The following is a 114,441-nucleotide window of genomic DNA, read 5'->3' on the forward strand; positions in this document are numbered from 1 at the left end:
CGTAACCGCCGATGAATTTCTCGAACAAGACGGAGAAAGTGTCGATCTCTTCCTGCGGCCAGTCCCGCACGACTTCGGTAACGAAGGCGAGCTTCTGGGCCTGGATTTCCGCCAGCAGGTTCTGTCCGACCGGAGTCATGACGACGACGATACGCCGCGCATCCGCCTGCGATGCCTCGCGGCGCAGAACATTACGGCTGACCATATCGGAAACGACGCGGCTGGCCCGCGACGGATCGATTCGCAGCATCTCGGCAATGGCCCCGACGGTCACCTCGCCGTTTGCCTGCGCCCGCCTTACGGCATCCAGCACATCGAGATGCGAGAGTTCCAGATCCGGAGCCACGCTCTGGATCGCCAGCCGGCCAATCAGCCGGCGGCCCGTCATCATTCTCATGCGCGTCATGGAGCGGCCGATGCGCGGCACGCTGTCCATGGGAGGCTCATCAATCTCTGGCGTTCTTGTCTTGGTCAGCGTCTCGTTCATGACGGAACCATAACAGACCGGAATCAAAAATAAAATATGCCGATGTCAATAATGTGATATTGACAAATATATGCCATTAGCACATAAAGCATCGACATAACGAAATCGGCCCTCCCATGGATATGCAGCTTGCCCCCGCGCCGCTCGTGACGGATCCCCGTCGGCGGCTCATCCTCTTTTTCTTCCTGATGACCGCCATGTTCATGGCGACGCTGGATAATCAGATCGTCTCCACCGCCTTGCCGACCATCGTCGGCGAGTTCGGTCATCTGGACCGCTTCGGCTGGATCGGCTCGGCCTATCTGCTGGCGCTGAGTGCGGTCATGCCGCTTTATGGAAAGCTCGGCGATCTCTTCGGCCGCAAATATGTGATGATGACAGCGATCGCGATCTTCACGGTAGGCTCCGCCGTCTGCGGTCTCGCCGTCTCCATGAACACGCTGATCGCCGCCCGTGTGCTGCAGGGTTTCGGCGGCGGCGGTATCATGGTTTCGATCTTCGCCGTCAACGCCGACCTCTTCGAGCCGCGCGAACGCGCCCGCTACCAGAGCTATTCCAGCCTCGTGCTGATGGCCTCCGGCGCCATCGGCCCGGTCCTCGGCGGCACGATGAGCGATCTCTTCGGCTGGCGCTCGATCTTCCTCGTCAACGTGCCGATCGGCATCATCGTGCTTGCCGGCCTCGCCTTCATGCTGCCCTACCGCAAACCGCATCGTCGACCGAAGATCGATTATGCCGGCGCACTTCTGCTGGCGTTGACGACGACCAGCATCGTGCTTGCGACCGACAGCAGCGAACTTTTCGGTGCGTTGATCTCCCCGCAGAGCATCAGCATCGTCGCCTTCGGCGTGGTTTGCGCCATCGCCTGGGTTTTCGTCGAACGCCGGGCGCCGGAGCCGATCGTCCCGCTGCCACTTTTCCGCAATTCCACCTTCAGCCTGCTGCTAGTGGTCTCGATAATGAGCGGCGCGATCGCCATCGGCATGGTCAATTACCTCGCTCTGTTCCTGCAGACGACCACAGGCCTTTCGCCATCTGGCGCAGGCCTGCTCTTCATCCTGCTGACAGGCGGCCTCGTCTGCGGCTCCCTGAACGCCGGCCGCATCATTTCGAAGACCGGTCGCTACAAGCCCTTCGCCATCGCCAGCCTCACCTGCAGCGCCATTGCTTTCGCACTGATGTCGCGGGTCCATGCTGGCACGCCGATCGCCGTCATCGGCACGATCATGCTACTGCATGGTATCGGCATCGGCCTTGCCCAGCAGGTTCCGGTGATCGGCGTGCAGAATGCCGCGCCTGCCCGCGATGTGGGTGCGGCGACCGGCTCGGTCACGCTGTCGCGCATGGGCGGCGCTTCGATTGCCATCTCCATCTACGGTGCGATCATCGCATCGCAGCTCGGCAAGCTCGGTTCCTCGATCCCGGGCGTGGCCAATATCGAGGAGCTGACGCCGAAAGTGATGGCCGCCCTTCCCGAAACCAGCCGTCAGGCCGTCGCGGATGCTTATGCCGCCGCCTTCTCACCGCTGTTCATGACCTCTTGCGGCATTGCTTTGATCGGTCTGATAGCCGCCATCATGCTGAAGCCGGTGCAGCTGCCCCGTGCCGGCGAACCAAAAACCGGCCCGACTAGCACTGCCCCCGAAGCTGCGGAATAAGCATAGGCGCGCGGCCCGCGCGCCTCTTCATTTCGATCATGCAGCAAACACTACCATTAATTGCATTCTTCGCGCGGATGTTATAGTTGCCCGCATCGGTCGCCGTGTTGACCTATTTTTTCCGCAGTGCAGCCGGAATCTGCACTTGTGATGGAACTTTCGCCATAATTTCATCGGAGCGAGAAAGTGCCTCGACAGGCGAGGCATTGCCGAAATGCAACGGCACCACATTTAGATAGAGTCTCGCTATGCAACCCACGCGGAAATCAGCTACAGCAAAGACTTGGATCGGCCGATTGTGCAGTGCGAGAACAGGGGCGGAAGCCTATTGAATTTTCCTGGCAGCGGCCGGCCCGAAGATGCGGCAGACCGGCGACTTAAGATGATGCGGAGAGACAGACTGGACAGCATGACGACGTGGAGATCGCCCGCGCTTTCCAGTGATGCCTTTCTTGCGCCGTGCCGTTGGGCGCGCAGTCTCCTGCTGCTTTCAGTCTGCGCCGTCGCGCTGAACGGCTGCGAGACGCTGATCGAACAATCCTATCAGCCGACCGTCGGCCCATCGTCCAAGCCACAGATCGTCGACGAAGTACAAAAAAATGACCCGCGCGCTGCCATGGGCGCTCGCGAGCATCCCCGCATCGTCGCGAGCTATGGCGGCGAATATAAGGACGCCAAGACCGAGCGCCTCGTCGCACGCATCACCGGCGCGCTGACGGCCGTGTCGGAAAATCCGAGCCAGTCCTATCGCATCACCATCCTGAATTCGCCCGCCATCAATGCCTTTGCGCTGCCGGGCGGTTATCTCTATGTCACCCGCGGCCTGTTGGCGCTCGCCAACGACGCCTCGGAAGTGGCGGCTGTACTGTCGCACGAGATGGGCCACGTCACCGCAAACCACGGCATCGAACGCCAGAAGCGCGAGGAAGCCGAAGTCATTGCCAGCCGCGTCGTGGCTGAGGTTCTGTCGAGCGACATAGCCGGCAAGCAGGCGCTTGCCCGCGGCAAGCTGCGCCTTGCCGCCTTCTCCCGCCAGCAGGAACTGCAGGCCGACGTCATCGGCGTGCGCATGCTCGGCGAAGCCGGCTACGATCCCTATGCCGCGGCTCGTTTTCTCGATTCCATGGCCGCCTACAGCCGCTTCATGTCGGTCGATCCCGAAGCCGACCAGAGCCTGGACTTCTTGTCGAGCCATCCGAATTCCGCCCAGCGCATCGAGCTTGCCCGCAGCCATGCCCGCGCCTTCGGCCAGGAAGGCTCGGTCGGAGACAAGGGCCGCGATTACTATCTCGATGGCATCGACGGTCTTCTCTATGGCGACAGCCCGGAAGAAGGCTATGTGCGCGGCCAGACCTTCCTGCATGGCGGCCTCGGCATACGCTTCGACGTACCGCCGGACTTCAGCATCGACAACAAGGTCGAAGCGGTCATGGCGACCGGCCCGAACGATACCGCCATCCGCTTCGATGGCGTCGCCGACAACCAGAACCAGAGCCTGACGAATTATATCTCCAGCGGCTGGGTTACCGGACTTGATCCCGCAAGCATCCGGCCGATCAACGTCAACGGTATGGAAGCTGCGACCGCCCGCGCAACGGCCGACCGCTGGGATTTCGATGTTACGGTCGTCAGAAACAACAACCAGATATTCCGCTTCCTGACGGCCGTGCCGAAAGGCAGCCCTTCGCTGGAGCCGACGGCAGACGTCCTGCGCGCCAGCTTCCGCCGTATGACACCGGACGAAGCCGCATCGCTGAAGCCGCTGCGCGTCCGCGTCGTCACCGTTCGCTCTGGCGACAACATCACCACGCTCGCCTCCCGCATGATGGGTACCGATCGCAAGCTTGATCTCTTCAAGCTCATCAACGCCTTGCCGACGGGCGCTGCTGTTTCTCCCGGTGACCGCGTGAAGATCATCTCCGAATAAAAGAAAGCCCGGCTTATGCCGGGCCAGTCTGTGCTGCTGGGGAGTAATTCCTGGTCAGGCATAGGCTGCCATATGCGGATCGGCGCTGACGAGCGCCGTGCGAAGCTTTTCCATCGCCCGGCTTTCGATCTGACGCACACGCTCCTTGGAAATGCCGAGGTCGGCGCCGAGCTCTTCGAGTGTCGCTCCGTCTTCTGCGAGCCGGCGCGCGCTGATGATCTTCATTTCGCGCTCGTTAAGATGCTTGAGGGCAGACGCAAGCCAGATGCGGCGACGTTCGCCGTCGATCATGTTGGAGACCTGCTCATCCGGCAACGGCTCGTCGCTGACGAGAAAATCCATCTTCTCTGCACTATCGGCGTCGCCGGAGACGGAAGGCGCCTGCAGCGACGCATCATTGCCGGAAAGGCGCGCATCCATGGTCTGCACGTCGGCAAGGCTGACACCGAGGGCGGCGGCGATTTCCTGATGAATGGATTGCAGCGTCAGCTGCGTGTCGCCCTTGGCGAGCTTGGCGCGCAGGCGCCGCAGATTGAAGAACAGTGCCTTCTGGGCCGAACTCGTGCCGCCGCGCACGATCGACCAGTTGCGCAGGATATAGTCCTGGATCGAAGCACGGATCCACCAGCTTGCATAAGTGGAAAAGCGTACATCGCGCGCCGGTTCAAAGCGAGCGGCCGCCTCCAGAAGCCCGACATAGCCTTCCTGCACGAGATCACTCATCGGCAGGCCGAAGTTGCGGAACTTTCCTGCCATGGAAATGACGAGGCGCATGTGCGCCATGGCGATCTGGTTGCGGGCGCCGCGGTCCTCGTGATCCTTCCAGCGGATAGCGAGATTATGTTCCTCTTCACGGGCGAGATAGGGAGCCGCCATTGCTATTTTGATCATGCGCCGATCTGCAGACATGTTCTTCATATCGCTCTCCTGAACAGGCCACGTGCCTAAAAATAAACAAGCAAACATCGTTTCCGGAACATCGCTGCGCCGGAGCAAACTAGGCTCTTGAATGCATAAAGGCCTCGCTCCTGGACTTTTCAGGAGGAGGCCCTATCTCTCTTCATATGCCGCTGACGCGGCTGGACTGGATCAGTTTCTTGAGATTGCCGGATAGGCAAATTCTGGAAATCATGATCCGCTCCTCATCGAACATTGACAGCTTTAGCGGAAGTCAAACCGAGCTTATGGGTTCGGGTGAACTCCGCATGACTGTATATGAACGTCGCAGCGGCGAAAAAGTTCCAATAAAAAACCCGGCACCAAGCCGGGTTTTTTCATCAGCAAAAACAATGCGCTATTAGGCTGCCTCGTCCTGCGAATCGTCTTCCTCGATTGCCTTGCCGCGCTTCGGACCCTTGTTGAGGTTGGTCTCGACGAGGCGAACGGCTTCCGTTTCAGACATCTTGTTAACGGCAGCGATTTCGCGAGCCATCCGGTCGAGGGCAGCTTCATAAAGCTGACGTTCTGAATAGGACTGCTCCGGCTGGTTTTCAGCGCGATAGAGATCGCGAACGACTTCTGCGATCGAAATCAGGTCGCCGGAATTGATCTTGGCATCATATTCCTGGGCACGACGAGACCACATGGTACGCTTGACGCGAGCCTTGCCCTGCACGACCTTGAGGGCGCGCTCGACAAAGTCGGTTTCGGAAAGCTTACGCATGCCGATGCTCATGGCCTTTGCGACCGGAACCTTCAGACGCATCTTGTCCTTTTCGAAATCGATGACGAAAAGTTCAAGCTTCATGCCGGCGACTTCTTGCTCTTCGATAACCGTGATGGTACCGACGCCATGTGCGGGGTACACGATCGATTCACCAGTCTTGAAGCCGTGACGTGCGGTAGAAGGTTTTTTCTGCTGGATGGTCATTCTAATCAAAAACTCCCTGTTACGCTTCCGGCGGCAGCCGGAGCCGGGTCAGTCAGGCCCGGATGAGACGGTTATATCCGTCGGGTGACTTCACTCTGGTTCCGCCAGACAGAAGCAAATGAGATCCTTGCGCGCGATCTTGGGATCCGACAGCTCAAGTTATTGATATGTCACGGAAACCGCGTGCGGATTTGCTTTTACTTTCGTGATGGTTTTGGGCATGCGTCATGCCACAAATGGAACAGTGGGGTGAACGTATCACAAAAATATGAGGAAATCAATAATTTGCTTAACGTGGGTCATGTGGGCAACACATAGCCCCCATGTGACTCACGCGTAATTTGAAACGTTTAACCTGAAGCTGAACCCGGTTTCAACAACGCTGCACGTCGAAAATTTCAGTCGCCACTACCGGGCTTTTCCGAGAAGTATTTCTCGAATTTCCCGGTCTCGCCGTCCATCTCCTTGGCCTCCGGCATCGGCTCCTTCTTGACAGTGATATTCGGCCAGATGCTCGCATATTCTGCATTGATCTTCAGCCACTTGTCGAGGCCCGGTTCGGTATCGGGCTTGATCGCCTCGGCCGGACATTCCGGCTCGCAGACACCGCAGTCGATGCATTCATCCGGATGGATGACGAGGAAATTCTCGCCTTCGTAGAAACAGTCGACGGGGCAGACTTCAACACAATCGGTGTATTTGCAGCGAATGCAATTGTCGGTCACGACATAGGTCATGAAGAACTCCAGGATTTTCCATGCGGGCGGGGCCGGGCAACCTGGAACGTCGCGCCTGTCCCCTGAGCCGGACAAAAAGCGTGAACAGGCTTGGGAGGCAAGCACACTACCCGGCAGGTTGTGTGTGACGTATCGACTTTACGGCAGGATTTCAAGGACAAACGATCTTCGAAAGGCTCATGGCAGGAAGAGTTTTCTAATCGTCGTCCGACATCAGCCTGTCGATTGCACGTCGTTCCTTTTTCGTCGGCCTGCCGGAACCAGTCGCCCGGATTGCCTGTTCGTATGGGGTGAGGCGTTTTGTCTCATCCGGAGGCGGCGACAGGTCCTCATAGAGCAGCCGCGCCTCCTCGTAGGGACCACGTCTGTCGCCGGGCAGCCGAACGACGAGAATGACGTCTCGCCGTTCCAGCTTCAGTTCGATCCGATCACCGACTTTGATCATTTGGCTAGGCTGCACACAGCGTGAGCCGTTGATGCTGACATGGCCTGACTGGATATGGCTTTGCGCCAGCGAGCGTGATTTCACCATGCGCGTGAAAAACAGCCATTTGTCGATGCGCTGGCGCGAACCGCTTCCTGGCTGTGTTTCTCCGCCCATGATTACTTCTTCATCTGCTCCTTGAGCGCTGCAAGCTTGGCAAAGGGCGAATCCGGATCGATCGGCTTCTCCTTGCGCGGCGGCTTGGCCTCGAAACGCAGCGGCTGCGAATTGCCGCGGTTGTTGTTACGGTCGTTGCGGTCGCCACGATCCTTGCGATCACCGCGGTCCTGACGGTCGCCGCGCTGCTCGTTGCGCGCCTGCTGCGGCCTGCCGCCATCACGATTCCCGCCTTCGCGGTTGCCGCCATCCCGGTTGCGGTTGTTGTGGCGGTTGCCATCACGGGCCTCACCGCCTTCACCGCCGCTAGGACGGCGATTGCGGTCACCACGTTCCTGGCCTTGGCCATGACGTTCGCTCTGACCTTGCCCGCCGCGGCGGTCGCCATGGCCGCGCGCCTGGCGCTGGTTCTCGTTGCGGCCGCCGAGACGCCACAGAAGAACCGGCTTCGGCTCTGCGGCCTCAGCTTCAGCCTCACCGACTTCAACCGAACCTTCGGCTACCACAGGCGTCTCCGCAGCCGCAGGAGCGGCTTCGACAGCGGGCGTTTCTTCCGAAGCGCCATCTGCGTCGTCATGATCGGCCTTTTCAGCCGTTTCCTCTGCCACGGTCTCAATCGCCGCCACGGGAGCCGATGGCGCATCCTGCGTCGCAAGGAATGCTGCAGCCTCCTCGGCCTTTACGGCGTCTGCGCGATAACCGAGACCCTTGAGGATCTCTTCCATGTCTTCCAGCGTCGCGCCGAGAATGGACAGCATCGCTGTCGTCGTTGTGAAGCGGCGGCCGTCATAAGCGCCTTCCGGACGGCCGGCTTGACCCGGCTTCCACTGCAAGAGCGGACGGATGAGGTCGGCCAGACGCTCGAGGATATCGATCCGCACCGCGCGCTTGCCGAGGAAACGGAAGCCAGCGAGCTTATAGAACATGCGCTCGAAACTCGGATCGGTGACGACGGAGGTACGGCCGGCGGCCAGCACCGGAATGAGGTCGCCATAACCTGGCTTGTCGAGCCCGTCATTCTTCAGTGCCCAGAGCAATGTGATGAGCTCTGCTGGCGCCGGCTTCAAAAGCGCCGGAACGAAAATGTGGTAGGCACCGAAGCGGATGCCGTAACGGCGCATGGAGGCGCGCGCATCCTGATCCAGAGACTTCACCTCTTCCGTCACGTCGCGACGAAAGAGCACGCCGAGATTCTCGACGAGCTGGAAGGCGAGCCCCTTGGCAAGGCCCTGCAGGTCCTCAGCGCGCGACAGATCGTCGAGCGGCTTCAGCACCGTGCTGATATGATGATTGACGAAACGTTCGATACGGGCGGCGACATGATCGCGCGCATTGCCCGTAAGCTGCTCGTCGGCAAGCAGGATGACTCGCGGACGCATCACGTGATCGCTACCGGATAGACGTCCGACCGGGTCGCCGAGCCAACGCACAAGACCGTCCGAGCCGATCGCCAGATCGGCGTTGCCTGCCGCATGCAGGCGCGCGGCACGGGCTTCGAATTCAAGCGCGAGCGCCTTCTGCGACGCAGACTGAACCGCCTTGGCGTCCGGCCCATCCGTTCCACCCACAGGCGTAAAACGGAACCCGGTCAACTGCCCCACATGATGTCCTTCAACAAAGACATCGCCATTCACACTGATTTCAGCTTCCAGCATCGCATTCTCTCTCAGGCGCTTCATGAGCACAGATGTCCTGCGATCAACAAAGCGTTTCGTCAACCTTTCATGCAACGCGTCGGACAATCGATCTTCGATTTCCCGCGTCTTTTCCTGCCAGTGTGTCGGATCGGCAAGCCAGCCGGGCCGATTCGAAACATAAGTCCAGGTTCTTATCTGCGCGATTCGCGCCGAAAGCGTGTCAATTTCTCCATCTGTCCGATCCGAGCGATGAACCTGTTCCGCGAGAAACTGCTCGTTTACCGTGCCATAGCGCACCAGATCGGAAAAGAGGGTAGAAATAAGATCGGCATGTTGCGCAGGCGTTATGCGCCGATAGTCCGGTAGAGCGCAAGCCTCCCAGAGCTTTTCGACGCGCGCCGGCGTGTTAGCGAGGTCGGTGATTTCCGGATAGCGCGATAAATGTTCGAGCGCCTGCTGGTCGACCGCCGGCAGCGCCCGCGTCAGACCCGGCACGCGGGGTCCGGTCTCAAGGCTTGCCCGCAGGGATTGTATCGAGGAGAAATCAAGATCCTTGGTCCGCCACTGCAGAACCTTGATATTATCAAATTCGTGGCCCTCGATGCGCTGCACCAGCTCCTCGTCGAACGGCGAGACCTGGCCGGTTACACCAAATGTCCCGTCGCGCACATGACGTCCCGCGCGCCCGGCAATCTGGCCGAGCTCACCAGGATTGAGATTGCGGAACTGATAGCCGTCGAACTTCCGATCCTGCGCGAAGGCCACATGATCGACATCGAGATTGAGACCCATGCCGATCGCATCGGTCGCAACCAGATATTCGACATCGCCCGCCTGATAGAGCGCCACTTGCGCATTGCGGGTGCGCGGGCTCAGCGCCCCGAGCACCACGGCAGCTCCACCACGCTGACGACGGATCAGTTCGGCGATCGCGTAAACCTCGTCCGCCGAGAAGGCGACGATAGCCGAACGCTGCGGCAGCCGGGTGATCTTCTTCTGTCCCGCATAGAGAAGGTGAGAAAGCCGCGGCCGCTCCGTGACGGTTATCCCCGGCAGAAGCTGCTGCAGGATCGGCCGCATGGTACCGGCGCCAAGCAGCAGCGTCTCGTCACGGCCGCGCAGATGCAGGATACGGTCTGTGAAGATATGGCCGCGCTCGAGGTCTCCCGCGAGTTGCACCTCATCGATAGCAACAAAGGCGGCTTTGGTTTCCCGCGGCATCGCCTCGACCGTGCAGACGGAGAAGCGCGCATTCGGCGGCGAGATCTTTTCTTCCCCGGTTACCAGCGCAACATTCTGGGCGCCGACTTTTTCCACCACCCGCGTATAGACTTCGCGCGCGAGCAAGCGGAGCGGCAGGCCGATAACACCTGTGCCATGCGCCACCATGCGTTCGATCGCATAATGGGTCTTGCCGGTATTGGTCGGCCCAAGCACCGCGGTCACGCCGCGCCCGCTCAGTATCATCGGCTGCGAAGTCAGGGTCATGGTCCATGCAAGTGAGGCGGGGACGCCCCGGGTCAAGTCGGCTCCTGCGGGTAAGGCAGAGAACACATGGACAGCCGAAGCTCCAAACGCAAGGGCAGATTTGAAATAGACTCTGGATTGAGCATGGAAGTCACAGTCCGCTAAGTCCTTGATTTAAGATTCGGAACAGCTTGAGAACGAATCGGAGACGAATCGCTGACTCCGGCTGATTCAGCTTTTGTTCACGGCTAAGTATTGATTTTGAATCGGTTTTTTACACTAGATGCTGAATCTGTAGACTCGCCTGAGAACAAATGCTGGCAACCGCGATTAACGCTTCTTGCCGCATCGTAAAGGCGCAAAGGTCAAGGCCGAAATTAACGCTTCGATCAAAGCCGGAACGAATCGGAGACGAATCGCCGATCTCGAGGTTTTCCCTTTTCGTTCACTGCGAGATCTTGTGGCGTTTTCGCCACCGATCCCCAGATACGGGTTCCGGGTTTGCCGCAGCCATCCCGAGCCGTTGGATCGCATTAATCATTTGCATGCCGAATTTACGGAGCCTTAAACAGGCCGGCGCCGGTAGGCCGATGAAAGTCATGGCTGATCAAAGCCGGAACGAATCGCCGACGAATCGGAGACATCTTCATTTTCCCGCTTTGTTCACCGCAACATATTGTATTTAAAGAGAATTTTAACCATACCCGGAAAATACCCGATAACATTTCGCCGACTTGCTTTCGAAAGAACCGGCTAAATTTGGCTTCTGTCGCAATGAGGGATAACGCCGCCGTGATATTCTGAGAGTTTAGCCGGGAACAAAAATCGCGGATGCGGGTTTCTAGTCCAGTCGAAATGAGAACGAGGCAGGACAAACACCATGCTTGGCACGATACTTCTTATTATCCTTATTCTATTATTGGTCGGCGCCTTGCCGAATTGGGGTTATAGCCGCGGCTGGGGCTATGGACCTTCGGGTGGTTTGGGGTTAGTTCTCGTCATCATTATCATTCTTGTACTGATGGGCCGAATTTAAAGGCCGGTAACCTGGGGAGTTAGACATGAAAAAGATTGTTCTTAGCTGCGCTCTCATTGGCGCTCTCGCCTCCTGCACCCCAACGGAGCAGGGCACGGCGATTGGTGCGGGCACGGGCGCCATCATCGGCGGCGCCGTCAGCAACAGCTGGGGTGGCGCGGCAGTTGGCGCAGTCGCCGGCGGTCTGACAGGCGCACTGATCGGCCAGTCGGTTGAACGCCGCGGCTACTGCATCTATCGCGACCGCTACGGTCGCCGCTACGAAGCTCGCTGCCGCTAATCAGCATCGCCCCATCGGAAATTTTGAACGGGCGCTTCGGCGTCCGTTTTTCTTGCGCGCGTTTATCGTCAACATGGCGTTGACATTGGTCGCTGAAGTCAAATCTACCGCGCCGCCGAAGCCAGGCGCATATTCCTTTCAAGATCGCAAGGGCAGAGCACCTGCCGCCTGCGAGTGGAAAGGAACGCCATCATGGCCCACATCCTGCTCAATTCCGCCGTCGCCGTCCTGATCGCCACGGCCTTTCTTACGACAGCAATTGCCGCTCTCCGCAGCCAAGACCGCGCTTTCCAGAAGGTGCCCGTCAAGGCCAACAGACGGTATCATCCAAACGCTGACACCATCAAAGAAACCGAAAACCGCGTGACGGTAAATATTTGAGCGCCGTCCGCGGGAGACACGGCCATCAACAGGATCATCGTGATCCCCGCCCTCATCACCATTGCCTTCGCGGGCTATGGCACATCCGCCGGCCCCCTATGACGGCACCGGCAGCTTCCCGAGCAACTATGCCCACAATCAGAAAAAATAGGCTCAGACGAAGAACTGACCGCCATTGGCCGTCAGCGTCGAGCCGGTGATGAAACCGGCGTCGTCCGAAACGAGAAAAGTCACGCAACGCGCGATCTCCTCGGGTTCACCGAGGCGCCCGACCGGGATTTGCGGAATGATCTTCTCATTCAGCACCTTTTCCGGCACGGCCAGCACCATCTCCGTACCGATGTAACCGGGGCAGATGGCGTTGACGGTAATGTTCTTGACAGCGCCCTCCTGAGCGAGCGCCTTGGTGAAGCCGAGGTCACCGGCCTTGGCGGCGGAATAATTCGCTTGTCCCATCTGGCCCTTCTGGCCGTTGATGGAGGAGATATTGACGATGCGCCCGAAGCTGCGGTCGCGCATGCCGCTCCAGACATGATGCGTCATGTTGAAGAGGCCGGTGAGGTTGGTATTGATCACCTCGTGCCACTGCTGCGGCGTCATCTTGTGGAACATCGCATCACGCGTGATGCCGGCATTGTTGACGAGGATTTCGACCGGGCCGAGCTCGGCCTGAACCCTCGTGATACCCTCGCCGCAGGCGACATAGTCGGACACGTCCCACTTGAAGGCCGGAATGCCGGTAACATCGTGAAATGCCCTGGCCTTTTCATCATTGCCGGCATAGTTGGCGGCAACCTTATAGCCGGCATTCTTCAGCGACATCGAAATTGCCGCGCCAATACCGCGCGTACCACCAGTGACCAGAGCCACCCTGCTCATGTTCCGCTCCCCTGTTGTTGTCAGCCTGCTCTCAGGCAGGCCTCAAGAAACATGCATCGTACGCTATTTATATTGCCTCAAAACACATCGCGACACCCATGCCGCCACCGATGCACAATGTAGCCAGTCCTTTTTTGGCGCCCCGACGCTTCATCTCGAAGAGCAGCGTATTGAGGACACGCGCACCTGAAGCGCCGATCGGATGACCGATCGCAATCGCGCCGCCATTGACGTTGACGATAGCAGGATCCCAGCCGAGATCCTTGTTGACGGCGCAGGCCTGGGCCGCGAAGGCCTCATTGGCCTCGACGAGGTCGAGATCGCCGACGGACCAGCCGGCCTTTTCCAGCGCCTTGCGGGAGGCGGGGATCGGGCCTGTGCCCATGACCTGCGGATCGACACCGGCCGTTGCCCAGGAAACGATGCGGGCAAGCGGCTGGATACCGCGTCGCGACGCTTCCGCTTCGCTCATCAGCACGGTCGCGGCAGCGCCGTCATTGAGACCGGAAGCATTTGCCGCCGTCACCGTGCCGTCCTTGTCGAAGGCGGGCCGCAGCTTGGCCATCGCCTCCATCGTGGCACCATGACGGATATATTCGTCGGCATCGACGGTCACATCGCCCTTGCGACCTTGAATGACGAAAGGAACGATTTCGTCCTTGAACCGGCCGCCCTTCTGCGCGGCCTCGGCCTTGTTCTGCGAACTGACGGCGAACTGGTCCTGGTCGTCGCGCGAAAGCTGCCACTGGCGCGCGATATTTTCCGCGGTAATGCCCATGTGGTAGCCATAGAAGGCGTCGGTCAGGCCATCCTTGATCATGGTGTCGATCATCTTCATGTCGCCCATCTTCACGCCCCCGCGCAAATGCGCTGCATGCGGCGCCATCGACATGGATTCCTGCCCGCCGGCGACGATGATCTTCGCATCGCCAAGCGCGATCTGCTGCATCCCGAGTGCAACGGCACGCAGGCCGGAACCACAGAGCTGGTTGACGCTCCAGGCTGTCGCTTCCTTGGGAACGCCGGCCTTCATTGCGGCCTGACGGGCCGGGTTCTGGCCTTCGCCAGCCTGCAGGACCTGGCCAAGGATGACCTCGTCCACGTCTTCAGGAGAAACACCTGCCCGCTCCAGCGCGCCCTTGACGGCCGCCGCACCGAGTTCGTGAGCGGGAATTGTGCCGAAAGCACCGTTGAAGGAACCGACAGCGGTGCGCGCTGCGCTGGCGATGACGACGGATGAACTGCTCATGGGATGTTTCCTCATTTCTCGTCACACATATAAGTGGAAACTGACAAAGCTGCAGGCGCAAGTCAAATGCCAAGACTGCCCCGGCATCTGCTGCAGCGCCCTCGAATGGATTTATCCGTACGGGGAAAGGGCTTGCCGCATCGCACAAAGAGATTGTCACCGCCCTTCTTTTGCGTCTACAGTCTCTGGTGGAGGAGTATACATACAATCAGATGGGGTTCGGAGACTGATATGGCAAAGACCGAGGGTCAGATCGTAATCAAGAAATATGCCAATCGCCGCTTATACAATACGGGCACCAGCACCTATGTGACGCTGGAAGACCTGGCGGAGATGGTGAAGAAGGGGGAGGACTTTGTCGTCCAGGACGCCAAAAGCGGTGACGACATCACGCATTCGGTATTGACCCAGATTATTTTCGAGCAGGAATCGAAGACCGGCAACACACTGCTTCCGATCTCCTTCCTGCGTCAGCTCATCACCTACTATGGTGACCAGATGCAGATGGTCGTTCCGAGCTTCCTGGAGCATTCCATGCGCGCTTTCACGGAACAGCAGTCGCAGATCCGCGAGCAGGTGAACCGCGCTTTCGGCGAAACGCCGCTCGGCAAAAACCTTCAGCTTCCCATGCAGATGGTCGAGGATCAGGTCCGCCGGAACACCGAGATGTTCCAGCAGGCCATGCAGATGTTCTCGCCCTTCATGACGCCGCCGCCCAAGGAAACCCGCAAGGCGGAGGCCAAGGACATCGACGAGCTGAAGGAACAGCTTCGCGCGCTGCAGAACAAGCTCGACAGCCTATAGACCGATCGAGACGTCCCGGCCGGCGCTGCGGATCGACACTGCAAAGCCGCCGATAACGTCGATCAGCGCAATGGTCATCAGAATGAAGAAGACCTGGGTCGCCGCGTCCTGGACGAGAAGAAACTCGACCAGGAAGGCGATGAAGACCAGCATCGACAGCATATGATTGATCAGGTTGCCGGAACCGTTCCGGGTCGCCTTCAGGATCTCCAAGAAGAGCACGACGAGCGCCACGACGATGAAGAGATCGCCGAGCGCCATGCTCCACATCGCGCCTGAGAGCATCGACAGCACGATCACGTCGTGCTGGAGCGAGGGAATTCCGCCACCACCCATCAGGCCCAGCATCGCCAGATTGTAAAGAATAAATGGAATAACCATCAGCGGCATTGCGGTAATCATGCAGAAAAATCTCCCTGACCTCTAGGGAATACTGCCTGACATCACCGTCTCACTTCAAGGCATCGAAGATTATAATATCTTGAAAAGAAAAAGGCCGGCGTCGAGCCGGCCTTCAAAACTTTCATCGGACATGCCGCGTAGAAATTATGCGTTTTCCTTCGGCGTCAGAACCTGACGGCCACGGTACATACCGGTCTTCAGATCGATATGGTGCGGGCGGCGCAGTTCGCCGGAGTTCTTGTCTTCAACGTAGGTCGGAGCCTTCAGCGCATCAGCCGAACGGCGCATGCCGCGCTTGGACGGGCTCGTTTTTCTCTTCGGTACAGCCATTTCTCATACTCCACTTGCGGGCAAAACACTCCCACGGCCAGACTGGCGGCCGAAACGGACATGTCGCGATTTCGGAAATTTTGCGCGCTTATACATGCAAGGGGCGGCCTTGACCAGTCCCCATATGGATTTTTTGCGATGCGGCTGATTCTCTCATTAGACCTCGTCTTCCGCCACGATCCACGGCTCGACGCGGGCCGCCTCTTCCCACCGCCGCCAGGCCGGGTGCGCCTTCATCGCACCCATGTAGGCCAGTGTATCCTTGTCGCTGACGAGATCATAGATCTCGAAGCGATTAACGACGGGCGCAAACATCGCGTCTACCCCGCTGAATTCACCGAAGAGGAACGGGCCACCGGATTTTTGCAGAAGATCGCGCCAGATCGTCTCGATACGGCTGATATCGGCGGAAACCCCGTCGGGAAGTGCGATCTTGCCTTTCGGCCGGCGGATATTCATCGGGCAGGCGCTGCGCAATGCCCGGAAACTCGAAAGCATCTCCATGGAAACCGAACGGGCAAGCGCCCGCTCGGCACGATCCCCAGGCAGCAATCCTGATTCGGGAAAAAGCTCGGCCACATATTCGATAATCGCGAAGGATTCCCAGATCTTCAGCGCACCATGCTGCAGCAGGGGCACATGGCCGCTCGGCGAGACCGCCTTGATGTTGGGGTTACCACCCGGATAGTCGAAGGGGATCAACACCTCCTCGAAATCGATGCCGACGCCCATCAGCGCCATCCACGGCCGGAACGACCAGGAAGAATAGTTCTTATTGGCGATGTAAAGCCTCAGCTTGTCCATGGTGTTCTCCTGTCAGGGTTCGAAATCGAAAATCAGCACTTCGTGGAAGTGGTTCATATCCTCGAACACGCAGAAGGCCGGCGGATTGAGTTCCAGCACAGGCGCCTTGGTGCGGATATACTCTGTCACCTCGTCAAGCATTGCCTGCCAGCGCGGCAGCGCCTCGTCTTCTAACCGCTCAATCGGGTAGGCAAAGGTCATGTGGAACTTGTAGTTCTCATGGTTGGGCTGACGATAACCCAGGAGATCTGCGAATGCATCGCGCCAGGCGCGCATCACCCTGCGGTCACCGTCTGTCGCGCCCTCGAGAAGCAGGCCGGACGGACGGGCTTCGACGATTGCCACGTTGAAGGGATCGAACATCGTGAAACCTTCGAGCCGTGCCGCCATGAGCTCCGTCATATCGTCGATCGGCGTCTCGAGCGGAATATTATCAGGCCAATGGTTCTCCTTGCGGCCGGTCTCGATCACACCTTCAAAGAGCGTCATATGGAGGCTGGTGATTGGCGTGAAGATGAATTGTGGTGCCTCGGGCATCGCCAGATATCTCTCACGCGCTTCGATCAGCACCTGCTGCGTTTTTGAGCCCCTCGGGGGATGGCAGACGATCGTGTTACCCTGCTCAGGCAAGAAGCCGTCGAGCTTGTGATAGCGGGAGCCCAGATGCCGCGGCGGAGCCGGATTATGGGTCTTCGAATACTGAAGCAGCTCGGGCGAAAGTGTCGTGGTGGTCATGGGCGGACTCGGGGCTTTGATTGCTGATGCATTCGCCCATATGGCAAGATCAAGAATGTCAGATGACACTTGCCGCTACCAACGACAAGTTCTGATATCAATCATAGATACACTTGATGTAATCGCCCGAGCCCTGCGCCCGCCGTTCGATGAGCGCTGCAAGCCTGCGCAGGCCTCGCCCGGGTTTTCCGGCATTGCGGTCGATCGGGTTCGGCAGGGAAACCGCAAGCAACGATGCCTGCCGGCGTGTAAGCTTCGAGGCAGGCACCTTGAAGTGATATTGCGCAGCCGCCTCGATACCGTAAATGCCTGGCCCCCATTCGGCGATATTGAGATAGATCTCCATCAGCCGCCGCTTCGACCAGACGAAGTCGGAACCAACCGCCAGTGGCAGTTCCAATCCCTTGCGGATGAAGGAGCGGCTGTTCCAGAGGAAGAGGTTCTTCGCTGTCTGCATGGGGATCGTGCTGCCGCCGCGCGTCTCCTGGCCCTTCAGCGTGTCTTCGACCAGCATGCGCATCTCGGCCCAGTCGACGCCCCCGTGGAAGCAATACTGTCCGTCTTCCGACATCATCACCGACTGCACGAGCACAGGCGCAACCTCGTCGATCGACACCCACTGCCGGTGGTAACCGCGCAGGAGCATGAGATCGCGCAGCATCAGCGTCGAAACCGGATGGATGAAGGGCAGCAGATAGAGAAGGATCAGCAAATAGGGAAAAAGCAGCACCGCCAGAACGGCAAGAACAATGCGTTTCAGCACCTGGCGGTCTCCAAGCCAACGCCGGTGAACCGGCGCCTCGACGCTTTCCTCTGTCTGCGGCGCTATATCCAATGTCCCAGTCCGATTTCGCCCTCGTCGCTGTCATACCGCCTGAAAACCCGCATTGCCAGAGTGCAGCGGAAATCTTGACGCGGTGATCGACAATTCCGTTGCCAGCAGCCATTCTGCCGTGCCAAAGAGCGCGCATGGACGCAAAGCGGGAAACATTCGAGACACGGTTGAAAAGCAGTGCCGCCGAGATCGAGGCGCTGCTTGATCTCCTGCTCTCTCCTACCGTGCTGTCCGACGAGATCGCCCGCCCCGACCTCTTGCGTAGCGCCATGCACTACGCCGTCCTGAATGGCGGCAAACGCCTGCGCCCCTTCCTTGTCGTGGAAAGCGCAGCACTTCTCGGCGGCAACAGACAGGCCGCGCTTCGCGTCGGCGCGGCACTCGAATGCATCCATTGCTATTCACTCGTTCACGACGATCTGCCGGCTATGGACGACGACGACCTACGCCGCGGCAAGCCGACCGTACACATCAAATTCGACGAAGCGACCGCCATTCTGGCCGGCGACAGCCTGCTGACCTACGCGTTCGACATCATCGCCGCGCCGGAAACCGACCTGCCGGACCGCAGCAAGACGGAACTTGTTCTGGCGATCGCCCGCGCCGCTGGCCTCGGCGGCATGGCCGGCGGACAGGCCCTTGATCTTGCGGCGGAAACTCAGGCGCCCGATGAAGCTGGCATCATTCGCCTGCAGGCGATGAAGACGGGCGCGCTGATTCGCTTCGCCTGCGAGGCCGGCGCCATCATTGCCGGCGCGTCTACCGAAGACCGGCGGCGCCTGCGCCGCTTCGGCGAAAAGATCGGCCTCGCCTTCCAGCTTGCCGATGATATTCTCGATCTGACTTCCGATATCAAGACGATGGGCAAAGCGACCGGCAAGGATGCTGCCCGCGGCAAGGGAACACTCGTGGGGCTTCATGGCATGGGATGGGCAGACAAACAGCTGCGCCGGCATGTCGAGGATGCAGAAGAACTGCTCGCCCCCTATGGTGAACGCGCCGCATTATTGATCACTGCGGCCCACTTCGTGGCCGAACGCAAGAACTGAGACAGAGCAGGGGCACCATCCAGCCCTGCTGCAGCAGGCCACCGAAAGCGGAGCAGCTACTCCGCCGCCGTCTTCTGGCCGAATCGCTTCTCAATATAGTCGATGACGAGCGCCTCGAAATCCGAGGCGATACTCGGGCCGCGTAACGTTAGGGCCTTCTTGCCGTCGATGAAGACGGGGGCAGCCGGCGTCTCGCCGGTGCCGGGGAGCGAAATGCCGATATCGGCATGCTTGCTTTCACCCGGTCCGTTGACGATACAGCCCATGACCGCGACATTGAGCGCTTCCACGCCCGGATACTTCTCGCGCCAGATCGGCATATTCTTGCGGATGTCACTCTGGATGTTCTGGGCGAGTTCCTGGAACACCGTCGAGGTCGTGCGCCCGCAGCCCGGACAGGCCGCAACGACAGGCACGAACTGGCGGAAACCCATGACCTGGAGCAATTCCTGCGCCACCTGCACCTCGCGGGTGCGGTCACCGTTCGGCTCCGGCGTCAGCGAAATGCGGATCGTATCGCCGATGCCGTTCTGCAGCACATAGCCCATGGCAGCCGAAGAGGCGACGATGCCTTTCGTGCCCATGCCGGCTTCGGTCAGGCCGAGATGCAGCGCGTGGTTGGAACGTTCGGCAAGCATCGAATTGACGGCAATCAGATCCTGAACCTGGCTGACCTTGGCCGAAAGGATGATGCGGTTGCGCGGCAAGCCGATCTCTTCGGCAAGTTGGGCAGACAGCAGCGCCGACTGCACGATCGCCTCATGCGTCACCTGCCGGGCAGAAAGCGGCGATCCCTCGGCCTGGTTCTTGTCCATCAGCTGCGTCAGCAGTTCCTGGTCCAGCGAACCCCAGTTGACGCCGATGCGCACCGGTTTGCTATAGCGAATTGCCATCTCGATGATTTCGGCGAACTGCTTGTCCTTCTTGTCCTTGAAACCGACGTTGCCCGGATTGATGCGGTATTTCGCCAAAGCCTCGGCGCAGGCCGGATGATCGGCAAGCAGCTTATGGCCGATATAATGGAAGTCGCCGATCAGCGGCACATCCATGCCGAGGCGCAGCAGGCGCTCGCGGATCTTCGGCACGGCGGCAGCACTTTCGTCGCGGTCGACGGTGATGCGGACAAGCTCGGAACCGGCGCGATGGAGCGCGGCCACCTGGGCGACGGTGGAATCCACATCCGCCGTATCGGTGTTGGTCATGGATTGCACGACGACCGGCGCACCGCCGCCGACGATGACGCCGCCGACATCAACGGCAACGGAGGCGCGGCGCGGTTTCGGATCGAAATCGAAAGCAGACATGAAGAGCTCTTACACCCGGAAAACAGAGCCTTTCAGGTGGATCAAGCCCGCAGGCTTGTCAACCGCCCCGTATATCACTTTTGTTTGGCGGCGGCTCAGTGGCCGCCACCGGAGACCCCGTCAGCATAACGCGCCAGCTTGGAGAATGCGAGAACCACGAGTAGCAGCATCGGCAGCGCCATGAAGACAGCCGCAAAGCCGACATGTTCAGCCACGAAGCCGATCACCGAAGGCGCAACCAGCATGCCGGAATAGCCGATGGTTGTCACGACGGAGATACCGATGCCGGGCTTCAGGCCGGGGATGTTGCCCGCAGCCGAAAAGGCGATCGGCACCATGTTCGAAATGCCGATACCGCAAAGCGCGAAGCCGAGGATGGCAATTTCCGCATTTGGCGCAAGGCTCGCAAGCAGCATACCGGCAATCGCAAACAGCGTGCAGATACGCAGCGTCTTGACGCCACCGAGACGGTCGCGAACCAGGTCGCCGGCAAAGCGCAGGGTCGCCATGGTCGCCGAGAAGGCCGCAAAACCGAGGCCGGAGAGGGCGACCGACGCACCCATTTCCTGCCTGAGATAGAGCGCACCCCAGTCCAGGATCGCACCTTCCGGCACCATGCAGAGTAGCGCCATTATACCGAGCAGCCACGGCAGCGGCACCATCGGCAGCTTCGTCTTCTCCTTCTTGGTATCAGGATGCGGCGGGTCGGCCAGGATCATCGGCCAGGCGATGGCAAGGAAGATCGCGGCAAGCACGGTCGCCAGTTCCGCGTGGCCAAGAATACCGAGTTTGGAGATCACCAGGCCACCGAGACCGGAACCGATCAAACCGCCGAGACTCCAGAAGGCATGGCAGGACGACATAATGGCACGGCGCATGGATTTTTCCACCGCCACGGCATTGGCATTCATTGCGACGTCCATCGCGCCGATGAAACCGCCGAACAGAAAGAGCGAGATCCCCCCTGTGATGACGTTGGGAGCCACCGTCAGCGCCAGAAGCATCGGCAACAGGCATACGGCCAGTACCTGCACGACAACCCGCGAGCCATGCTTGGCGATCTGCGCGCCGGCGATCGGCATCATGACGAGCGAACCGAGACCGAAGACCAGGATCATCAGCCCGAGTTCGAACTTGGTGAGATCAAGCCGTTCGGCAAAGTCAGGAATCTTTGGCGCCCAGCCGCCGATGACGAAACCGTTCATGAGAAAGAGCAGCGAGACCGCCGCCCTGCTCCTGGTGATAAAGCTGCTCCGCACCCTCGGAGCCGTGCTCACGTTATTATCCATTTCCTTGTCTTTCCTCTCATCGGGCTTGCCTGCCCGATCCCCATAAAGGCCGGACGGCCTCACGCCGTCTTCTCCGCAACGATCGTCCGGCACCCGCGTGCACGGTATTCCTCGAGCATGAGAGCATCGGCGTCATGCTCTACGACAAGGCATTCACAATGCGCGACCGGCAAAACGCTGTGCGGCGCTGCTGTGCCGAATTTTTCCGATGTGGCCGCAACCATGATCCGCTTGCTCCTGGACGAGGCGAACCGCTTGAACTCCGCGTCCTCGAAGCCGAACGTCGTCAATCCTGCCTCGATATCGACGCCACAGGCGCCCACAATACAGAGGTCGGGCGAAAGCTGCTCCATGTCGCGCAAGGCCTTGGCGCCGAGCGAGCCACCGGTCTGACGGTCGACCAGGCCGCCGATCAGGATGACGTTGACTTCAGGTTTTTCGATCAGCGCCACAGCGATCGCCGGCGCATTCGTCGCTGCGGTCAGCGGCAAATCAGCCGGCAACGCATTGGCGATTGCCAGATTGGTGCTGCCGGCATCGAAGAAAACCGTCATGCCGGTGGTGATTTCGCCTGCAGCGGCGCGCGCCAGAGCCTGCTTCCGGTCGGCCCCAAAACTCATGCGCTGGGTCAGGCTCCCGCGCGCTGGCGAGACCGGCAATGCTCCGCCATAGACCCGTTCGCAGAGGCCTGCTGCAGCCATCTCGCGCAGGTCACGCCGCACCGTGTCTTCAGAGACCCCGAATTCGAGCGCAAGTTCCGCAGCCAGCACGCGGCCATGCGTCTTGAGCCGCTCGGAAATCACACTCTGACGTTCTCGCAACAGGAAATCCTGCATGTTCCTACCAGATTAATCTATCAAAACCTACAATCATGCATAAACACTGACGATCGTGCATGCAACATGCACGGTCACACGTTTTCTGACGTTGTGAAACGAAGCTCCACCAGCAGGGCGAAATCTGGCCTATTGACCGGCTCCAAGGGTACGAATATCGATCAGGCATTCCCGATTCCTGCCGGCATGCCCGCCTCTGGTGTATTCCCGTGAAAAACTCCGTCAGCTTGGGCATCGTGCTCACGACAGCAGCCTATATGGCGTTCACCTTCCATGACGCGATCGTCAAGGTTTTGACATCAGCGATCCCCGTCTGGCAGATCCTGTTTTTCCGCAGCCTCACGATCCTTGTCGGCTGCCTCATCTATGGCCGCGGCAAACTTGTCCATCAGGCTGTCACCTCTCCGATCATCAAACCGATGATCGCCCGCAGCATCCTGCTGCTTTGCGCCTGGCTTTCTTACTATACCGCCGCAAGCCACCTGCAACTCGCCGAAGTCACCACCCTTTACTACGCCGCTCCCGTCGTCGGCACCGTGCTTGCTTGGTTCATCCTGAGAGAGGAAGTGACACCCGCACGTTGGCTTGCGGTCGGCGTCGGCTTCGTGGGCGTGCTCGTCGCCTGCAATCCGGCCGGCCTGACTATCTCCTGGTCAGTCTACCTGGCGCTGCAGGCAGCCGTGCTCTGGGCATCGGCCATGGTGCTACTCCGTAAGACCTCGTTGCATGAAAAGACCATAATTCAGCTAGCCGTCTCCAATGTCTTCTTCCTCATCATGACCGGAATCGCCGTCATCTATACTTGGCAGACGCCGACCCTCACACAACTCGGTCTGCTTATCGGCACCGGCGTTGTTGCCGGCTGCGCCCAGTTCGCCCTTTTCGAAGGCATGCGCCAGGCGCCGGTTTCGGTGCTCGCACCCTTCGAATATACCTCACTCGTCTGGGCCTTCATCCTTGGCTACCTGATCTGGGCCGACATTCCGACGCACAATGTCGTTGTCGGCGCGGTCATGATCCTTGGAGCGGGTTTTATCATTATCGTCAGCGAGAGGCTGCGCCATCGAGCCGCGGCGTGATACCGGTTTCAGCCGGATTCGTAACCAGAATGGCGGCTTGAGAAAAATATTCGCAGTTGCCGCTTTTATTTGCAGTTTTCTACGCTTCCGATGCCGCAATTTTCTGCGATGTATCAGCCATCCGAACACACTTTTCCCAAGGATGGAAGAACAATGAACTGGTTGAAAACCGTCGCCGCTGCTGCCCTCATTCAGGCTGCGGCCCTTCTGCCTGCCCATGCCGGCGAAAACCTCAGCGCCATCAAGTCTGCCGGCGTGTTCAAGATCGGCACGGAAGGCACCTATGCCCCGTTCACCTATCATGACGAAAGCGGCAAGCTTGTCGGCTTCGACGTTGAGATCGGCGAAGCAGTCGCCACCAAGCTCGGCGTCAAGGCAGAGTTCATTGAAGGCAAGTGGGACGGCCTGATCGCTGGCCTCGACGCCAAGCGCTATGACACGGTCATCAACCAGGTCGGCATCACCGATGCGCGCAAGCAGAAGTACGACTTCTCCGAACCCTATATCGCGTCGAAAGCCGTACTGATCGTTCGCGACGGCGACGACAGCATCAAGTCCTTTGCCGATCTCAAGGGCAAGAAGTCCGCTCAGTCGCTGACCAGCAACTTCGGCAAGCTCGCCACGGAGGCGGGTGCCGAACTCGTCGGCACCGACGGCTTCGATCAGTCGATCCAGCTCGTCCTGACGAAACGTGCCGATGCGACGATCAATGACAGCCTTTCCTTCCTGGACTTCAAGAAGCACAAGCCGGACGCTCCGGTGAAGATAGTCGCCCAGCAGGAAAATGCTGACTATTCCGGCATCATCATCCGCAAGGGCGAACCGGGACTGCTCGAAGCGATCAACAAGGCGCTCGCCGACATCAAGGCTGACGGCACCTACAAGAAGATCGCCGACAAGTATTTCGGCCAGGACGTTTCCAAGTAAGTCCTGACCGGCGGTTTCGCGCTGCCCCCATATCATTTATAGCTGCATGAGAAAGCGTCCGGCGAACACTCGCCGGACGCGTCTTTTCTTGAGGACACGCCCTTGCCGCACTGGCTCCAACTGATGGCGGAATCGCTTCCCTCGCTCCTCTGGGCGGGGCTGATCTTCACCATCCCCTTGACCCTGCTTTCCTTCGCCTTCGGATTAATCCTGGGCCTGATCACCGCGATCGCCCGTCTTTTCGGACCGGAGCCTGTTGCAGCCATTGCCCGTTTTTATGTCTGGGTCATCCGCGGCACGCCTCTGCTCGTCCAGCTCTTCGTCATCTTCTACGGCCTGCCGAGCATCGGTATCTTGCTTGATGCCTTTCCGGCGGCCCTGATCGGCTTCACGCTGAATATCGGCGCCTACAGCTCCGAGATCATCCGCGCCGTCATCTCCTCCGTGCCCAAGGGTCAATGGGAAGCAGCCTATTCGATCGGCATGAACTGGCGCCAAGCCATGAGCCGCACCATTCTCCCGCAGGCCGCCCGCGTTGCGGTGCCGCCGCTGTCGAACACTTTCATCTCGCTGGTCAAGGATACCTCGCTCGCGGCCGCCATCACCGTGCCGGAGCTCTTCCAGGCCGCACAGCGCATCGTCGCCACCACCTATGAGCCGCTGATCCTCTATATTGAAGCGGCGCTGATCTATCTTGCCCTGAGCTCCGTGCTCTCAACGCTGCAGCAAAGGCTGGAACGCCGCTTCGCGCGTTATGGCGGCATGCTGGAGGCAAATGCATGATCGAGCTTTCCAATATCGAAAAGCGCTTCGGTGACGCCGTCATCCTGAAGGACATCAGCATCCGCATTCCGGAAGGCAGTGTCACGGCTCTCGTCGGCCCGTCCGGCGGCGGCAAGAGCACGCTGCTTCGCTGCATCAATCTCCTGGAAATCCCGACCGCAGGCGTAATCCACCTCGGCGAAGAAACGCTTTCCTTCGCACCCGGCAAGCGTGTCGGCTGGCAGGCGATCCAGAAGATCCGTCGCCAGACGGGTATGGTCTTTCAGAACTTCCAGCTCTTCCCGCATCAGACAGCGATCGAAAATGTCATGGAAGGCCTGGTCACAGTCCTGAAATGGCCGAAGGAAAAGGCCCGCGAACGCGCGATGGAACTGCTGACCAAGGTCGGCATGGCGCACAAGACCGATGCCTGGCCCTCGACGCTTTCGGGCGGCCAGCAGCAGCGTGTGGCGATTGCCCGCGCTCTTGCGCCTTCGCCGCGCGTCCTGCTCTGTGACGAACCGACATCGGCACTCGACCCCGAACTTTCGGCAGAAGTGGTCGATGTGCTGGGCCAGCTCGCCCGCGAAGGCACGACGATGGTCATGGCGACCCATGATCTCCGCCTCGCCTCCAAGATCGCCAATGACGTGGTATTTCTGGAGGCCGGCAGCGTGGTCGAAACGGGCAGCGCCAGGGCGATCTTCAATACGCCGGAGAAGGAGCGCACTAAGCGCTTTATCTCCACCATCAATGCGGCGCACACTTACGATATCTGAGGCAATGCCGGGATGCGAACATCCCGGCACACGGAAATTCCAATTAAGCGGCCGTAACGACGGCGCGTGCCGCCTTCAGCGCATTGCCCCACCAGGTCAGCTGATCGAGCAGGTTCTTGGCGGCTTCGTTCAGATGCGCGTAGTCGCCGAGGTTTTTGCCTTCCTTGAGAACTGAGAGATATTCCCCGAACGAGATGTGAACGGCCGTCTTGACGGAAACCGCGCTCATTTCGACGAAGACCAGGCGAAGATGTTCCACCGCACGTGCGCCCCCGACGCCGCCGTAACCGACGAAGCCGACCGGCTTCTGGATGAATTCGCCGAGATCGATCGCGTTCTTCAGAACGGCAGTCGGGGCGTGATTATATTCGGCGGCCGTAAAGATGAAGCCATCGAATTCGCGTAGCTTCTTCTTCCAACGCTCGGCGGTTTCGTTTTCCGCCGCGGTGGCGCGCGCTTCACCGAAGAAATGCATGGGGTAGTCGAGAAGATCGAGAATTTCGACTTCGAGTTCGGAACGCTGACCGACGAGTTCGGCGATCCACTTGGCCGGATGCTCGGCGAAACGGCCAATGCGCGTGCTGCCGACGATGACGGCAATCTTCAACTTGCTCATAGAGATGCTTTCCTGATTGGTCTTGGGGGCTGGTGGTGAGAGCGAAATTCTATGAGAAAGCCTCCTCGCCCGGCAAGACGAGAAGGCTACTAACTCTCAGAAAAATCAGCTTTTTAGCAAGCCAATCGGACACAATCGGGTGATATCGGAGATAACGTCGCCTTCTGCTCAACCGGCATAGACGACGAGCAGATCCTTGGCATCGATCTGGTCTCCGGCCTTGACCAGCACTTCCGAGATCGTTCCGTCCTTCTCCGCATGTAGCGCCGTTTCCATCTTCATCGCCTCGATGGAGACGAGTACGTCGCCGGCACTGACCGCCTGTCCCGATGCGACGAAGACGCGCGAGATGACGCCCGGCATCGGCGCACCGACATGGACCGCATTGCCGGCTTCCGCCTTGCGGCGGACGGCGGCACCCGACGCACCATGCGCCCGGTCCGGCACCTTGATGCGGCGCGGCTGGCCGTTGAACTCGAAGAAGACGGTGACCATGCCCTGGCTGTCGGTCTGGCTTATCGCCTGATTGACGATGACGAGTGTCTTGCCCTTTTCGATATCGGCAAAGAGTTCCTCGCCATCCTTTAGGCCGTAGAAATAAGCGGGTGTCGGCAGCACCGAGACCGGGCCATAGGTATCCGAAGCCAGCGCAAAATCGGTGAAGACCTTTGGATACATGAGGTAGGAGGCGAACTCGAAATCGCTCACCTCACGCTCGAGCTTGGTTTCGATCGCCTTGCGCTCCGCATCCAGATCAGCATCGTCAAGCAGAGAACCGGGACGCACGGTATAGGGCTGCTCGCCCTTCAGCGCCTTCTTCTGCAGCGCTTCCGGCCATCCCGACGGAGGCTGGCCGAGATCGCCCTTCAGCATCGAAACTACCGATTCCGGGAAGGAAACCTCCCTGTCCGGGCTGACGACATCGGCAACCGTCAGATCTTGAGAGACCATCATCAGCGCCATGTCGCCGACAACCTTGGAGGATGGCGTCACCTTGACGATATCGCCGAACATCTGGTTGGCGTCGGCATAGGCCTGCGCCACCTGGTGCCAGCGGGTTTCGAGACCGAGCGACCGCGCCTGTTCCTTGAGATTGGTGAACTGGCCGCCCGGCATTTCGTGCAGGTAGACTTCCGAAGCCGGACCCTTCAGATCGCTCTCGAAGGCCGCATACTGATTGCGAACCGCTTCCCAATAGAAGGAGATGCGGCGGATCCATTCCGGATCGAGGCCCGGATCGCGCTTGGAGCCACGCAGCGCCTCGACGATCGAGCCGAGGCAGGGCTGCGAGGTGTTGCCCGAGAGCGCATCCATCGCCGCATCGACGGCATCGACGCCAGCATCCACGGCAGCAAGAACCGTGGCAGCAGCGATGCCCGACGTATCATGCGTATGGAAATGGATCGGCAGGCTGGTCGCTTCGCGCAGCGCCTTGAAGAGGACCTTGGCCGCGGCCGGCTTCAACAGGCCCGCCATGTCCTTCAGTGCGATGATATGCGCGCCGGCCTTTTCGAGCTGGACGGCAAGGTCCGTATAATATTTGAGGTCGTATTTCGGCCGGGCGGAATTGAGGATATCGCCCGTGTAGCAGATCGCCGCTTCGCAGAGCTTGTTTTCCTCGGCAACGGCGTCCATCGACACGCGCATGTTCTCCACCCAGTTCAGGCAGTCGAAGACGCGGAAGAGATCGATACCGCCTTTCGCAGCCTGGCGGACGAAATATTTCACGACATTGTCAGGGTAGTTCTTGTAGCCGACGCCATTCGCTCCGCGCAGCAGCATTTGCAACAGCAAGTTGGGAGCAGCCTCGCGGATCAGCCCCAGACGCTCCCACGGATCTTCCGTCAGGAAGCGCATGGAAACGTCGAAGGTAGCCCCGCCCCAGCACTCCAGTGACAAGAGGTTCGGCAGCGCATGCGCATAAGTGCCGGCGATCCCGGCAATGTCATAGGTGCGCATGCGGGTGGCGAGCAGCGACTGGTGTCCGTCGCGCATCGTCGTATCGGTCAGCAGCACCTGTTTCTGCTCGCGCATCCACTCGCCGAATTTCTTCGGGCCAAGCTGGTCGAGACGTTGCTTCGTACCATCGGGGATCTTGCCGCCATTGATATAGGGTACGACAGGCTTGGCGGCATCCTCTGATGGTCGCGGGCGATCCTTCGCTTCCGGGTGGCCGTTGACGGTGACGTCGGCGAGATAGGTGAGTAGCTTGGTGGCACGGTCCTGGCGCTTGACCTGCTGGAAGAGTTCCGGCGTCGTGTCGATGAAGCGCGTTGTGTAGGAATTATCCTTGAACTTCGGATGCGTAATGATCGCTTCGAGGAAGGTCAGGTTGGTGGCGACGCCGCGGATGCGGAATTCGCGCAGCGCGCGGTCCATACGGGAAATGGCTTCCAGCGGATTGGGTGCCCAAGCGGTCACCTTGACAAGCAAAGGGTCGTAGTAGCGGGTGATGATCGCGCCGGTATAAGACGTGCCGCCGTCGAGGCGAATACCGAAACCCGATGCCGAACGGTAGGCGGTGATGCGGCCGTAATCCGGAATGAAATTGTGCTCGGGGTCTTCTGTCGTGATGCGGCACTGCAGTGCATGGCCGTTGAGGCGGATTTCCGCCTGCTTTGGTACGCCGGATTCCTCAGTGCCGATCGCAAATCCGTCGAGAATGTGGATCTGCGCCTTGACGATATCGATGCCGGTGACGACTTCGGTGACCGTATGCTCCACCTGGATGCGTGGATTGACTTCGATGAAGTAGAATTTGCCGGTGTCGGCATCCATCAGGTACTCGACGGTGCCGGCACCGACATAGCTCGTTGCCTCCGCAATCTTCAGCGAATAGGCGGCGAGTTCCTGTCGCTGCGCTTCCGAAAGATACGGCGCGGGCGCGCGCTCGACGACTTTCTGGTTACGGCGCTGGATGGAGCAGTCGCGCTCGAAGAGATGCACGACATTGCCGTGCGTATCACCCAGGATCTGGCTTTCGACATGGCGAGCACGTTCCACCAGCTTTTCGAGATAGACCTCGTCCTTGCCGAAGGCAGCCATCGCTTCACGCTTGGCTTCCGTCACTTCGCGGGCGAGATCGGCTTCGGAGCGGATGACACGCATGCCACGACCGCCGCCGCCCCAGGAGGCCTTCAGCATGACGGGATAGCCGATCGTGGCCGCCATGCGGGCGACCTCCGCCATATCGTCCGGCAGCGGCTCGGTCGCCGGAACGACCGGAACGCCAACGGAAATGGCAAGGTTTCGCGCCGCAACCTTGTTGCCGAGTTGACGCATCGTATCGGCCCTCGGGCCGATGAAAGTGATGCCTGCGGCATTGCAGGCATCGACGAATTCAGGGCTTTCCGAAAGCAGGCCGTAGCCGGGATGAATGGCGTCGGCACCAGAAAGCTTGGCGACGCGGATCACTTCGTCGATCGAAAGATAGCTTTCGATCGGCCCAAGATCGCGGGCGAGATGCGGGCCGCGGCCGACTTGATAGCTCTCGTCGGCCTTGAAGCGATGCAGCGCCAGCTTGTCTTCCTCAGCCCATATCGCGACCGTTTTTATCCCGAGCTCGTTGGCCGCGCGGAAGACACGGATGGCGATTTCGGAACGGTTGGCGACAAGAATCTTCGATATGGGCAATGTACTCTCCTCAAAGCACGGAAACGGGCCATGCTGCACCCGCGAAGAGAATTCTTAACGTGCTGTTACAGAAAGTTCAATTTCCCTTGCCGTGACGAAATAGAATTTCTCTACATCTCAGGTGATCAGCCCGTGCCGGAAAGCCAGAGCCACCGCCTGCTGCCGATTCTTGGCCTTCAGCTTGTCCTGCAGGCCGTTCATGTACCAGTCGACGGTATGATTGGAGATCTTCAGATGCTTGCTGATCTCCATCGAGGTCATGCCCTCGGCAAGATAATGCAGGATTTCCATTTCGCGCCGGGTCAACTGTGTATCGCTGATCGCCACCGTTTCCAGCGTCGCAGCCTCGCCCTGCATATCGAGCAGCCGCCAGAAGGCCTTGCGGGCGATCGCCTCGAAAAGCGAGATCTCCGGCGGTGAAAGCTCAATCGGCTTGCCGCCGACGCTGAGGCTGCCGAGGATGCCGTTTCGCCCATAGATCGGGAAGATATAACCGTCTTCCAGCCCATGGCCGTAGGCATCGACCATCATCTGCTCCATGCGGCGTTGATGCGGGTCATCCCGGAAAGCCGCCATGCTGTCGCGCCAGCGGAAAGGCCGTTGCGCATGCGCAAGATACCGTACGGTCGGATCGACGAGCACGTATTTTTTCACCGCATAGATGTGCGACCATCTCTCCGGCCATCGGCTGGCCATAGTCACACCCCACGGGTTGTCTCCCTGCTTGGGATGACGAAGCAGACCATAGAAATCGAATCCGCTCGCGCGGATCGCCTTTTCGAGTTCGTCGAGCACACTTTGGCTATCGGAACTTTCCTCTAAAATGACAAGCAATTGAATTAAAGAATGAATTTGCACAAAATGCCCCTTGCCCGGACCAACGAGGCCGCCGGAGCAGGCCTGTTAACCCGCCGCTGAACGGTCTTTCCCAAAAATTGCAGTTCGCAAGCTGGATGGTGCGCTAGACGCTCCAGCGAATGCAAGCGCAAATTGTCGTGATGTATAGCTAAGCAACAATTTCAAAACCATGGTCACTTATCGCACTCTACGATCACAAATTTCGAAGCCGGATTCCAAACCCGAAGATCCCGTTAATCGTCGGTTCAGGTAGGTTTTTGTAGCATCGCACCATCCCGTTTTTCGCAGATGCAAAAAGAGGTTCCGACGTGTCGTTATTTAAGGTCTATGCAAGGGCTCTGCGCTATCTCGGCGCCTACAAGCTCCGCGTATCCCTCGTCGTTATCGCGAACATCGTATTGGCGGCCATCACCATCGCCGAGCCGATCCTGTTCGGCCGTATCATCGATGCGATTTCCGGCAAGGGTGAAGTCAAGCCAATCCTTATGATGTGGGCCGCGTTTGCGGTTTTCAATACCATCGCCTTTGTCCTTGTGGCACGCGAGGCAGACAGGCTGGCCCACGGCCGCCGCGCGACGCTTCTCACGGAGGCCTTCGGCCGCATCATCTCCATGCCGCTCGCCTGGCACCATCAGCGGGGTACGTCCAACGCGCTGCACACGCTGTTGCGCGCCTGCGAAACCTTGTTCGGCCTGTGGCTGGAGTTCATGCGCAACCATCTTTCGACAGTCATTGCGCTTGGCCTGCTCATCCCGACCGCGATATCCATGGACCTGCGTCTCTCCGCAGTCCTGATCGTACTCGGCATCGCCTACTGGATCATCGGCCGCGTGGTCATGAGCCGCACGAAGGATGGCCAGGCTTCGGTCGAGAACCACTATCATACCGTCTTCGGTCACGTCAGCGATTCCATCAGCAACGTCTCGGTGCTGCATAGCTATAACCGTATCGATGCCGAAACGCGTGCGCTGAAGTCCTTCGCCGATCGGCTGCTGCAGGCGCAGTATCCAGTGCTCGACTGGTGGGCGCTTGCGAGCGCGCTGAACCGCATGGCCTCCACGATCGCCATGATGATCGTGCTCGTCATCGGCACCGTGCTGGTCCAGAACGGCGAACTGCGTGTCGGCGACGTCATCGCCTTCATCGGCTTCGCTAACCTGCTGATCGCCCGCCTGGACCTGATGCGCCAGTTCGCCACGCAGATCTTCGAGGCCCGTTCGAAACTGGAAGACTTCTATAATCTCGAAGATTCCGTCCGCGAACGCGAGGAGCCGGCCGGCAACCGCGAGATCAAGGACGTCAAGGGCGACGTCGAATTCAACGACGTCTCCTTCGGCTTCGCCAACAGCTCGCAGGGCCTGCACAACGTCTCCTTCAAGGTGAAGGCCGGCCAGACGGTTGCGATCGTCGGTCCGACCGGCGCCGGCAAGACGACGCTCGTCAACCTGCTTCAGCGTGTCTACGATCCGCAGGGAGGCCAGATCCTCGTCGACGGCACCGATATCAGCAAGGTCACGCGCAAATCGCTGCGCCGCTATATCGCCACCGTCTTCCAGGATGCCGGCCTGCTCAATCGCTCGATCAGCGACAATATCCGCCTCGGCCGCGAGAACGCGTCGGAAGAGGATATGCGTCGCGCCGCTGAAGCCGCTGCCGCGTCCGACTTCATCGAGAACCGCGACGAGCAGTACGACACCCATGTCGGCGAACGTGGCAACAAGCTCTCCGGCGGTGAACGCCAGCGTATCGCGATCGCCCGTGCCATCCTCAAGGATGCGCCGATCCTGGTGCTGGACGAGGCGACTTCCGCGCTCGACGTCGAGACGGAAGCGCGCGTCAAGGCTGCGATCGACAACCTGCGCCAGAACCGCACCACCTTCATCATCGCTCACCGTCTCTCGACGGTCCGCGAAGCGGATATGGTGCTGTTCCTCGACAATGGCCGGATCGTCGAGCACGGCAGCTTCGATGAGCTCAGCCACTCCAACGGCCGCTTCGCTGCTCTGCTGCGCGCCAGCGGCATTCTGACGGACGATGAAGTCCGCAAGGCCCATACGACAGAAGCTGCCTGATCGGCTTCGGAAGGACACGACAAAAGGCCGGAAGGGCATCGCTCTTCCGGCCTTTTGTTGCGTGGGATTCCCTGTGAATCGTTGTGGGCAGACCCGCTTGTCATCATCCTCGGGAAGGATTGATCCGTAGAACCTCTAAGCCGCTTCTGCATAGACCAGGTCAGGTGCAAGGATCCATTCGCCCTGTTTGAGCGACATGACATCGAGCCTGCCGCAGCCAGCCGACGAACCGATAGCGGCCGCCGTTCCGGTCGATGACCACGGCAGAAATCGGTTTGCCGCGAAGATGACCGACAACAGGGCCATCTGCCTTCTCGGCATCAAGCAGGAAATATTCGTGAGGAACATTGCGACTCACCATCACGCGCGACCCTCGCTCCGGACGGCCAGGCCGACAGCCATCTTTGTCCCTGCCTTCATTGCGGCATCCGGGCGATTGGCCTCGGCCGGAACCGGCTTGCGGCAAAGCTGTTTCGTCTTCTCGATCTCGACAACGAATGGCTTTCGCTGCGGCCTCATAACTTGTCCTTTCGGTTTGAAATGCGCGTCACGCAAAGATGCATTCGACCTGTCCAAGCGGTCCGAAATCGGCAGCCAGATGCTGGCCGGGCCAGACCTGAAGGATGGTCGTGCATGATGCCGTCGCAACGATATCGTTGGCCTCAAGCTGCCTGCCGCTTACAGCGAGCTGATCTGCCAGCCAGACGACGGCATTGAGCGGATTGCCCATAACCGAAGCCGCCGTCCCGGCAAAGACCGTCTGCTTGAACAGGAAGGTCGTAATGTCAATGCCGGCAAGATCGCCTGATGTCAGCGCCCCGGTATGATCACCGCAGAGGGTTGCGACATGTAGGCCGAAGTCGGCGATCGCTGCATAATCTCCCGCAAAGACCCGCCGCGTGCGCCGCCCGAGAATACCGACGGCCGGGCGGCAATCGAGTACGGCTTCGGCAGCACTGTCGAGGTTGATCGGCTCTCCGATATCCGGATAGGACCGCAGCATCGTGAAAACCAGCTCGCATTGGACACCGATGGTGCCTGGCGGCAGCCGGAATTCCTTCGTGCCGGCAAGCAGTGCGGAAGCAGGAATTTCGGAATAGATCGGCTTTGCAAGACCGAGAGTGTGGCGTGATCCCTCGCTCGAGCCGACAAGCGCGTAGCCCTTGCGCTCGAAACCCAGCGCATCCTGCGCAATCGCCTGAATGTCCTAGGCCTCACGTTCGGAGGAAATCAGGTCGAGCGGGAGATCGCAGAGTTCGTTATGCCGACGACCCCTGGCCAGGATGTCGGCTGTGGCGTCCTTGAGTTCGAAGTACATCTTCGTGCTCCCTTCATTGGCATTGCCTCAGGAAGCCGAAATGGAGCGAGGCGCGTAGCCGTTCCATTCGTGATGAACGGCTAAAAAATCAAAATCTTATAGTGATTCCCAAGGTCCCGCTTGCGGCTGTGCATTCCACCCGGAACAACTGCATCAAGGCCTAACCATCCACGCTCGGCGAAAAGAAAAAGCCGGTGGCCTCTTCGACCGCCGGCTCAGTATTTCCTCAAGGAGGCTGCCTATTTACGCTTGCCTTGACTATAGGCGTCCGCTCCACGGTTGACACGGACCGGCACCGGAATGGCAGCGTCGGCAAGAGGCCGGGCCTTTTCCTGTTCGCGCTTGTATTCGAGATAATAGGCATAGGCGAACTGGGCGGCGATACCGGCAAGCACGAAGATCGGGCCGATGATCTGGTCTCGGTTGGTGATGTAGAGCAGCACTTGCCCGGCCATCGCAAGGATGGTGCCGGCGACGAAGATATTGAGCGAGTGTCGGCCAAGGATCGTCAGCGGATGATCGGCCGGACGGCGGAAAGCCTGCGATATTGCCGGAATATTGACCACCAGATAGGCGAGAGCCAGCACGTGCAGAAGGCGCGGCAGCGACAGGAAAGTCTTGTCAAAGCCGGTCAGCACCGCCGGCAGACCGAGCGCCGCAAGATAGTTTCCAAGATCCCAGAGATGGGCTGTCACCCAGATGAAGGAGAGCACGACATAGCCCAATGCAAGCGCGAAAAGCAGCGGATGACGGGGAAGCGTGCCGCCGCGCCTGACATGCATCATCGAGACGATCCCGATCGTAAAGAGGAACTGCCAGGAGAAGGGATTGAGGAACCAGTCTCCTTCGAACAGCATATTCTGCGGCGCAATCTGATAGATACCCGCAAGCAGCCAGACGGTGCCGGAAACGGCTAGCGCCAGCAGCGTGCTCTTCTCGTTCAAAAGCAGGATCAACGGCACCATCAACATCAGCGCGCCGTACATCGGCAGAATGTTGTTGTAGCCGATCTGGTGGCCGAGCAGCAGCAACGCCGGAATGCCCTCCTTCAGGTTCATCAGCACCGCAAGGATATTGATCTCGACCAGTAGCCCCGGCCGGTGGAACAACCAGGCGCCGCAGATGAAGAGCGCCAGCGTCACGAATGTAGTGATCATATGAGCGAGATAAAGCGTGAAGGCGCGCTTTGCCGCCTTGATCGCCATCTCCAGCCGCGTGCCCGCCTTGAAGCGCGAACCATAAGCAAGACCGACCGCAATGCCCGAAATCAGCACGAAGGCTTCGGCGGCATCGGAAAAGCCGAAATTCTTCGTCGTGATATATTCGAAGATTTGCCCCGGAACGTGATTGATGAAGATCGTCATGAGCGCAAGACCACGAATCACATCGAGCCTCGTATCACGCTTGGACGCCGCTACTGATATGGAACTTCGTTGGGCGCCAATGGCTTTGGTCGGCATACCTGCCATGGTGTCTCTCCTGTTATCCGTTTTGCAAACGCTACGCCGGCCAAAAGGGTTCCCCTTTGGCCGCGCGAATCGCCGGAAAATCAGCTTGGAGATTGCTGGGATCCGACCGGATATCCCTCGTGGGGATTGGCGACTTCGCTGCCGTTTATGGACAGAGTGTAGCCTTCAGCATTGGACGCTTTTGAGACCGAAATGCGGTATTTGCTTCCGCCGCTCTTGATCTCTGCCGTAAACCCGTCCCAATTGGAAGGCAACGACGGGTTCACAAAAAGTTGTCCACCCTTTAGCCGGATACCGAGGATGCCTTCTACCGCCGCGCGGTAGAGCCAGCCGGCCGAACCCGTGTACCAGGTCCAGCCGCCACGCCCGATATAGGGATCGTCCCCGTAGACATCAGCCGCTACGACGTAGGGCTCGACGCGGTACCGTTCGGCCGCCGCCTTATCAAGCGAATGGGTAATCGGATTGAGGATCTGGAAGCAACGCAGCGCGTCGTCCCCCCGTTTCAACTTTGCCAGTGCCATGACCACCCAAGTCGAGGCATGTGTGTATTGGCCACCGTTCTCGCGAACGCCGGGCGGATAGGCCTTGATATAGCCCGGATCCTTTGACGACTTCTCAAAAGGCGGCGTGAATAGGCGGATGACCCGCGCCTCCTCATCCACCAACTGGGCGAGCACCGCATCCATCGCTTTGGCGGCCCGCTCTGAATCGCCTTCGCCCGAAAGCACACTCCAGGACTGGGCGATTGAATCGATCTGGCATTCCAGGTTTTCCTTCGATCCGAGCGGCGTGCCGTCGTCGAATGTGCCGCGACGATAATAACCGCCATCCCACCCAGCGCTTTCGAGCGCCCTCTTGAGTTCGGTGAGGCGGGTCCTCCAGCGTTCGGCACGGACCCTGTCGCCTCGTTCTTCGGCATATGGGACGAAAGAGCGCAGTGTGCCGGCAAGGAACCAGCCGAGCCAGACACTCGTGCCCTGGCCGGCGATGCCGACTCGGTTCATGCCGTCATTCCAGTCGCCGCCGAGGAAGAGCGGCAGGCCGTTCGTGCCCTTGCGGGCAACGGCGAGATCGAGCGCTAGGGCCGCATGTTCGTAGACGCTCGCGGTATCCTCGGACTTCTCCGGCGTGGAGAAGGAGTCGTGCTGACCTTCCAGCAGCGCCGGGCCTTCAAGGAAGGGAAGCTGCTCGTCAAGCACGCTCCTGTCGCCACTGACGCTGCAATAGTGATCGATCGCATAAGCGAGCCATACAACGTCGTCGGAAATCATGGTGCGCACGCCGGCGCCCGTCCCCGGCAGCCACCAGTGCTGCACGTCGCCTTCGCGGAACTGACGCGAGGCGGCGTTGACGATCTGGCGCCGCGCAAGCACAGGTTCCTGCAGCACAAAGGCGAGCGTATCCTGCAATTGGTCGCGGAAGCCGAAGGCACCACTCGCCTGATAGAAGGCGGTGCGGGCCATGATGCGGCAGCCGAGGCTTTGATAGGGCAGCCAGGCATTGACGAGATTGTTCATGCCCTGATCCGGCGTCGAGATCTGCAGCTTGCCGGTGAATTCCTGCCAGAAGCCCTCGTTCGCCTGCACCGCCTCATCGAACGAGCGCTTTCGAACATCGGCAAGCAGCGCGCGCGCGGCCTCTTCCGTGGGCGCATCCCCCAGGAAGAAGGTGACGTCGCGCTCTTCGTCGGCGCCGAGCTCGATATCGATTGCAAGGATCGCTGCGGGATCGCCGTCCAGGTCCGTGGAGCCGGAAAGAGCCGCCGCTGCAGTCACGGCGAAAGGCGCCTCAATCGTCCCGGTTTTGCCAAGAAACTCACGACGACTTGCTGAGAAACTCGAAACCTTCTCGCTCGCGGCGAAGAAGGCGGTACGGCCTGAATAATCGATGCTGTAGGGGTTCGTAGCAAACAGCGCCCCTGTCTCCTCGTCGCGTTTCGACAGGATGAAGGAGGCGGTCTTCTGCGCATTATTCCCAAGGACCCATTCGACATAAGCGTAGAGCCGAAGCTTGCGGCTTTCCGAGCCTGTGTTGCGCAGCCGCAGGCGCTGCAGCTTCACCGGCTTCTCGCGACACACCGTCTGCGTCACTTCCAGCGCAATTTCATGCTGCATGCTGGAGAAAGTGGAATAGCCGAGACCATGCCGCGCCTCGAAGCGAATGTCGTTGCGACGGGAAAGCGCTGCAAAGGGCGTCATGACCACCGCGCTTTCAAGATCCACTATGTAGAGTGCTTCGCCGGAACGGTTGATGACTGCATCGTTCGACCAGGAGGTGAGCTGATAATCGCGCGAATTGACGCTCCAGGTGAAACCGGCACCTTCCGCCGACACATGGAAGCCGAACTGGTCGTTCGAGATGACGTTGATCCATGGCTGCGGCGTCGCCCGCCCACCTGGCAGGCGTATGACATATTCACGGCCGTCGCGGGCAAAGCCACCGATTCCGTTCCAGAAGTCGAGATCCCCTTCCTCCGCAATGGAGACGGTCTTGATAGCCGGGGCCGGCTGGGGCGGTATGCGCTTGACCGGCATCCCCGCGCGCTCGGTCTTTTTTGTCTCCTCAAGCTCTTCCTTGCCGAGCGCAAACAGCATGAGGGCTCGGTTGATCTGATCGACCACCTTGCCGTTCCTGGCATGCAGCGTCACGCGCGAGGCAGCAATCAGTGCCTGATAGGTGCTCTCTTCCATCAGGTCCCTGCGGACCGCGAAGATGTGCTGGCGCAGACCGTCGGCCTGGCCCATGCGGCGCACGTTTTCGCACATCGCGTCGAGCGCATGCTGCATATCCTGCACATAGGAAGAGGCGCGTTCGTTCATGATGACGAGATCGGCGGTCACGCCGCGCGAGCGCAGATATTCCTGCGCCAGCAACGCCTCGCGGGCAATCTCGAGATCCATGTCGTCATCGATGCGTAGCATGAAGATCGGGAAATCGCCCGAAATTGCCAACGGCCAGAGCGCCGACTGCGACTGCATGCCGGTCCGGACGACCGTGTGATCGCCGCGAAGCTGCATGTCCGGATAGACAAGATAACGACCGAGATGCTGGAAGGCCGCCGCCTGCTGCGAGCTGACGCCGACATGGCGCATCTGCGCCTGTGTGCGCGTCCAGGCTTGAACGAGTTCGTGGTTGAAAGCATCCGGATGGCGATAGCGATCGACGGCCTTGTCCACCTCGACACGATCGGGCGCCGCGATTGTCCAGAAGATCACGCTGACCTTCTTTCCGGCCGGAACGCGGACCGTACGACGCAGCGACAGGACGGGATCCAGCGTGAAACCGTCAGTGCCTGAAAGCGCCGCACCCGGATCGAACGCGGCAGCGTTCGCCAGGCTGCGCCCGCGGCCGAGGAACTTGCGCCGCTCGGTTTCGAATTCGGTGTGGCGCGCATCGCCGGCGTTGTCGACGATCAGATGTGCGATGCTCATATTCGCTTCGTTCGGGTCGCGCTTGTTGCGCCAGGCGCGGATAACGTCGCCGCGCTTGTCGATCTCCGTCCTCACGAACATTCGGGCGAAAGCCGGATGTGTATTGTCCATGTCGTCCGATGCGATCACCGGTTCGAGATAGGAAGTCACTTCGATGAGGCGGTCTTCCGCGCCCATATTGAACAGCGTCAGGCGGCGGGCTTCCGCATCATGTTCGGTGGCGACGATGCATTCGACCTCGCTCGTGATCTCGCCAAGCACCTTGCTGAAGACGGCCTTCTCATCAGCAAATTCCACCCTGACCGTTTCGCCTTCAACGCTCTTCGGTTCCGCCGTCGCCGACCACCACTCATTGGTCGCCATGTCGCGCAGGAAGATGAAATTGCCCCAGCGATCCTCGGTCGGATCGGGTTTCCAGCGGGAGACGGAAAGACCGTTCCAGCGGGCATGACCCGCGCCCGTCGCCGTCAGCATTAGGGAATAATGGCCGTTCGACAGGAAGACTAGCTCGCGGTCGCGCGATGCTGGATCGGCAAGCTTGCGGATGACCGGACGCATGAGTTCGTCCTGGATGGCGGCGGGGGTAACGGATTCGTCCTTGCCGCTTATGATCGGGATGTCGCGCGGCGCCTTTTCCTGCAGCAGCAGTTCGGCCGCTTCGATGACCGGATCCGAGTGGAAGAGCTCTCGCAGATGGCCGTCGAAGGCGACGTTGGCGACAGCCGCAATCGACATGCCGTGATGGTGCGCATAGTAGTTATAGACCACCACACATTTCTTGCCCTCAGGCACTCGTGTCGGCGTGAAATCGACGGCATCATGAAAACCGAACTTGCCGAGAGCGCCGAGCTTGCGAAGCCTCTGCAGGTTTTCGAGCGCCGCCGCCGGATAATACTGGCTGGCGAGCAGCGAGGCATAGGGCGCGATGACGGCATTGTGGCCGAGACCGCGCTTCAGGCCGAGCGTCGGCACACCGAAGTTCGTGTATTGATAGTTGAGGTTATGGTCGCGGGCATTGAAGGCCGATTCCGAGATGCCCCATGGCGTACCGAGCTTGCGGGCATGGTTCATCTGCTCGACGATGACGAGATTGTTGGTCTGGTTGAGAATTCCTCCGCCGCGCTCCTGCATGACGAGCGGGGCCATCAGATATTCGAACATCGAACCGGACCAGGAAACCAGCGCGCCACGCGAACCGACCGGCACGACCTGGCGGCCAAGCTTGTACCAATGCTCTGTCGGCAGGTCACCCTTGGCGATGCCGAAGAGTGAGGTCAGGCGGCATTCGGACGCGAGAAGGTCGTAGCAGGCAGCATCCAGTTCGCCGCTTTCAACACGGTAGCCGATCGACAGCAGGCGACGCTCCGAACGGAACAGGAAGCTGAAATCCATCGAAAAGGCGAGATCGCGCGCCTTGTCGCGAAGTGCGACGAGGCGCGGACGCAAGGCATCGATATTGGAAAGGTCGAAGGTACTATCGGAGATATGTGCCTCGCAGACCTTGACGAGCGACGCCGCCCACAACGTGACCTCTTCCGTCTGCTTCGACTTCACCTCATGATGCAGGTTTCCGGCGAGATTCTGAATGTCGCGCGCCAGGACCGCGAGGTTGATGACACGGATCGAGGCAAACTCGTGCTCGCGCTTGACCGCGGCAAGCGCGTTCTGGAAGCCGGCGATGCGCTCTTCCAGACGGCGGCGCAGCGGCCGCACGGTCTTGCGGTCGTCAGGCAGGTCGTCCAACACTTCACCGAGAATGCCGGCCGTATCACCGACGCCGTCGAGATTGCCTTGGACATGTGCCGAGGGCGCCTCCGCCCAGTCGCGGCAGGCTGAGGAAATAGCAATCAGGTGACCGGCGAGATTACCGCTGTCGACCGCCGAAACATAGCGAGGTCCCAGCGTCTTCAGCGTATCGGTGTGATACCAGTTGAAGAGATGGCCACGGAACTTTTCCATGCGGTCGACCGTGGCGATCGTCTGCTCCAGGCGCTCGATCGTCTCCTCGAAGGAGAACCAGCCGAAATGGCGACCGGAAATCACGGACAGGAGATAGACGCCGATATTTGTGGGCGAAGTGCGCGTCGCCACGATGACATGCGGCGTTTCCTGCACGTTGTCGGGCGGCAGATAGTTCTGCTCCTCCGTCGTGAAGGTTTCGAAGTATCGCCAGGTGCGACGCGCGACCTTTCGTAACTCGTCGGAGACGTCATCCGGCACATGGAGACGATCTTCCGTCTCGGCCGACTGGCTTACATACCAGGCGACGGCTGGTGACAGGATCCAGAGGAGCGCGAAGGGAATACCGACGAGGAAGGCGTCGTCGCCTGACAGCGCCGCGAAACCTATCGCCAGGACCGCGAGGACCGGCGCATGCCACATCGCTTCGTAATAGGAAAGAATGGTGCCCTGCTTGCCGGCCTGGACGCTGGCCGCGGTACGCCACTGGAGCATCAGCCTGTGGCTGACGAACAGGCGGTATAGCGAACGGCTGATTGCATCCGCCATCATGCAGACAGAGTCGGCGATGAAAATGATGCGCAGCGCCACCTGAGCATTGGCAGCCGTGATATCCGACCAGACGGTATGGAGATGAGCGCTGGCGACGATATCGCTGCTGCGCGGAATGATGCCGCTGATGAGCGACAGGGTGGGCGCCACGAACAGACAGGAGATCAGCAGGATCTGCCAGATCAGCGCGCCGAACGGCTCCATCAGATACCAGCCGAGCACGGAGGCGAAGAACCACGCGATCGGTGTCAGGGATCGGCGCAAATTATCGAACATCTTCCAGCGGCCGAGCGCGGTGACGCCGTATTTCGGGTTGAACATGTAGGGCAGGAGTTGCCAGTCGCCGCGAGCCCAGCGATGCTGCCGCGAGGCCTCGACCTCATAGCGGACCGGAAAATCTTCGACGAGTTCGAGATCGGTGACGAGCGCGCAGCGCGCCATCGACCCCTCGAGAAGGTCGTGGCTGAGCACTGAATTCTCGGCGATGCGGCCTTTCAGCGAAGCCTCGAAAGCATCGACATGATAGAGGCCCTTGCCGGTGAACGTGCCCTCGCCGGCAAGATCCTGATAGACATCCGAAACCGTGAAGACATAGGGGTCGAGACCGCGGTTGATCGAAAAGACGCGCTGGAAGACCGACGCATCCTTGCCGGTCGTCAGCGACGGCGTCACGCGCGGCTGCAGAATGCCATAACCGACTTCGACCCGACCAGTTTCCGAGTTGATGACCGGCCGGTTGATCGGGTGATGAAGCTTGCCGACGAGCTTGGTGACGGTATCACGCATAAGGCGGGTATCGGCATCGAGCGTCATGACGTACTTGATATCGGCAGGCACGGTATTGGCGCCTGGCAGGTAGGTCGTGTCGCGGTCGCCGCGCAGCAGCAGGTTCAGCTCGTGCAACTTGCCGCGCTTGCGCTCCCACCCCATCCATACACCCTCGGACGGATTGTAAAGGCGGCGGCGATGTAGGAGATGGAAGCGCGTCCTGCCGTCATAGGCATAACGAGCTGAGAGGTTGGCAATCTCACGGCGTGCATATTCCAGCACTTCCAGATCGTCGGAGCTTTCCTCCACATCGCTGTCTGGCCAGTCGCTGAGCAATGCAAAATGGATTTCGCCGCGCGGATTGGCGAGATAATGAACCTCGAGATTGCGCACCATCTCGTCAACGCTGTCACGATTGGAAATCAGACAAGGCACGACGACGAGCGTGCGTGCATCCTCCGGGATGCCCCGCTTGAACTCGTAACCGACGAGCCGCGCCGGCCTGACGAAGAAGGACAGCACGGTATTGAAGAAGCCACTTGCACCTTCCGACGCCGGCAGCGAAAATAGGACGAGCAGCAGGGCGATTTCGATCGACGCCATGCCGGCATTGGCCATGAACCCGCCGACAACGGCCATGGCGATGATCGTGATCAGCACGACCGGAATGGCGATCGCCATCCAATTGAATTTGCGTACGGCGCGGAAGACGTGCTGCGCCAGCGTTGGACGGTAATCCGCGCGCGCTTCGAACTTCAGGCGTTGAGCGCCTGTAATGAAGCCGCCGATATCAGGCTCGTGCGGCTGCGCCTCGTCGGAATGCCTGACCTCAGCCACCATGTCGACGGCGAGCTGGGCGATTTGCACCTCGCTCAGCGGTGAGCGCCTGGCAAGCTTTTCGATCTGCCTGCGATAGCTGTTGCGCGAACCGGGATCGAGATCACCGTAGTCGGACTGGTCCCAGAGCAACCTGTCGACATGGCTGACCTGCTCGATCCAGACCGACCACTCCGTATCGTTGATCTCGCGCAGGCTGCGGATGATATTGCCCGTTGTGACATTGCCGGCAGAGAGGCGGCTATGCTCCGCCATCGTCACTTCTTCGCTGTCACGCCCGAGCCGCTCCAGCCGCTGGTCCAACCAGGAGATCGCCAGGCTCGAAGTCTGCGAACCATCACGCATGCGGTAGAGGAACTGCGTCGAGAAAGTGTTGTCCTCGGCAAGTTCCTCCAGCGTCCTCAGATAGGCGGCAGCCTTTGCGGTGTCGGCCAAGCGAACCAGTACGTCGGCGGCCTCATTGGCGCGGCGGCGCATGCCGCGGCTGCGCTCGACTCGGCTCGAAATACGGCGGAGGTTTTCGACCAGCACGTACCGCACCAGGGACGGCAGCGCCCAGAGCTCGCCAATTCTCAGTGTCTCATGCTGCTGGAAGCCATCGACGAGCGCCCTCAGGCTTTCCTGCGAGATGGTGCTGTGGGTATGGGCGACATAGAGCCAGGCCAGTACGAGCGTGCGCGGGATTTCGACGCCGCCGACTTTCATGAGCGGCAGCTGTTGATAGAACCGGCGCGGGAAGTCGCGGCGGACTTCCTGAATTGCCTCCTCGACGAGGTAGTGATTGTCCAGCAACCATTCGGCGGCCGGCGTGATCGCCTCCCCGGCCTCGGCATCGCTCGCAGTCGTTTGGTAAACGCGCAGGATTTCCTTCTCGTTTTCCTTGTGGCGCGCAAAAAAATCGAACGCCGCGAAGGCTGGCAACTCGCTCACCGTGCCGCAAGCGACACTTTCGCCCATGGCCCTGATGTCCTCGTTGGACAGATAGGTCGAGCGGATCGAATCGCTGTGGTCGATCTGCCTGTTCTCAGGCTCGTGCGGCGGGTCCGGAGATGGACTTGAAATAGCCATGGGTTCGGCCCTGGATCCAAACGGCGTTATGGTTTCGGCTTGGTTCTGCATTGCTCACGATGACTCTCGCATGAACGGGCCGGTCATCTTCGAAGTCGGGAAAAGCAGGAAAAACGGACGCTCGGCGCGCTTTGCAACAACGGACAGACCGGCTTCGGACGTAACTTTGCCAATGGTCATGGCCGACTTATGCCCTCCCTGCGCAGCCACCCGGAAAAGTTGGACATTCTTGCGATAATTCAAGTCAAAGGACCTTTTTCTCGCTGCCCTTCCGCCGACGTGAAAAAAGCGCATGGACAACATCCATGCGCCTGCACGACGTTCCCGGCACTGTCAGCGCCTCACGCCTACTTTCCGGAATGGGCTAAATTGGGTGGGATAGGTAAAACAGGATGAGGATGGGATCGGGGTGCCGATCAGCCACAGCTGGATGCCTTTCACAACTATTCTCCCTAAACAACACCGAAGTGCCAGGAGAATGCCAGCGCATCCCAATTGTTCCGGATAGGCAAATATTCGATCAGACCGGCGCGGTCAGCCAGCGCCTTGGACGCGCCGGTATCAGCCGACGACGCCGAAAACCATTGCGACGACGAAAAGGAATGCCGCCGTGAAAATCGTTGCATGGATCGCGGTCTGAATCTTGTGCCGCGTGGTGACCGGCTTCTTGGCCGATACGGATCCGTACTGGTTCACATGAGTATGCGAAATACCCAGATTTGCCATGTGTCGCCTCCGTGTGTTTGTTTTTGCGGCCGGACTACCAGCTCACATTTATTTTCTTACATTCTCTATAAGGTAGGTAGAGATAAATTTCCGTCCAGAGCAGACGAAAGAGAAAATCCACCCAGGCTTCAGCTCAGCAGAGCGTGCGCCATGCCCAAATCCAGGAACGCTCTGCAGCGTTGTCGCCCTGGGGTGCGTTGGGGGGTGTTTCGATCAACCGGCGATCCTTTTCCGCCGGGATAGTAACGGAGGCGGTTTCCCTCCGCTCGGCCTTAACAGGTGGATCGAGGTAACCCATGGTCATCCCACCGAGAAAGAACATGCCTCAACCTCCATCGATCACGAAAGCTAACGGTCGTTAACGCGATCATGACAGAACTAAGGCAGCTGTCAATAGTCTAGTCGAATGGTCGTGTTTTAGGAAACCATTATCCTTAACGCCGACGCGGTGCGAGATTTTTCAAAGGTTTGAAAACATTGGCTTTCAAGCCTTCACGAAACCCTTGCTCGCGATCATCAAATTTCGCGTGTACTCTTCGTGAACGCTGCCGGCGGCAAGTTCAGCCGATGTCAGCCGTTCAACGACGGCACCGCCACGCATCACGGCAAGCCTCCCGCACATATGGGTGATGACGCCGAGATCATGGCTGACCATGACGAAGGTCAGGTTCCTGTCGCGGCGGATCTGTTCGAGAAGGTTGAGAACTTCGGCCTGCACGGAGGCATCAAGCGCCGATGTCGGCTCGTCGAGCAGCAGGATCGACGGTTCGACGATCAGTGCGCGGGCAATCGCCACACGCTGCCGCTGGCCGCCGGAAAGCTGATGCGGATAGCGGAAGCGGAAGCCATTGCCGAGCCCGACCTCGTCGAGCGCGCGGGCAATGCGCTTCTCGCTGTCACCTATGCCATGGATCGCCAGCGGTTCGAGAAGCAGCCGGTCGACGGTTTGGCGAGGATGCAGCGAGCCGTAGGGGTCTTGAAACACCATCTGGACGCTTCGGTAAAAGTTCCTGCTGCGCTTTGCACCCTTCAGAACCTCGCCGTGAACGTGGACGATACCCTCGCTGACGGGTGCAAGCCCGGCAACGGCACGCAGCAACGTCGACTTGCCCGAGCCGGACTCGCCGACGAGCCCGAAAGATTCGCCGCTTTCGATGGAGACACTCACATCCTTCAGCGCATAAAAATGCTCGTAGACGACACCGAGATGGTCTGCAGATAGCGCTGTACTCATGCAGCCCACTCCGGTTTGCGGTCAAGGACGGGCAGCGGATGCCTGTTTTCACCGATCTGCGGCATGCAGTTGAGCAGCCCCTGCGTATAGGGATGCTTCGCGTTGCGAAGCTCGGATGCGGCGATCTCTTCGACGATCCGGCCGGCATACATGACGATGACGCGGTCGCAGAAGGAGGAGACCAGCCTCAGATCGTGGGAGACGAAGATCAACCCCATGCCGCGTTCAGACACCAGCCGGTCCATGATCCTGAGCACATCGAGCTGGACCGTAACGTCGAGAGCCGAGGTAGGCTCGTCGGCAATCAGCAATTCCGGCCCGGCGATCAGCATCATAGCGATCATCGCGCGCTGGCCCATGCCGCCCGAAACCTCATGCGGATAGAGATCGAAGACGCGATGGGGGTCACGGATCTGCACTGCTTCCAGCATGGAAAGCGCACGGTCGCGCGCCTCGCCTTTGCCAACCTTCTCATGTGTGCGCAGCGTTTCGCAGATCTGCTTGCCGATGGTCATGACCGGATCGAGCGAATATTTCGGATCCTGGAGGATCATGGCGATGCGCTTGCCGCGCAGCCTGCGCCGTTCGGCAGCCGATGCCTTCAGAAGATCGATGCCACTGAAATTCAAGGTGTCGGCGGTAACGATGCCATGCTTTGGCGTCAGGCCCATGATGGCGCGGCCGGTCTGCGATTTGCCGGAGCCGGATTCGCCGACGATACCGAGCCGCTCCTTGCCGAGCGTGAACGAAACGCCGCGTACGGCTTCGATCAAACCGGTGCGGGTCGGATAGCTGACGCGCAGGTTTTTCACAGTCAGAAGCGAACTCATTGGCCGGCCTCCTTCGGATCGAGCGCATCGCGCAGGCCATCACCCAGAAGGTTGAAGCCGAGGCTGACGACGAGGATGGCGATGCCAGGCATGGCCGCGACCCACCATTGATCGAGGATGAAACGGCGGCCGGAAGCGATCATCGCCCCCCATTCCGGCAGTGGCGGCTGAGCACCGAGACCGAGGAAACCAAGGCCGGCAGCGGTCAGGATGATGCCCGCCATGTCGAGCGTCACACGAACGATCAGCGAGGACATGCAGAGCGGCATGACGTGCCGCACGATGATCCGCAACGGCGAGGCGCCCATCAGTTTAACCGCCGATATGTAATCGGAACGGCGAACCGTCAGCGTCTCGGCGCGGGCGATGCGCGCATAGGGCGGCCAGGACGTGATGGCAATGGCGATGATGGCGTTCTGGATGCCAGGTCCAAGCGCTGCGACGAAGGCGAGCGCCAGAACCAGCTTCGGAAAGGCCAGGAAGATATCGGTGATGCGCATCAGCGTCGCATCCACCCATCCGCCGGCATAACCCGACACCGTACCGACAATGAGGCCGACCGGTGCCGAGATGATGGCGACCAGCACGACAACGAGTAGCGTCAGCCGCGAACCGTAGACAAGGCGCGAGAAGATATCGCGGCCCTGATCATCGGTGCCGAGCAGATAGCCGGCGCTGCCGGGCGGCAGTAAGCGCGCATTCTTGAGATCGCCGACAACGGGATTGTGCGTGGCGATGACATTGGCAAAGGCCGCAATCAGCAGCAGCGCCACGATGATGATGAGGCCGACGACTGCGAGCCTGTTCGCGGTAAACTGCCGCCACGTGACATAGGCGCGGCCGAGCCGGGCCTGCATGCGCGACTGAGGCCGGTCGGACAGCAGCCACTCGCGGCGGCTGATCGGCGTGGAAGGAACCGTCATCGGTTGCGCGTCCTCGGGTCGAGTATCCGATACAGAAGATCGGAAATGAGATTGATGCCGACAAAGACCGTGCCGATGATGATCGTGCCGCCGAGCACGGCGTTCATATCGGCACTCTGCAGCGAATTGGTGATATAGAGGCCGATGCCGGGCCAGGAAAAGACCGTCTCCGTCAGCACCGAGCCTTCGAGCAGGCCGGCATAGGAGAGCGCGATGACGGTCACCAGCGGCACCGCCGCATTTCTGAGCGCATGGCCCCAGATCACCCGCGTTTCCGACAGGCCCTTGGCGCGGGCTGCCACGACATATTCCTGTGACAGCTCGTTCAGCATGAAGCTGCGGGTCATGCGGCTGATATAGGCGAGCGAAAAATAACCGAGCAGCGAGGCCGGCAGGATGATGTGGCGGAAGACATCATAAAAGACATCCCACTGCCCCTGCCACGCACTGTCGAGAAGATAGAAACCGGTGACCGGCGTGAAGCTGTATTCGTAGACGATATCGATGCGACCGGGGAAAGCCACCCAGCGCAGTTGCGCATAGAAAATGACGAGCGAGATCAATGCCAACCAGAAGATCGGCACCGAATAACCGACAAGGCCGATGATGCGGACGACCTGGTCGGCAATGCTGCCACGCCGCACAGCGGCCAGCACGCCGAGCGGCACGCCGATGACGGAACCGATGATTGTGCCGACGGTCGCAAGCTCCAGCGTCGCCGGAAAGACGCGGCGAATATCGACCATGACCGGATTGGTCGTCAGGACCGAAGTGCCGAAATCGCCGGAAAGGATGCCCTTCAGGTAAATATAGAACTGTTCGTAGAGCGGCAGGTCGAAGCCCATCTCGCGGCGCACGCGCTCCACGACATGGGTCGGTGCGCGGTCGCCGAGAATGGCGAGCACGGGATCGATCGGCACGACGCGGCCAATGAAGAAGGTGACGGCCAGAAGACCGAGATAGGTGGTGGCGGCAGCGAAGAGGAAACGCCCCAACGCCTTAGCAAAGGAGAGTGCACGGCCCTTACGGGGCCGCACCTCCTGTCTTGTTTCGACGATGCTCACTGGATCAGCCTAGCCGGCTCATCACTTCGCGATCGGGCCTACATAGTTCGTGTCGAAGCTCGGCCCCAGTTTGAAGTCCTTGAGGTTCTTGCGATAGCCGGCCACTTCGATCTGCTGGAAAATGATGACGAACGGGCTGTTGGCGAGGAACTTCTTCTGGACATCCTCGTACATGGCGGCGCGCTTGGCAGCGTCACGTTCGAGCAAAGCAGCCTTCGTCTCCTTGTCGAGTTCGGGCGCTTCCCAGGTATTGCGCCACGCGAGCGTCTTCACCGTACCGGCGTCGGAATTATCAGGGTTGGAGGTGAAGGTATCGGCGTTGGAGTTCGGGTCGAAATAGTCCGAGCCCCATTGGCCGATATACATGTCGTGCGTGCGGGCGCGGTACTTGGTCAGGGTCTGCTTGCCGTCGCCGGGAATGATTTCCATCTTCACGCCGGCCTGGGCGAGCGTCTGCTGCATGGATTCGGCAATGCCGGTGACGGGCTGCGTGTTACGCACATCCATGGTGACCGAGAAGCCATCCGGCAGGCCTGCCTTGGCGAGCAGTTCCTTCGCCTTGGCGACGTCGAGCTTGTAGGGGTTCTCGTTCAGCGCACCGAGCTGACCGGTCGGCAGGAAGGTCTGGTGGATCTCGCCGATGCCCTTAATGAGGGTCGCGCCGATCGCGTCGTAATCGACCAGATACTTGAAGGCTTCCTGGACTTCAGGCTTCTTCAAATTCTCGTTCTTGCTGTTGAGGCTGACGTAATAGACCGTGCTCTTCGGCGCATTGGTGGTCGTCAGATCCGCATTCTTGGAAACGGCATCGAGATCACCCGGCTCCAGGTTGCGGGCGATATCGATATCGCCGGCCTCGAGCGCCAGGCGCTGAGCCGAGCTTTCCTTCATGTAGCGGTAGATGACGCGATTAAGCTTTGCCTTCTCGCCGTAATAGTTGTCGTTGCGTTCCATGACGACGACTTCGTTGGCGCGCCATTCGCGCAGCTTATAGGCACCGGAACCGGCATAATTCGTCTTCAGCCACTCATTGCCGAAATCGTTGTCATACTTGTGGTCGGCATCGACGGTGACGGACTTCACATGATCCATGACCAGCTTCTTGTCGACGACGGAAGCGACGGTTGCCGTCAGGCAGTTCAGCACGAAGCTCGGCGCATAAGGCTTATCGACGGTGAAGGTGAAAGTGGTCGGATCGACAGCCTTTGCCTTTTCGGTGACGTTGTCGCCGGTCAGGCCGAACTGGGTGAGAATGAAGGCCGGGCTCTTGTCGAGCTTGACGGCGCGCTCGAAGGACCAGGCCACGTCCTCGGCAGTGATCGGATTGCCGGAGGCGAACTTCAGATCCGGCTTCAGCTTGAATGTATAGGTCAGGCCGTCATCGGAAACGGTCCAGCTGTCGGCGAGATCGCCCTTGATCTTTGACGTGTCGTTCATGTCGAGGCGAACGAGCAGGCTGTAGGTATTGCTGGTGACTTCTGCCGTCGAAAGCTCGAAAGCCTCGCCCGGATCCATTGTGATGATGTCGTCGATGGCAAAACCTTCAACGAGCGTATCCTTCGGCGTCTCTGCGAAAGCAGCAGGCGCAGCTACCATCAGGAGCGAAAGGGCCGCTCCCGCGGAAAGAAGGCGGAAGCTGCGGTTGAGTTTGGTAATCATCGTGGTTTGTTCCCCTGTTTTGATTGATTACTAAGTATTATTTGGTTTCAGACGTCCTCTTCCCTCCACGCTGAAGCCAGAATGCGAAGCCAGTTTTCGCTGGCCATTTTTGTCAATTCTTCCGCACCATAGCCAGCTTGCCGGAGAGCGGCAATCAGCCTCTGGTTGCCGGCGGCATCGCCGATTTCTTCCGGAATGGTAGCACCATCGAAGTCCGAACCGAGTGCCACGCAATCGATTCCGACGCGGTTCACGAGGTAATCGATATGGCGGATCATGTCGGAGAGCGGCGTGTCTGCCTCAGAGCGGCCATCCGGCCGCAGCATGGCCGTGGCATAGTTCACGCCAACGAGGCCGCGCCGCTCACGGATCGCGTCGAGCTGCCTGTCGGTGAGGTTGCGGGCGACCGGCGTCAGCGCATGGACGTTGGAATGGCTGGCGACGAGCGGCTGGTCGCTCGTTTCCGCCACATCCCAGAAACCCTTTTCGGTGATATGGGCGAGATCGATCATGATGCCGAGACGGTTGCACTCGCGCACCAGCGCGAAGCCGGCTTCCGTCAGGCCCGGCGCCGTATCCGGCGAACTGGGGAAAGCGAAGGGCACGCCATGGCCGAAAATGTTGTGGCGGCTCCAGACCGGCCCCAGCGAACGCAGGCCAGCGGCATGGAAGACTTCGAGCGCGGCGAGATCGGCGGCGATCGCCTCGCAGCCTTCGATATGCATGACGGCGGCGAAAATGCCTGATGCCATCGCCTTGCGGATATCCTTGACCGAGCGGCAGAGCCGCCAGGCGCCGGCACGGTCGAGCCTGAGCGCGATCGCCGCCATTTCCGAGGCGATCGCGAGCGACGGCAGCGGATCGAGAGGGGCGGCAAGCGGCGTCGCGTAGTGACCGTTCGCATCGGGATCGGCAAAGACCAGATCGCCCGACGGAATATAGATGGCGCAGAGGCCGCCAGCCAGGCCGCCAGCCCTCGCCCGGGGAGCATCTATATGCCCCGCGGTCGTGCCATCAGCGAATTCCGCAACCGGATCGCTACCGTCTTTCGCATGGGTCCAGAGTCGAAGGAGAACGTCGTTATGGCCGTCGAATACGAGTTGCATCTGCTTTCCTGCGCTGCCCGAACGGGCGGATCGAAGCGGCAAGAATAGAAAAGCTGACAGAAAGCGCCACCTCTTTTTTACAAATGAGCAATGGGGAAACCGTACAATTTAGCGATGCAAAAAGGCGGCGTCGGAAATACCTTGGATGCGGTCCGCAGGCTCAATCACCGCGGAATGCGAAGAGAAACGGCATGCATACCGGCTGGTCTTTGCCGGGCGGAACGGTCGAAGAAGGCGAGGATTTCTCCGCCGCATTTCGCCGGGAGATAATAGAAGAGATCGGCGTGTCTTTGGATCTGGTAGATCTGATCGAAGTCCAACGAAAGAAGTTTATTTCACCACAAGGCGAAAGCTTCGATTTTCTGCTCGCCGTCTTCGAGGCACGGATGCGTGAGGAAGAGCTGCCGGGACCAACAGATGACGCCATCGCAGAGGGACTGGAAATCGCTCTCTTCTACCTCGCCGATATTCCTTCCGAGATGATTTTGGGTGATCGTCAGAAACTCACGCACCATCTGAAGGCATCATAAGCCTGGATCCTCGTCGTGGATGCAGCCATTCCCCATAAAACAATGAAGGGGCCGAACGCCCTTTTTCCGGTTTAGTACTTGGTTCGCTTCTTCTGCCTATAGACGTCGATGACGACGGCCGCGATGATGATGACGCCCTTGACGATTTCCTGGTAATAGGCGTCGGCGGCGCGAGGCCCGCTGCTGCGCTGAATGGTGGGTGATCAGCCTGTTGCAATCCGGCCATGATCGGCAAAGAACCGTCACAGGCACTTATTGTGAATGCCGTAGAGGTCCCCATTTAGTCGAGGCCCCAACAGCTTGCGCAGACCGGCTGTTTTTTTAAAATTTTGGAGACAGGACAGATGTCCATTTCGATGTATCGCCTTACCGTACCCATGTTCCAGCGCGGCATTGCCAGCCTGAAAACTTATCTCGACAAGGCGGAAGCCTATGCCGAGGAAAAGAAGATCGATCCGACCATTCTCGTAAACGCGCGTCTGGCACCGGACATGCTGCCATTTTCCGGTCAGTACCAGCGCGCCAGCGACAGCGCGAAATTTACGCTCGCCCGCCTGACGGCAACCGATGCGCCGAAATTCGAGGATAGTGAAACGACGATCGCCGAACTGCGCGAGCGTATGGCGAAGACCGAAGCCTATCTCGCCACCTTCTCTTCGGAGGCTCTGGAAGGGAGCGACGTCAAGGATATCACGGTACCAGGCCGCAACGGTCTGATCGTGCCGGGCCTCGAATATGTCGCCCTCTTCGCGCTACCGAATTTCTATTTCCACGTGACGACGGCACACGCAATCCTGCGCAACCAGGGTGCACCAGTCGGGAAGCGGGATTTCCTCGGAAACTTCTGATGCCGAGAGCATCGGCCCGAAAATCGGAACCGATTTTCGGAAAGTCTGATGGGTAGCTTTAAAGAGTTAGAGCGTCCTTTGTGCGTCCGAATGGACGCTCGGCGCTCTAATCAGGGCCGGCGCGACACCGGCCCTTTTTCCGTCAGTTCGGTATAGGCAAGTGTCTGATCGAGGTGCCGTGCCCTGAGCGACAGCAGCCGTTCGGCATAACCGAGCCGTACCGACGCATAGGCCGGATCGTCGGCAAGGTTGCGCAATTCCATCGGATCTTCCGAGAGATCGAAGAGCAGCGCCGGCAATGCGGTGAAATGCACATATTTGAACCTGTTGTCGCGGATGACGGCAAGGTTCAGTTCATTCGACCGAAGGCCGAAATGCCGTTCCGCCTCGCCATGGGCGATATCGCGGAAATCGAATTCCCAGAAAGCCGCATCCCGCCAGCCCGACGCCTCGATACCGTCGAGGAACGGCGCAAGCGAGCGCCCATCGATGCCATTGGCAGCCGCAATGCCGAGCCGTTCACAAAGCGTCGGAAACACATCGGCAGCACTGGTGAAATGATCAACGATACCACCGGCTGCGGCCGCGCCGGGATCGCGAATGACGAGCGGAATATGGTAGCTGCCGTCGAAATAGCCGCCTTTGCCGAGCATCCAGTGATCCCCCGCCATCTCTGCATGATCGGAGGTGAAGACGATGATCGTGTTGTTCCACTCACCGGCATCCTTCAGCGCCTGCCAGATACGCCCGAGCTGGTCGTCCACGTCGGCGATCATCCCGTAGTAGATCGACCGAATGGCATCGAAATCAGCAACGTTCCAGTCGCTGAGCGGCCCTTCCGCCCCGTGGATGAAACTGCCCTTGCCGGCACGCGGCATCGCATAGGCAAGATAGGGATGGCCCTGCTGTTCCGTCTCGCGGTCGGTTGCACGCGCAAAAGCCGGGCCTTCGCCCGGATTGAACATGCGATTGAACGGCTCCGGCACGGAGAAAGGCGGATGCGGCCGCAAAAAGGAAATATGCGCGAACCACGGTGCATCCTGCTCCCCCATCCAACGGATGAATTCGCCGGTCAGGAAGGCGGTCTGCGTTTCTTCACGCGAATAGGCAGGCGCCGCGTCGGAGATTTCCCCTGCTGCAGCGCCGACCGGAATGTGGATATCACGGCTGACGGCATCCTTGCGACCGCGTGAACGCAACCAGGAAAGCCACTGTCTTTCATGTTCCGGCAGGAGCTGGCGAGCCGTGAAACCTGGCAGCAAGCCTTCATAGGTGGTCAGATGCGGATCATTGACATCCATATCTCTGGGATCAGGCGCCGTGTCCGTGTAGCCGAACAGCGTCGGATCATAACCCGCCCGCCTTGCCGCCAGCGCCAGATTATCGAACCGCCGGTCGAGCGGCGATCCGTTCCGGCAGACGCGATGGTTCATCTGGTAGAGGCCGGTATAAAGCGTGGCGCGCGCCGGCGAACAGGGAGCTGCACCAGCATAGTGCCGCCGGAAAAGCGTCCCTTCTTTCGCCAGAGCGTCTACATTTGGCGTCCTGACACAGGCGTGCCCCACAGCCGAGAGGCAGTCGCCGCGCCATTGATCCGCAGTGATAACGAGAACGTTGGGCTTTGAGCCGCGTTCAGTGCTGATTTGATCTCGCATGCCAGTTCCAGGCCGACTGAATGATCTGCGAGAGATCATACTGCGGCACCCAGCCCAGCACGTCCCGCGCCTTGTCGTTATTGGCGACCAGCGTATGTGAATCGCCCTCGCGACGGCCGATATATTCGACCGGGAACGGCTTCTTGGAGACATCTTCGATGGCGCCGAGCAGTTCCTTCACCGTCGTCCCGGTGCCGGTGCCGAGGTTGAGTGCGACGGACTCGCCACCTCTCAACAGATATTCGACGGCGCGCACATGCGCATCGGCGAGATCGAGAACGTGGATATAGTCGCGCACACAGGTGCCGTCGCGCGTCTCATAGTCGCTGCCGAAGACCTTGAAGCCCTGGCGGCGACCCAGGGCCGCGTCGATCGCCAGCGGGATCGCATGCGTTTCCGGCTGGTGCCATTCGCCGATCCGGCCTTCGAAATCGGCGCCGGCGGCATTGAAATAGCGCAGCACGACGGAGCGAAGACTCTTGTACTGGTCGTAATCGGCAAGCGCCTGTTCGACGATATATTTGGTGCGACCATAGGGATTGATCGGCACTTGGCGGTGCGTCTCATCGAGCGGCACGCTCTGCGGCAGACCGTAGGTCGCGCAGGTAGAGGAGAAGACGAAGGCATTGACACCCGCCGCCTGTGCCGCTGACAGCAGCGTCAGCGTGCCGATGACGTTGTTCTCGTAGAAGGAGACCGGATCCTTGACCGATTCGCCGACCTCGATCAGCGCCGCAAAATGCAGGATTGCCGACGGTTTGTGCTTTGCCAGCACCTCATCGAGACGGGCGCGATCGCGAATGTCACCCTCTTCCGCTGGTCCCCATTTGACGAATTCACGATGACCGTTGGAAAAATTGTCGAACACCACGGGCTTGTAGCCCTTGTTCGCCAGATCGAGACACGTATGCGAGCCAATATAACCAGCGCCGCCGACGACCAGTACCGTTTCACCTGCCATGCATCTATCCCTTTACAAGTCACAGATGTGTGAACCTTAGCCAAGTTACACGTCAGTAAAAAGTTATCTCAGTTACATATTTGCAAAAAAAAGAAGATTAGAGATGCCTTGCACACGGAATGCGCAGGGCAGCGCGATCGGCCTGCCGGCCACACCGACGCCTTTTGCATTGAAGACATTCGTTATATCGCTAAGGCCGTCGGAATGGGCGCCGACATCTCGGCTCTTCCGTGGTCGAAGAGATCGGTCGACATCTGGTCGGTCAGCCTTAGCGCCATAATGTTTATCGTCGATAAGCCTGCTGCATGAATTTAAGGAAGAAAACATGAAAAAGGCGATCATCGTCTGGGGCGGCTGGCAGGGCCACGAGCCGGAGCCCTGCGCAAATATCGTTGGCGAATTGTTGCGCGAGGACGGATTTGCAGTCGAAATCACCAATGACCTCGGCATCTTCGGCTCGCCGCTTCTCGCAAAAGCCGATCTTCTGGTGCCGGTCATTACCGGCGAGAAGCTGGAAAAGCCGCACGCAGATGCCCTGGTCCAAGCTGTTCGCGGCGGCCTCGGCCTCGGGGGCCATCACGGCTGCCTTGCGACTTCCTTCAAGGAAAGCGCACCCTTCCGCTATGTCTCCGGCGTCACCTGGGTTGCCCATCCCGGCAATATCATTGATTTCCAGGTTGCCATTACGCGGCAGGATGATCCGTTAATGGAAGGCATTCCGGACTTCGACTACCGCTCGGAGCAGTATTATCTGCACTACGATCCCTCGGTGGAAATCCTGGCCACCACGACCTTCACCGGTCAGTACGATCCTGCCGCGCGCAATATCGCGATGCCCGTCGTCTTCAAGCGACATTTCGGTGAGGGCCGCGTCTTCTACTCCGCACTGGGCCACGTCGCCGCCGAATTCAGCCACCCCTACATGCCCCTCATTCTCCGGCGCGGCCTCAGCTGGGCCGCTCGCCAGTAGTGAGGGGTAGGACCGGAATGAGCTGCGATTCTTGGCCGGGCGGCTTCGATAGATATACAGAGCCGAGGAATGTTCACATCACGCTTGCGAACAAGCCGGCCCGACAACGAAAAAGCCGACGGCTGGCGGCTTTTAACACTCAGTATATAAAAGCGCCTCTGCGACGCCGATCTCAGCCTAGTCTAGCGAGCGGCTGTCATGAGATGGCTGTGCCGATTCTCCTGCACCTCAGCTTCGTCATGGGCACGCATCAAGCGCCCGGCTGCCTTAAGCTTTTCGATGAGATCGCTTCCGTCGGCAGAAGCCTTGGTGGCTTCGAGTTGCTCAAATTCCCTCAGCGCCTGCGCCCAATGGCTTTCGCCCCGATCATGCGGTCGGCCTTCCTCTTCCCAGATGGCATAAGCCCGCTGGCTGACCCAATCATCCCGATTACGACTCATTAGAAAACCCCAGCGAGCAAATACGCGAAAACAATATCAATAGGAATAAAGTGCCAAACCGGACTTTAGGAGTCGTTACTGCGGGATGTAATTTTGCAGGATAAATTGCGTCACGGAGAGTAGTTTTCGGCAGTTATAGTTAAAAGGGCGGAAACGTCGATCCGCCCCAATATATCAGGCAGCGATAGACTCTTCCGCCATCTCGTCGGCCCCGCCGGTGCCTCGCCCCATGAATGTGAAAATGACGGTTGCCGTCAGGATCGTGATGCCGGTCAGTAGCCACAGAAGCAGGCTGAAGGGATTGTTATAGGCATGAATAAGCTCCAGTTCTCCCATGCCGGAAAGGGCCTGGGCCGCACGCCTGGGAGCGATGCTCAAAACGCCTAAGACAACTCGCACCTGAATCGTCAGCGTCCCTTATCTCACGATGCCTGATGGCCAGAGGTCGACCACCCGCTTTACTGTCATCCCTGGGAAACGTCTTACAACGCAGAGCGAAAATCAGCGCGATCAAAGATACACGTACCCGGATTATTTCAGGAAATAAATTTCAACCAAAAACTGAGAATACGCCTTGAAAGCACAAAAGCAGTGCTTTATATTTTTATCATGGCCCAAACAGTTCACACATCGATTTTGCGCTACGATCTTTCGCCTGATCCTGAAGCAAAACAGGCCCTGGACGAGACCTTTGCCGCCTATGGGGCAATGTTCACTATGCTTGACGAGATGTTGACGGAAGAAAACGGGGCTAATCTCGTTACGCTCCACGAACTTGCTTATGAGACGATCCGGGAGAAAACCGGTCTGCCGGCCAGGCTGGTCACCCTCGGTCTGCGCGACTTCGCATCCAATCGCGGCCATCCGATATCACCGGCAAGACTGCCTCTGGATGAAAAACTATTCTCAATAAAGGGACCCGCATCACTGTCACTTGCGACCGTTCGTGGCCGGATCATCGTTCCTTACGACGTGGCGGGCTATTCGAACGGTTCGATCAACATCTTTGCGGCTCAGCTCGTTGCCAGCAACGGCGCCTATCAGATCGATATCGGCGTCACTCCGCATGCAAACCGAAGGGAGATCAATATCATGACAAGTGAAGGGATATTGTCGCGCGTAGGCCGCCTTATCGCCGGACTTGCGAATGCTGCCGTCGACAAGGCCGAAGGAGCAAACAAGATCGCCGTCATCGAACAGGCGCTTCGTGACATCGATTCTGCTGCCGACGAGGCCCGCGTGGACCTCGGCAAATCACGGGCGGAAGAATATCGCATCCAGACCCGACGCAGCGAGATCGAAGCCGATCGTCGCGCCCTAGATGACAAGATCCGCACAGCCATGTCGGCCAATCGAGATGATCTTGCGAAGGCAGGCGTCGCAAGACAGATCGATCTGGAGGCCCAGCTTGCCGCACTCGACAATGCCCTATCGGCCGCCAGAACACAGCTGCAGGAGGGCCAGCAGGCGCTTCAGGCAATCCTGGCGACACGCCGTGAGGCAGAAGAAAAGCTGACCGCTTTGAAGCGTAGTCTTCAACATCTGCACGAGGCTTCCGACACTGCAGCCGTCCGAAACCGGCCGACTGACGGGGCAGCCCGCGCGGCCGCTGCCGTCTCACGCCTCACAGGAGTTCCGTCCGAGGATAAGGGTGCAAGCGCAGAACTGGACGAACTTGACCGTCTGCATCGTGAACAGGCTATCGAAGTCCGGCTCGCCCAGCTCAAGGCCGGTCAGAATTAAACGCCGATGGATCTTTTCCTCGACCCTCACTCCACCCCCTTTGCGATTGCGGCAATCATACTGGCGGCACTAACCCTTCTGGAAATGTGCTGCCTTTTGATTGGGTTTTCGCTCAGCGAACTGATCGGAAAGGCGTTGCCCGACGATCACGGCAGTGGCATGTCGGGGCTTCTGTCATGGCTCAACCATGGTGGAGTTCCGGTTCTGGTGCTGCTGATGCTGTTTCTCGGCATGTTTGCCATAAACGGCTTTGTTTTCCAGGCGATTGCCCGAACCCTTTGGTTGCCTTTGCCGACACTCGTGGCCGCGGTGCCTGCCTTTCTTGTCGCTATCCCTGAAGTCCGTTCCCTGACCAGGATCGTCGGGCGGCTCGTGCCACGTGATGAGACCTATGCAGTCGACCTCGCCGAATTCATTGGTAGGACTGGCGAAGTGACAGTCGGGCCATTGGATCAAGGGCTGCCCGGCCGTGTTCGGATCAAGGACCGGCACAGCAATTGGCATACGTTCAGGGCGAAAGCCGCGCCGAACGAACCACCCATGGCAATCGGCGCCCAGGTCCTCATTGTCGACCATAAATCCAATGTTTTCATAGCCATCACTGCGCCGTCAGACATGCTGAAGGCGCCAGATACATATACTGGGGAGTCACCATGATATTCGATCTGCTATTGCCGGCCATTATCGGCCTTGTACTGATCCTGGGCATCGGCCTGGTTTTCGCAACGCTCTACACCAGATCCAGCCGGGACGAGGCCTATGTTCGCACCGGTCTTGGCGGACAGAAGGTCGTCCTTGATGGCGGCTCGGTCGTCCTCCCGATCTTTCAATCGATAGCACGCGTCAATCTCAAGACGCTGCGGCTTGAGGTTCGGCGTGGCGAAGGTGACGCGCTCATCACCAAGGATCGCATGCGGGTCGATATCGGCGCGGAATTCTATGTGCGCGTCAAACCGGACGCCTCATCGATCGCGCTTGCAGCGCAAACCCTCGGCGATCGCACCAATGATGCGGAACAGCTGCGGATTTTGATCGAGGCGAAATTCGTGGACGGTCTTCGCTCCGTCGCAGCCACCATGAACCTCGATGCCCTGCAGGAGCAGCGCATGGACTTCGTCAAGGCGGTGCAGGAAGCCGTGGGCGCCGACTTGCAATCAAACGGCCTTGAGCTGGAATCCGTCTCTCTGACCCGCCTCGACCAGACGGATATCAAGCATTTCAATGCGAATAACTTCTTCGACGCACAGGGCCTTGCAACACTGACCCGCATTACCGAGAGCCGGAAGAAGGAGCGTAACGAGATAGTACGCGACACGGAGGTCGCCATCGCCCAGAAAGATCTCGAAGCGCGCCAGCAGTCACTCGCTATCGAACGCACAAAACGAGAGGCGGAACTGAACCAGGAACGCGATATCGCCAACAAGTCGGCCGCAACGCGCGCAGAAACCGCCCAGCAGGAGCAAGCTGCCAAGCGTGCGGAAGAAGAAGCCCGCATCACCACCGAACAGGCGATTGCCGAACGTGAGGCCCTCGCCAAGCAGGTCCGCGAAAGCGCAAATATCGACGCATCCCGCGCCGTCCAGCAACGCGACACCGAAGCTCGCCGCGACTTGCAGATCGTTTCCCAGGAAAGCGCCATTGCCGTCGCGACAAAGAGCCGCGAGGAGTCCGAGGCAAAGGCAAAGGCCGAACAGGCAAGAGCTTTGGCTATCGCGGCTGAGGAAAAAGTCTCAACGGCAAAGGCCGTCGAGATCGCCGAACGCGAGCGCCAGATCGCTGTCATCGACGCCCGCAAGAAGGCGGAAACCGAGGCGACAGCCGTGACCGTCGGCGCCGAAGCCGAGAAGCAGGCCGCCGTCGACCAAGCGGACGCCATCAAGACGCTTGCAGTGGCTGAGGCAGACGCCGCAATCATCAAGGCGAAGGGCATCCTGGAGACCGGCAAGGCCGAGGCCGAGAGCGAAGCCCTGCTGAATGAAGCGCGCAATCGGCTGAGTGCGGCGATTATCGACTACGAAATCCTGCGCGAGCGCATCCGCATCATCCCGCAGGCGCTGGCAGAGGCGGTGAAGCCAATCGAGAAAATTTCCGATATCCGCATCTTCGACACCGGCGGCATGTTGGGACGCAACGGCAGCGATGCCAGGGGCGGAAATATCGGGCTCGGCGACGGGCTCGCCGGCCAGTTGCTGAACTATCAGGCAAACAAGCCCGTCCTCGACCAATTGTTGAAAGAGGCGGGCTTCGTCGGAGACAATGCAATCTCCTCCTTGCTTGGAAACCTCCAACCTGCTTCGGTGGCGCAATCGGATGCCACGGACCTCGACGTGGATCTCAAGATCGAGGATCTTTGAATTTGCCCCAATGATCTCCAGACGAGAAACACAAAAAGGGCGGGTTACCTCGCCCTTTCTTACGATCGCAGCATCTCAGCCAGTCAATTGTTGTCTTGCGCTGAGAGCAGCGGTTGGCGACTTTAGTCGCAGCTCTCATGGGCGGGTGATTCTGTAGACCAGCAAATCATCCGAATCCACAAGCTTGGTTGCGGTCTTGTTCAGATAGTCGATGACCCCATCATGATGCTCGACGAACTGCCGGTTCTCCTTGTCGGTGGCGTTTTTGGCCACGCCAAACAGATCCGCGCCCTGCGCGCGCAGTTCTTCGAGTTGCGCGATCGCGGTGGCGTCATCCGCGACGAATTTCGACCACTCGACATTGCCTCCACCAGGCGGGAACACCCAGCCGCGCGCCCTGCTGTAGTAGACTGCGACGGGATCGCCGACCTCGGATGCGATGGCGACGACAAGGTCGCCTGGTTGCGCCAACCGCGCCAGTTCCTCGCCAAGCAGCATACCCTTCATGGCGACTGGCTTCTTCATCGCCCTGACGAGGGGAAAGGTCGACCAGACAAGCGCGACCGCCACGATGCAGATCGAGCGAAGCACGGCCGCCGGTGTCAGGATGGTTCTCGATGAAAACGTTGCCAGAAGAAGCGCGCCGTGGCCGCAGAACATCGCGACCGGCACATGGAAGATGTGGAAGTTCCACACGTTGCTGGTGATCTCTCCCGCCGCTGCCAGATAGAGGATCATGGCCGCAGCCAGCCACACATAGGGAATGGCCGAAAGCGTGCGCTGCTTCAGGTCTTCCGCGGGTCGGGGCGGCATCCACAAGCCGACCACGAACAGCATCATGAACGGATACCCGTAGAACCATAAGACCGAGGTGCTCCAGGCGGATTTTAAGTAGAACCTGTCTTTGACATATGTCCAAAAGCCGTCATCCCAGATATAGCCACCACTGCCGGCGACATGAAACGGCGGATAGCTGCGGCCGAGATAAATCGCCCAGCTGAAATAAGCGCCAATAATGGCCAGGCTCAAAAGCCCCGACAGGAAGACCCAGGTCGCCTGCTTTCGTTTCTTCTCCAGAATCCAGCCGATCATCAGATAGAAGACGACGGCGCCGGCGACGATGCCTGGCGGTTTCGACAGCGCGCCGAGCGAGAAGCTGACCGTGGCGAGCGGCAAGAGCCAGCCGCTGCCGCCGATCCAGTATTTGGCAAACAGCCAGATGCCAAGAGTGACCAAGGCCAGCATCGCGGGATCGGGAAGAAACGAGCTGTCGATCATGATAGCCGCCGGCATCAGGGTGTAGGCAAGTGCCGCGGCGTGGGCGTGCATCTCACCCCAGCCGAGCGCCGTAAGCCTGTGCAGCGAAAACACCGTCACCAGACCGAAGAATGCCGCAACCACACGGCCGAACCAGTCGTGCCAGCCGAAGAGCTGGTAGAGCAGGGACGTCAGGTAACTGACGATCTGGAATTCGCGGCCCTGATAGCTTGGCCCGGGGCCAGTCCAGCTGACCTCCGGAAAGAGGATGTTCCAGCTGCGCTGCCGGAAATTGTCGGCCATCATCGCAGTACTTGTCTCGCGCCAGCTGAAGCCGTCGACCAGAGGCAAGGTGATCTTGTGGAACCTGAAGACGATCGCAATAAACAGGATCCCCAGCAAAATCGCCGTATTTAGGCTCAGGTAGCTGCGAGCGGCCATCTCCCGACCTGCCGTCTGCCGCCGATATTGCCGGCCTTCAGCCTGATTCAATTCCGGGTCGGCGGTCATCAGAAACCGTGCCCTCCCTGACGCCCGACACGGCACGATACGCGCCGGCATGGATCGACAGGCAGATTAGGCTGACCGGGATCTCGCCGCCGGCGCGGTCGGCTGCGGAGCGGCTTGGAAGGCTTGCGGGGCGGCTTTGTCATGACGGCAGTTCACCAGCATTGCCTTGAAAAGCAATTCGCCCAGATTGATTACCGACTCCATCTCTCGTGCGAACATGATAAGAACATCGGCGAGGTGGCTACCAAATATTCGCCAAACGCCAGCTGAGACTCACTTCAACAAATTGATTTTATTGATAAGGTTTCGGCGTTGTGGCTTCACGAAGTATTCGGGAACAGCGACGCAGAAAGCCCATTGCCCGTCATCTCGTCGGACGAGCTGCTGCGCGATCATAAGCTCCGCCTGGCAGCGAACTACAACAGATTACTCGAAACATTCGATATCTCAGTAGCTTGCTGGAAAATCAAGTGCTTGGAGCGTTATGGCGGAGAGGGTGGGATTTGAACCCACGATACCCTTGCAGGTATGCCGCATTTCGAGTGCGGTGCATTCGACCACTCTGCCACCTCTCCGCAGTCTTGGTCGGCGCTTGTTCGGCGCGGGCGTTCTCATAACGATAGAAGGGTGGGATGGCAAAACCGGTGGAGGCGCACCGTCATTGTGGCCGAGCTGTGCCTACAGCTTGCATGCTTCCACGATACCAGTCCACTCTTCGTCGTGGCTCCCCTCATGGTTCTCCATGCCTGATTTCGTTAACCATCCGCGAGGCTCCGCAAAGCTGTATATTTGGCGGATCGGTTTCTCGTGCCATTGAATATTGAAGGCCCAATAAGTCGGGAAAAACTCAAGGTAGGAGTAGGGTAGGTGATCATGGATCCACCATGCAAGCTTTCGCCAGTCGCCCGGTGCTTGGAAGTGATCCCAGAACGCCGGCACAACAATACACGCAGTTGCGCCTATGCCACCGTTTCTGTCGGGTTGATCCCATATGTGCCCAGCAAAGTTGCGGTCATTAGACGCGCAGGTATAGCCAGATTTCCCGGCTCGTTGCATCTCGTTGCAAAATCCGTTGACCTCGATCGAGCGAAATGCTGATCGGATGGCGAGCCGGCCAAAGCGATCCTGCAGTGGTTCAAGCAACAGCTCACATAATTTGCTTCCCGCAGCGATCGCGATATCGGGATTGTCCGGCACGTTGGCGATCCCGTGAATCGCGGCAACGTCTGAAAAGAGGAAGTCGCGCATGAAGAACGATTTCGAGAGGCGGGTGCGTCCAAATTCGGTCAAGGCGGTGACAGATGAGGGTTTTTTCATGATGCATCCATAGGCGAACGGCTGTGGCGGGAAGCCGAGGTTGTCTTACTCTTATCGAATTGCAGAAATTGATAATTTACCTATGCACTCCGCCAACCGACATCAACGTCCGTATTGTGTCACCTGCGCCGGCCGATGAAGCTCAAATAGGTCGATAATCTGTTTTCTTCCGGAGATGAACTCCAGCAGACGAACGTTTGAATACTTCCGAACAACGAATGATGGCGCCGCCTTTAGATCATCAGGAGTGATATATTGTCGATTTAACTCAGTTTTACTGATATCTCCAGAGAAGGACCGGTCACCACGCATCGTCTTGAAGCGCATTTCGACGGCTTGACCGCGGTCTGACAGAGAGATTAGCTTATACAGATCAAGATGTTCCCCATGCCTATTTCGGAATGTGGTATAAATACTTGACGCAATTGTTTTTACAGGCTTGGTCTGAGACTCTCGGTTGTCTGTGCATAAATGCTTAGGCCACGGCCACCCCAAGTCGTCAAAGAATACGCGTCCGCCATAGGGACTTTGATAATAATACACTCTTACATGGCAAACGGGGCATTCTGCGTTTGGATTAACGTAAGAAGCGGTCGTTTCGAACGCGGTGGGCATCGGTAACGACTGGTTCCCTTGGTAACCGGAGCACCAACCACCGTCAGTGTGAATGGGAACCGGGCTACCTCCTTGGTATCGAAACACGATCCTCCCGCCACAATTGTAGCAAGTAGTCACGCTGCACCCCCCTCATCAACATTTGCAACAACTAATAGATCAGATCCTTGAACTCGCTACCGAGCTTTTTTGAGCTCGTTAGGATGGGCGGGCCTGATATCAGCGACCCGCGGAATTGTTTTCTGTTGCCTCCAAGGCAAAACAAAGAGAAATTGGCACGATGGTGCTACCACAACCGTCAGTTTCCGGCTAGAATCTCGTCACTGTGACCAAACTTTCATGGGCGCTTTACCTGATTAAACGCGTAAGTCGAGTATTTACCAAGTCACAAGTCGAATCCGTCGGTTGTTCAATTTTCTTCATAAGCTGTAGATGACTAAGTTCGAAGAAATAAAGCCTGGATCGCGTATTAAAGGTCTGGCGTCAGAAGGTATCGCGGAGATCGTTTCTGTCTCGCGCTTCGGTCAGGACGCGATGAACTTAGTTTTCAGGGTCGGCGGCAGGGTGGGCGAGCGACTCCTCTATAGAGGCGAAGAAACTGCGTTCGAGTTAATCAGTGCTGGCCGGTCATATGCCTTTGATGCTGACGGCGCTCTTCTCCGCTTGGCGTCGGAGGCGTATCGAATACGCCTAGCCCACCTTTTCGATCCCTATCTTGCCGTGAGCGCTTCACAAATCGAGGCGCTCCCACATCAGATCACAGCGGTCTACGGCGAGATGTTGCCACGTCAGCCACTACGCTTTCTGCTGGCTGATGATCCGGGCGCTGGCAAAACCGTTATGGCTGGATTGCTGATCAAGGAGCTTCTGATCCGCGGCGACCTCGAGCGCTGTCTCATCGTTGCGCCTGGCAGCTTGGTCGAGCAGTGGCAGGAAGAAATGTCCGAGAAGTTCGGCCTTCATTTCGATCTGCTTACGCGAGATCAGATCGAGGCCTCGGTCACAGGTAACCCATTTACCGAGAAGAACCGACTCATCCTGCGGTTGGACATGGCCGCGCGTTCGGATGAACTAAAGTCCAAACTCGAAGCGGCAGCGGATTGGGATCTCATCATCTGTGATGAAGCCCATCGCATGGCTGCTTCGTATTTTGGCGGCGAGGTGAAAGAGACGCGGCGACATAAGCTCGGCAAGCTCCTCGGTTCGCACACCCGGAACTTCTTGTTGATGTCGGCCACTCCGCACAATGGCAAGGAAGCGGATTTTCAGCTGTTCATGGGCTTGCTCGATGTCGACCGGTTCGAGGGCCGCTTTCGAGAGGGCGTGCACAAGGCCGACGTCTCGGACATGATGCGCCGCCTCACGAAGGAGGAGCTCTATCGCTTCGATGGAACTCCGCTATTCCCCGAGCGCCGAGCTTATACAGCAAGCTATGCACTCTCGTTGGAAGAAGCGGATCTCTACCAGGCTGTTACGACCTACGTCCGCGAGGAGATGAACCGCGCCGACAATACAGGTGACGATAAACGGCGATCGAGCGTAGGCTTCGCTTTGCAGATCCTGCAGCGGCGACTGGCCTCCTCGCCAGCTGCTATTCATCGCTCGCTCGAGCGGCGACGCAAACGCCTGGAAGAACGGCTGCGCGAAGAGAAGCTGATGCGCCAGGGTGGATCGTCTGCGCTCGCGAGGTCACCCGACCTTCCGCGCTATGATCCCGAAGACTTCGAAGAGGTGCCAGGCGTAGAGGCGGAGGCGGCAGAGGAGCAGATCGTTGACCAGGCGACCGCGGCCTTGACACTGGCCGAGCTGGAGGCCGAGATCGTCATCCTCCAGGACCTCGAGGAGCGCGCGCTCAGGCTCAAGCTATCCGGCCAGGATGCAAAATGGCGAGAGCTTCAGTCGATCCTCGACGAGCCATTGATGCTCGACAAATCGACAGGACTTCGCCGCAAAGTGCTGATCTTCACCGAACCGAAGGACACGCTCGAATATCTGCAGCAGAAGATCGGCGCGCTGGTCGGCGATCCTTCTGCCGTTGTCGTCATTCATGGCGGCATCGCGCGGGAGGCCCGGCGGGCGGCCATCGCCGCCTTCAATTCCGATCCGCGGGTCAGGGTTATGATCGCCAACGACGCCGCTGGTGAAGGTGTGAACCTGCAGCGCGGCGCGCACTTGATGGTCAACTACGATCTGCCCTGGAACCCCAACCGGCTCGAACAACGATTCGGCCGCATCCATCGCATCGGCCAGACAGAAGTCTGCCATCTCTGGAACCTTTGCGCGGCCAACACGCGCGAGGGCGAGGTCTACCGTCGGCTGCTCGAGAAACTCGAAGAGGCGCGAACGGCACTCGGCGGAAAGGTCTACGACGTTCTCGGCGAGCTGTTCGAGGGCCAGGCGCTGCGCGACCTGCTTGTCGAGGCCATCCGCTATGGCGACCGTCCTGAAAAGAAGGCCGAGCTGTTCAAAAAGGTCGATGGCGCCGTCGACGTTGATGCGATCGAGACACTGGTCGCCGAGCGCAAGCTCACGTCGGAGGGAATGAACCCGAATTCTGTCGCCGAGATCCGCGAGCAGATGGAGCGCGCCGCTGCCCGCCGCCTGCAGCCGCATTTCATCGGCGCCTTCTTCCGAGAGGCCTTCGTGATGCTCGGCGGACGGATTGCGGAGCGCGAAAAGGGTCGCTTCGAAATCCTGCGCGTGCCATCGATCCTCAAGGAACGTGACCGGCTGATCGGCCGATCAGACCCGGTTCTAGATCGCTACGCGCGCATCACTTTCGAAAAAGCGCTGATCGTCGGGCAGCCTCAAGCGGAACTCGTGGCGCCTGGCCACCCGTTGCTCGAAGCCCTAGTGGACCTGGTGCTCGAACGGTTCCAGCCGCTTCTCGGCCAGGGCTCGGTCCTGGTCGATGACTCCGATGACAGCCAGGATACTCGTCTGCTCGTCTACCTGGAGCACGCGGTCCGCGATGCGGGCGTCAGCCACTCCGGCGAACCGCGCGTCATCTCCCAGCGCCTGCAGTTCCTGTTCCTGAAGGAAAACGGATCCGCGCTCGATGGCGGACCGGCACCTTATCTCGATTTCCGCCCGATCACCGAGGAGGAGCGTTCAAGAATAGCCGACGCGTCTAATGCAACCTGGTTGGCGGGCAATGTCGAGAAGCGGGCCCTCGGCTACGCGATCGCTTCTCTCGTGCCGCATCACCTCGAAGAGGTGCGGAGGCGCAGGATCGCCGAGATCGACAAGGTCGAGCGCGAGGTGCGAGCGCGACTCACCCGTGAAATCAATTATTGGGATGCGCGGGCTGCTCGGCTTCGCGAGGAAGAGCGCGCCGGTAAGGAGCAACGCGTCAACGCCCAGAACGCCGAGACGACGGCCGCACGCTTGGTCGAAAGATTGCACAAGCGCCAGACGGAACTCGATCATGAGCGGCAGATCTCCGCACTGCCGCCGGTGCTGAAGGGTGCTGCGCTGGTGATCCCCCGCGGATTGCTTGAGGCCAGAATACCGGCACACGTTGCGCCCATCGCAGGCGGCTTTGCCGAGGATCCGGTCTTGCGGGCTGAATCTGAGAGGAAGGCGATGGAGACGGTGATGGCGACCGAAATTGCGCTCGGGCACGCTCCTCGCGACGTCGCGTCCGAAAAGAAGGGCTGGGATATAGAGAGCCGCGACGGTAAGACCGGCCACCTTCGCTTCATCGAGGTCAAGGGCCGGCATACCGACGGTCGGGACATCATCCTGACCAAGAACGAGCTGTTGTCGTCCTTGAACGCGGCCGAGGCCTTCATCCTGGCGATAGTGCAGATCGAGGAGGGCTTTGCGCGCGAACCGGTCTATGTCCGCCGCTTCTTCCACAGGGAATTGGGTTTCGGCGAGACAGCGGTGGTTTTCAACGTTGCTGATCTGCTATCGATGGGAACAACACCGTCTTGAAAAGACGATTCCCTGATGAGTGCTGAAAAAACATTGGATGCGCGACGCTCGCGACGCGCCCGAATTATAGGTAGAACATGACGGCTTCGGCTCCACGCAAAAAACTCATCGAGGTCTCGATCCCGCTCGAAGCAATCAACGCGGCCTCCGCCCACGAGAAGATGCCCGGGATTGGTGCGCACCCTCGGGGTATACACATTTACTGGGCCCGCAGGCCACTGGCTACTTGCCGCGCAGTGCTATTCTCGCAGCTGGTGGACGATCCTTCATCCTGGCCGGATCGCTTTCCGACAGAAGAGGCGCAAGATAACGAGCGGCGCAGGCTCCATCGCATCATCGAACGCATGGTGCCCTGGGAAGCGTCACGCGATGAGAGCGTCCTCAACGAGGCACGATGGGAGATCGCGCGTTCGGTAGCCTGGGGTCTCGGCGAGGAACCTCCGTCGAAGAGCGAGCGAGAGGCGATCCTCGCTTACCTGCAGGCAAAAGCTCCGCCGATCTACGACCCCTTCTCGGGTGGAGCCTCGATCCCACTCGAGGCACAACGACTCGGTTTGCGCGCCTATGGCTCCGATCTCAACCCAGTGGCGGTGCTGATCGGCAAGGCGCTGGTGGAGATCCCCCCGAAATTCGCCGGCCGGCCCCCGGTAAACCCAAAAGCGCGGATGGAACTTGAGCGCGGCCGCTGGAACGGCAAGGGCGCACAGGGCCTCGCCGAGGACGTGCGCTATTATGGCCAGTGGATCCGCGAGGAGGCCCAGAGGCGGATCGGCCATCTCTATCCTAAGGCGAGGCTGCCAGACGGCTCCGAGGCCACGGTCATCGCCTGGCTCTGGGCGCGCACCGTGCGCTCGCCCGATCCGGCGGCGAGGAGCGCCATGGTGCCACTGGTCTCGTCTTTCATGCTCTCCACCAAGGAAAGCAGAAAGGTCTGGGTAGAACCCGTGATCGATTCAAACAAGCCTGACGGCTGGCACTTCGAAGTAAAAACGGGAAAGTTGAGCAAGGCGGAAGAAGGCAGGCTGAAGAATGGCACGAAGACTGCGCGAGGCTCGAATTTTATATGTGCCCTGACAGGTTCCGCGATTACAAGCGACTATGTGAAAACTGAGGGTGCCGCTGGGCGTATGGGGGCAACTCTCATGGCGATCGTTGCTGAGGGGAACCGACAAAGGGTCTATCTGGACCCAACGCCAGAGCAAGAGCGACTTTCCTTAACGGCTAAACCCGATTGGGAGCCGGAGGGCGAGCTACCAAACGACCCTCGAAATTTCTGGACCGTCCAATACGGATTGAACACATTTGCCTCGCTCTTCACCCCTCGTCAGCTCGTCGGGCTGACGACCTTGTCCGATTTAGTGAGCGAGGGGCGCGAGCGCGTCCTGGCTGATGCCCTCGCGGCTGGCCGGTCCGATGATCCGACCCGCTTGCACAACAGTGGGACGGGAGCGGAGGCCTATGCGGATGCGATAGCAACCTATCTAGCAATGGCCCTCGATCGCTGCGCTGACTTTGGAAACTCGGTGACACGGTGGAGCGCAAGCAACGAAAAGGTCATGAACCTTTTTGCGCGCCAAGCGATCGCAATGGCTTGGGATTTCCCTGAAGCCAATACACTTGCAGACGTTGTAGGCGGCCTTTCTCCTGCTGTCACTTTCCTCGCGGATTGCCTTGACACTGTTCCGGGAACAGGTGCGGGAGGCGTTTCGATGATCAACGCTTCCACCAATGGCTTTCAGCCTAGCCCGATCGTAGTGAGCACGGACCCTCCGTATTACGACAATATTGGCTATGCCGATCTATCGGATTTTTTCTACGCCTGGATGCGCAGGTCTCTATCAAACATCTGGCCAGATCTCTTCCGACGACTAACGACACCGAAATCTGACGAATTAGTTGCTACTCCCTATCGTCACGGCGGAAAGGACAACGCAGAAACGTTCTTTATGCACGGAATGGCGCAGGCGCTGACCGCTATGCGGAATGCGGCTACGGACGGTGAACCGCTTGCAATCTACTACGCATTTAAGCAATCTGAGGTAGCCCAAGATGGCATCACATCTGCCGGCTGGGCAAGCTTCCTGCAGGCAACCGTCGATGCTGGTCTCGTAATTGACGGCACTTGGCCAGTCCGCAGCGAACAATCGGAACGAATGATCGGGAAGGGCGCGAACGCCCTTGCTTCGTCTATCGTTCTTGTTTGTCGCAAGCGTGCGGCGGACGCGTCAACGATAACCCGTGCGGAGTTTGTCCGCCTTCTCCGTCGTGAACTGCCCGAGGCCATCGACGATATCCGCAAAGCCGGCGTGGGCCCGGTGGACATGCAGCAGTCGGTCATCGGCCCCGGTATGGGAGTGTTCTCGCGGCACGCCAAGGTGCTGGAGGATGACGATAGCGCGATGACCGTGAAGACCGCGCTCACTTATATTAACCGTGTATGGGAAGAGATCGATCAGGAGCTTGATGCCGCTTTCGATGCGGAGACGCAGGTGGCATTGGCCTGGTTCTCGACTTACGGCTTTGATGAGAAATCCTCCGGCCAGCTCATCACGCTTGCCAACGCCAAGAACGTCGCCAGCGACGCCCTATTTGGCTGCGGTGTCTTCGAGGATCTAAAGGGCAAGACCGCGCTTACGCCGCGCGACAAACTGCCGAAGGACTGGTCGCCTGTGAAGGACAGAACGCTGACCATTTGGGAGTGCGTGCAGCACGTCGCGCGCCTCCTCGCAGCTGAGGACGGCGGCGCTGAGGCGGCAGGTCGGCTGGTGGCGCAGATGGGACCGGCGAGCGACCAAGCGCGCAAGCTGGCATATCGGCTCTTCGAGATCGCCACCCAGAAGGGTTGGTCGCAGGAGGCTCTGGTCTACAACGAGCTGGCGCAGGAATGGCCACATCTCGAGGACGCCGGCACAAGGGTCGCGCCGTCCACCACAAAGCCGGCGCAGGCCGCGTTCGATCTCTGAGGAGCTGACCATGGCGGGAGAAGATATCGAAGGAACGAAGCGGGTCCGAGACACACTGGATTTCGTCCTGAAACCGGTGCTTGAGGGCTTCGTCGAAGCCAACATGAAGAAGAAGCACGGACCGCGCTGGCTGCACTATGCCAGCCGTGCCGTTGGATCTGGTTCCAACGATCCACTCGACGCCTATGGTCTGCTAAAAACCATCATCGACAACTGGAACGAGGTGTTCTACGCCTGCTTCGACCGCAAGGTCATGCACAAGGCGCGTAACCACATATCCGTCGCTTTCGACGCGCGCAATGCTACATCGCACCTGAACTTGCCGCTCAGCGACGCCGAAGCGTTGAATTACCTGTTCGCGATGCTGCAGCTCGCCGAGATCCTCAAGGCCCCTACAGCGACTCTCGAGAAGGTAAAGTCCGCCTACGCCGCGCAGCGCAACACCGGCATCGAGTCCGGCCAGGTCGATCCGGCAACGCCGGCCGTCAATAAGGTGGTGGAGACAGCGGCCCAGCCGCAGCTCGGTTTGACTGCCCCGGAGCCCTCCGTCGGTGCGCTTAAGCCCTGGATCGAAGTGGCGCTGCCGCATCCCGACGTGATCGCCAACCGTTTCAAGGAAGCCGAGTTCGCCGCCGACCTCTTTGCTGTCGACGCCGGCCTCGCCGGTGAGGGCTATGCAACGCCTTCGGCCTTCTACGGCATCACCTTCCTCACCGAGGGCCTGAAGCGCGTCCTGGCGACTGCGGTGCAACGCCTGGGCGGTTCGGGTGGCGATCCCGTGATCGGCCTGCAGACAGCGTTCGGCGGCGGCAAGACGCACACCATGCTCGCGCTCTTTCATCTCGTGAAGCACCTACAGGACGGCGGCGACCCTCGCGCACTCCCCGGCGTTGCCGAGATCCTCGATCGCCTCGGTATTGCAGCACTGCCGAAGCCGAAGATCTCGGTTTTTGTCGGTTCCTCGAAGGGCGTCGATGTGTCGCTCAATATCAAGGACGGCCCTCGGCTACACACACTCTGGGGCTATATCGCCTGGCGCATCGCCGGCGAGGAGGGATTGAATCTCGTCGCCGAGGCCGAAGCCGCGCGCACCAGCCCCGCATCCGAGCTGATGGTCGAGGTGTTCAAGCTCGCCGGACCGAGTGTGATCCTGCTCGACGAGTTGACTATGTTCGCCCGGCAACTCGATGAGGACCGCTTCGAGGCACTACTCTCCTTCATCCAGTCACTGACCGAGGCGGCAAAGATGGTGCCCGGTATATTGATCGTGGGCTCGCTGCCCGAGAGCAATGCCGAAGCGGGCGGCGAGCGTGGCGTGAGGGCGCTTTTGAGGCTCGAGAAGATCTTCGGGCGCGTGCAATCCGCCTGGCTCCCAGCCTCGGGCGACGAGACCTACGAGATTATCCGCCGCCGTCTGTTCCAGCCGCTCGACGCCGAAGGGGAGAAGGCGCGTGACGAGACCGTCAAGGCCTTCCACAATCTCTACAAGTCCAACGCCGCCGAGTTTCCGCCGGCGACGAAGGAGGCGCGCTATCTCGAACTCTTGCGGCTGTCGTATCCCATTCACCCCGAGCTCTTCGACCGTCTGTCGAAAGATTGGGCAAGTCTCGAGAAATTCCAGCGGACGCGTGGAGTGCTGCGCTTCATGGCGAACGTTGTCGGCGTGCTCTGGCATGGACAATCCCGCGACCCGATGATCACGCCGGCCCGCGTTCCGGTCAGCAATGAACGTGTGCGTGCAAGCGTGCTCTATCCGCTCGATCCTGCCTTCGGCGCCGTCGTTGACAGGGAGGTCGATGGTGATAGCTCGCTGCCAAGCCTCATGGAGGCCAACCCGTCCCGCCGGATATCGCAGGCGCGCGCTGCCACCCGCGCCGCACGCGCGGTGTTCGTCTGTTCGGCGCCGCTGGTCGGTCAGCCTAACGCCGGTGTGACTGGTCAGGGGTTGCGACTTGCCTGTGCCGAGCCTGGTGACCAGCTTGCGATCTTCGGCGAGGCGTTGCGTGAGCTAACAGAGCGAGCGACCTACCTTTACGAAGAGGCAGGTCGATATTGGTTCTCTACGCAGCCGACACTTAACCGCCTTGCCGACGATCGCGCTAGGGCGCTTCCCGATCACGAGGTCGATGCTGCAATCGCCGACGTGCTACGCGACGATGCGAGGGCCGCAAGTGGCTTCCATCGCGTCTTCGCCGCTCCCGACGACCCGGTCACGATCGACGAGGCCCAGGCCCTGTCACTCGTCATTTTTGGCCCCGCCCACCCACATGCCGGTCGCGGCGCTGAGAAGTCCCCTGCGACCGAGGCGGTCAGTGATGCACTCACTCGTTGCCGTTCTTCACAGAGGCGGTTCAGGAACACGTTGGTCTTCGTCGCACCCGATGTGGCGCAGCTCGGCACTGCGCGAGAGGTGATGCGCAAGGCCATTGCCTGGGCGTCTATCGCATCGGACGACCGGCTGCAGCAGCAGATGACCCAGGCGCAGTCTGCGGACGCTAAGGACAAGGCCAAGACGAACCGGGACTCGGCCCAGAAAGCTGTGAGAGCTGCCTGGAGCCACATTCTCTATCCCGTCAAGAGCGAAACGCCCGGCAAGCCCTTCGAGCTCGAGCACAACCAGATCTCATCGCGCGACCGGCCGGCGATACCAGCCATGGTCTACGACAAAGCGAAGGCTGATGGGATAGCACTGGAGAAGCTTGGCACCGAGCGACTCTGGCTCGCGCTGAAACCGATCTGGCCAGAGGACAGGCCGCACCTGCCAATCTCCGAAATTACCAACTGGTTCGCGTCCTATGTCTACCTGCCGAAGCTGCGCGACCGGGTGGTGCTCGAGGGCGCGATCCGCGACGCGTTGGCGAAGCTCGATCCTCAGTTCGGATTTGCCGAGAGCTTCGACGAGGCCACGGACAAATATCACAAGCTCATCTGGGCCAAGGATCCGCCGAATATAGATCTCTCTACGGGATTGATAGTGCGCGAAGCCGAAGCCCGTCGGCAGATTGACGAAGAAGCGACCGCTGTATCGCGTCCGGCTTCCGGAGGGACAGCGGGCTCGACATCCCCCGGTCAGCCAGCCGTTCCCGCCCAGGGCTCAACCCCCGTCGTGTCTGGACCTGTCAGTCCTGGTAAGCCGAGGCGCTTCTACGGCTCGGTTGAGATCGATATGGTCCGCCCCGTTAAGTCGTTCGACGCTATCCTCAATGCTGTCGTAATGGAACTGCAACGCACGCAAGGTGCGAAGATAACGCTGACGCTCGAGATTGAGGCCGCAGCAGCCGAGGGATTCGACGAGGGGGACGTGGGCGTCATCAGGGACAACGCAAAGCAGTTAAAGTTCAAAGCCGAGTCGACGGGGTTCGACGAGTAGCTGCGTGCTCACCGAAGCTTAATGGCCTCGCCTCATGCGATTCAACGTAGCGTCCGACAAGCCAAACGCGCCAAGCGAGTCTCTCTGGTCAATTTGGGCGACGATGCTTGACCTAGTATCGATAGATGCAAAAGTCTGATCGAGACAATCAGTAGTCGCGCGGGGGAGCTCAAACAATGGCAAATGGACAGCGCTCTCCACGCCTGGCCGTTCTGATCGACGCCGACAACGCATCGGCAAAGATCGTCGATGGACTGTTCGAGGAGATCGCCAAGATCGGAGAGGCGAGCGTCCGGCGGATCTATGGCGACTTCGCAAGCGCACGCTCGAAGGCCTGGATCGAGGTGCTCGCAAAGCATGCGATCATTCCTCAGCAGCAGTTCGCCTACACGACCGGAAAGAACGCGTCCGACATTACCCTTGTGATAGATGCGATGGACCTGCTGCACAGCGGACGCTTCGATGGTTTCTGCCTGGTCTCATCAGATAGCGACTTTACTCGCCTCGCGTCGCGTATCCGTGAGGAGGGCGTCGACGTCTTCGGCTTTGGCGAGCAGAAGACGCCGGAGAGTTTTCGGCAGGCGTGTCGTCGATTTATCTACACCGAGAACCTGCTTCCGGCCGCAACCTCCAACGACAGCGACGTGAGCAGCACATCGAAGTCGCTTCAGCCGCCGAGCGCCGCGACACCGATCATCAAGAAGGTCATTGGCCAGATGGAAACCGAGGATGGCTGGGTGCTGCTCGGCGCCGTGGGGACTCAGCTTGCCAACCTCGCTTCGGACTTCGACCCGAGGACCTATGGGTTCCGCAAGCTCAGCGACCTTGTCCGAAAGACCGACGCCTTCGACGTCGACCAGCTCGAGGGCAAGCCACTACGGATCCGAGTCAAGCAGCCAAGACCAAAGAAGAAGTCTTGATCGCTGGACGGGATGTTTCTGGTTGAGTCACAGGCGCTCATCGGCTCGCTTCGTTTGTTCTGACGTTGCTACACAGCATAAGACGCGCCAAAAGCGCCAGCGAGTCTCCTAGTCAATTGACGAAAGCTCACCAACCTGGGAGCCGGACCGAAGCTCAGGAGCATACTCTGCTCGGCCGATACAATCATTCTGCTGTGATCGTAATCGTCCGCGTCTCACCAGGAAAAAGCTCGATCTCGAACTTGATCTTTACGGGTGGGACAAGATCGAAATCATCGCCGTCATCCGATGCCTCGCCACAGCGATACTTGCGTGCACCTTTCTCGACGAGCTTCTGGAGTGCAGGACTGAGGGCCATTCGAGCGACCTTCCTTTGTGGAGTTGAGATACCTGCCGAATAGACGCGAAATCGCGGTATTTCGAAGAAAGTGCATGCCGGTGCGCCTTTTTCTTTGCGAGACGCCAATATGTGACAAAAATGCAACAAATGGCTGTTCGAATTAAATTCTTTGCCCGCTCGGTCTAAACGCGACCCAAAACGATCTATTCTAAGTCGTGGGGCGTCACCCCACAAACATACTGGACCAAAATATCAATGGCGGCACCGGGAACCTGACCGGGCACCAAGCTTTCCAGAAGCGATCGGAAGATCTTTGCATTCGCTCCCCTACGGAGAACGTAGGACGCCTTGCCTAGGTTGTCGCCGCACGCCTCGAGCGTGGAAAGGATGCCGAAAGACAATGCTCTGTGAATGCTGCTTGCAGTAACCACAACATTGGTTGCGCGACGATAGTGGTAGTGTCGTGCGCAATGCGCGCCCTCGGGCGTAACCGCTTTGATCGCAAGATCAGGATTCGGAGTGAATACCAGGTAAATGGAAGCCACCTGGTGCGACCTGACACGTCTAAACTCTTCCCCAACTGCTGACGCAGGATCCCCTCTGGAGATATGATAGATCTGCTATCGTCTCCAGGGGGAAAGACTATTTCCGCAGGGATTAAGGAAGACAAGCTGCTTGCTTATTGTTGTGTTGGCTGAGTATGCGCGACAAGGTCTTTGGATGGACATGGAAACGAGACGCGACGACGTGGACAGGCTCGCTAAGTGCGTGAACTGCCTCGTAGGCCTGTTCAATTTGAACTTTGTCTAAAGCCGGACGTCGGCCTATTTGGGCTCCTCGTGCCCTGGCAGCTTCCATGCCGGCTTTCGTCCGTTCACTGATGATCGACCGCTCGAATTCAGCCATTGCGGCCATGACGTGGAATAGAAGGCGGCCGCCCGATGAAGCCGTATCAATATTCTCTGTAAGCGATCGGAATTCGCAGCCACGCCTAGAAAGCCGATTAACTGTCTCTATGAGATCAACCAAAGAACGACCAAGGCGGTCGAGCCTCCACACGATCAGCATGTCGCCGGCCTGAATGTAGCGAAGCGTCTTCCGCAGACCCGGACGCTGAAAGTCTGCGCCGGACATCCCTTGGTCGGTAAAAATCTCTGCGCACCCGACTGCCGTCAACGCGGCGATCTGAAGATCGAGGTTTTGCTCGACGGTCGAGACTCGCGCGTATCCAACCAATTTCATGACGACCCGAACCTCTTTAATCGATGCCTAAGCCATTGACATAAAGGAACCTTTTCGCTCTGTCGGTCTTTAAATGGCGCCGAGCCCGAAATCCTTGAAATGCCAGGATGTGCCCGGCTTGGCAATCACAGCTTTGGTGTATCGGATAAAGGTTCCCTTTCGTTCCTTCGGGTCATCATCGGTGCGCTAGGGAGAAATGAAATTGTTGCTGATCATCGGAGTCGCCGGCGTCGTTTTCGGAGGCGCATGTGCTATGGTCGCATCGAATAAAAATCGAGACGTCTTGGGCTGGTTCGTTCTTGGTTTCATATTCAACCTGATCGCCTTGATCGTCATCGCGGCGCTGACCCCATTGGACAAGGCGGAAGAAGCGGCAGAGGACGCTGGCGACGAGCGTGGACACGACGCCGAGATGCCAGGACGCGAGGAGCTCCGGCGAAAGTCAGCCGACCTGTCTGCTTCACTTGCAGAGTCGCGGGCGAAGCTGAACCGCTAAAGAGTGCTCCGACCCGAACGTGTCGAGTGGCCCGACAGCGACCGACGGATCAAAGACCTTCGACCAACTGGGCAACCCTTTCGAGCTCGCTCTCGCGCTCTGCCGGCGACATATCCTTGATTCGAAGGAGAGCGTCACCAATCATGTCCATAGCCTGACGCGCTGATCGATACGGCGGCCACTCAGTCGTTCGACATTGCTCCCATTCGCCGTCGTCGCCGATCCGGTAGTAGACAAAACTCTTGGCGGCTGTGTTCATTGAGCTGCTCCTGCCTTCTCTGCAGCGAGCTTCGCACCCCTATCAGCAGCTCGTCGACGTTGTTTTGACTCCGCGTCCTGTTGACGTTTGCGGATCCTCTTCTCCTCCTCGGTCATCCCAGAGAGATCGACATAGCTGCGAATAGTGTGCTCGTCCTTGCCTGTGCGGCGACGACTGCGTTCCCGATGAAGACGCCGCTCTCGATCGGATGAGCTTTCTCCAGGCAGGCACTCGTGTTTTTGATAGGGGCGGACATATCGTCCCTCAGCGGCTCGCTCATTAGCGTAGTCCTGCCGAGCTTGTTTACGTTTGGCTTCAAGATATGATTGCCGATTGTCTTTTCGGTATTGCTCGATCTCGTTTAGCTTCGCGGCGATCAGCTCTCGACGCTTCTCGGACATTGGAGGGCGTTTGGGTTCTATCGGCTCCAAGGGCCTCCCATCGATCGACGCAAGGAGTTCATCAAGTTCTGAAACATTCGTCGTCGAACGAATTTCATCACCGGTGCCTGGTTCGTCGCTGTGGTAGGCAATCAGGTTGCGCTGCGTCTTTCGATCGCGCTCGTCATCTGCTTCAGTCGAGTTCAAGAGGTTCAAGGTAAGACATCCTTCTAGCTGTTCTGAAGTGCGAATAGTCAGCTTGAGGTCCGGATGCGCGATTTTTTTGATTGGGGAGCATTCGTCCGAAAACTTGCTCTTTTCCCATATGTGGTATGACTACATATTATCTTTCAGATACTTCTTATATGAAGAAACTACGTCAGAAATTCGGACAACAAAATGAAAGCCACGCTCGCTGCGCTCGCCTGCGCGCCCTTCGGGCTTTCCGGCCGCCTTCGGCGTCCGACGAATTTGAACTCTCTCCGGCATGCCATCGTTTCTCTTCCTGACTATAACCCGTCCGGTTCGGTGTTAAAGTCTTATCCGGCGACAAGAAGATCCCTGCGTGCTTAGGTTGACTCGAGGATCGTCACCGGCGCGCTTCATGGGCCTGTCGCGAGTTGCACTATGGGACGACGATGGTTGCAGCCAGTGAGCGGCCATGCAGCCTGCCGGTCACAGGACTCGGATGCGCGCAAGTCCTTCTCGTTCCGCAGCTCGTCACCCGGTCCCTACGGTAGTCTGCCTTTTGTTTCGACACCGGAACACAGACGCGGCGCCTTTCGTGCGAAGTGGGCCGGTTATGATCACAATCCCAGACGATCCGCCGTCTTGCCTCGGCAAGCACGCTAGTAGACGCGCAGTCCATCAAACGTCACTCGCTTTTCCTGGTCGGTCTTTGCAAGCCGCGTCGTATTGGGCGCTCAGCCGGACGATCACTCGACTAAGCTTTTTCCGTTGGTTTGCCAACGATCCGTGCGAAAGGAGCGTGTCGGCGAAAGCCACAGTTTATTGCAACGAAGGCGTAACCGACCAAGAAACTCGTAGGGGCCGCAAGTCGCGCGCCCTACCTTCCAACGAGCTTGTTCTCACGCGAGCACGGCTTACCCGCCGATGTTGACAGAATGGAAAAAATTCAAAATCGGGGTTTTCGTGTCAACGTAGTGTTAACTTACGTCAACATCAAATCCTTGTTGAGATGGTCATTAGACAAAATGCGCGGAAAAGCTGTCAACATACGTCAACATGGAGAGGTGTGTTTTCGGGATGTCTTGTTGACAGCGAACATGGCCTGTAAACATCAGGACCGTGGTTGAGGTTGAATAATTGAGGGGACAATGCGGAAGATTGTAGGGGCGACTTGCCTAGCGCTGGTCATGGCGCAGAGTGCTCACGCAGAGATCAAGCCCGGAACTATCGGTTTCACGCTTAAAGGATATCCGGAAGACCCGACCAGTCGCTCCTTGATGATTTCGGCGTTCCGGACTCTGCTAGCAGCGAACAATTATTTGACTTGGCAAGGTCAGCGCCCAATCTCGTGTCAGCCCTTCGGCAGTAGCACAGACGAGAGCTATACAAGTCTAATGGTTTACTTACAGACTAAGCCCGAATTGGCGGAGCGGAGCAGCAACGACCTCTGGGATATCTACGTCAGGGCGATGGCCGCGTCCTTTCCATGCAAGGACTGATCCGATGCGACGAATTGGAGTCGCGCTACTGGCGCTCTTTTGTCTCACCGGTATGGCGAACGCGGCCAACAATGGCACGACGGCGAACCTGCTGTATTTCGCAAAGAGAGGTGATCAGAATTTCAGGTCTCTCTTCACCGGGGCTGGGCGTGGTTTGGAGGCTGCGAACTTGGCCCTTGAGCGACAGGGCGAGAAGAAGCTCTACTGTCAGCCGGACATCGCCATCACTGAGGATCAGTATATTCGGATCGTTGAAAGCTATATTGAGGAGAAACCGAAAGACGGAGAAATTCCGGCAGCCATGTTTGGGGTGACCATGCTCCTCTCACTGGTCAAGGCCTTCCCCTGCAACTGAGCCACGCCCCAGAGCCGAGTCAGCGGATGGCAGGTCCATGGCGAGTAGAACTAACTGAATGTGTAGACGGCGCTTCTCGTGCTCGTAGAACGGCACAGCTTCCACGCTGGTCTGCTCCATACGCTCAATAACCTTAAGACCGGTTTGAACGTATGTGAGCTGCTACTTAAGGCTCGGCTGTTTGATGGTCGACATGGTTATATGACGTCCTTGAGAATATTCAGGGCAACCTGTGTCGCTTCCTCTTCGGTAATTAGTTCCCACTTGTCCGTCCCATTTAGCTTGCGCTCGAGGTGCAAACCGCCCTTATCGACAATGTAGCTGAAGTTGACCATGAAGTTTGGTAGGTGGAATGGATATCGGCGCTTCTGGACGAACAGCAGTCGCCCGCTATTGTCGAGGAAGGGTATCTGGTAGAGAGCCTCCCACTTGTTATTGAGCAGCTCAACCGTGGCAATGTTAGCCTCGATCTGACGGAGCACCTCGATGCCTGCCTTCACCTCGTCTGTGCATTGTGGATAGCGCTCTTCGAAGCGATTGCGCCAGTGGTCGACAGCAATCAGTTCATTGAAATGGGCGTTCCAGTCGGTCATCAGTGCCTGCTGTGGCTTGCCTGCTCGATAGCAAGCGTTGTGAGCCGGCTTTCTTCCTCTGCCGCCAGATATGCGTAGGCGAGTTCCTGGAGCGCCCGGGCGCCCTCTGTGCGGTCCCAGCCGTATTGCTCGGCGAGGCGGATGACCTGCTGGAAGGTGCTATCTAGGGCGGCCTGGCAGTCGCGGGGTGCGAGTTGACCGCCGAGGTGCCGATGGCTAACCTATTTTTGTTGGCAAGCGTTGCTGCCGGCAGGATGGGTAGTTAGATGTCGAATTTGCTCAGCCAGCAGGCAGCATCATGAAGGACGACCAGTGTGTCTTCTAGGACTTCGATCGATGCTGGTCGACGCTTCAGGAGAGCCGGACGACCAGATCATCGGCGCTCAAGTGGGTATAGCGCTTTAACATTCGAAGTTCTTTGTGACCCGAAATACTGCTGACCTCAATCACGTTCAACCCACGTTCGAACAGCCGGCTGACTCCCTCGTGACGTAAATCGTGGAAACGAAGTGCCTTGACGCTCGATCGCGTCAAGAGACGACGCCAGGCTTGTTCGAGTGCCCCGGCTGTTATCGGGAAGACGGTAGCTTGATCTACGGCCGCTCTTTCCTTCCACTCGTTAAGAGCCTGGAATGCTCGTTGTGACAGCGGCACCTCGCGACCGGAGCCGTTCTTCGTCATCGCCAATGTGATCACCCGGCGATTGTGCGAGATGTCGCGCCACTTCAGCCCCAAGATCTCCCCGCGGCGCATCCCTGTTTCTATCGCGAGAATGATGATCGTCTTGAAGAAGGGGATCTTGCCTGCGTCGCAGCCGTCGAGCAAACGGTGCTCCTCATCGCCGTTTAGACGCCGGCTCCGCTCATTCCTGATGACAGGACGCCGCACTAGCTTCACAACGTTGCGACCGAGTGGGAGACCCCAGTCACGGATCGAGACCTCGATGACGTGGCTGAGGATGGCGAGCTCGCGGACGGCCGTTGATGGAGCTACCGTCTTGAGCCGCTCGTCTCGGAACGACGCTATATCCTGCTGGCTCAGTCCGATCATGGTCCGGTAAGCCAGCTCGTGACGCCGCAGAACGTCAATCCGCTGGCTCTCCTGGACAGAACCTCGTTTGGTCGGTGAGACCTCACGCTGGTAGCGCTCCAGTAGTTCGCCGAGCGTCGTGCTCTCGAGGACCCTGGTATCGGGCGCAGCACCGAAACGATCGACCTGGGCTTCGAGTTCGCGCGCCCACTTCTCGGCCTCGAGCTTGCTGTCGAACGACTTGCAGCGAGGCTTCATACCGCGCCGACGAACCTGTGCTTGCCAGCGTCCTCTGAGTTTCCTGATCGTCGCCATGTGATCTCCAATCGATGTTGAGATCACGCGTAGGATACCCCTGGAGAGGTGCCAAGGACTATCCCGGCACAAGTATCGTCCATTAACCGCAATCCAGAATATGCAGCGTCGCGCCTGGGACAACCTTGTCAGCTTCAGGCGTATGTAGTTTGATAATCTCGGGCTGGGGGCTTGTTCATGCGTAAATTGCTTCGATCTGCCGCGGTGAGCGCTGTGCTACATGGAACAGTAATTATTGGCCCTGCCGCCGCGTCTGAGAAAGTCTTTGGTCCGTTCATCGTGGATGACGCCAAGCCAGATGTCATAGCGATGAACGGCGATATCGACGTCGGCTCCGCACTCAACTTCCGGCGGGCTCTTCACGCCGCGCCAGGCGCTAAACTTGTTACCTTGAACAGCTCTGGCGGGGCCGTGCAGATGGGTCTGCTGATGGCAGACGATATTCATGAGCGAAAGCTCGCGACCTACATCCCGAAAGACAGCGCATGCCTATCCGCATGTGCTTATATGTTTCTTGCCGGCATCGAGCGGAAAGTTGACGGCAAGCTAGGCGTGCATCAGATTTCCTCTGATACCTCGGATCTTGTGGGAGCGCAGCTTACGATTTCCGACATCATCGACGTCCTCAACCGCTTCGATACTCCTGTTGAGATGTTGAGCGTCATGTTCAAGACGCCGCCGAATGACATGCACCTTTTCACGCCAGAAGAGATTGACCGTTATAAGCTCAACCGAACTGGCGAAGGGTCAAAGCCCTCTGCCGCCGGCGCGTCGGCAGCACCAGATACATCTCCACCCGCCCCAAACATGGCGAGCACAACGGAATCATCTTCGCAATCGGCGACACCGGAGCAGCCGCACTCGACGGAAACAACGGTAAGCGCAACGCCGACGCCGCAGACACAAGCGAAACTCTCACCGATTGAAGAGTTCACGAAGCGCCCAAATCGGATCGCCGTCTATACCGGCCTGGATCTCTTCGGCGACGACATTTCTTCTATCCGCGCAAGCGACGCAGCCGAATGCGCCCAGAGCTGTCTGGTCATGAACGGTCAATGTAAGGCATTCACCTTTAACGCCAATTCAAAGATTACAAAAGGACCGAACTGCTTCCTCAAATCCAGTGCGGGCCGGGCAGATGGAAACAGTGTCGCCTTCTCGGGCCGATTCCTCAGCGGTGCCGACGCCGACCCGCCCACATTTGCTCTTGGAACGATCGACCCGCAGAGCGCACTCTTTCACGACGTTGACTTTCGAGGCGGCGATCTCTCCCCACGCCCTCACAGCACCGCCAAGACGCCGCTCGACTGTCGCCTCGCCTGCATTGACGACAACAGCTGCATGGCTTTCACCTATAATTACGCGAAGAAGCAGTGCTGGCTGAAAGGGTCGATTGGCACACCCATGCCAGGCAAGAGAATGGTCAGCGGGTTTAAGAAGTTTCAGAGCTTTTCGCCCGTGAAGATCATCAGCTTGAACTAAGGGGCGGCCGTGCGATTTTCTGAAGAAGTATGCGAGCGGCTTGGCAACTACGTCTATCGCCTCATCGATCCGCGAAACGGCGAGACGTTTTACGTCGGTAAAGGTCGTAACAATCGCGTATTCGATCATGCGGCTGGTGTCGCAGACTTAACAGATGACGACAGCCAAACACTTGGATCAAAGCTTGATCGCATCCGTGCGATAAAGAACGCCGGGCTTGAAGTGCTGCATGTCATCCATCGTCATGAGATACCTGAGGCAGCGATCTTTGAAGTCGAGGCTGCATTGATCGATGCCTATCCAGGGCTCACTAACACCCAGGGCGGCCACGCCAGCAGTGACCGCGGTCCCATGAACCATGTCGAGATCGCAGATAAATACAGTCTACCGGCATTTCCTTCGAACCCTGAGCATCGCCTTGTTCTGATCAATATCAACAAGCTCGATAATAGGTTCGATCGTCGAGCAATCTACAATTTCGTCCGCTATTGCTGGAGAATTTCAAGGTCACGTGCTGAGAATGCTCAGTATGTGCTCGCTGTTGTCCGCGGTGTGGTTGTAGGTGCGTTTGAGGCCGAGAGGTGGATGGCCGCAACCACCGAGAACTTCCCTGAAATCGTCTATGCCGACGGATCTGAGGCAAATAGGTTCGGCTTCGTCGGGAGGGAGGCACCGAAAGAGATATGGGATCTCTACGTTGGCGCGAGAGGGAAGCGGATAACGACACCCGAGCTCAAGCACGTTCAAAATCCCGTCCGGTTTTGGAGTTGCTGAGCGACATGGCTGATCGACCAACTCTAAGCCAAGTCCAGATCATCCAGTCACTGGCAGAAGCGTTGTCCTGGTTCGAGAAGGAGATCAGCTGGGGCGTCAGTCCCGGCGAGCTCAATCATCTTACGGGCCGCATCGGCGAGCTTTACGCGGCAATGATCACACGTGGGCAAATGGCACTGGATATCAACCAGCGCGGCTATGACGTCGTATCGGCATCAAACGAGCGCATATCGGTAAAGACCATCACGACATCGAATCACGTTAGCTTCAATCAGAATACATTTCATCACGTCGATCGGGTGATGGTGCTTCGCGTCAACGTCGACGACGAGAAAGGTGTCTCGGTCGAGGAACTGCTTGACACCACGAGCCAAGAGGCACACCAACTGATGCGACTTCAAGGCGGAAAGCTCACCTATCCGATCACTCGCGGCATCCGGGAGGAGCGGCCTGTCGAGGATTTGGAGGTTATGGCTCGCGCGGCCTATTCTGATGTCGAGATCGTCCAATATGAAAGCGGCGCAATCCGAATTCGCCGCAATGCCAAGGTGCTGCCCGTCGTCGTGAAAGAGGTATTGAGGCCGATTGCGACAGAGATTGGCGTGGACCTGTTTAATTCGAAAGGTGGGCTGAAAAACACCCAACAGCTCGGTGCTGACGTCATCCGGGCTATAAACGTCCGACAACTCTAGTTAACACGGTGGCGCTTGCCAGCGCCCCTTGCGGATAGCCGCCGCATGTCGCCTAGTCACGCGTAGGATGTCTTTAGAGGGGCGCGAAGGGCTAATCCCGGCCAAGATTCGCCCGCTTCTCGACGATCGATTCTCAGCGAGTCAACCCCTCAGCCCTAGCAAACGCACAAGAATCAACCTATATTAGGCGAGAATATCAGCGCGGAGACCATGGTTTCGGCGCTGTCTTTGTGAATCGCAGAAAGGAGGCCTCGCATGGTAGACATTACAGCGGAAGGCGCTCGGACCACTGCGGCAGCCGTGGCGAATGCCTTTCTCGACATACAAGCTGGCGACAACTCACAGTATCCGCGTATAGACCAGATGAAGCTTCAAAAGCTCGTCTTTTACGCACATGCCTGGTGGCTTGCTCACACAGGAACGCCCCTTTTTGGGGACGATGTGGAGGCTTGGCCCTGGGGCCCGGTCGTTGGAGACGTCTACGGAAACTTCAAAGAGTTCGGCAGAAACCCGATCCAAGGAAAGAAGGCTCGCGTCCTCGTTCGCAGAGATAACGGGCCGTTTATGAAATTCGAAATTCCTGAGCCTCCAGATGAACAAGTGCTTTCTTTTCTAAGGAACGTGTGGGAGGCGCATAAAGGTATGACCGGCGTCCAATTGTCTAACGCGACACACGCCCCAGGTGAACCTTGGGCCATCGTGAAAGAGAATTATGGAGTGCTAGATTCAAAGCCTCGAATCTCTAACACGCTGATACGTGATGTCTTTAGGTCCAAGCTCGCAAACGTCAACTGACGAAGCCAAGTCGCCGGCTGAATGGGAGGTTCCCTCCCCGCCGGCGCAAATTCCCGATCAGCCAGACCCTGATACGAGTAAAGACCCCTGCTTCACCGACGGGCATGCGCCAAACCAGGTCTTCCATTTTGCCCGCTGGGGGTTTGCCTATGGCACCGACGACAAGGGCCATGCCGCCGCCCTCACACTTTCGTTCGCTATTTTAGCTCTTATTCTGCTTATCGTTGTGGTGGGTGCCTTCTTGTCTGAACGGGAATGGCTGGCGGACATTTTGAAGGTCTTAGGAAGCGCCTTTTTGATCGTCGCCGGTATTGCGGTCGGAAAGTCCGGAGGACGCTCCGAAGATTGATTCCGGTCATGCGACGTGCCGGGAGTGTGGCTCTGGTTGAGAATTGAGGAACCGCTCAGCGACATATACGGATTTTTGGCTGCGGGACATACTGGAGACCCAGCAAATTTTGGCGGAGAGGGTGGGATTTGAACCCACGATACCCTTGCAGGTATGCCGCATTTCGAGTGCGGTGCATTCGACCACTCTGCCACCTCTCCGCAGTCTTGGTCGGCGCTTGTTCGGCGCGGGCGTTCTCATAACGAGCAAATGACAGACTGGCAAGCCGAAATCTCAAGCTTTTCCATCCTTTTGCCTTGACACTTTTTTGTCACTCGCGTATCCCGCATCGGCAATAGGAGCGGAGTAGTCCGCCCCTGCCCGCCTCGCGCTCGCGTGGGGTTTCACCGGCAGACCAGAGTTCCGGGCCCGTTCCCTGAAATCCCTGCTTAACTTCGACTGATAAGAAGACAGCCACCTGCCTGTAGCGGGGAGAGCTGGATCGAACATGAAAGGATAAAATAATGTTCGCAGTCATCAAGACCGGCGGTAAGCAGTACCGTGTGGCAGCCAACGACGTGCTGACCATCGAGAAGCTTGAAGCCTCCGCTGGCGACTCCATTGAATTCACCGAAGTCCTCGTGATCGGCGAAGGTGCCGACGCGGCGATCGGTGCGCCCTTCGTAGCCGGCGCCTCCGTCAAGGCGGAAGTCGTCGACCAGACCCGCGGCAAGAAGGTCATCGCCTTCAAGAAGCGTCGTCGTCAGAATTCGAAGCGTTCGCGCGGCCATCGCCAGCATCACACGGTTGTCCGTATCACGGACATCGTGGCCGCCAAGTAAGATCAACGGGTTTCAGGTTTAAAGGAGAACTCCAATGGCACATAAAAAAGCTGGCGGTTCCTCGCGCAACGGTCGCGATTCCGAATCCAAGCGCCTCGGCGTGAAGAAGTTCGGCGGCGAGAACGTCGTAGCCGGCAACATCATCGTTCGCCAGCGCGGTACGCAGTGGCATCCGGGCGCCAATGTTGGCCTCGGCAAGGATCATACTATTTTTGCACTTACGGCTGGCAATGTGGACTACCGAACGAAGGCCAATGGTCGCGTGTACGTGTCTGTAATGCCGAAAGCGGAAGCAGCGGAATAAGCCGGTAGCGCTCTAAAACAGCCGGCGTCTCATCGACCCGGCTGGCCATACCAGGTTCAGTCCAGAAAACAGGGGAGATGGGGCGCCATCTCCCCTTTTTCTTTGTCCAAACAGGAGGACTGAACATGCAAGGCGAATTGATGAGGGTGGACCAATCACGGTCACCCAGGGAAGACCAGCGGTCTCCCAAGGAACGGCTGAGGCCGGAGCGGTTAAGGACCGATTGCCCTGTCTTGTTATCGGAAAGGCTCGTCATGCGCGCGCCCCACGAGGAAGACATTGACGCCCTTGCCCATCTCGCCAACAACGCCAAAGTCGCCACCATGGTATCGCGTATGCCGCACCCCTATACCGCCAATGATGCCGCCGACTTTGTTTGGCGTACGCGAAATGGCGAGATTGGCAAGTGCGTCTATGCCATCACCAAGGCCGAGAACGGCGCCTTCATGGGCTGCTGCGGAGTGGAGCCGCATACCGATGAAAGGACCGTCGAGATCGGTTACTGGCTGGGTGAACCCTATTGGAACCAGGGTTATATGACCGAGGCCTGCCATGCGCTCGTTGACATGGTGTTCAGGACGCGGCAGCAGGTCGAGCAGATCGATGCCCGCTGCCGGGTCATGAACGTTGCCTCGCGCCGCGTCATCCAGAAGTGCGGTTTCCAGTTCCAGGGATCCGGCCTTGCCGCCTCGCTGGCGCTCGGCAGCAACGTGCCGGTCGAATGGTACCGGCTCGACCGCAAGACCTGGATGTCGCTGAGAAGCTGGGGGGCAATCTCATGAGCGCCGTTGCCCTGCAGAGGCCCAAGACCAAGCCCATGATGCCCGGCCCTGCGCCGGTCATCACGACCGCAAGGCTGACGCTCCGCCCCCACAGGCTGAGCGACGCGCCTGATATTGCGGAATCGCTTTCCGATTTCGCGGTCACCAGAATGCTGGCCCGCGTCCCTGCCCCCTATGACCGGCAGGATGCGCTGGACTGGCTGGTTCCGGTCACATCAGGCGTCCTGCCGGACTGGGTTCTGGCGATAACAGGCAGTGATGACGTCCATATCGGCAATGTGTCGATCGAACTTCGTCATGGCCGCTGGCACCTCGGCTACTGGCTGAACCGCTACTACTGGCGGCGCGGCTATATGAGCGAGGCGGCGGAAGCAGCGCTGGAGCGTTTCTCGCAGCGCATGCCTGACATTCCCGTTCATTCGGGCGTCTTTGCCGACAACCCTGCTTCGCTTCGGCTTCAGGAAAAGCTCGGCTTCCGGATGACCGGCTGCAGCGAAATCTATTCTTTCGCCCGCAACACCATGGTCGCCCATATCGAAACCGTGCTTCAGCCTGGCGCACTTCAACAGAGACAGGTTGCCTGACATCGAAAGGACGCCGCACTGATGCATGTCGCGCAAAAGTGCGCAGCGGTTTTGCGATAAAGACATGCACGAAACAAAGACCTTAAAGCGAGGTGAGTGATCTGAAAGATCGCGGTACGCTTTAAGGGCGGCGTCCTCTCAATCGCCGATCTCGACATGCAGGGGAAAATGATCGGAACCCAGGGAATCCGCATTAATGACAGCGGATTTCAACCGGTCCTTGAGGCCGCAACTGACGAAACAGTAATCGATATGCATGCGCTTGCCGTGATCTTTCGGATCCATCCAGCTGTAGCTTCCCGGCATATGGGCTCCGAGCGCCGCAAAGGCGTCGATGGGCGTGCCAATCCGCGCCGTGCGGCCGTAAAACCGGTCGACGGATCCGGCAAAGGCGCAATATTCCGGCGAATCCGGCTCCATGTTGAAGTCGCCCATAACGACATAATCGTCCGGCAGCGGCGGCTCAGAAAGCCCGAATTCGTGGGCACCACTCAGGGACCCGCCCTCCTGAATGAAGGCATTGATGCGGTCGGTGAGATGGTGAAGCTGCGCAATGCGCTCGTCGGCGGAAACATGGTCGAGATGAACGGAATAGACCCGGATCGCGCCGCCTGGTGCGGCAATAACGGCTTCGGTGGCACCGCGCTGGAGATTGATCTTCTCTACCGTGCGACTGCGCGGCAGAAGCAGCGTTCGCGTCGACAGGATGGGCCAGCGCGACAGCACCATGTTGCCGAACTGGAAACGGGTGCCGCGCGGCGGAGAAACCTGCCCCTCCGACGCCACGGCGTGCATGTCGCAGGCCGGTCCATACACCCAGAAATGGTCGGGAAACAGGGCCGCGAGATCAGCCGGCATGTCGGCATAGTCGTTCCGGACGAAGCCCCTCGTCACCTCCTGCAAAGCTATGACGTCGGCGCCTTCGAGACTTTTGGCGATACGTTCCAGATCGTATCTGCCATCGAGACCAAACCCGTACTGTATGTTATAGCTCGCAAAAATCACGATATTCTTTGACCTCCGCCTGAACCGCCTATATCGAATGGGCCAAGAGGGGTCGCCCAAACGCACTGAGTACTGGAAGTAAAATGAAATTTCTCGATGAAGCAAAGGTCTATATCCGGTCGGGTGATGGTGGCGCGGGCAGCGTTTCCTTCCGCCGTGAGAAATTCATCGAGTTCGGTGGGCCTGACGGAGGCGACGGCGGGCGCGGCGGCGACGTCTGGGTGGAGGCCGTCAACGGCCTCAATACGCTGATCGATTTCCGCTACCAGCAGCACTTCAAGGCCAAGGTCGGCATGCATGGCATGGGCAAGAACCGCACCGGCGCCAATGGCGGCGACGTGACACTCAAGGTTCCCGTCGGCACGCAGATCTTCGAGGAGGATCAGGAAACTCTGATCTGTGACCTAACGGCAGAAGGCCAGCGCTTCTGCCTCGCAAAAGGCGGCAACGGCGGCTTCGGCAACGCCCACTTCAAGTCTTCGATCAACCAGGCGCCGGACTGGGCCAATCCCGGCCTGGAGGGCGAAGAAAAGACCATCTGGCTGCACCTGAAACTGATTGCCGATGCCGGCCTCGTCGGCCTGCCGAATGCCGGCAAATCCACGTTCCTTGCTTCGGTGACGCGCGCGCGTCCGAAGATCGCCAACTATCCTTTCACGACGCTGCATCCGAACCTTGGTGTTGCCACCATCGACGGCCAGGAATTCATCCTTGCCGACATCCCCGGTCTCATCGAAGGCGCCCATGAAGGTGTCGGCATCGGTGACCGCTTCCTCGGCCATGTCGAGCGCACCCGCGTGCTGCTGCATCTCGTGTCTGCCCAGGAGGAAAAGGTCGGCAAGGCCTACAAGACCGTGAAGCACGAGCTCGAAGCCTATGGCAACGAGCTGGGCGACAAGCCGGAGATCGTCGCTTTGTCACAGATCGACGTAGTCGACGATGCGACACTGAAGAAGAAGGCCAAGGAACTCGCCAAGGCCTGCGGCAAGACACCCTTTTTGATTTCGGCCATCACCGGCAATGGTATGACCGAGGTGCTGCGTGCGCTGCGCGACATCATCGTCGAAGCCAATACCGAAGAAAAACCGGCCAAGATACCGAAGCTGCGCCATCGCGACACGATCCTGAGCGACGAGGACAAGGCGGATGAGTAGCCGTAAGCCGCTGGACCGCTATCGCCGCGTTGTCATTAAGATCGGCTCGGCCTTACTGGTGGACCGCAAGACCGGCCTGAAGAAAGCCTGGCTCGATGCCATGTGCGCCGATATCGCCGCGCTGAAGTCCAAAGGCGTCGATGTCCTAGTGGTATCGTCAGGTGCCATTGCGCTCGGGCGCTCGGTGCTCGATCTTCCCTCCGGCGCGCTGAAGCTGGAAGAAAGCCAGGCGGCAGCGGCAGTCGGCCAGATCGTGCTGGCACGAGCCTGGTCGGAAAGCCTTTCGCACGACGAGATCGTCGCCGGTCAGATCCTGCTGACACTCGGCGATACCGAAGAGCGTCGCCGCTACCTCAACGCTCGTGCTACCATCAACCAGCTTCTGAAGATCGGCGCCGTGCCGATCATCAATGAAAACGACACGGTCGCAACCAGCGAAATCCGCTATGGCGACAACGACCGCCTTGCTGCCCGTGTCGCTACGATGACCGGCGCCGACCTGCTGATTCTTCTTTCCGATATCGACGGTCTCTATACTGCGCCGCCGCATCTCGATCCGGATGCGCAATTCCTGGAAACCATTGCCGAAATCACCCCCGAAATCGAGGCCATGGCGGGTGGCGCCGCCTCCGAACTCTCGCGCGGCGGCATGCGCACTAAGATCGATGCCGGCAAGATCGCGACGACCTCCGGCTGCGCCATGATCATCGCGTCAGGCAAGCCTGATAGTCCGCTTTCAGCAATCGAAAGGGGCGCGCGTTCCTCCTGGTTTGCACCATCAGGCACGCCCGTTACCGCCCGCAAGACCTGGATTGCCGGACAGCTTCAGCCGGCTGGCGCATTGCATCTCGATGAAGGTGCCGTCACAGCTCTCGGCGCCGGCAAGAGCCTGCTTCCGGCTGGCGTGCGCAGCATCTCCGGCAATTTTTCTCGCGGCGACACGGTCGCGATCATTGCTCCCTCCGGTCGCGAGATCGCTCGTGGGCTCGTCGGTTACGACGCGGAGGAAGCCCGCCAGATCACCGGCCGTAAATCGGCTGAGATCGAGGCGATCCTCGGTTATCCCGGCCGCGCCGCCATGGTCCATCGTGACGATATGGTGATGACCGTGCAGATCGGTTCGAAATCGGAAAGGCAGAAGAAGGACGCAAGCTATGCTTGATACAGTTGCGCAGAGCCCGGACATTGACGCGCTGATGAACGACATCGGCCGCAAGGCAAAGGCCGCCGCGCGACCATTGGGCTTTGCTCCAACCGACGCCAAGAATAGGGCTTTGAACGCCATGGCAGATGCCATCCTGGCGAACAAGGCCCATATCCTTTCGGAGAATGCCAGGGATTTGAAGGATGTAGAAGGCACGGACATGCTCGCCTCCTTCATCGATCGCCTGACGCTGAACGACAAGCGTGTCACGGAAATGGCCGAAGGCATCCGCGCCATTGCCGCCCTTGCCGATCCCGTCGGCGAAGTGATCGCCGCCTGGGATCGCCCGAACGGCCTGAAGATCGAGCGCGTCCGCACGCCGCTCGGCGTCATTGGCGTCATCTTCGAGAGCCGGCCGAACGTGACGGCCGACGCCGGCGCGCTGTGCCTGAAGGCCGGCAATGCCGTGATCCTGCGCTGTGGCTCGGATTCGCGCCGTTCGTCCGCCGCGATCCATGCTTGCATGGTCGAGGGCCTCAAGGCAGCCGACCTGCCGGAACACGCGATCCAGCTCGTACCGGTTGCCGACCGCGCCGCTGTCGGCGCCATGCTGCGCGGGCTTCATGGCGCAATCGACGTCATCGTGCCGCGCGGCGGCAAGAGCCTCGTTGCCCGTGTGCAGAGCGAGGCGCGCGTGCCGGTTTTCGCTCATCTCGAAGGCCTTTGCCATATCTATGTCGATGCCTCCGCCGATCTCGAAATGGCGAAGAATATCATCGTCAATGCCAAGATGCGCCGCACCGGTGTCTGTGGCGCAGCCGAGACCCTGCTCGTTGACGGGGCCGCCATCAGCACGCATCTGAAGCCATTGATCGAGGTTTTGACTGAAGCCGGTTGCGAGGTTCGCGGTTCGGCTGCAGTTCTCAAGGTCGTGCCCGGCCTGAAACCCGCAACCGAAGAAGACTGGTCGACCGAATATCTGGACGCGATCATTTCCGTTGCCGTCGTCGACGGCATTTCCGGCGCGATCAGCCATATCCAGAAATATTCGTCCAATCACACCGAAGCCGTGCTTGCCGAAAACCCCGAAGTCGTCGAGCGCTTCTTCACCGAGATCGACTCGGCCATCTTGCTGCACAACGCCTCCACCCAGTTTGCCGATGGCGGCGAATTCGGCATGGGCGCAGAAATCGGCATTGCCACCGGCAAGATGCATGCGCGTGGCCCCGTCGGCGTCGAGCAGCTGACCTCCTTCAAATACCGCGTTCGCGGCACTGGACAAACGCGGCCCTGACGTGACTACAGAGCAGATAGACCGGCGCTATCTTCGCATGCCGCATAGCGAACGCGGGATGATCGTCGGTCTGTTCGGCGGCTCCTTCAATCCGCCGCATGAGGGCCATGCCCTTGTCGCCGAGATCGCCATCCGCCGCCTGGGGCTCGATCAGCTCTGGTGGATGGTGACACCGGGCAATCCGCTGAAGAGCCGCAACCATCTCGCACCGCTTTCGGAGCGCATCGCACGCAGTGAGGCGATCGCTACCGATCCGCATATCAAGGTCACAGCCTTCGAGCAGTCATTTGGCGTAAGTTATACGGCCAACACGCTCGCCCGCGTGAAGGCACGCAATCCGCATGTGCATTTTATCTGGATCATGGGCGCCGACAGCCTGGAGAATTTCCATCGCTGGCAGAAATGGCAGAATATCGCGCGCACCTTCCCGATCGCCGTTATCGACCGGCCGGGCTCGACGCTCTCCTACCTTTCGTCGAAAATGGCAAAAACCTTCGCCTTTGCCCGCATTGACGAAGACGATGCCCGCATTCTCTGGAAGAAGCCGGCGCCCGCCTGGACCTTCATTCATGGCCCGCGCTCAACCTTGAGCTCGACCGCCATCCGCGACAGCGATCTGCACAAAGCCGCGGAATAAATCGGATTGTCCGGAAGTTGCCGAAAATGAAAAGCCCGACGCGGGAGGAGGTGCGTCGGGCTTAAAACTTGATCGACAACTGGGAGGAGGAGTGTTGTCGATCCTATCGGACGGCTATGGGAGGAGGAGAAGCCGTCGGATGATTGTGTTTTAGCACATTTGTTCAGAAGGTGAATATATACTGGTGCATTGCAGCAATGCGTAGAATGCAGGCCTCGCGACGTTATGGCGACATCAGTTGCCATTTTAATCAGCAAAAACAGATCGATTCAATTCCGTCACCCTTTCGACCTGCCATTTGCCAACTGAATCGCCACAATTTCACCTCAGTAATTTTCGGTCCGCTGTGAGCCATGCGCTTCACGAATGCGTGAGGACGCAGTGCAGGAAGACCGCCTTCCGCTGCCGTTATATTTTATGAAAGGCAACCCTAGCCAAATCTCCCTCGCCGTTATATCCGTCTAGATATTTCGAACTCGGAGAGAAGATCATGCACAATCGCCGCCACTGGATGAAACTGGCAACCGCAGTGATGTCGGCCATCTGGCTTGGCGCAGCAGCGCTTTCCGCACCTGCCGCAGCCGCCGAAAAGATCACCGTTTTCGCAGCCGCAAGCTTGAAGAATGCGCTCGACGCCGCCAACGTCGCCTGGGCGAAGGAAAGCGGTAAGGAAGCCGTCGCTTCCTACGCGGCAAGCGGCGCACTGGCAAAGCAGATCGAAAATGCTGCCCCGGCCGATGTCTTCATCTCCGCCGATTTGAATTGGATGGATTATGTCGCCGACAAAAAGCTGATCAAGCCGGACACGCGTTCCAACCTTCTTGGCAATCGCCTCGTACTCGTCGCCGAAAGCGACAAACAGAAGCCGGTTGAAATCAAGCAGGGCTTCGATCTCGCCGGCTTGCTCGGCGACGGCAAGCTTGCCATGGGCGAACCCAAGTCAGTTCCGGCCGGCAAGTATGGGCAGGCGGCGCTCGACAAACTCGGCGTCTGGAAGTCCGTAGAAACCAAGGTCGCCTATGCGGAAAGTGTGCGCGCCGCACTCGCCTTCGTTTCCCGGGGTGAGGCACCCTACGGCATCGTCTACCAGACGGATGCCGCCGCCGATAAGGGCGTCACGATCGTCGGTGCTTTCCCAGCCGATTCTCACCCGCCGATCATCTATCCGATCGCACTGCTCGCCGAGAGCAAGAACCCGGATGCCGCCGCCTATCTTGATTTCCTGAAGTCGGATAAGGCTGCTCTTTTCTTCACTGCCCAGGGCTTCACGATCCTGAAATAAATGCGAAATTAGCGCTCAGAGCTTAGCGTGAAGGCTCGCTTCGCAGACCTTCTATGTTTCGGAGAAGATGACGCTTGGATATGTTCGGCTTGAGCGATGAGGAATGGACGGCGATCCTGCTGAGCCTGCGCGTTTCCTTCGTCGCCATGGCAGCAAGCCTGCCGCTCGGTATCCTCGTTGCCCTGCTGCTTGCTCGCGGCCGCTTCTGGGGCAAGTCGTTGCTCAACGGCATCATTCACTTGCCGCTGATCCTACCCCCGGTCGTCACCGGCTTCATTCTTCTTATCCTCTTCGGTCGCCGTGGCTCGATCGGCAGCCTGCTCGATCAATATCTCGGCATCGTGCTCTCCTTCCGTTGGACGGGCGCTGCACTTGCCTGCGGCGTCATGGGCTTTCCGCTGATGGTGCGCAGCATTCGCCTGTCCATCGAAGCCGTCGACCGCAAGCTGGAGGAAGCGGCGGGGACGCTTGGCGCGAGCCCGTTATGGGTCTTTCTGACAGTCACGCTGCCGCTCATCATTCCCGGCGTCATTGCCGGCATGATCCTCTGCTTTGCCAAAGCGATGGGCGAGTTCGGCGCCACTATCACATTCGTCTCTAACATTCCCGGCGAAACGCAGACGCTGTCGGCCGCCATCTACACCTTTACCCAGGTGCCGGGTGGCGATTCCGGCGCCATGCGGCTCACCCTTGTTTCCATCGTGATTTCCATGCTCGCCCTGCTCGCTTCGGAATTCCTCACCTATCTCGCCGGCCGGAGGATCGATCCGGAATGACACTTATTGTCGAAGCAAGACATCGCCTCGGCGCCCTCGGACTCGATGCCGCTTTCACCTCCGAGCGCGGTGTGACGGCGCTTTTCGGTCGTTCCGGCTCCGGCAAGACCTCAATGATCCGCATCATCGCCGGCCTCACCCGACCGGCCGAAGGTCGCGTTCTGCTCGAAGGCGAGGTGCTGACGGATACGGCAAAGAGCATCTTCATTCCCCGTCACCGGCGCCGTTTCGGCTATGTCTTCCAGGAGGCGCGGCTCTTTCCGCACCTGAGCGTCCGGGCGAACCTCTCCTATGGCCGCTGGTTCGCGCCGAAATCCACACGCACTGAAAGTTTCGATTACGTCGTCGACCTGCTTGGCATCGGCCAGTTACTTGCCCGCAGCCCCTCCAAATTATCGGGCGGCGAGAAGCAACGCGTCGCGATCGGCCGTGCGCTGCTTTCCTCGCCCCGCCTGCTGCTGATGGACGAACCGCTGGCGGCACTGGACGAGGCCCGCAAAGCCGAAATCCTGCCCTATCTCGAGCGCCTGCGCGACGAGATGGATATTCCAATCGTTTATGTCAGTCATTCGATTTCCGAAGTCTCTCGCCTGGCCAACCAGGTCGTCGTCATGCGCGACGGCAAGGTCGAAGCGGCCGGCCCGGCAGTGGAAGTCCTCAGCCGTTCGTCGCTTCTCCCAGAAGACAGGAAGGAAGCCGGTGCCGTGCTGGAAGGCATGGTCGAAAGCGTCGATCCGACCAATCGGATTGCAACGATCCTGCTGAAATCAGGCAGGCTTTATGTTCCGGGTGTCGCGCCGGCTGCCGGAAAGCCTGTGCGCATCCGCATCCCTGCGCGCGACGTGATGCTGGCAACGCGGAAGCCGAAGGGCTTGAGCGCACTCAACATTTTGGCAGGAACCATAACACAGGTTTCGCCGGCGGAGGATGGAACCGTCGAGATCCGCCTCGATTGCGCCGGCGACGCCGTACTGTCGCGCATTACCGCATTGTCCTGCGAGCGCCTGAACCTGCGGCTTGGTATGCCGGCCTTCGCCGTCATCAAGACGGTTGCGCTGGAAGCCTGATCAGCCTCGGCTTTCGTGTTGGAGATTACAGTTGGCCTGCAGCCAGGCGAGATCGTCGGCTAGGCTGGCGCGCACGGTCCTTTCCATTCCGCGAAAGCGCGCCAGCAGTTCCTCCCCGAACGGCGTCAGCGCAGCGCCGCCGCCCTTCTGGCCACCGCGCTGCGATTCCACCACCGGGGCCTTGAACATGCGGTTCATCTCGGCAACCAGCATCCATGCACGACGATAGGACATGTCCATGGCGCGGCCGGCCGCCGAGATCGAACCTGTCTCGCGAATATGCTCGAGCAGTTCCATCTTGCCGTGGCCGAGGCGATCGTCGTCGGGAAAGGTGATTCGCAGGACGGGTGTGAGCGGATTTTTGGTGGCTTCGGTCATATCGGTCGAAATTTGCAGAGGTCGCCGGCACTTTACGCTCGACCGCAGACGCTGTACACCGCCCCTCCATCTCGACCGAGGGTCGAAATCTCGATTTCGTGACGCCAAATGCGGTTTTCGGCCGTCCGCATGCTGCGCCGCGTCTTGAAACGTTAATGGTTTGATGCCTATCTTAACCATGATCTGGTTGCACCGGATCTGTGTTGTGCATAGTTTGTCATTCCAGGAAAGGGAAAGCACTGACAACAGTACACGCCAAGGGAAAAACGCTCGCCGTTGTCCCGAAGGGTGCGGAACGTGGCGCCGATGCCGCTGCCCGTGCTCTGGAAGCCGTCCTCGTCAGCCTCGAGGACTCGAAAGCTGAAGATATCGTCACCATCAACATTGCCGGAAAATCGGCCCTGGGAGATTACATGGTTGTCGTCTCCGGCCGCTCGAACAGGCACGTCATGGCGATCGCCGATCATCTTCTGACTGATCTCAAGGACGAGGGCTTCGGTACTGCCCGCGTCGAAGGTCAGGAAGGTGGTGACTGGATCCTGATCGATACCGGTGACATCATCGTGCATGTGTTCCGTCCCGAAATCCGCGAATTCTACAACATCGAAAAGATGTGGGCGGCTCCGGATATGGACGAGGAAACGCGGCACTGAACAGGCAGCCCGGCATTCGTCCGGCGCCTGACACGTGATAACTGGCCGGGCCTGCCTTGGATGGCGGGCCGGAAAGTTCACATTGCGCTTCGAAAGGGCGGCACAGCAGGAGCGGATGAATGCGAATTGGTCTTTTTGCGGTGGGACGGCTGAAGTCGGGCCCCGAAAAGGATCTTGCTGCCCGTTATTTCGACCGTTTTGCAAAGGCCGGTCCCGCAGTCGGACTGGAATTCTCTCGTATCGCCGAAGTGGCCGAAAGCCGCGCCTCCAATGCGGAAACCCGCAAGCGCGAGGAGGCGGCTATGCTGCTGAAATCGCTAGCGGAAGGCAGCATCCTCATTCTCCTCGACGAGCGCGGCAAGGCGCTGGACAGCGAAGCTTTCGCCAATCTCCTTGGCAACTATCGCGATCAGGGCAAACGCGACCTGACGATCGCAATCGGTGGCGCGGATGGTCTCGATCCCTCCCTCTATGACCGAGCCGACATGACCCTTTGCCTTGGCAAGATGACGTGGCCGCATCAGATCGTCCGCACGCTGATTGCCGAGCAGCTTTACCGCGCCGTGACCATCCTCTCCGGCCATCCCTATCATCGTGTCTGATGCAGCCTAAAATGGTCACGCAGCCGTGTTTTGCCTCCCGGCCCCTTCTCCTTCAAACTTTCTGGTCAACAGCCCCAAATCAGCTTAGGTTCCGGGCGATTTGAACGAGTAAACCCCGACACGCATGACGAGAGCTGCCCCCAAGCGATCCCGCCTGTTCCTGCCGGCCGTTGCCGCAGGGCTCGGCGCGGCTGTCATTGCCATTTCGGGAAACCCCTTTGCCGTGCAGGCGCAGGATGCTCCGCCACCACCAACTGTTGCCGAACCGGCCGCTCCAGCAACAACAGCCGAACAGCCGCCGCCTGATCCTGCTGCCGAACTTGCAAAGAAACGCGACGAGACGAGAACCGAGTTGGAAAAGCTGTCGAAGACGATCGGCCTTTCCTCTGACAAGGTGACAGAGCTTCAGAGCAGCATCGACAATCTGGAAAAGAGTACGGCGAGCATCCGCCAGGCGCTGATCGATTCCGCCACTCGCCGCAAATCTCTCGAAGGCAAGATCCTCGACAGCGAAAAGAAGCTCGCTGAGCTGGGCGTCAAGGAAGACGGCATTCGCCGCTCGCTGCACGAGCGCCGCGGCCTGCTTGCCGAGGTTCTTGCCGCCCTCCAGCGCATGGGCCGCAACCCGCCCCCTGCCCTTCTCGTGACACCTGACGATGCGCTTGCTTCCGTCCGCAGCGCCATTCTGCTCGGCGCCGTGGTTCCCGGCATCCGCAAGGAGACCGAAAAGCTCGCGGCTGATCTTGCCGACCTCTCGGCACTGCAGACGGCAAGCGCCAAAGAGAAGGAAGGCCTGACCACCACCATGGCAAACAGCCTGGAGGAGGAGCGCCGCATGGACCTGCTGCTTGCCGAAAACGACAAGTTGAGCCGCTCCAACGCCGTCGAACTGGAAGCCGAGAAGCAGCGTTCGCAGGAGCTTGCGAGCAAGGCGACAACGCTGGAAAGCCTCGCCGCCTCGATGGAGACGGAGATTGCCTCGGTGCGCGACGCCGCGGCTGCCGCCCGGCAGGCGGAGGAGAACCGCAAGCTCCTGACCGACGAACAGCGCGCCCAGGCAAAGGCCCTGGCCGACAGCGGGGTGCCTGATAAAAACCGCATTGCGCCCGCATATCCCTTCGGAGAACTGAAGGCGAAACTGGAGCTGCCTGTGGCAGGCGATATTCTGCGCCAGTTCGGCGATGCCGACGGCACCGGACACGAGGCCATGGGAATAACGATCGCGACCAATCCGGAAACGGTGGTGACCGCCCCTGCTGACGGGCTGGTGGTTTTTGCCGGCGCTTTCCGCAGTTATGGCCAGATGATCATTCTCGACGCTGGCGACGGATATCACTTGGTTCTCTCAGGCATGGATACGATCAGCACCCGTCAAGGGAAATTCGTTTTTTCAGGCGAGCCGCTCGCCGTAATGGGTGCGAAAAGAGTGGCAAGCGCGACAGCATTGGCGCTGGAAACAGATCGGCCAACGCTTTACATTGAGTTTCGAAAGGACGGTAAACCGGTCGATTCCCGACCGTGGTGGACCGCCAAAGACACTGGAAAGGCACGCAATGATTCGTAGGGCTTCTCTTGTTCTGGTCGGCGCATTGATGGGCGCGACCGCGATGAGCGTCATTTACTCCGCAGGCGTGCCTGCAGAGGCGGCGGGAGCATCGACCTATAAGGAGCTTTCGGTATTCGGTGACGTCTTCGAACGCGTGCGTGCGCAATACGTAACACCGCCGGCCGAGGACAAGCTGATCGAAAGTGCCATCAATGGCATGCTCTCCTCCCTCGATCCGCATTCCAGCTACATGAATGCGAAGGACGCCGAAGACATGCGCACCCAGACCAAGGGTGAGTTCGGCGGTCTCGGCATCGAAGTCACTATGGAGGACGAACTCGTCAAGGTCATCACTCCGATCGACGACACTCCGGCTGCCAAGGCCGGCGTTCTGGCCGGCGACTATATCTCGGAAATTGACGGCCAGTCTGTTCGCGGCCTGAAGCTCGAAGACGCCGTCGAAAAGATGCGTGGCGCCGTCAACACGCCGATCAAGCTGACGCTCATCCGCAAGGGCGCCGACAAACCGATCGAACTGACGATCGTACGTGACGTTGTTGCCGTTCAGGCGGTCAAGTCGCGTGTTGAAGATGATGTCGGCTACCTGCGCGTCATCTCCTTCACCGAAAAGACCTATCCGGATCTCGAAAAGGCGATCCAGAAGATCAAGGCGACCGTTCCGGCCGACAAGCTCAAGGGCTTTGTCCTTGACCTGCGTCTCAACCCCGGCGGTTTGCTCGATCAGGCGATCAATGTTTCCGACGCCTTCCTGCAGCGCGGCGAAGTAGTGTCCACCCGTGGCCGCAATCCGGACGAAACCCGCCGCTTCAATGCTGGCCCGGGCGACCTGACCGATGGCAAGCCGCTGATCGTCCTCATCAACGGCGGCTCGGCTTCAGCATCGGAAATCGTTGCCGGCGCTCTCCAGGATCTCCGCCGTGCCACCGTTCTCGGCACGCGTTCATTCGGCAAGGGTTCGGTTCAGACGATCATTCCGCTTGGCGAAAACGGCGCGCTGCGCTTGACGACCGCGCTTTACTACACACCGTCGGGCCGCTCGATCCAGGGCACCGGCATCACACCTGACATCAAGGTGGAAGAGCCTCTTCCGGCCGATCTCCAAGGCAAGATGGTGACCGAGGGCGAATCCGCCCTGCGCGGCCACATCAAGGGCCAGAGCGAGACTGAGGAAGGTTCGGGCTCTGTCGCCTACGTCCCGCCGGATCCGAAGGACGACGTGCAGCTCAACTATGCACTCGACCTGCTGCGCGGCAAGAAGACCGATCCGTCATTCCCGCCTGACCCGGAAAAGGCCGTTGTCGCGAAGTAATTCATCGTTCTCAAGGCCGGGCACCCGCCCGGCCTTGAGGCTTTCTGCTGTTTCCCGGTTTTGGAGCGGGCAAGGAATTGGGAACGGATCTGCATGCACCTTTAGGTCGCAACCGCAAGGCCGCGCGCAAGCGCCCCGGCGTGCTGCGGATCGGACAGATCGCCGCGAGCCTCTGCCTTGTCGCGATCGGCGGCTTTTCACTTTACACGGCATTTCGTAGTGATGGCCTCGAACAGTCGAAGCCTCCGGCATCGCAGGACAGAACGGCCACGCCGCCGACCGACACAATTCAGCGACCGTCAACGTCGAGCAATCAGGCAGTAAATGGCATGCCGCGCTCAGAGCCGAACTCGGGTGCCAACGTGGAGCGCATGGTGACCGGGGACGGCTCGGTCATCACCAAGTACAGCCCCCGCCCGCGCGACGGCAGCGGCCCGCTTCTGGTCGATGCCATGCAGAAGGGCCAGGATCCCCGCATGGCGGACATCCCCAACGACAGTCTGCTCGAAGAAACGCCCTTCGGCCGGCTGCCGATCACGGGTCCCGATGGCCGACGGCCGATGGATCAATATGCGCGGCCATGGTCCGGCACGCGCGGCACCCGCATCGCGATCGTCCTCAGCGGACTCGGTCTGAGCCAGACCGGCACGCAGCGCGCCATCAAGCAATTGCCGGAAGAAATTACCTTCGCTTTTGCCGCCAGCGGCAACAGCCTGCAGCGCTGGATGCAGGATGCCCGCCGCGGTGGTCACGAAATTTTGCTGCAAGTGCCACTGGAGCCATTCGATTATCCAGCGAATGATCCAGGACCGGATACGCTGCTGACCTCGAAGCCCGTGGCGCACAACATCGAAAGCCTGCATCGGGCGATGGGCGAGATCACCAATTATACCGGCATCATGAACTATCTGGGCGGACGTTTCCTCTCCGATCCCAAGGCCATGGAACCGATCATGCGGGATATCGGCAAGCGCGGCCTGCTCTTCCTCGATGACGGCACTTCGGCGCAATCCAAGACCGCTGTGATCGCCAAGGGCACGGAGCTTCCTTACGCTTTCGCCGACCTGCAACTGGACAGCCAGGTCGATGTGAACACCATCCTGCAAAAACTCGATGAATTGGAGCGCATAGCCCGTCGCAACGGCCAGGCGATCGGTGTTGCCTCGGCTTTCGACGAGAGCATTGACGCGATCTCTAAATGGAGCGAGGAAGCGACCATGCGCGGTATCGAAATCGTCGGCGTTGCAGCGCTCGTCAATGACCCCAACAATCCCTGAGCGGAGAGAACCATGAGCCAGGCGCCCGTAAGAGCCGAGGACCTGCCCTATCGCCCCTGCGTCGGCGTGATGATCCTGAACCGCGAAGGCCTCGTCTGGGCCGGACGGCGTATTCCCGACGGCAATTCGGAATATGACGGCTCGCCCCAGCTCTGGCAGATGCCGCAAGGCGGCATCGACAAGGGCGAGGACCCACTGGAAGCGGCCTATCGCGAGCTTTACGAGGAAACCGGCATCAAGACCGTGACGCTGCTCGCCGAGGCCACGGACTGGATCAATTACGACTTGCCCCCGCAACTGATCGGCATCGGCCTGAGGGGTAAATATCGCGGCCAGACCCAGCGCTGGTTCGCCTTCCGCTTCGAGGGCGACGAAAGCGAGATCGCCATCAATCCCCCGCCCAGCGGCCATGAGCCGGAATTCGACGCCTGGGAATGGAAGCCGATGGAAGACCTGCCCGGCCTGATCGTTCCCTTCAAGCGCGCCGTCTATGAACGGGTCGTGGCGGAATTCAGCCATCTCCCCGGCCTGATCCCGGAAGATTGAGCATCGGCCGAAGCTTTCATCAATGCGTCCGAAACGAAACCGGCCGCCCGAGAGGCGGCCGGCTGAGATAATATTGCGGATGGCGAATTATTCGGCTTCGTTGGCCGAGTCGGCGTTGAGTTGGCCGTACTTCGCTTCGCCGATCTTCTCGAGCAGGTCGAGCTGCGTTTCGAGGAAGTCGATATGGCCTTCTTCGTCTGCCAGCAGTTCTTCGAAAAGCTTCATGGAAACGTAGTCGCCTGCGTCATGACAGATGTCGCGCGACTTCTTGTAAGCGGTGCGGGCGTCGTATTCGCCGGCAAGATCGGCCTCCAGAACTTCCTTGACGTTCTGACCGATGCGCAGCGGCGCGAGCGTCTGCAGATTGGGATGGCCTTCGAGGAAGATGATACGCGCGACCAGACGGTCGGCATGGTGCATTTCTTCGATCGATTCGGCACGCTCCTTCTTGGCGAGCTTGGTATAACCCCAATCCTCAAGAAGGCGATAATGAACCCAATACTGGTTGACTGCACCGAGCTCTAGGAAAAGGGCCTCGTTAAGCCGCTCGATGACTTTTTTGTCGCCTTTCAATGTCCGCTCTCCTGTTTTCTTCATGGAATTCTCTCAGGCGGGACATGAAATCAAATATTTCCGATTCCGTCGAGTGGTGACGGGCGTGATAATCTTCGGTTGTCTGGATGATGATATCGACAACGTTCGGGAAGCAACCGCAGCAGCGACCGCGTTTGGCCATGGCGTGATAGACCTTTGCAGGCACGATCAACTGCCAGCAATCTTCATCAAGAAGATTGTTGATGACGTCCCGGATTTCCTTGTCGGTTATGTAATTGCAACTGCAGACGAGCACGTCTTCATTCCAAACATGACACTCACTATCGTGTTTTCTGCAAAAGAAGATAGGAACTGTCAAGAAAATTCGCGACCCTCATCCGATCACGTTTCCGCGGCGGGACATCACACGCCGGCGAGCTTGTCCTTAAGTCCTTAAGAAGCATGAATTTCCAGGCTGCGAAGACTCATCAGTGGAAATTACGCCCGCGCGGCATTACGCTTGCAGTCTCTGCGATATCGCCATCTCTCACTCTCTCTGATGGCCTTCTCTCGCCGATCTTTCTGAGCAGGTTGTCCCGCGCCAGAATATCTGCCTTTTTCCGCTGCCGGTGATCCTGTGTCGCGCGCAACACCTCGTCCGAGCGCTCGCTGACGCCGAAGCGTTTCGTCTCTCGCTGAAGGAGACCGAGCAACGGCGTCATATCCTCAATGTGTTCGACGACGGTATGGATGACGCCACTCTGGCTTTGTAATTTGCCGTAGATTTTTACAAGTCGAGCGCCCATGACCACTGCGCGGTATCTTTCGAAGATTTTCTTCCAGACGATGGCATTGGCAACACCGGTCTCGTCCTCCAGCGTGATGAAAATCACACCTTTCGCGGAACCCGGCTGCTGACGCACCAGCACCAACCCCGCGATGACCACGCGCCTCCCATTCGCAACGCGAAGCAGATCGACATTGCGCGTCACACCTGCCCTGCCCAGCTCTTCACGCAGGAAGGAAACGGGGTGCCCTTTCAAAGATAGCGACAGGTAGCGGTAATCCTCGATGACCTGTTCACCCGACAGCATGTCAGGGAGCTTGGCAGCTGGCTCAGGCTGAAGATCGATGTGGCGGACCGTCTCGAAGAGCGGTAGTTCCTCAGCCGCGCTTTTCATATCCAGCGCTCGCACCGCCCACAACGCCTGACGTCGTGATAGCCCGATGGACTGAAAAGCATCTGCATCTGCCAGCCGTTCGATAACAGATTTCTGCAGGCCGGAGCGCAGCCAGAGGTCACGCACAGAATGGTAACCCTCACCGCGGTTTTCGACGAGCTGTCCCATATCCTTAGAGGAAACGCCCTTGATCTGCAGAAGACCAAGCCGAACAGCGTGGCGAGTCTTGATGATATCCCGCATCTCGTCGTGGCGAAAATCGACACTTGCTCGGTCAAAAACCGCTTCCTCAAGGGTACATTCCCAATCCGAGTAATTGATATCGGTCGGCAGGACTTTAACGCCATGCTCGCGCGCATCCCGCACCAGCTGTGCCGGCGCATAAAAGCCCATCGGCTGTGAGTTCAGCATCGCGGCACAGAAGACATCAGGATAATAGGCTTTCAGCCAAGAGGAGGCGTAAACGAGCAGCGCGAAGGAAGCGGCGTGGCTTTCCGGAAAGCCGTATTCACCGAAGCCTTTGATTTGGTTGAAGCATTGCTCCGCGAATTCTTTTGAATAACGATCATCTGCGGTCATTCCATCGATGAAACGCTCATGGAAATTGCCGATCGTGCCGGTTCTTTTAAAAGTCGCCATTGCTCTTCGAAGTCGGTCGGCCTCTGCTGGCTTGAAACCAGCTGCGGTAATGGCAATCTGCATGGCCTGCTCCTGAAACAAAGGAACTCCGAGGGTTCTTTCAAGAACAGTCCTGAGTTCATCGCTAGGATATTCGATTGGAAGATTCTTCTTTTGCAGCTCCCTGCGCTTTAGGTATGGATGCACCATGTCGCCCTGAATCGGTCCTGGCCGGACGATGGCCACTTCGATGACAAGGTCATAAAATACTCTCGGTTTCAGGCGCGGCAGCATGCTCATCTGCGCCCGGCTTTCGATCTGGAAAACACCAAGCGTATCGGCCCGACCCATCATGTCATAGACTGGTTCGCCCTCCTCTCCGTGCTCTTTATTGCCAAGGTCGCAGAGGGTCTTTTTCACATCATAATGCAGTTCGAGCAGCGTGAATGCTCTGCGCAAGCAGGTCAGCATGCCAAGCGCCAGGACATCCACCTTGAGAATTTTGACATTGTCGAGATCGTCCTTGTCCCACTCGATCATGTAGCGATCCGGCATTGCCGTCTTCATAATCGGCACGACTTCATCGAGCCGGTCTCGTGTGATAACGAAACCACCGACATGCTGAGTGAGATGGCGTGGAAAGCTGAGAAGCTCGGAGGCATATTTCAGCACGTTCCGAGTCACCGGATCTTTGACATCGAGACCTGCTGCCCTGGCATCCCGTTCAGAGAGATTGTCTTCGGACCATCCCCAGACGAGACTGCTGATCGCCGACTGAACATCCTCCGAGAGACCGAAAGCCTTGGCGACTTCGCGGCCGGCTGAACGGGTGCGATAGCTGGTGACAGCAGCTGTCAGTCCCGCATGATCCAAGCCGTATCTTTTATAAATGAATTGAATGACCTCTTCTCGTCGCTCATGCTCGAAATCGACATCGATATCCGGTGGCTCGTCCCGATCCATCGAAATGAACCGGTCGAAAAGAAGCGTGCTCTTTTGAGGATCAACCTCCGTAATTTCCAGACAATAACAAATAACCGAATTGGCGGCTGAACCACGTCCCTGACAGAGAACTTTGAGCTCATAACGGGCATGATGAATAATCCTGTGCACCGTAAGAAAGTAGGAGGCGTAGTTTTTGTCACCTATGAGATTCAGCTCGTAGTCGATCTGCTTCGCCACATTGTCAGGAACGCCGTCAGGGTAGCGTTTTGCAGCACCTGCCTTCGTCAACCTTTCAAGCGTCTCCTGCGGTGTTTCGCCGGGATCGTTTTCAGGGGGATAATTGTGTTTGAGCTCGTTCAGCGAAAAGTTCAGCTTGCCAAAGAATACCTGTGTGTTCTCGACCGCATCTGGATAGTCTCGAAATAGTCTGGACATTTCACGTGAATCTTTGAGATACCGCTCTCCATTCGGCGCCAACATGAATCCGGCTTCCGATATCTGCACATGCTCCCGGATTGCGATCACGACGTCCGAAAGCGGCCTCCGCTCGGGGTGATGATAAAGCGGTTGGTTGCTTGCAATCAGCGGCACACGATTGCGAGTGGCAAGCATGGCAAGCACTGCAAGGGCTTGTCGGTCGCGGCCGTCATAGGCCGGCGACAGCGTCATAAAAAATGTCTTCTCGAAGCGTTTTAGAAACCGTTCCAGATAGTTTTCGAGTTCCAGCTGCTTGGTTGGGTCTTTTACGACAATTCGGTCGGGGACGAGAGCAAGCATCATTTCGTCGCCCCATTCCATAAGCTCCGCTTCCGTCAGGATGCATGTTCCCTTGATAGCCTCCTTCTTTAGATTGCCGGCGCTGAGCAGGCGACAGAGGTTTGCCCATCCTTTCCGGGTACGCGGATAGGCAAGGATATCAGGCGTTCCATCGGAGAAGACAAGGCGGGCGCCAGGCTGAATCCGGATGGGATCAAGAATGATCTCCGTTTTTCCCTTCTTATTCGCCTCGGCTAAAATCGCTTCCCGGTTCTTGTATCTCTCAACTAGCTGTTCTGCCTGCGCATGAGCCCGCACCACGCCGGCAACCGAATTGCGGTCCGCGATACCGAGGCCGCCAAGCTTCAGGAAAGCGGCTTGTACGACCATCTCTTCCGGCTTGGAAGCGCCTTCGAGAAACGAGAAATTCGTCTTCGCACCGATCTCAAAGAAGGCAGGTTCAGGGCTCATGCAAAGACCCCATGCATGAACCAGCAAGGATTGGGATTCTTACCATAGAGGCCTCGGCGATAAATCCAGAAGCGATGTCCAGCATCATCCTCGATCCGGAAATAGTCGCGCGCCTCGGCATCATCGCCATCGGCCCACCATTCCATGGCGATCCGTTCCGGCCCTTCGCTCTTTGCCACCAGATGCCGCATGCGCCGCCATCGGAAAGCCTGCGGCGCACCGTCAGGCACTTCGGCAAATGCGACCTCGACAGGCTCGGGCGTTGCAAAGAGCCGCAGGGGCCTCTCCTCGCGGAAGGGAAGGGCATTGTTCTGCTCCACCTTGCGCCGTGCCGGAAGGCTTTCCATTGCCGGCACCGTGATCACGGCACGCTCCGGCACATGGCTCTCGCGAAGCTGGAAGCTTTGCAGGCAATCCGCGCCAAGCCGCGCCGCAACACGATCGACAAAAGTCGAAAGCGAGATTTCCCCTTGCCGATCGCCTTCGAAATCGCCCTGCGCATCATGGAACGGATCATGCCGCAGCACGTTCAGGCGCAGGATCTCGAAACCATAGCCGGCATCGATATCGTCGTAGATAACCTGCAGCCGCTCCGAAAACAGCCCTGCGACGAGCTTCGGTTCGCGAATTGGCCGTGAAGCGCCGACGGAAATGCGGAAAACCCTGCCATCGACACGAAACAGCACCAGCTCGAACACCCTTCCACCAGCGCCTCGCGCCTCCAGTGACGGTTTCAGTGACACGGCAACCTGTCCGGTGACAGCAAGGATCTGTTCTTCCGTTCCGATCGGCTCGACCAGGCGGCGTTCGGACGAGAGGCTGGCGACGGGACGCCGGGGCGAGATCGGCTCTTCCTCGCGCCCCAGTGCTTGATCGAGGCGCAGAAGCAGTGTCGGCCCGAAGCGGCGGGTCAGCGGCGCCCGCGGCGCATGGATGACGTCGCCGACATATTTGAGGCCAAGCTTCCTCAAGGCATCGACAGTCTGGCCTTCCAGCCGCAAGGCCGCGACGGGCAGCGGTATCAGCATACGCTCCGTCTCCTCATCCTCCACGACGCCGCCTTGTCCGAAGCGGGAGACGGCCCAGGAAAGACCCGGCGATGAGGAGATCGCGCCGCGCACATCGAGCCCCATATGAAAGAGCCGCGACAGGATATCCTTGAGAAGCGCGCTTTCACCGCCGAAGAGATGGGCACAGCCGGTAATATCGAGAAACAGCCCGTCCTTACCGTCGAGCGCTACCATCGGCGTATAGCGGTCGCACCAGTCGGCGATCGCTTCCAGCAGCCGGCAGTCGGCTGCAGGATCCTCTTCCACGACATCGAGCGCCGGATACATGGCGCGCGCTTCGGCAACGCCCTGTTCCTTCCTCAATCCCAACTTCTCGGCGAACTCGTCCAGCGCCGTCAGCCGCATGGCATTGTTGAGCTTGCCGGAACAGACGATCGGTGACGCTTCAGGACGCCCTTTCGAACGCCAGGACAGACCCCATCGCTTGCGCGCGATGCGGTCCGTCGCCAGATGCGGAAAGCTGAGCGCCAGAATGCGCTGACTGTTCGCCTGGAGGACGAGCGAAACCTGGTTCGTCGATGGGGAGAAATTCGCGTTCATGGGGGTTCCACTCCAGAAGAAAGGAGAGCGGGGCCGGATTGCGGCTCTTCTCCAGCGTGAGACGGAAAATCGGATTGCCGATGCTGCCGGAAAGCTTCGATCCGTCCGGCAGCGGCCGCAAGTCAGACGGCGCCGGTTCGACATGCAGGCGGAAAGCAGCGCTACTCGCCTCCTCCTCCCCGGCCTGGCGGACGAGAAAGAGCGGACGGCGGACAGCGCGCGCCCTGAGACTGAGCCGGCGGCTTTCGGTCAGGCCGAAATGCAGGGGATTGCCGCGCACTTCGAAGACGACGACCGAGAAGGCAGCACTTTCGATGGCCGCTTCCGCCAGCCAGAGCGCGTCCTCCAGCTTGCGCGGCGCGGCATGGAAAAACCTTTCCGGCTTCAGCCCGAAATCCTTCAGCCCCGGAGCATAGGGGCGACCCGCCTCCAGTGTGCCGACGGCATCACCGATCCAGAGCAACGGCAGCAGCCTGCTGGTGTCCTCCTCCTGCTTCTGCAGTCGCGCCGCAATGGCCATCGCCAGTCCACTCGCCGCCCCTGCATCGCCGGAACTCGCCGCGCGGAACTCGGTAATCGCATCGAGCTGCAGACCGCCTTCCAGGGCCTTATCGAACGGTTCAATGCCAAAAGATAGCCGAGGCAGAATGTGCTCCTGCCGCCTCTCGCGTCCTTCCGCCAGGGCTTCCCTTTCCGCCGCAGCAAGCGTCGGCGCGGGTTTTCCCTCCAGTCGGGCAATGGTTTCGCGGAGCGCAAAAAGCCGCTCGCGCGCCAGGGCGGTCTGCGCCATGGCGTTCACTCCATTCATCGTGTTCCTGTTATGTTCTTATAGATTCCAGAGCTCTAATAGAGAGTCAACCGGCATTTTATAAGAATTTATTCCTGCCTTTGATTCCGCACTCGAAAATCGGCAATAAAGGTTCTATATGGGCCGGCAAAGGAAGGAATATTCATGGCCCAGATAGACCAGAGCGATGATTGGCGGGACCGCCACGCGCCGACGATCAGCGCCTTCGAGTCGCTGGCAATGGAGGCCTACAGCCATCTGCCGGACGAATTTCGCAAGCTGACGACCAATCTGACCATCGAGATCGAGGATTTCCCCGATGACGAAGTCTTTGAGGATATGGCGCTGGAAACGCCCTTCGACCTGCTCGGCCTTTTCGAAGGCCGCGGCATCTCGGAACGCTTTACCCTGGAAACCGGGGAGATGCCGAACCGCATCCGCCTCTATCGCCGTCCGATCCTCGATTACTGGGCAGAAAATGACGAGACGCTGGGTGACATCATCACCCATGTGCTGATCCATGAGATCGGCCACCACTTCGGTCTCAGCGACGATGACATGGAACGCATCGAGGCGAGCGCCGAAGAGGCTGCTGAACGCTGATATTATTGCTCGGACAGCTTCATGTCCGGGTCATAATCCTTGCCCTCGACCTCCTTGACGACCGACTGGCCGCACTGCATCTGGCCAGTCGCAGCGTTGAAGGCATAGGTGGGCGAACCGGATAGTGACCAGCCCTTGTTCAGCGCCGCCGTCACCTTGTGGCAGAAGGAAGCGTCGTCAGGACCTGTCAGGAAGCGGTAGAGTTTCATCAGGCGGGCTTTCTTGCAGAAATCAGGTGCGCTTTATGAACCAGAGCTTCGGCCTGGACAAGATGCAGCCGCTCGATCATCCGTCCGTTCGCATTGATGACATTGAGCCCTCCGGTAACCGGATCGGCGAAGGCAGCAATGATGGCCTCCGCCTCCGCGATGTCCTCCGCGCTTGGCCCGAAATGCCGGTTGGCGGCTACAATCTGTGCCGGATGGATCAGCATCTTGCCAACAAAGCCCATGGCGCGGCCCTGCCCGCATTCGGTATCGAAGCCATCGCCATCCTGGAAATCGTTGAAGACGCTGTCGAGCGCATCGAGACCGTAGGCCTTTACCGCCAAAACGACCTGCATCAGCCAAGGCACGAGATAGGTTCGCCCCGGCTGCGGCAAGACGCCCGTTTCCTTGCGCAAATCGTTGAGCCCGACGACTAGGCAATCAAGCCGCGATCCCGGCGTGCGGCCGGATTCAGTGATCGCTGCGGCATTCAGCACGCCGCGCGGCGTCTCGATCATCGCCCAGATCCGCAATTCTTCCGGCGCATAGGCCTCGGCAAGCAGGTCGTTGATATCAGTCACATCCTGTGGCTCATCCACCTTCGGAAGGAGAACGGCATCGGGCGAAAGCGCCTTGACGAGTTCCAGATCCGCCAGCCCGAATCCGGATGACAAAGAATTGATACGAATGATCCTTTCCTTGCTTTCGAGCGGCGGCCCGGCAAAAAAGGCCTTCAGATTATCGCGCGCTTCCGCCTTCTTCTCGGGTGCGACGGAATCCTCCAGATCGAAAATAAACGCATCGCAATCAAGGGAATGGGTCTTTTCAAGTGCACGCGCATTGATGGCGGGCACGCTCAGCACCGAGCGGCGCAAACGCAGGGAACGAAGAGGTGGTGTTCGGCTCATGGACCATTAGTGCCAAGCTTCGCAAAGCCCTGCAAGACAACAAAAAGCCATGCTTGGCTTGCAGAGAGGAAAAAGAAGGACCACATTCCTTTCCGTAGAAAGGTCTTTAACCGATGCAGAACATTCGCTCCATCTTCTTCATGCTCGCTGGCGCCACCGTTTTCGTGGCCATGCTGCTTCTTACCTTTTCGGTCACGCTCGCCGTCGGCGGCATCCTGACCGTGCTTATGGTTGGCCGCGCCCTTTCGATGAAGATGAAGCCCGCTCCCGTCCGCGCTCGCGCTGACGGCAAGCGCGAGATGCGCGTCTGGAACGACGGCCGCGGCACGATCATCGATCTCTGATCGCTTTTCGCTGAAAATGTGACCAACATTGTCGGCTCACGCTTCCATGCTACGTCCTTGAAGCAGCCAGGCATTCGGCCGGCACTTTAAAAACGAATGGAGGACGAGCATGGATGCGACGAAGAGCAACCAGACCAAAATGCCGCCGGTCAAGAATGGCCTGCTTCCCTATCTGACGGTCGACGGCGCGGTAAAGGCTGCGGAATTCTACAAGGAGGCTTTCGGCGCCGAACAGGCCTATATCGTGCCGCCCGACGAGAGTGGCCGCACGATGCATGTGCACCTTTATATCAACGGCAACTCGCTGATGCTGTCGGATGCCTATCCGGCATATGGCCATCCCTTCAAAGGCCATGAAGGTTTCGCCATCCAGCTGGTTATCGACGATATCGATTTCTGGTGGGATCGCGCCGTTGCTGCTGGCGCCGAAGTCGTCATGCCGGTCGAACTGATGTTCTGGGGTGACCGCTACGGCCAGCTTCGCGATCCGTTCGGCGTGCTCTGGGGCCTGAACGCACCGTCCAAGTAAAGGGACACGTATATAATCAGCGGCCGCGCGAAACGTCGCGTGGCCTCCATTAACGAAAGATTCTTCTTCATTTCGACGAAAAACTGGAATAGATGCAAAATCAGAAGTACGTTTTGCTGAAATGGAGCATGGGTCATGGATAAATTCGTGAAGCTCACGGGCGTTGCAGCCCCTTTGCCGGTCGTCAATATCGACACCGACATGATCATTCCGAAGGACTATCTGAAGACCATTAAGCGCACCGGCCTTGGCAAAGGCCTTTTCGCCGAAGCCCGCTTCAACGAAGACGGCTCCGAAAACCCTGATTTCGTGTTGA

General features: G+C 59.0%; 104 protein-coding genes, 2 tRNA genes and 1 pseudogene (2 of these 107 running past the window's edge). 50 read left to right on the forward strand and 57 right to left on the reverse strand.

Annotated features, from left to right (window positions below; translation table 11 throughout):
- Positions 1–487, reverse strand: partial view of a MarR family winged helix-turn-helix transcriptional regulator gene (locus ACK9YZ_RS20080; RefSeq protein ID WP_216756295.1) — the 5' portion only. It extends 41 nt beyond the left edge of the window; 487 of the gene's 528 nt are visible here — the first part of the coding sequence; the start codon lies at positions 485–487; the stop codon falls past the left edge of the window.
- A 116-nt stretch (positions 488–603) separates the two neighbouring features.
- On the opposite strand from ACK9YZ_RS20080, the gene ACK9YZ_RS20085 reads away from it, so the two are divergent.
- Both ACK9YZ_RS20085 and ACK9YZ_RS20090 read left to right on the forward strand, forming a co-directional pair.
- Complete coding sequence (locus tag ACK9YZ_RS20085; protein ID WP_216756296.1) at positions 604–2,145, forward strand: MDR family MFS transporter; 1,542 nt, start codon at positions 604–606, stop codon at positions 2,143–2,145.
- Between the two features lie 382 nt (positions 2,146–2,527).
- Positions 2,528–4,072, forward strand: coding sequence for a M48 family metalloprotease (locus tag ACK9YZ_RS20090; protein ID WP_416064945.1), 1,545 nt, complete (start codon positions 2,528–2,530; stop codon positions 4,070–4,072).
- A gap of 54 nt (positions 4,073–4,126) precedes the next feature.
- Here the strand turns inward: ACK9YZ_RS20090 and ACK9YZ_RS20095 are convergent, their stop codons facing one another.
- From ACK9YZ_RS20095 to ACK9YZ_RS20115, 5 genes are all read right to left on the reverse strand, one after another.
- A complete protein-coding gene (locus ACK9YZ_RS20095; protein WP_029868975.1) occupies positions 4,127–4,990 on the reverse strand; it encodes an RNA polymerase factor sigma-32 in 864 nt (287 codons plus the stop codon).
- Positions 4,991–5,369: 379 nt separating this feature from the next.
- A complete protein-coding gene (locus tag ACK9YZ_RS20100) occupies positions 5,370–5,942 on the reverse strand; it encodes a CarD family transcriptional regulator (protein WP_416064946.1) in 573 nt (190 codons plus the stop codon).
- Between the two features lie 398 nt (positions 5,943–6,340).
- The gene (gene fdxA, locus ACK9YZ_RS20105) at positions 6,341–6,679 is read right to left on the reverse strand and encodes a ferredoxin FdxA (protein ID WP_216756299.1); all 339 of its coding nucleotides are present in this window, start codon (positions 6,677–6,679) and stop codon (positions 6,341–6,343) included.
- A 196-nt stretch (positions 6,680–6,875) separates the two neighbouring features.
- On the reverse strand, positions 6,876–7,280 hold the full coding sequence (locus ACK9YZ_RS20110; RefSeq protein WP_216756300.1) for an RNA-binding S4 domain-containing protein: 405 nt from the start codon (positions 7,278–7,280) through the stop codon (positions 6,876–6,878).
- 2 nt (positions 7,281–7,282) lie between these two features.
- Complete coding sequence (locus ACK9YZ_RS20115; protein ID WP_416064947.1) at positions 7,283–10,405, reverse strand: helicase-related protein; 3,123 nt, start codon at positions 10,403–10,405, stop codon at positions 7,283–7,285.
- An 859-nt stretch (positions 10,406–11,264) separates the two neighbouring features.
- Here ACK9YZ_RS20115 and ACK9YZ_RS20120 point away from each other — a divergent pair.
- The 3 genes from ACK9YZ_RS20120 (at position 11,265) to ACK9YZ_RS20130 (ending at position 12,081) form a co-directional block, all read left to right on the forward strand.
- Positions 11,265–11,420, forward strand: coding sequence for a DUF3309 family protein (locus ACK9YZ_RS20120; protein WP_007825451.1), 156 nt, complete (start codon positions 11,265–11,267; stop codon positions 11,418–11,420).
- 25 nt (positions 11,421–11,445) lie between these two features.
- Entirely contained in the window at positions 11,446–11,700 is a 255-nt protein-coding gene (locus ACK9YZ_RS20125; RefSeq protein WP_007825452.1) for a YMGG-like glycine zipper-containing protein, read from the forward strand.
- Between the two features lie 192 nt (positions 11,701–11,892).
- Complete coding sequence (locus tag ACK9YZ_RS20130; RefSeq protein ID WP_216756302.1) at positions 11,893–12,081, forward strand: hypothetical protein; 189 nt, start codon at positions 11,893–11,895, stop codon at positions 12,079–12,081.
- Between the two features lie 153 nt (positions 12,082–12,234).
- Here ACK9YZ_RS20130 and ACK9YZ_RS20135 read toward each other — a convergent pair whose 3' ends face one another.
- Entirely contained in the window at positions 12,235–12,960 is a 726-nt protein-coding gene (locus tag ACK9YZ_RS20135; protein WP_416064948.1) for a beta-ketoacyl-ACP reductase, read from the reverse strand.
- A 67-nt stretch (positions 12,961–13,027) separates the two neighbouring features.
- Positions 13,028–14,209, reverse strand: a complete 1,182-nt coding sequence (locus ACK9YZ_RS20140) for an acetyl-CoA C-acetyltransferase (RefSeq protein ID WP_216756304.1) — start codon at positions 14,207–14,209, stop codon at positions 13,028–13,030.
- 231 nt (positions 14,210–14,440) lie between these two features.
- On the opposite strand from ACK9YZ_RS20140, the gene phaR reads away from it, so the two are divergent.
- Positions 14,441–15,013, forward strand: a complete 573-nt coding sequence (gene phaR / locus ACK9YZ_RS20145) for a polyhydroxyalkanoate synthesis repressor PhaR (RefSeq protein ID WP_112544842.1) — start codon at positions 14,441–14,443, stop codon at positions 15,011–15,013.
- Here the strand turns inward: phaR and ACK9YZ_RS20150 are convergent.
- The 5 genes from ACK9YZ_RS20150 to mtgA all read right to left on the reverse strand — a co-directional run bounded on the left by ACK9YZ_RS20150 (position 15,008) and on the right by mtgA (position 18,119).
- A complete protein-coding gene (locus ACK9YZ_RS20150) occupies positions 15,008–15,415 on the reverse strand; it encodes a hypothetical protein (RefSeq protein ID WP_216756305.1) in 408 nt (135 codons plus the stop codon). The two genes, phaR and ACK9YZ_RS20150, sit on opposite strands and share 6 nt — an antisense overlap.
- A gap of 144 nt (positions 15,416–15,559) precedes the next feature.
- On the reverse strand, positions 15,560–15,745 hold the full coding sequence (rpmF, locus tag ACK9YZ_RS20155) for a 50S ribosomal protein L32 (protein ID WP_026186748.1): 186 nt from the start codon (positions 15,743–15,745) through the stop codon (positions 15,560–15,562).
- A gap of 156 nt (positions 15,746–15,901) precedes the next feature.
- A complete protein-coding gene (locus ACK9YZ_RS20160) occupies positions 15,902–16,549 on the reverse strand; it encodes a glutathione S-transferase family protein (RefSeq protein ID WP_216756306.1) in 648 nt (215 codons plus the stop codon).
- A 12-nt stretch (positions 16,550–16,561) separates the two neighbouring features.
- Positions 16,562–17,284 carry a DUF1868 domain-containing protein gene (locus ACK9YZ_RS20165; RefSeq protein ID WP_216756307.1) on the reverse strand — a complete coding sequence of 241 codons (723 nt, stop codon included), beginning with the start codon at positions 17,282–17,284 and terminating at the stop codon, positions 16,562–16,564.
- Positions 17,285–17,381: 97 nt separating this feature from the next.
- Positions 17,382–18,119: a monofunctional biosynthetic peptidoglycan transglycosylase gene (gene mtgA, locus ACK9YZ_RS20170; protein WP_416064949.1), complete on the reverse strand. Its 738-nt coding sequence runs from the start codon at positions 18,117–18,119 to the stop codon at positions 17,382–17,384.
- Positions 18,120–18,253: 134 nt separating this feature from the next.
- On the opposite strand from mtgA, the gene ACK9YZ_RS20175 reads away from it, so the two are divergent.
- Positions 18,254–19,168, forward strand: coding sequence for a polyprenyl synthetase family protein (locus ACK9YZ_RS20175; protein ID WP_216756309.1), 915 nt, complete (start codon positions 18,254–18,256; stop codon positions 19,166–19,168).
- Positions 19,169–19,224: 56 nt separating this feature from the next.
- Here ACK9YZ_RS20175 and ispG read toward each other — a convergent pair whose 3' ends face one another.
- The 3 genes from ispG to ACK9YZ_RS20190 all read right to left on the reverse strand — a co-directional run bounded on the left by ispG (position 19,225) and on the right by ACK9YZ_RS20190 (position 22,597).
- Positions 19,225–20,472: a flavodoxin-dependent (E)-4-hydroxy-3-methylbut-2-enyl-diphosphate synthase gene (ispG, locus tag ACK9YZ_RS20180; protein ID WP_416064950.1), complete on the reverse strand. Its 1,248-nt coding sequence runs from the start codon at positions 20,470–20,472 to the stop codon at positions 19,225–19,227.
- A gap of 95 nt (positions 20,473–20,567) precedes the next feature.
- A complete protein-coding gene (locus ACK9YZ_RS20185; RefSeq protein ID WP_416064951.1) occupies positions 20,568–21,761 on the reverse strand; it encodes an MFS transporter in 1,194 nt (397 codons plus the stop codon).
- 59 nt (positions 21,762–21,820) lie between these two features.
- Positions 21,821–22,597, reverse strand: a complete 777-nt coding sequence (locus tag ACK9YZ_RS20190) for a DeoR/GlpR family DNA-binding transcription regulator (RefSeq protein WP_416064952.1) — start codon at positions 22,595–22,597, stop codon at positions 21,821–21,823.
- Positions 22,598–22,806: 209 nt separating this feature from the next.
- Between ACK9YZ_RS20190 and ACK9YZ_RS20195 the strand changes: the two genes are divergently transcribed.
- From ACK9YZ_RS20195 to ACK9YZ_RS20210, 4 genes are all read left to right on the forward strand, one after another.
- Positions 22,807–23,676 carry a DMT family transporter gene (locus ACK9YZ_RS20195; RefSeq protein ID WP_416064953.1) on the forward strand — a complete coding sequence of 290 codons (870 nt, stop codon included), beginning with the start codon at positions 22,807–22,809 and terminating at the stop codon, positions 23,674–23,676.
- 153 nt (positions 23,677–23,829) lie between these two features.
- Complete coding sequence (locus tag ACK9YZ_RS20200) at positions 23,830–24,603, forward strand: amino acid ABC transporter substrate-binding protein (protein ID WP_416064954.1); 774 nt, start codon at positions 23,830–23,832, stop codon at positions 24,601–24,603.
- A gap of 102 nt (positions 24,604–24,705) precedes the next feature.
- Complete coding sequence (locus ACK9YZ_RS20205; RefSeq protein ID WP_216756314.1) at positions 24,706–25,386, forward strand: amino acid ABC transporter permease; 681 nt, start codon at positions 24,706–24,708, stop codon at positions 25,384–25,386.
- A complete protein-coding gene (locus ACK9YZ_RS20210) occupies positions 25,383–26,144 on the forward strand; it encodes an amino acid ABC transporter ATP-binding protein (protein WP_416064955.1) in 762 nt (253 codons plus the stop codon). The genes ACK9YZ_RS20205 and ACK9YZ_RS20210 overlap by 4 nt, the downstream gene beginning before the upstream one ends.
- A 43-nt stretch (positions 26,145–26,187) precedes the next feature.
- Here ACK9YZ_RS20210 and ACK9YZ_RS20215 read toward each other — a convergent pair whose 3' ends face one another.
- The 3 genes from ACK9YZ_RS20215 to ACK9YZ_RS20225 all read right to left on the reverse strand — a co-directional run bounded on the left by ACK9YZ_RS20215 (position 26,188) and on the right by ACK9YZ_RS20225 (position 31,251).
- Positions 26,188–26,760: an NADPH-dependent FMN reductase gene (locus tag ACK9YZ_RS20215; RefSeq protein ID WP_416064956.1), complete on the reverse strand. Its 573-nt coding sequence runs from the start codon at positions 26,758–26,760 to the stop codon at positions 26,188–26,190.
- 168 nt (positions 26,761–26,928) lie between these two features.
- Positions 26,929–30,393 carry a pyruvate carboxylase gene (gene pyc / locus ACK9YZ_RS20220; RefSeq protein ID WP_416064957.1) on the reverse strand — a complete coding sequence of 1,155 codons (3,465 nt, stop codon included), beginning with the start codon at positions 30,391–30,393 and terminating at the stop codon, positions 26,929–26,931.
- 117 nt (positions 30,394–30,510) lie between these two features.
- Positions 30,511–31,251: a helix-turn-helix transcriptional regulator gene (locus ACK9YZ_RS20225; protein WP_416064958.1), complete on the reverse strand. Its 741-nt coding sequence runs from the start codon at positions 31,249–31,251 to the stop codon at positions 30,511–30,513.
- 308 nt (positions 31,252–31,559) lie between these two features.
- Here ACK9YZ_RS20225 and ACK9YZ_RS20230 point away from each other — a divergent pair, with 308 nt between their 5' ends.
- A complete protein-coding gene (locus ACK9YZ_RS20230) occupies positions 31,560–33,323 on the forward strand; it encodes a glucan ABC transporter ATP-binding protein/ permease (RefSeq protein WP_216756318.1) in 1,764 nt (587 codons plus the stop codon).
- Between the two features lie 135 nt (positions 33,324–33,458).
- Here the strand turns inward: ACK9YZ_RS20230 and ACK9YZ_RS20235 are convergent, their stop codons facing one another.
- The 14 genes from ACK9YZ_RS20235 to ACK9YZ_RS20300 all read right to left on the reverse strand — a co-directional run bounded on the left by ACK9YZ_RS20235 (position 33,459) and on the right by ACK9YZ_RS20300 (position 52,270).
- Positions 33,459–33,629 carry a hypothetical protein gene (locus ACK9YZ_RS20235; RefSeq protein ID WP_416064959.1) on the reverse strand — a complete coding sequence of 57 codons (171 nt, stop codon included), beginning with the start codon at positions 33,627–33,629 and terminating at the stop codon, positions 33,459–33,461.
- Positions 33,630–33,683: 54 nt separating this feature from the next.
- On the reverse strand, positions 33,684–33,842 hold the full coding sequence (locus ACK9YZ_RS20240) for a hypothetical protein (protein ID WP_416064960.1): 159 nt from the start codon (positions 33,840–33,842) through the stop codon (positions 33,684–33,686).
- 28 nt (positions 33,843–33,870) lie between these two features.
- Positions 33,871–34,326, reverse strand: coding sequence for a hypothetical protein (locus tag ACK9YZ_RS20245; RefSeq protein WP_416064961.1), 456 nt, complete (start codon positions 34,324–34,326; stop codon positions 33,871–33,873).
- A gap of 554 nt (positions 34,327–34,880) precedes the next feature.
- Entirely contained in the window at positions 34,881–36,110 is a 1,230-nt protein-coding gene (locus tag ACK9YZ_RS20250; protein WP_416064962.1) for an OpgC family protein, read from the reverse strand.
- An 80-nt stretch (positions 36,111–36,190) separates the two neighbouring features.
- Positions 36,191–44,728 (reverse strand): GH36-type glycosyl hydrolase domain-containing protein, encoded by an 8,538-nt coding sequence (locus ACK9YZ_RS20255; protein ID WP_416064963.1) that lies wholly within the window; start codon positions 44,726–44,728, stop codon positions 36,191–36,193.
- 54 nt (positions 44,729–44,782) lie between these two features.
- Positions 44,783–45,022, reverse strand: a complete 240-nt coding sequence (locus tag ACK9YZ_RS20260) for a hypothetical protein (RefSeq protein ID WP_416064964.1) — start codon at positions 45,020–45,022, stop codon at positions 44,783–44,785.
- A gap of 267 nt (positions 45,023–45,289) precedes the next feature.
- Positions 45,290–45,454, reverse strand: a complete 165-nt coding sequence (locus tag ACK9YZ_RS20265; RefSeq protein ID WP_183734514.1) for a hypothetical protein — start codon at positions 45,452–45,454, stop codon at positions 45,290–45,292.
- 133 nt (positions 45,455–45,587) lie between these two features.
- The gene (locus tag ACK9YZ_RS20270; RefSeq protein ID WP_216756323.1) at positions 45,588–45,776 is read right to left on the reverse strand and encodes a hypothetical protein; all 189 of its coding nucleotides are present in this window, start codon (positions 45,774–45,776) and stop codon (positions 45,588–45,590) included.
- Between the two features lie 162 nt (positions 45,777–45,938).
- On the reverse strand, positions 45,939–46,688 hold the full coding sequence (locus ACK9YZ_RS20275; RefSeq protein ID WP_416064965.1) for an ABC transporter ATP-binding protein: 750 nt from the start codon (positions 46,686–46,688) through the stop codon (positions 45,939–45,941).
- The gene (locus ACK9YZ_RS20280) at positions 46,685–47,518 is read right to left on the reverse strand and encodes an ABC transporter ATP-binding protein (protein ID WP_416064966.1); all 834 of its coding nucleotides are present in this window, start codon (positions 47,516–47,518) and stop codon (positions 46,685–46,687) included. Before ACK9YZ_RS20280 ends, ACK9YZ_RS20275 begins: the two co-directional genes overlap by 4 nt.
- The gene (locus tag ACK9YZ_RS20285; RefSeq protein ID WP_216756326.1) at positions 47,515–48,441 is read right to left on the reverse strand and encodes an ABC transporter permease; all 927 of its coding nucleotides are present in this window, start codon (positions 48,439–48,441) and stop codon (positions 47,515–47,517) included. Before ACK9YZ_RS20285 ends, ACK9YZ_RS20280 begins: the two co-directional genes overlap by 4 nt.
- Entirely contained in the window at positions 48,438–49,505 is a 1,068-nt protein-coding gene (locus tag ACK9YZ_RS20290; protein WP_416064967.1) for an ABC transporter permease, read from the reverse strand. Before ACK9YZ_RS20290 ends, ACK9YZ_RS20285 begins: the two co-directional genes overlap by 4 nt.
- Positions 49,506–49,526: 21 nt before the next feature.
- Positions 49,527–51,164, reverse strand: a complete 1,638-nt coding sequence (locus tag ACK9YZ_RS20295; RefSeq protein ID WP_416064968.1) for an ABC transporter substrate-binding protein — start codon at positions 51,162–51,164, stop codon at positions 49,527–49,529.
- Between the two features lie 47 nt (positions 51,165–51,211).
- Positions 51,212–52,270: a dipeptidase gene (locus ACK9YZ_RS20300; RefSeq protein ID WP_416064969.1), complete on the reverse strand. Its 1,059-nt coding sequence runs from the start codon at positions 52,268–52,270 to the stop codon at positions 51,212–51,214.
- Between the two features lie 191 nt (positions 52,271–52,461).
- Here ACK9YZ_RS20300 and ACK9YZ_RS20305 point away from each other — a divergent pair, with 191 nt between their 5' ends.
- Entirely contained in the window at positions 52,462–52,800 is a 339-nt protein-coding gene (locus tag ACK9YZ_RS20305; protein ID WP_416064970.1) for an NUDIX hydrolase, read from the forward strand.
- A gap of 344 nt (positions 52,801–53,144) precedes the next feature.
- Entirely contained in the window at positions 53,145–53,648 is a 504-nt protein-coding gene (locus ACK9YZ_RS20310) for a DUF1993 domain-containing protein (RefSeq protein WP_416064971.1), read from the forward strand.
- 110 nt (positions 53,649–53,758) lie between these two features.
- On the opposite strand, the gene ACK9YZ_RS20315 is transcribed toward ACK9YZ_RS20310, so the two are convergent.
- Positions 53,759–55,303, reverse strand: a complete 1,545-nt coding sequence (locus tag ACK9YZ_RS20315) for an alkaline phosphatase family protein (RefSeq protein ID WP_416064972.1) — start codon at positions 55,301–55,303, stop codon at positions 53,759–53,761.
- On the reverse strand, positions 55,281–56,264 hold the full coding sequence (galE, locus tag ACK9YZ_RS20320) for a UDP-glucose 4-epimerase GalE (RefSeq protein ID WP_216756335.1): 984 nt from the start codon (positions 56,262–56,264) through the stop codon (positions 55,281–55,283). Before galE ends, ACK9YZ_RS20315 begins: the two co-directional genes overlap by 23 nt.
- Before the next feature lie 325 nt (positions 56,265–56,589).
- Between galE and ACK9YZ_RS20325 the strand changes: the two genes are divergently transcribed.
- Positions 56,590–57,234 (forward strand): ThuA domain-containing protein, encoded by a 645-nt coding sequence (locus ACK9YZ_RS20325; RefSeq protein WP_216756336.1) that lies wholly within the window; start codon positions 56,590–56,592, stop codon positions 57,232–57,234.
- 182 nt (positions 57,235–57,416) lie between these two features.
- On the opposite strand, the gene ACK9YZ_RS20330 is transcribed toward ACK9YZ_RS20325, so the two are convergent.
- Together ACK9YZ_RS20330 and ACK9YZ_RS20335 are read right to left on the reverse strand one after the other, a co-directional pair.
- On the reverse strand, positions 57,417–57,674 hold the full coding sequence (locus tag ACK9YZ_RS20330; protein ID WP_216756337.1) for a DUF2934 domain-containing protein: 258 nt from the start codon (positions 57,672–57,674) through the stop codon (positions 57,417–57,419).
- Positions 57,675–57,848: 174 nt separating this feature from the next.
- Positions 57,849–58,052, reverse strand: coding sequence for a hypothetical protein (locus ACK9YZ_RS20335; protein WP_416064973.1), 204 nt, complete (start codon positions 58,050–58,052; stop codon positions 57,849–57,851).
- A 231-nt stretch (positions 58,053–58,283) separates the two neighbouring features.
- Between ACK9YZ_RS20335 and ACK9YZ_RS20340 the strand changes: the two genes are divergently transcribed.
- The 3 genes from ACK9YZ_RS20340 to ACK9YZ_RS20350 are packed head-to-tail and all read left to right on the forward strand — an operon-like array spanning position 58,284 to position 61,771.
- Positions 58,284–59,417, forward strand: coding sequence for a PspA/IM30 family protein (locus ACK9YZ_RS20340; protein WP_416066779.1), 1,134 nt, complete (start codon positions 58,284–58,286; stop codon positions 59,415–59,417).
- A 6-nt stretch (positions 59,418–59,423) separates the two neighbouring features.
- On the forward strand, positions 59,424–60,074 hold the full coding sequence (locus ACK9YZ_RS20345) for an OB-fold-containig protein (RefSeq protein WP_416064974.1): 651 nt from the start codon (positions 59,424–59,426) through the stop codon (positions 60,072–60,074).
- A complete protein-coding gene (locus ACK9YZ_RS20350; RefSeq protein ID WP_416064975.1) occupies positions 60,071–61,771 on the forward strand; it encodes a flotillin family protein in 1,701 nt (566 codons plus the stop codon). Before ACK9YZ_RS20345 ends, ACK9YZ_RS20350 begins: the two co-directional genes overlap by 4 nt.
- Before the next feature lie 135 nt (positions 61,772–61,906).
- Here ACK9YZ_RS20350 and ACK9YZ_RS20355 read toward each other — a convergent pair whose 3' ends face one another.
- The 4 genes and pseudogenes from ACK9YZ_RS20355 to ACK9YZ_RS20370 form a co-directional block, all read right to left on the reverse strand.
- Complete coding sequence (locus ACK9YZ_RS20355; RefSeq protein WP_416066780.1) at positions 61,907–63,538, reverse strand: ArnT family glycosyltransferase; 1,632 nt, start codon at positions 63,536–63,538, stop codon at positions 61,907–61,909.
- Positions 63,539–63,544: 6 nt separating this feature from the next.
- Positions 63,545–63,681 (reverse strand): annotated as a pseudogene (locus ACK9YZ_RS20360) (ATP-dependent DNA ligase); the annotation flags it as partial.
- A gap of 342 nt (positions 63,682–64,023) precedes the next feature.
- Positions 64,024–64,113, reverse strand: a tRNA-Ser gene (locus ACK9YZ_RS20365).
- 103 nt (positions 64,114–64,216) lie between these two features.
- Entirely contained in the window at positions 64,217–64,855 is a 639-nt protein-coding gene (locus tag ACK9YZ_RS20370) for a hypothetical protein (protein ID WP_416064976.1), read from the reverse strand.
- A gap of 1,047 nt (positions 64,856–65,902) precedes the next feature.
- Between ACK9YZ_RS20370 and ACK9YZ_RS20375 the strand changes: the two genes are divergently transcribed.
- From ACK9YZ_RS20375 to ACK9YZ_RS20390, 4 genes are all read left to right on the forward strand, one after another.
- Positions 65,903–69,409, forward strand: coding sequence for a helicase-related protein (locus ACK9YZ_RS20375; protein ID WP_416064977.1), 3,507 nt, complete (start codon positions 65,903–65,905; stop codon positions 69,407–69,409).
- A gap of 77 nt (positions 69,410–69,486) precedes the next feature.
- A complete protein-coding gene (locus tag ACK9YZ_RS20380) occupies positions 69,487–72,372 on the forward strand; it encodes a DUF1156 domain-containing protein (RefSeq protein ID WP_416064978.1) in 2,886 nt (961 codons plus the stop codon).
- A 10-nt stretch (positions 72,373–72,382) separates the two neighbouring features.
- Positions 72,383–75,742 carry a DUF499 domain-containing protein gene (locus tag ACK9YZ_RS20385; protein WP_416064979.1) on the forward strand — a complete coding sequence of 1,120 codons (3,360 nt, stop codon included), beginning with the start codon at positions 72,383–72,385 and terminating at the stop codon, positions 75,740–75,742.
- Positions 75,743–75,918: 176 nt separating this feature from the next.
- On the forward strand, positions 75,919–76,662 hold the full coding sequence (locus tag ACK9YZ_RS20390; RefSeq protein ID WP_416064980.1) for an NYN domain-containing protein: 744 nt from the start codon (positions 75,919–75,921) through the stop codon (positions 76,660–76,662).
- 184 nt (positions 76,663–76,846) lie between these two features.
- Here the strand turns inward: ACK9YZ_RS20390 and ACK9YZ_RS20395 are convergent, their stop codons facing one another.
- Together ACK9YZ_RS20395 and ACK9YZ_RS20400 are read right to left on the reverse strand one after the other, a co-directional pair.
- A complete protein-coding gene (locus tag ACK9YZ_RS20395) occupies positions 76,847–77,020 on the reverse strand; it encodes a hypothetical protein (RefSeq protein ID WP_416064981.1) in 174 nt (57 codons plus the stop codon).
- A gap of 639 nt (positions 77,021–77,659) precedes the next feature.
- Complete coding sequence (locus tag ACK9YZ_RS20400) at positions 77,660–78,244, reverse strand: recombinase family protein (protein WP_416064982.1); 585 nt, start codon at positions 78,242–78,244, stop codon at positions 77,660–77,662.
- 196 nt (positions 78,245–78,440) lie between these two features.
- Between ACK9YZ_RS20400 and ACK9YZ_RS20405 the strand changes: the two genes are divergently transcribed.
- Entirely contained in the window at positions 78,441–78,740 is a 300-nt protein-coding gene (locus ACK9YZ_RS20405) for a hypothetical protein (RefSeq protein ID WP_416064983.1), read from the forward strand.
- 49 nt (positions 78,741–78,789) lie between these two features.
- Here ACK9YZ_RS20405 and ACK9YZ_RS20410 read toward each other — a convergent pair whose 3' ends face one another.
- Positions 78,790–78,999 carry a hypothetical protein gene (locus ACK9YZ_RS20410; RefSeq protein ID WP_416064984.1) on the reverse strand — a complete coding sequence of 70 codons (210 nt, stop codon included), beginning with the start codon at positions 78,997–78,999 and terminating at the stop codon, positions 78,790–78,792.
- Entirely contained in the window at positions 78,996–79,595 is a 600-nt protein-coding gene (locus ACK9YZ_RS20415) for a hypothetical protein (RefSeq protein ID WP_416064985.1), read from the reverse strand. The genes ACK9YZ_RS20410 and ACK9YZ_RS20415 overlap by 4 nt, the downstream gene beginning before the upstream one ends.
- Positions 79,596–81,071: 1,476 nt before the next feature.
- Here ACK9YZ_RS20415 and ACK9YZ_RS20420 point away from each other — a divergent pair.
- Positions 81,072–81,422, forward strand: coding sequence for a hypothetical protein (locus ACK9YZ_RS20420; RefSeq protein WP_416064986.1), 351 nt, complete (start codon positions 81,072–81,074; stop codon positions 81,420–81,422).
- Between the two features lie 197 nt (positions 81,423–81,619).
- On the opposite strand, the gene ACK9YZ_RS20425 is transcribed toward ACK9YZ_RS20420, so the two are convergent.
- Both ACK9YZ_RS20425 and ACK9YZ_RS20430 read right to left on the reverse strand, forming a co-directional pair.
- The gene (locus tag ACK9YZ_RS20425; RefSeq protein WP_416064987.1) at positions 81,620–82,015 is read right to left on the reverse strand and encodes a hypothetical protein; all 396 of its coding nucleotides are present in this window, start codon (positions 82,013–82,015) and stop codon (positions 81,620–81,622) included.
- Positions 82,016–82,366: 351 nt separating this feature from the next.
- Complete coding sequence (locus tag ACK9YZ_RS20430; protein ID WP_416064988.1) at positions 82,367–83,359, reverse strand: site-specific integrase; 993 nt, start codon at positions 83,357–83,359, stop codon at positions 82,367–82,369.
- A 177-nt stretch (positions 83,360–83,536) separates the two neighbouring features.
- On the opposite strand from ACK9YZ_RS20430, the gene ACK9YZ_RS20435 reads away from it, so the two are divergent.
- The 5 genes from ACK9YZ_RS20435 to ACK9YZ_RS20455 all read left to right on the forward strand — a co-directional run bounded on the left by ACK9YZ_RS20435 (position 83,537) and on the right by ACK9YZ_RS20455 (position 87,451).
- A complete protein-coding gene (locus tag ACK9YZ_RS20435; protein WP_416064989.1) occupies positions 83,537–84,841 on the forward strand; it encodes a PAN domain-containing protein in 1,305 nt (434 codons plus the stop codon).
- Between the two features lie 9 nt (positions 84,842–84,850).
- Positions 84,851–85,615, forward strand: coding sequence for an LEM-3-like GIY-YIG domain-containing protein (locus ACK9YZ_RS20440; RefSeq protein ID WP_416064990.1), 765 nt, complete (start codon positions 84,851–84,853; stop codon positions 85,613–85,615).
- Between the two features lie 5 nt (positions 85,616–85,620).
- A complete protein-coding gene (locus ACK9YZ_RS20445; RefSeq protein ID WP_416064991.1) occupies positions 85,621–86,307 on the forward strand; it encodes a DUF6998 domain-containing protein in 687 nt (228 codons plus the stop codon).
- A gap of 255 nt (positions 86,308–86,562) precedes the next feature.
- Positions 86,563–87,102, forward strand: a complete 540-nt coding sequence (locus ACK9YZ_RS20450) for a Panacea domain-containing protein (protein WP_416064992.1) — start codon at positions 86,563–86,565, stop codon at positions 87,100–87,102.
- Positions 87,068–87,451 (forward strand): hypothetical protein, encoded by a 384-nt coding sequence (locus ACK9YZ_RS20455; protein ID WP_416064993.1) that lies wholly within the window; start codon positions 87,068–87,070, stop codon positions 87,449–87,451. Before ACK9YZ_RS20450 ends, ACK9YZ_RS20455 begins: the two co-directional genes overlap by 35 nt.
- Before the next feature lie 110 nt (positions 87,452–87,561).
- Here the strand turns inward: ACK9YZ_RS20455 and ACK9YZ_RS20460 are convergent.
- Positions 87,562–87,651 (reverse strand) — tRNA-Ser (locus tag ACK9YZ_RS20460).
- Positions 87,652–87,954: 303 nt separating this feature from the next.
- Here ACK9YZ_RS20460 and rplU point away from each other — a divergent pair.
- The 4 genes from rplU to ACK9YZ_RS20480 all read left to right on the forward strand — a co-directional run bounded on the left by rplU (position 87,955) and on the right by ACK9YZ_RS20480 (position 89,942).
- Positions 87,955–88,272 carry a 50S ribosomal protein L21 gene (rplU, locus tag ACK9YZ_RS20465; protein WP_007824851.1) on the forward strand — a complete coding sequence of 106 codons (318 nt, stop codon included), beginning with the start codon at positions 87,955–87,957 and terminating at the stop codon, positions 88,270–88,272.
- A gap of 34 nt (positions 88,273–88,306) precedes the next feature.
- On the forward strand, positions 88,307–88,576 hold the full coding sequence (gene rpmA / locus ACK9YZ_RS20470) for a 50S ribosomal protein L27 (RefSeq protein ID WP_113429721.1): 270 nt from the start codon (positions 88,307–88,309) through the stop codon (positions 88,574–88,576).
- Positions 88,577–88,701: 125 nt separating this feature from the next.
- Positions 88,702–89,358 carry a GNAT family N-acetyltransferase gene (locus ACK9YZ_RS20475; RefSeq protein WP_416064994.1) on the forward strand — a complete coding sequence of 219 codons (657 nt, stop codon included), beginning with the start codon at positions 88,702–88,704 and terminating at the stop codon, positions 89,356–89,358.
- Entirely contained in the window at positions 89,355–89,942 is a 588-nt protein-coding gene (locus tag ACK9YZ_RS20480) for a GNAT family N-acetyltransferase (RefSeq protein WP_216756344.1), read from the forward strand. The genes ACK9YZ_RS20475 and ACK9YZ_RS20480 overlap by 4 nt, the downstream gene beginning before the upstream one ends.
- 138 nt (positions 89,943–90,080) lie before the next feature.
- On the opposite strand, the gene ACK9YZ_RS20485 is transcribed toward ACK9YZ_RS20480, so the two are convergent.
- A complete protein-coding gene (locus ACK9YZ_RS20485) occupies positions 90,081–90,947 on the reverse strand; it encodes an endonuclease/exonuclease/phosphatase family protein (protein ID WP_416064995.1) in 867 nt (288 codons plus the stop codon).
- Between the two features lie 83 nt (positions 90,948–91,030).
- On the opposite strand from ACK9YZ_RS20485, the gene obgE reads away from it, so the two are divergent.
- The 7 genes from obgE to modC all read left to right on the forward strand — a co-directional run bounded on the left by obgE (position 91,031) and on the right by modC (position 98,301).
- On the forward strand, positions 91,031–92,101 hold the full coding sequence (gene obgE / locus ACK9YZ_RS20490; RefSeq protein ID WP_416064996.1) for a GTPase ObgE: 1,071 nt from the start codon (positions 91,031–91,033) through the stop codon (positions 92,099–92,101).
- Positions 92,094–93,263, forward strand: a complete 1,170-nt coding sequence (proB, locus tag ACK9YZ_RS20495) for a glutamate 5-kinase (protein WP_416064997.1) — start codon at positions 92,094–92,096, stop codon at positions 93,261–93,263. The genes obgE and proB overlap by 8 nt, the downstream gene beginning before the upstream one ends.
- Positions 93,256–94,539 carry a glutamate-5-semialdehyde dehydrogenase gene (locus ACK9YZ_RS20500; RefSeq protein WP_416064998.1) on the forward strand — a complete coding sequence of 428 codons (1,284 nt, stop codon included), beginning with the start codon at positions 93,256–93,258 and terminating at the stop codon, positions 94,537–94,539. The genes proB and ACK9YZ_RS20500 overlap by 8 nt, the downstream gene beginning before the upstream one ends.
- A gap of 37 nt (positions 94,540–94,576) precedes the next feature.
- Entirely contained in the window at positions 94,577–95,176 is a 600-nt protein-coding gene (locus ACK9YZ_RS20505; protein ID WP_253958333.1) for a nicotinate-nucleotide adenylyltransferase, read from the forward strand.
- A 490-nt stretch (positions 95,177–95,666) separates the two neighbouring features.
- On the forward strand, positions 95,667–96,458 hold the full coding sequence (modA, locus tag ACK9YZ_RS20510; protein WP_416064999.1) for a molybdate ABC transporter substrate-binding protein: 792 nt from the start codon (positions 95,667–95,669) through the stop codon (positions 96,456–96,458).
- Between the two features lie 74 nt (positions 96,459–96,532).
- Positions 96,533–97,234, forward strand: a complete 702-nt coding sequence (gene modB, locus ACK9YZ_RS20515) for a molybdate ABC transporter permease subunit (protein ID WP_416065000.1) — start codon at positions 96,533–96,535, stop codon at positions 97,232–97,234.
- Positions 97,231–98,301 (forward strand): molybdenum ABC transporter ATP-binding protein, encoded by a 1,071-nt coding sequence (modC, locus tag ACK9YZ_RS20520; RefSeq protein WP_416065001.1) that lies wholly within the window; start codon positions 97,231–97,233, stop codon positions 98,299–98,301. The genes modB and modC overlap by 4 nt, the downstream gene beginning before the upstream one ends.
- Here modC and ACK9YZ_RS20525 read toward each other — a convergent pair whose 3' ends face one another.
- Entirely contained in the window at positions 98,302–98,679 is a 378-nt protein-coding gene (locus tag ACK9YZ_RS20525; RefSeq protein ID WP_216756352.1) for a winged helix-turn-helix domain-containing protein, read from the reverse strand.
- 209 nt (positions 98,680–98,888) lie between these two features.
- Between ACK9YZ_RS20525 and rsfS the strand changes: the two genes are divergently transcribed.
- The 6 genes from rsfS (at position 98,889) to ACK9YZ_RS20555 (ending at position 104,633) form a co-directional block, all read left to right on the forward strand.
- Positions 98,889–99,332 (forward strand): ribosome silencing factor, encoded by a 444-nt coding sequence (gene rsfS, locus ACK9YZ_RS20530; RefSeq protein ID WP_216758952.1) that lies wholly within the window; start codon positions 98,889–98,891, stop codon positions 99,330–99,332.
- Positions 99,333–99,451: 119 nt separating this feature from the next.
- Positions 99,452–99,934, forward strand: coding sequence for a 23S rRNA (pseudouridine(1915)-N(3))-methyltransferase RlmH (gene rlmH, locus ACK9YZ_RS20535; RefSeq protein WP_216756353.1), 483 nt, complete (start codon positions 99,452–99,454; stop codon positions 99,932–99,934).
- Positions 99,935–100,088: 154 nt separating this feature from the next.
- Positions 100,089–101,498: a murein hydrolase activator EnvC family protein gene (locus tag ACK9YZ_RS20540; RefSeq protein WP_416066781.1), complete on the forward strand. Its 1,410-nt coding sequence runs from the start codon at positions 100,089–100,091 to the stop codon at positions 101,496–101,498.
- Complete coding sequence (locus ACK9YZ_RS20545; protein ID WP_216756354.1) at positions 101,488–102,810, forward strand: S41 family peptidase; 1,323 nt, start codon at positions 101,488–101,490, stop codon at positions 102,808–102,810. The genes ACK9YZ_RS20540 and ACK9YZ_RS20545 overlap by 11 nt, the downstream gene beginning before the upstream one ends.
- A 77-nt stretch (positions 102,811–102,887) precedes the next feature.
- Positions 102,888–104,087 (forward strand): divergent polysaccharide deacetylase family protein, encoded by a 1,200-nt coding sequence (locus tag ACK9YZ_RS20550; RefSeq protein ID WP_416065002.1) that lies wholly within the window; start codon positions 102,888–102,890, stop codon positions 104,085–104,087.
- Positions 104,088–104,099: 12 nt separating this feature from the next.
- On the forward strand, positions 104,100–104,633 hold the full coding sequence (locus tag ACK9YZ_RS20555) for an RNA pyrophosphohydrolase (RefSeq protein ID WP_216756356.1): 534 nt from the start codon (positions 104,100–104,102) through the stop codon (positions 104,631–104,633).
- Between the two features lie 87 nt (positions 104,634–104,720).
- Here ACK9YZ_RS20555 and bfr read toward each other — a convergent pair whose 3' ends face one another.
- From bfr to ACK9YZ_RS20580, 5 genes are all read right to left on the reverse strand, one after another.
- The gene (bfr, locus tag ACK9YZ_RS20560; protein ID WP_027512212.1) at positions 104,721–105,206 is read right to left on the reverse strand and encodes a bacterioferritin; all 486 of its coding nucleotides are present in this window, start codon (positions 105,204–105,206) and stop codon (positions 104,721–104,723) included.
- On the reverse strand, positions 105,172–105,552 hold the full coding sequence (locus ACK9YZ_RS20565) for a (2Fe-2S)-binding protein (protein WP_253958334.1): 381 nt from the start codon (positions 105,550–105,552) through the stop codon (positions 105,172–105,174). Before ACK9YZ_RS20565 ends, bfr begins: the two co-directional genes overlap by 35 nt.
- A 103-nt stretch (positions 105,553–105,655) precedes the next feature.
- The gene (locus tag ACK9YZ_RS20570) at positions 105,656–109,138 is read right to left on the reverse strand and encodes an error-prone DNA polymerase (RefSeq protein WP_416065003.1); all 3,483 of its coding nucleotides are present in this window, start codon (positions 109,136–109,138) and stop codon (positions 105,656–105,658) included.
- Positions 109,135–110,553, reverse strand: a complete 1,419-nt coding sequence (locus ACK9YZ_RS20575; RefSeq protein WP_416066782.1) for a DNA polymerase Y family protein — start codon at positions 110,551–110,553, stop codon at positions 109,135–109,137. The genes ACK9YZ_RS20570 and ACK9YZ_RS20575 overlap by 4 nt, the downstream gene beginning before the upstream one ends.
- A 40-nt stretch (positions 110,554–110,593) precedes the next feature.
- Entirely contained in the window at positions 110,594–111,538 is a 945-nt protein-coding gene (locus tag ACK9YZ_RS20580; protein WP_253958259.1) for an ImuA family protein, read from the reverse strand.
- A gap of 162 nt (positions 111,539–111,700) precedes the next feature.
- Between ACK9YZ_RS20580 and ACK9YZ_RS20585 the strand changes: the two genes are divergently transcribed.
- The gene (locus tag ACK9YZ_RS20585) at positions 111,701–112,138 is read left to right on the forward strand and encodes a metallopeptidase family protein (protein WP_216756360.1); all 438 of its coding nucleotides are present in this window, start codon (positions 111,701–111,703) and stop codon (positions 112,136–112,138) included.
- A 2-nt stretch (positions 112,139–112,140) separates the two neighbouring features.
- On the opposite strand, the gene ACK9YZ_RS20590 is transcribed toward ACK9YZ_RS20585, so the two are convergent.
- Together ACK9YZ_RS20590 and ACK9YZ_RS20595 are read right to left on the reverse strand one after the other, a co-directional pair.
- The gene (locus ACK9YZ_RS20590) at positions 112,141–112,347 is read right to left on the reverse strand and encodes a DUF1737 domain-containing protein (protein ID WP_216756361.1); all 207 of its coding nucleotides are present in this window, start codon (positions 112,345–112,347) and stop codon (positions 112,141–112,143) included.
- Entirely contained in the window at positions 112,347–113,252 is a 906-nt protein-coding gene (locus ACK9YZ_RS20595; RefSeq protein WP_216756362.1) for an HpcH/HpaI aldolase/citrate lyase family protein, read from the reverse strand. Before ACK9YZ_RS20595 ends, ACK9YZ_RS20590 begins: the two co-directional genes overlap by 1 nt.
- A 113-nt stretch (positions 113,253–113,365) precedes the next feature.
- On the opposite strand from ACK9YZ_RS20595, the gene ACK9YZ_RS20600 reads away from it, so the two are divergent.
- The 3 genes from ACK9YZ_RS20600 to leuD form a co-directional block, all read left to right on the forward strand.
- On the forward strand, positions 113,366–113,596 hold the full coding sequence (locus tag ACK9YZ_RS20600) for a hypothetical protein (RefSeq protein WP_113310222.1): 231 nt from the start codon (positions 113,366–113,368) through the stop codon (positions 113,594–113,596).
- A 109-nt stretch (positions 113,597–113,705) separates the two neighbouring features.
- Positions 113,706–114,125: a VOC family protein gene (locus tag ACK9YZ_RS20605; RefSeq protein ID WP_416065004.1), complete on the forward strand. Its 420-nt coding sequence runs from the start codon at positions 113,706–113,708 to the stop codon at positions 114,123–114,125.
- A gap of 135 nt (positions 114,126–114,260) precedes the next feature.
- Positions 114,261–114,441: the beginning of a 3-isopropylmalate dehydratase small subunit gene (gene leuD, locus ACK9YZ_RS20610; protein WP_416065005.1), read on the forward strand. 428 nt of this gene lie beyond the right edge of the window; the window shows 181 of its 609 coding nt (coding positions 1–181); the start codon lies at positions 114,261–114,263; its stop codon lies off the right edge, out of view.

The sequence above is a fragment of the Rhizobium sp. ZK1 genome (assembly GCF_047782645.1).
GTDB lineage: Bacteria > Pseudomonadota > Alphaproteobacteria > Rhizobiales > Rhizobiaceae > Rhizobium.

Bases quoted from the DNA above. Each gene is read 5' to 3' on its own strand.
- ACK9YZ_RS20185 (WP_416064951.1), bottom strand. From the start codon at position 21,761: ATGGATAATAACGTGAGCACGGCTCCGAGGGTGCGGAGCAGCTTTATC.
- ACK9YZ_RS20370 (WP_416064976.1), bottom strand. From the start codon at position 64,855: ATGAAAAAACCCTCATCTGTCACCGCCTTGACCGAATTTGGACGCACC.
- ACK9YZ_RS20190 (WP_416064952.1), bottom strand. From the start codon at position 22,597: ATGCAGGATTTCCTGTTGCGAGAACGTCAGAGTGTGATTTCCGAGCGG.
- ACK9YZ_RS20310 (WP_416064971.1), top strand. From the start codon at position 53,145: ATGTCCATTTCGATGTATCGCCTTACCGTACCCATGTTCCAGCGCGGC.
- ACK9YZ_RS20235 (WP_416064959.1), bottom strand. From the start codon at position 33,629: ATGGCCCTGTTGTCGGTCATCTTCGCGGCAAACCGATTTCTGCCGTGG.
- ACK9YZ_RS20405 (WP_416064983.1), top strand. From the start codon at position 78,441: ATGAAATTGTTGCTGATCATCGGAGTCGCCGGCGTCGTTTTCGGAGGC.
- ACK9YZ_RS20340 (WP_416066779.1), top strand. From the start codon at position 58,284: ATGGCCCAAACAGTTCACACATCGATTTTGCGCTACGATCTTTCGCCT.
- ACK9YZ_RS20450 (WP_416064992.1), top strand. From the start codon at position 86,563: ATGGTAGACATTACAGCGGAAGGCGCTCGGACCACTGCGGCAGCCGTG.
- ACK9YZ_RS20265 (WP_183734514.1), bottom strand. From the start codon at position 45,454: ATGGCAAATCTGGGTATTTCGCATACTCATGTGAACCAGTACGGATCC.
- ACK9YZ_RS20215 (WP_416064956.1), bottom strand. From the start codon at position 26,760: ATGAGCAAGTTGAAGATTGCCGTCATCGTCGGCAGCACGCGCATTGGC.
- ACK9YZ_RS20590 (WP_216756361.1), bottom strand. From the start codon at position 112,347: ATGAAACTCTACCGCTTCCTGACAGGTCCTGACGACGCTTCCTTCTGC.
- ACK9YZ_RS20255 (WP_416064963.1), bottom strand. From the start codon at position 44,728: ATGGCTATTTCAAGTCCATCTCCGGACCCGCCGCACGAGCCTGAGAAC.
- ACK9YZ_RS20200 (WP_416064954.1), top strand. From the start codon at position 23,830: ATGAACTGGTTGAAAACCGTCGCCGCTGCTGCCCTCATTCAGGCTGCG.
- ACK9YZ_RS20355 (WP_416066780.1), bottom strand. From the start codon at position 63,538: ATGACCGCCGACCCGGAATTGAATCAGGCTGAAGGCCGGCAATATCGG.
- ACK9YZ_RS20305 (WP_416064970.1), top strand. From the start codon at position 52,462: ATGCATACCGGCTGGTCTTTGCCGGGCGGAACGGTCGAAGAAGGCGAG.
- ACK9YZ_RS20390 (WP_416064980.1), top strand. From the start codon at position 75,919: ATGGCAAATGGACAGCGCTCTCCACGCCTGGCCGTTCTGATCGACGCC.
- ACK9YZ_RS20250 (WP_416064962.1), bottom strand. From the start codon at position 36,110: ATGGCAGGTATGCCGACCAAAGCCATTGGCGCCCAACGAAGTTCCATA.
- ACK9YZ_RS20410 (WP_416064984.1), bottom strand. From the start codon at position 78,999: ATGAACACAGCCGCCAAGAGTTTTGTCTACTACCGGATCGGCGACGAC.
- ACK9YZ_RS20160 (WP_216756306.1), bottom strand. From the start codon at position 16,549: ATGGACAAGCTGAGGCTTTACATCGCCAATAAGAACTATTCTTCCTGG.
- ACK9YZ_RS20420 (WP_416064986.1), top strand. From the start codon at position 81,072: ATGCGACGAATTGGAGTCGCGCTACTGGCGCTCTTTTGTCTCACCGGT.
- ACK9YZ_RS20455 (WP_416064993.1), top strand. From the start codon at position 87,068: ATGTCTTTAGGTCCAAGCTCGCAAACGTCAACTGACGAAGCCAAGTCG.
- rpmA (WP_113429721.1), top strand. From the start codon at position 88,307: ATGGCACATAAAAAAGCTGGCGGTTCCTCGCGCAACGGTCGCGATTCC.
- phaR (WP_112544842.1), top strand. From the start codon at position 14,441: ATGGCAAAGACCGAGGGTCAGATCGTAATCAAGAAATATGCCAATCGC.
- ACK9YZ_RS20280 (WP_416064966.1), bottom strand. From the start codon at position 47,518: ATGAGTTCGCTTCTGACTGTGAAAAACCTGCGCGTCAGCTATCCGACC.
- ACK9YZ_RS20585 (WP_216756360.1), top strand. From the start codon at position 111,701: ATGGCCCAGATAGACCAGAGCGATGATTGGCGGGACCGCCACGCGCCG.
- ACK9YZ_RS20380 (WP_416064978.1), top strand. From the start codon at position 69,487: ATGACGGCTTCGGCTCCACGCAAAAAACTCATCGAGGTCTCGATCCCG.
- obgE (WP_416064996.1), top strand. From the start codon at position 91,031: ATGAAATTTCTCGATGAAGCAAAGGTCTATATCCGGTCGGGTGATGGT.
- ACK9YZ_RS20090 (WP_416064945.1), top strand. From the start codon at position 2,528: ATGATGCGGAGAGACAGACTGGACAGCATGACGACGTGGAGATCGCCC.
- ACK9YZ_RS20425 (WP_416064987.1), bottom strand. From the start codon at position 82,015: ATGACCGACTGGAACGCCCATTTCAATGAACTGATTGCTGTCGACCAC.
- ACK9YZ_RS20150 (WP_216756305.1), bottom strand. From the start codon at position 15,415: ATGATTACCGCAATGCCGCTGATGGTTATTCCATTTATTCTTTACAAT.
- ACK9YZ_RS20505 (WP_253958333.1), top strand. From the start codon at position 94,577: ATGCCGCATAGCGAACGCGGGATGATCGTCGGTCTGTTCGGCGGCTCC.
- ACK9YZ_RS20395 (WP_416064981.1), bottom strand. From the start codon at position 77,020: ATGGCCCTCAGTCCTGCACTCCAGAAGCTCGTCGAGAAAGGTGCACGC.
- ACK9YZ_RS20575 (WP_416066782.1), bottom strand. From the start codon at position 110,553: ATGCGGCTGACGGCGCTGGACGAGTTCGCCGAGAAGTTGGGATTGAGG.
- rplU (WP_007824851.1), top strand. From the start codon at position 87,955: ATGTTCGCAGTCATCAAGACCGGCGGTAAGCAGTACCGTGTGGCAGCC.
- ACK9YZ_RS20375 (WP_416064977.1), top strand. From the start codon at position 65,903: ATGACTAAGTTCGAAGAAATAAAGCCTGGATCGCGTATTAAAGGTCTG.
- ACK9YZ_RS20110 (WP_216756300.1), bottom strand. From the start codon at position 7,280: ATGGGCGGAGAAACACAGCCAGGAAGCGGTTCGCGCCAGCGCATCGAC.
- ACK9YZ_RS20295 (WP_416064968.1), bottom strand. From the start codon at position 51,164: ATGATTACCAAACTCAACCGCAGCTTCCGCCTTCTTTCCGCGGGAGCG.
- ACK9YZ_RS20400 (WP_416064982.1), bottom strand. From the start codon at position 78,244: ATGAAATTGGTTGGATACGCGCGAGTCTCGACCGTCGAGCAAAACCTC.
- modA (WP_416064999.1), top strand. From the start codon at position 95,667: ATGCACAATCGCCGCCACTGGATGAAACTGGCAACCGCAGTGATGTCG.
- ACK9YZ_RS20330 (WP_216756337.1), bottom strand. From the start codon at position 57,674: ATGAGTCGTAATCGGGATGATTGGGTCAGCCAGCGGGCTTATGCCATC.
- ACK9YZ_RS20350 (WP_416064975.1), top strand. From the start codon at position 60,071: ATGATATTCGATCTGCTATTGCCGGCCATTATCGGCCTTGTACTGATC.
- ACK9YZ_RS20270 (WP_216756323.1), bottom strand. From the start codon at position 45,776: ATGTTCTTTCTCGGTGGGATGACCATGGGTTACCTCGATCCACCTGTT.
- ACK9YZ_RS20345 (WP_416064974.1), top strand. From the start codon at position 59,424: ATGGATCTTTTCCTCGACCCTCACTCCACCCCCTTTGCGATTGCGGCA.
- rlmH (WP_216756353.1), top strand. From the start codon at position 99,452: ATGCGAATTGGTCTTTTTGCGGTGGGACGGCTGAAGTCGGGCCCCGAA.
- ACK9YZ_RS20500 (WP_416064998.1), top strand. From the start codon at position 93,256: ATGCTTGATACAGTTGCGCAGAGCCCGGACATTGACGCGCTGATGAAC.
- ACK9YZ_RS20580 (WP_253958259.1), bottom strand. From the start codon at position 111,538: ATGGCGCAGACCGCCCTGGCGCGCGAGCGGCTTTTTGCGCTCCGCGAA.
- ACK9YZ_RS20095 (WP_029868975.1), bottom strand. From the start codon at position 4,990: ATGAAGAACATGTCTGCAGATCGGCGCATGATCAAAATAGCAATGGCG.
- ACK9YZ_RS20595 (WP_216756362.1), bottom strand. From the start codon at position 113,252: ATGAGCCGAACACCACCTCTTCGTTCCCTGCGTTTGCGCCGCTCGGTG.
- ispG (WP_416064950.1), bottom strand. From the start codon at position 20,472: ATGTCTGCTTTCGATTTCGATCCGAAACCGCGCCGCGCCTCCGTTGCC.
- ACK9YZ_RS20570 (WP_416065003.1), bottom strand. From the start codon at position 109,138: ATGAGCCCTGAACCTGCCTTCTTTGAGATCGGTGCGAAGACGAATTTC.
- modC (WP_416065001.1), top strand. From the start codon at position 97,231: ATGACACTTATTGTCGAAGCAAGACATCGCCTCGGCGCCCTCGGACTC.
- ACK9YZ_RS20125 (WP_007825452.1), top strand. From the start codon at position 11,446: ATGAAAAAGATTGTTCTTAGCTGCGCTCTCATTGGCGCTCTCGCCTCC.
- ACK9YZ_RS20545 (WP_216756354.1), top strand. From the start codon at position 101,488: ATGATTCGTAGGGCTTCTCTTGTTCTGGTCGGCGCATTGATGGGCGCG.
- ACK9YZ_RS20525 (WP_216756352.1), bottom strand. From the start codon at position 98,679: ATGACCGAAGCCACCAAAAATCCGCTCACACCCGTCCTGCGAATCACC.
- ACK9YZ_RS20300 (WP_416064969.1), bottom strand. From the start codon at position 52,270: ATGCAACTCGTATTCGACGGCCATAACGACGTTCTCCTTCGACTCTGG.
- ACK9YZ_RS20135 (WP_416064948.1), bottom strand. From the start codon at position 12,960: ATGAGCAGGGTGGCTCTGGTCACTGGTGGTACGCGCGGTATTGGCGCG.
- ACK9YZ_RS20115 (WP_416064947.1), bottom strand. From the start codon at position 10,405: ATGACCCTGACTTCGCAGCCGATGATACTGAGCGGGCGCGGCGTGACC.
- ACK9YZ_RS20430 (WP_416064988.1), bottom strand. From the start codon at position 83,359: ATGGCGACGATCAGGAAACTCAGAGGACGCTGGCAAGCACAGGTTCGT.
- ACK9YZ_RS20260 (WP_416064964.1), bottom strand. From the start codon at position 45,022: ATGCGCTTTTTTCACGTCGGCGGAAGGGCAGCGAGAAAAAGGTCCTTT.
- ACK9YZ_RS20285 (WP_216756326.1), bottom strand. From the start codon at position 48,441: ATGACGGTTCCTTCCACGCCGATCAGCCGCCGCGAGTGGCTGCTGTCC.
- ACK9YZ_RS20605 (WP_416065004.1), top strand. From the start codon at position 113,706: ATGGATGCGACGAAGAGCAACCAGACCAAAATGCCGCCGGTCAAGAAT.
- proB (WP_416064997.1), top strand. From the start codon at position 92,094: ATGAGTAGCCGTAAGCCGCTGGACCGCTATCGCCGCGTTGTCATTAAG.
- ACK9YZ_RS20600 (WP_113310222.1), top strand. From the start codon at position 113,366: ATGCAGAACATTCGCTCCATCTTCTTCATGCTCGCTGGCGCCACCGTT.
- ACK9YZ_RS20435 (WP_416064989.1), top strand. From the start codon at position 83,537: ATGCGTAAATTGCTTCGATCTGCCGCGGTGAGCGCTGTGCTACATGGA.
- ACK9YZ_RS20480 (WP_216756344.1), top strand. From the start codon at position 89,355: ATGAGCGCCGTTGCCCTGCAGAGGCCCAAGACCAAGCCCATGATGCCC.
- ACK9YZ_RS20475 (WP_416064994.1), top strand. From the start codon at position 88,702: ATGCAAGGCGAATTGATGAGGGTGGACCAATCACGGTCACCCAGGGAA.
- ACK9YZ_RS20385 (WP_416064979.1), top strand. From the start codon at position 72,383: ATGGCGGGAGAAGATATCGAAGGAACGAAGCGGGTCCGAGACACACTG.
- rpmF (WP_026186748.1), bottom strand. From the start codon at position 15,745: ATGGCTGTACCGAAGAGAAAAACGAGCCCGTCCAAGCGCGGCATGCGC.
- ACK9YZ_RS20165 (WP_216756307.1), bottom strand. From the start codon at position 17,284: ATGACCACCACGACACTTTCGCCCGAGCTGCTTCAGTATTCGAAGACC.
- ACK9YZ_RS20140 (WP_216756304.1), bottom strand. From the start codon at position 14,209: ATGAGCAGTTCATCCGTCGTCATCGCCAGCGCAGCGCGCACCGCTGTC.
- ACK9YZ_RS20120 (WP_007825451.1), top strand. From the start codon at position 11,265: ATGCTTGGCACGATACTTCTTATTATCCTTATTCTATTATTGGTCGGC.
- fdxA (WP_216756299.1), bottom strand. From the start codon at position 6,679: ATGACCTATGTCGTGACCGACAATTGCATTCGCTGCAAATACACCGAT.
- ACK9YZ_RS20085 (WP_216756296.1), top strand. From the start codon at position 604: ATGGATATGCAGCTTGCCCCCGCGCCGCTCGTGACGGATCCCCGTCGG.
- ACK9YZ_RS20210 (WP_416064955.1), top strand. From the start codon at position 25,383: ATGATCGAGCTTTCCAATATCGAAAAGCGCTTCGGTGACGCCGTCATC.
- ACK9YZ_RS20245 (WP_416064961.1), bottom strand. From the start codon at position 34,326: ATGCTGCGGTCCTATCCGGATATCGGAGAGCCGATCAACCTCGACAGT.
- ACK9YZ_RS20555 (WP_216756356.1), top strand. From the start codon at position 104,100: ATGAGCCAGGCGCCCGTAAGAGCCGAGGACCTGCCCTATCGCCCCTGC.
- ACK9YZ_RS20325 (WP_216756336.1), top strand. From the start codon at position 56,590: ATGAAAAAGGCGATCATCGTCTGGGGCGGCTGGCAGGGCCACGAGCCG.
- ACK9YZ_RS20175 (WP_216756309.1), top strand. From the start codon at position 18,254: ATGGACGCAAAGCGGGAAACATTCGAGACACGGTTGAAAAGCAGTGCC.
- ACK9YZ_RS20240 (WP_416064960.1), bottom strand. From the start codon at position 33,842: ATGAGGCCGCAGCGAAAGCCATTCGTTGTCGAGATCGAGAAGACGAAA.
- ACK9YZ_RS20445 (WP_416064991.1), top strand. From the start codon at position 85,621: ATGGCTGATCGACCAACTCTAAGCCAAGTCCAGATCATCCAGTCACTG.
- ACK9YZ_RS20130 (WP_216756302.1), top strand. From the start codon at position 11,893: ATGGCCCACATCCTGCTCAATTCCGCCGTCGCCGTCCTGATCGCCACG.
- galE (WP_216756335.1), bottom strand. From the start codon at position 56,264: ATGGCAGGTGAAACGGTACTGGTCGTCGGCGGCGCTGGTTATATTGGC.
- ACK9YZ_RS20275 (WP_416064965.1), bottom strand. From the start codon at position 46,688: ATGAGTACAGCGCTATCTGCAGACCATCTCGGTGTCGTCTACGAGCAT.
- ACK9YZ_RS20315 (WP_416064972.1), bottom strand. From the start codon at position 55,303: ATGCGAGATCAAATCAGCACTGAACGCGGCTCAAAGCCCAACGTTCTC.
- ACK9YZ_RS20100 (WP_416064946.1), bottom strand. From the start codon at position 5,942: ATGACCATCCAGCAGAAAAAACCTTCTACCGCACGTCACGGCTTCAAG.